General features: G+C 63.0%; 107 protein-coding genes, 1 other RNA gene and 1 pseudogene (1 of these 109 cut by a window edge). 66 read left to right on the top strand and 43 right to left on the bottom strand.

From position 1 onward, the window contains the following. Positions 1-1,018, bottom strand: the 5' portion of a protein-coding gene (locus NKL04_RS21830) for a cisplatin damage response ATP-dependent DNA ligase (RefSeq protein ID WP_023688777.1). The gene continues 581 nt to the left of window position 1, outside the view; only the first 1,018 of its 1,599 coding nucleotides appear in the window; the start codon lies at positions 1,016-1,018; its stop codon lies off the left edge, out of view. A 223-nt stretch (positions 1,019-1,241) separates the two neighbouring features. After that, positions 1,242-2,252 (bottom strand): ligase-associated DNA damage response exonuclease, encoded by a 1,011-nt coding sequence (locus NKL04_RS21825; protein ID WP_023688776.1) that lies wholly within the window; start codon positions 2,250-2,252, stop codon positions 1,242-1,244. A gap of 105 nt (positions 2,253-2,357) precedes the next feature. Here NKL04_RS21825 and NKL04_RS21820 point away from each other — a divergent pair, with 105 nt between their 5' ends. Continuing rightward, positions 2,358-3,290, top strand: coding sequence for a class I SAM-dependent DNA methyltransferase (locus NKL04_RS21820; protein WP_023699440.1), 933 nt, complete (start codon positions 2,358-2,360; stop codon positions 3,288-3,290). Between the two features lie 104 nt (positions 3,291-3,394). Next, the gene (locus tag NKL04_RS21815) at positions 3,395-3,751 is read left to right on the top strand and encodes a hypothetical protein (RefSeq protein WP_023692609.1); all 357 of its coding nucleotides are present in this window, start codon (positions 3,395-3,397) and stop codon (positions 3,749-3,751) included. 12 nt (positions 3,752-3,763) lie between these two features. Here NKL04_RS21815 and NKL04_RS21810 read toward each other — a convergent pair whose 3' ends face one another. From NKL04_RS21810 to NKL04_RS21780, 7 genes are all read right to left on the bottom strand, one after another. Beyond that, complete coding sequence (locus NKL04_RS21810; RefSeq protein ID WP_023682039.1) at positions 3,764-4,705, bottom strand: 2-hydroxyacid dehydrogenase; 942 nt, start codon at positions 4,703-4,705, stop codon at positions 3,764-3,766. Between the two features lie 19 nt (positions 4,706-4,724). After that, positions 4,725-6,353 carry an ABC transporter ATP-binding protein gene (locus tag NKL04_RS21805; protein WP_023699441.1) on the bottom strand — a complete coding sequence of 543 codons (1,629 nt, stop codon included), beginning with the start codon at positions 6,351-6,353 and terminating at the stop codon, positions 4,725-4,727. After that, positions 6,350-7,489: an ABC transporter permease gene (locus NKL04_RS21800; RefSeq protein ID WP_023682037.1), complete on the bottom strand. Its 1,140-nt coding sequence runs from the start codon at positions 7,487-7,489 to the stop codon at positions 6,350-6,352. Before NKL04_RS21800 ends, NKL04_RS21805 begins: the two co-directional genes overlap by 4 nt. Beyond that, positions 7,489-8,586 (bottom strand): microcin C ABC transporter permease YejB, encoded by a 1,098-nt coding sequence (locus tag NKL04_RS21795; RefSeq protein ID WP_023669509.1) that lies wholly within the window; start codon positions 8,584-8,586, stop codon positions 7,489-7,491. Before NKL04_RS21795 ends, NKL04_RS21800 begins: the two co-directional genes overlap by 1 nt. A gap of 174 nt (positions 8,587-8,760) precedes the next feature. Next, entirely contained in the window at positions 8,761-10,629 is a 1,869-nt protein-coding gene (locus NKL04_RS21790) for an extracellular solute-binding protein (RefSeq protein ID WP_023699442.1), read from the bottom strand. Continuing rightward, entirely contained in the window at positions 10,629-12,506 is a 1,878-nt protein-coding gene (locus NKL04_RS21785; protein ID WP_023682035.1) for an extracellular solute-binding protein, read from the bottom strand. Before NKL04_RS21785 ends, NKL04_RS21790 begins: the two co-directional genes overlap by 1 nt. A gap of 151 nt (positions 12,507-12,657) precedes the next feature. Next, positions 12,658-13,323, bottom strand: a complete 666-nt coding sequence (locus NKL04_RS21780) for a c-type cytochrome (RefSeq protein WP_023669512.1) — start codon at positions 13,321-13,323, stop codon at positions 12,658-12,660. Between the two features lie 193 nt (positions 13,324-13,516). Here NKL04_RS21780 and NKL04_RS21775 point away from each other — a divergent pair, with 193 nt between their 5' ends. Beyond that, positions 13,517-14,242: a 3-deoxy-manno-octulosonate cytidylyltransferase gene (locus tag NKL04_RS21775; RefSeq protein WP_023669513.1), complete on the top strand. Its 726-nt coding sequence runs from the start codon at positions 13,517-13,519 to the stop codon at positions 14,240-14,242. Positions 14,243-14,265: 23 nt separating this feature from the next. After that, entirely contained in the window at positions 14,266-15,129 is an 864-nt protein-coding gene (locus NKL04_RS21770) for a prephenate dehydratase (protein ID WP_023682034.1), read from the top strand. A gap of 6 nt (positions 15,130-15,135) precedes the next feature. On the opposite strand, the gene NKL04_RS21765 is transcribed toward NKL04_RS21770, so the two are convergent. From NKL04_RS21765 to NKL04_RS21755, 3 genes are all read right to left on the bottom strand, one after another. Next, positions 15,136-15,441: a Dabb family protein gene (locus NKL04_RS21765; RefSeq protein WP_023669515.1), complete on the bottom strand. Its 306-nt coding sequence runs from the start codon at positions 15,439-15,441 to the stop codon at positions 15,136-15,138. A gap of 75 nt (positions 15,442-15,516) precedes the next feature. After that, on the bottom strand, positions 15,517-16,458 hold the full coding sequence (gene nudC / locus NKL04_RS21760) for an NAD(+) diphosphatase (protein WP_023682033.1): 942 nt from the start codon (positions 16,456-16,458) through the stop codon (positions 15,517-15,519). Positions 16,459-16,493: 35 nt separating this feature from the next. After that, the gene (locus NKL04_RS21755) at positions 16,494-16,913 is read right to left on the bottom strand and encodes an HIT domain-containing protein (RefSeq protein WP_023682032.1); all 420 of its coding nucleotides are present in this window, start codon (positions 16,911-16,913) and stop codon (positions 16,494-16,496) included. A 157-nt stretch (positions 16,914-17,070) separates the two neighbouring features. On the opposite strand from NKL04_RS21755, the gene ffs reads away from it, so the two are divergent. The 12 genes from ffs (at position 17,071) to NKL04_RS21695 (ending at position 28,782) form a co-directional block, all read left to right on the top strand. Then, positions 17,071-17,167, top strand: an RNA gene (gene ffs / locus NKL04_RS21750) — signal recognition particle sRNA small type. Positions 17,168-17,371: 204 nt separating this feature from the next. Beyond that, entirely contained in the window at positions 17,372-19,183 is a 1,812-nt protein-coding gene (locus NKL04_RS21745) for a DNA polymerase III subunit gamma/tau (protein ID WP_023699443.1), read from the top strand. 31 nt (positions 19,184-19,214) lie between these two features. Beyond that, positions 19,215-19,538 carry a YbaB/EbfC family nucleoid-associated protein gene (locus tag NKL04_RS21740; protein ID WP_023669519.1) on the top strand — a complete coding sequence of 108 codons (324 nt, stop codon included), beginning with the start codon at positions 19,215-19,217 and terminating at the stop codon, positions 19,536-19,538. A gap of 218 nt (positions 19,539-19,756) precedes the next feature. Beyond that, on the top strand, positions 19,757-20,725 hold the full coding sequence (locus NKL04_RS21735) for a cell wall hydrolase (protein WP_023696746.1): 969 nt from the start codon (positions 19,757-19,759) through the stop codon (positions 20,723-20,725). A 97-nt stretch (positions 20,726-20,822) separates the two neighbouring features. Beyond that, a complete protein-coding gene (gene recR, locus NKL04_RS21730; protein WP_023696745.1) occupies positions 20,823-21,428 on the top strand; it encodes a recombination mediator RecR in 606 nt (201 codons plus the stop codon). 194 nt (positions 21,429-21,622) lie between these two features. After that, positions 21,623-22,900 (top strand): lytic murein transglycosylase, encoded by a 1,278-nt coding sequence (locus tag NKL04_RS21725; RefSeq protein WP_023696744.1) that lies wholly within the window; start codon positions 21,623-21,625, stop codon positions 22,898-22,900. A gap of 264 nt (positions 22,901-23,164) precedes the next feature. Continuing rightward, complete coding sequence (locus tag NKL04_RS21720; RefSeq protein WP_023699444.1) at positions 23,165-24,808, top strand: ABC transporter substrate-binding protein; 1,644 nt, start codon at positions 23,165-23,167, stop codon at positions 24,806-24,808. Positions 24,809-24,827: 19 nt separating this feature from the next. Next, the gene (locus NKL04_RS21715; RefSeq protein ID WP_023669524.1) at positions 24,828-25,895 is read left to right on the top strand and encodes an ABC transporter permease; all 1,068 of its coding nucleotides are present in this window, start codon (positions 24,828-24,830) and stop codon (positions 25,893-25,895) included. After that, entirely contained in the window at positions 25,892-26,812 is a 921-nt protein-coding gene (gene nikC / locus NKL04_RS21710) for a nickel transporter permease (RefSeq protein WP_023682024.1), read from the top strand. Before NKL04_RS21715 ends, nikC begins: the two co-directional genes overlap by 4 nt. A 10-nt stretch (positions 26,813-26,822) precedes the next feature. Beyond that, entirely contained in the window at positions 26,823-27,659 is an 837-nt protein-coding gene (locus NKL04_RS21705; RefSeq protein ID WP_023682023.1) for an ABC transporter ATP-binding protein, read from the top strand. Continuing rightward, the gene (locus NKL04_RS21700; RefSeq protein ID WP_023669527.1) at positions 27,656-28,405 is read left to right on the top strand and encodes an ABC transporter ATP-binding protein; all 750 of its coding nucleotides are present in this window, start codon (positions 27,656-27,658) and stop codon (positions 28,403-28,405) included. Before NKL04_RS21705 ends, NKL04_RS21700 begins: the two co-directional genes overlap by 4 nt. Before the next feature lie 38 nt (positions 28,406-28,443). Further along, positions 28,444-28,782: a DUF2185 domain-containing protein gene (locus NKL04_RS21695; protein WP_023696743.1), complete on the top strand. Its 339-nt coding sequence runs from the start codon at positions 28,444-28,446 to the stop codon at positions 28,780-28,782. A gap of 10 nt (positions 28,783-28,792) precedes the next feature. On the opposite strand, the pseudogene NKL04_RS21690 reads toward NKL04_RS21695, so the two are convergent. Continuing rightward, positions 28,793-29,575: pseudogene (locus NKL04_RS21690) on the bottom strand (efflux RND transporter permease subunit); the annotation flags it as partial. A 195-nt stretch (positions 29,576-29,770) separates the two neighbouring features. Between NKL04_RS21690 and NKL04_RS21685 the strand changes: the two are divergent. Continuing rightward, on the top strand, positions 29,771-31,048 hold the full coding sequence (locus NKL04_RS21685) for a 4-aminobutyrate--2-oxoglutarate transaminase (RefSeq protein WP_023699447.1): 1,278 nt from the start codon (positions 29,771-29,773) through the stop codon (positions 31,046-31,048). 129 nt (positions 31,049-31,177) lie between these two features. Here the strand turns inward: NKL04_RS21685 and NKL04_RS21680 are convergent, their stop codons facing one another. Then, the gene (locus tag NKL04_RS21680; RefSeq protein ID WP_023699448.1) at positions 31,178-32,431 is read right to left on the bottom strand and encodes an NAD(P)/FAD-dependent oxidoreductase; all 1,254 of its coding nucleotides are present in this window, start codon (positions 32,429-32,431) and stop codon (positions 31,178-31,180) included. Between the two features lie 490 nt (positions 32,432-32,921). On the opposite strand from NKL04_RS21680, the gene NKL04_RS21675 reads away from it, so the two are divergent. The 18 genes from NKL04_RS21675 to trmB all read left to right on the top strand — a co-directional run bounded on the left by NKL04_RS21675 (position 32,922) and on the right by trmB (position 50,201). Next, positions 32,922-34,214 carry an imelysin family protein gene (locus NKL04_RS21675; RefSeq protein ID WP_023699449.1) on the top strand — a complete coding sequence of 431 codons (1,293 nt, stop codon included), beginning with the start codon at positions 32,922-32,924 and terminating at the stop codon, positions 34,212-34,214. Positions 34,215-34,273: 59 nt separating this feature from the next. Beyond that, positions 34,274-34,585, top strand: a complete 312-nt coding sequence (locus NKL04_RS21670) for a (2Fe-2S)-binding protein (RefSeq protein WP_023669536.1) — start codon at positions 34,274-34,276, stop codon at positions 34,583-34,585. Then, complete coding sequence (gene bfr / locus NKL04_RS21665; RefSeq protein ID WP_023669537.1) at positions 34,551-35,036, top strand: bacterioferritin; 486 nt, start codon at positions 34,551-34,553, stop codon at positions 35,034-35,036. The genes NKL04_RS21670 and bfr overlap by 35 nt, the downstream gene beginning before the upstream one ends. 12 nt (positions 35,037-35,048) lie before the next feature. After that, complete coding sequence (locus tag NKL04_RS21660) at positions 35,049-36,638, top strand: di-heme oxidoreductase family protein (protein WP_023699450.1); 1,590 nt, start codon at positions 35,049-35,051, stop codon at positions 36,636-36,638. Next, on the top strand, positions 36,638-37,717 hold the full coding sequence (locus tag NKL04_RS21655) for an imelysin family protein (protein WP_023699451.1): 1,080 nt from the start codon (positions 36,638-36,640) through the stop codon (positions 37,715-37,717). Before NKL04_RS21660 ends, NKL04_RS21655 begins: the two co-directional genes overlap by 1 nt. 3 nt (positions 37,718-37,720) lie before the next feature. Beyond that, positions 37,721-38,836 (top strand): DUF1513 domain-containing protein, encoded by a 1,116-nt coding sequence (locus NKL04_RS21650; protein WP_023699452.1) that lies wholly within the window; start codon positions 37,721-37,723, stop codon positions 38,834-38,836. A gap of 107 nt (positions 38,837-38,943) precedes the next feature. Further along, positions 38,944-39,621, top strand: coding sequence for a tRNA (adenosine(37)-N6)-threonylcarbamoyltransferase complex dimerization subunit type 1 TsaB (gene tsaB, locus NKL04_RS21645; RefSeq protein ID WP_023669541.1), 678 nt, complete (start codon positions 38,944-38,946; stop codon positions 39,619-39,621). After that, the gene (locus tag NKL04_RS21640) at positions 39,621-40,115 is read left to right on the top strand and encodes a GNAT family N-acetyltransferase (protein ID WP_023699453.1); all 495 of its coding nucleotides are present in this window, start codon (positions 39,621-39,623) and stop codon (positions 40,113-40,115) included. Before tsaB ends, NKL04_RS21640 begins: the two co-directional genes overlap by 1 nt. A gap of 28 nt (positions 40,116-40,143) precedes the next feature. After that, the gene (gene olsA / locus NKL04_RS21635; protein WP_023699454.1) at positions 40,144-40,944 is read left to right on the top strand and encodes a lyso-ornithine lipid O-acyltransferase; all 801 of its coding nucleotides are present in this window, start codon (positions 40,144-40,146) and stop codon (positions 40,942-40,944) included. 76 nt (positions 40,945-41,020) lie between these two features. Further along, complete coding sequence (gene miaB, locus NKL04_RS21630) at positions 41,021-42,430, top strand: tRNA (N6-isopentenyl adenosine(37)-C2)-methylthiotransferase MiaB (RefSeq protein ID WP_023699455.1); 1,410 nt, start codon at positions 41,021-41,023, stop codon at positions 42,428-42,430. A gap of 83 nt (positions 42,431-42,513) precedes the next feature. Continuing rightward, positions 42,514-43,506, top strand: coding sequence for a PhoH family protein (locus tag NKL04_RS21625; protein ID WP_027049340.1), 993 nt, complete (start codon positions 42,514-42,516; stop codon positions 43,504-43,506). Positions 43,507-43,523: 17 nt separating this feature from the next. Next, a complete protein-coding gene (gene ybeY / locus NKL04_RS21620) occupies positions 43,524-44,030 on the top strand; it encodes an rRNA maturation RNase YbeY (protein ID WP_023692587.1) in 507 nt (168 codons plus the stop codon). Between the two features lie 28 nt (positions 44,031-44,058). Continuing rightward, entirely contained in the window at positions 44,059-45,153 is a 1,095-nt protein-coding gene (locus NKL04_RS21615) for a hemolysin family protein (protein WP_023699456.1), read from the top strand. A gap of 20 nt (positions 45,154-45,173) precedes the next feature. Then, on the top strand, positions 45,174-45,644 hold the full coding sequence (locus tag NKL04_RS21610; protein WP_023699457.1) for a VOC family protein: 471 nt from the start codon (positions 45,174-45,176) through the stop codon (positions 45,642-45,644). Between the two features lie 77 nt (positions 45,645-45,721). Next, a complete protein-coding gene (lnt, locus tag NKL04_RS21605; RefSeq protein WP_023699458.1) occupies positions 45,722-47,314 on the top strand; it encodes an apolipoprotein N-acyltransferase in 1,593 nt (530 codons plus the stop codon). 137 nt (positions 47,315-47,451) lie between these two features. Continuing rightward, on the top strand, positions 47,452-47,871 hold the full coding sequence (locus NKL04_RS21600; protein ID WP_023669550.1) for a helix-turn-helix domain-containing protein: 420 nt from the start codon (positions 47,452-47,454) through the stop codon (positions 47,869-47,871). Positions 47,872-48,093: 222 nt separating this feature from the next. Continuing rightward, on the top strand, positions 48,094-49,359 hold the full coding sequence (metK, locus tag NKL04_RS21595) for a methionine adenosyltransferase (RefSeq protein WP_023669551.1): 1,266 nt from the start codon (positions 48,094-48,096) through the stop codon (positions 49,357-49,359). 140 nt (positions 49,360-49,499) lie between these two features. Beyond that, positions 49,500-50,201 (top strand): tRNA (guanine(46)-N(7))-methyltransferase TrmB, encoded by a 702-nt coding sequence (gene trmB, locus NKL04_RS21590; protein WP_023699459.1) that lies wholly within the window; start codon positions 49,500-49,502, stop codon positions 50,199-50,201. Positions 50,202-50,243: 42 nt separating this feature from the next. On the opposite strand, the gene NKL04_RS21585 is transcribed toward trmB, so the two are convergent. Next, positions 50,244-50,408 (bottom strand): hypothetical protein, encoded by a 165-nt coding sequence (locus NKL04_RS21585; RefSeq protein ID WP_023669553.1) that lies wholly within the window; start codon positions 50,406-50,408, stop codon positions 50,244-50,246. Between the two features lie 335 nt (positions 50,409-50,743). Here NKL04_RS21585 and rimP point away from each other — a divergent pair, with 335 nt between their 5' ends. From rimP to NKL04_RS21535, 10 genes are all read left to right on the top strand, one after another. Next, positions 50,744-51,388 carry a ribosome maturation factor RimP gene (rimP, locus tag NKL04_RS21580; protein WP_023699460.1) on the top strand — a complete coding sequence of 215 codons (645 nt, stop codon included), beginning with the start codon at positions 50,744-50,746 and terminating at the stop codon, positions 51,386-51,388. 47 nt (positions 51,389-51,435) lie between these two features. Next, the gene (gene nusA / locus NKL04_RS21575) at positions 51,436-53,031 is read left to right on the top strand and encodes a transcription termination factor NusA (RefSeq protein WP_023699461.1); all 1,596 of its coding nucleotides are present in this window, start codon (positions 51,436-51,438) and stop codon (positions 53,029-53,031) included. Positions 53,032-53,069: 38 nt separating this feature from the next. Further along, positions 53,070-53,720: an RNA-binding protein gene (locus NKL04_RS21570; RefSeq protein ID WP_023669556.1), complete on the top strand. Its 651-nt coding sequence runs from the start codon at positions 53,070-53,072 to the stop codon at positions 53,718-53,720. Continuing rightward, the gene (gene infB / locus NKL04_RS21565; RefSeq protein ID WP_023699462.1) at positions 53,717-56,278 is read left to right on the top strand and encodes a translation initiation factor IF-2; all 2,562 of its coding nucleotides are present in this window, start codon (positions 53,717-53,719) and stop codon (positions 56,276-56,278) included. Before NKL04_RS21570 ends, infB begins: the two co-directional genes overlap by 4 nt. Positions 56,279-56,439: 161 nt before the next feature. After that, on the top strand, positions 56,440-56,859 hold the full coding sequence (rbfA, locus tag NKL04_RS21560) for a 30S ribosome-binding factor RbfA (RefSeq protein ID WP_023692585.1): 420 nt from the start codon (positions 56,440-56,442) through the stop codon (positions 56,857-56,859). Next, on the top strand, positions 56,859-57,830 hold the full coding sequence (gene truB / locus NKL04_RS21555; protein ID WP_023699463.1) for a tRNA pseudouridine(55) synthase TruB: 972 nt from the start codon (positions 56,859-56,861) through the stop codon (positions 57,828-57,830). The genes rbfA and truB overlap by 1 nt, the downstream gene beginning before the upstream one ends. A gap of 44 nt (positions 57,831-57,874) precedes the next feature. Continuing rightward, entirely contained in the window at positions 57,875-58,969 is a 1,095-nt protein-coding gene (gene corA, locus NKL04_RS21550; protein ID WP_352724361.1) for a magnesium/cobalt transporter CorA, read from the top strand. 94 nt (positions 58,970-59,063) lie between these two features. Then, complete coding sequence (gene rpsO, locus NKL04_RS21545; protein ID WP_280790898.1) at positions 59,064-59,438, top strand: 30S ribosomal protein S15; 375 nt, start codon at positions 59,064-59,066, stop codon at positions 59,436-59,438. Positions 59,439-59,716: 278 nt separating this feature from the next. Further along, positions 59,717-61,864: a polyribonucleotide nucleotidyltransferase gene (gene pnp / locus NKL04_RS21540; RefSeq protein WP_023682005.1), complete on the top strand. Its 2,148-nt coding sequence runs from the start codon at positions 59,717-59,719 to the stop codon at positions 61,862-61,864. Between the two features lie 85 nt (positions 61,865-61,949). Then, entirely contained in the window at positions 61,950-62,963 is a 1,014-nt protein-coding gene (locus tag NKL04_RS21535) for a class I SAM-dependent methyltransferase (protein WP_023688737.1), read from the top strand. 16 nt (positions 62,964-62,979) lie between these two features. Here the strand turns inward: NKL04_RS21535 and NKL04_RS21530 are convergent, their stop codons facing one another. From NKL04_RS21530 to fabA, 4 genes are all read right to left on the bottom strand, one after another. Next, positions 62,980-64,533 carry a putative bifunctional diguanylate cyclase/phosphodiesterase gene (locus NKL04_RS21530; RefSeq protein ID WP_023669563.1) on the bottom strand — a complete coding sequence of 518 codons (1,554 nt, stop codon included), beginning with the start codon at positions 64,531-64,533 and terminating at the stop codon, positions 62,980-62,982. Between the two features lie 184 nt (positions 64,534-64,717). After that, positions 64,718-65,530, bottom strand: coding sequence for an enoyl-ACP reductase FabI (gene fabI / locus NKL04_RS21525; RefSeq protein WP_023669564.1), 813 nt, complete (start codon positions 65,528-65,530; stop codon positions 64,718-64,720). Positions 65,531-65,564: 34 nt separating this feature from the next. Beyond that, on the bottom strand, positions 65,565-66,785 hold the full coding sequence (gene fabB / locus NKL04_RS21520) for a beta-ketoacyl-ACP synthase I (RefSeq protein ID WP_023699465.1): 1,221 nt from the start codon (positions 66,783-66,785) through the stop codon (positions 65,565-65,567). 122 nt (positions 66,786-66,907) lie between these two features. Next, positions 66,908-67,423 carry a 3-hydroxyacyl-[acyl-carrier-protein] dehydratase FabA gene (gene fabA, locus NKL04_RS21515; RefSeq protein ID WP_023669566.1) on the bottom strand — a complete coding sequence of 172 codons (516 nt, stop codon included), beginning with the start codon at positions 67,421-67,423 and terminating at the stop codon, positions 66,908-66,910. 344 nt (positions 67,424-67,767) lie between these two features. Between fabA and irrA the strand changes: the two genes are divergently transcribed. Together irrA and NKL04_RS21505 are read left to right on the top strand one after the other, a co-directional pair. Further along, a complete protein-coding gene (gene irrA, locus NKL04_RS21510; RefSeq protein WP_023699466.1) occupies positions 67,768-68,199 on the top strand; it encodes an iron response transcriptional regulator IrrA in 432 nt (143 codons plus the stop codon). Between the two features lie 10 nt (positions 68,200-68,209). Further along, a complete protein-coding gene (locus tag NKL04_RS21505) occupies positions 68,210-68,569 on the top strand; it encodes a DUF4260 domain-containing protein (RefSeq protein ID WP_023699467.1) in 360 nt (119 codons plus the stop codon). Positions 68,570-68,581: 12 nt separating this feature from the next. On the opposite strand, the gene NKL04_RS21500 is transcribed toward NKL04_RS21505, so the two are convergent. Continuing rightward, positions 68,582-69,139, bottom strand: a complete 558-nt coding sequence (locus tag NKL04_RS21500; RefSeq protein ID WP_023699468.1) for an SH3 domain-containing protein — start codon at positions 69,137-69,139, stop codon at positions 68,582-68,584. Positions 69,140-69,296: 157 nt separating this feature from the next. Here NKL04_RS21500 and NKL04_RS21495 point away from each other — a divergent pair, with 157 nt between their 5' ends. Next, positions 69,297-70,298, top strand: coding sequence for a 2-hydroxyacid dehydrogenase (locus tag NKL04_RS21495; protein ID WP_023699469.1), 1,002 nt, complete (start codon positions 69,297-69,299; stop codon positions 70,296-70,298). A gap of 12 nt (positions 70,299-70,310) precedes the next feature. Here the strand turns inward: NKL04_RS21495 and NKL04_RS21490 are convergent, their stop codons facing one another. From NKL04_RS21490 to dnaA, 7 genes are all read right to left on the bottom strand, one after another. Then, positions 70,311-70,724: an aconitase X swivel domain-containing protein gene (locus tag NKL04_RS21490; RefSeq protein WP_023699470.1), complete on the bottom strand. Its 414-nt coding sequence runs from the start codon at positions 70,722-70,724 to the stop codon at positions 70,311-70,313. Further along, positions 70,721-71,974, bottom strand: a complete 1,254-nt coding sequence (locus NKL04_RS21485; protein ID WP_023699471.1) for an aconitase X — start codon at positions 71,972-71,974, stop codon at positions 70,721-70,723. Before NKL04_RS21485 ends, NKL04_RS21490 begins: the two co-directional genes overlap by 4 nt. Beyond that, positions 71,971-72,459: a GNAT family N-acetyltransferase gene (locus tag NKL04_RS21480; RefSeq protein ID WP_023699472.1), complete on the bottom strand. Its 489-nt coding sequence runs from the start codon at positions 72,457-72,459 to the stop codon at positions 71,971-71,973. The genes NKL04_RS21485 and NKL04_RS21480 overlap by 4 nt, the downstream gene beginning before the upstream one ends. A gap of 4 nt (positions 72,460-72,463) precedes the next feature. Beyond that, positions 72,464-73,219: a molybdopterin-synthase adenylyltransferase MoeB gene (locus NKL04_RS21475; protein WP_352724356.1), complete on the bottom strand. Its 756-nt coding sequence runs from the start codon at positions 73,217-73,219 to the stop codon at positions 72,464-72,466. Between the two features lie 31 nt (positions 73,220-73,250). Then, the gene (recF, locus tag NKL04_RS21470) at positions 73,251-74,396 is read right to left on the bottom strand and encodes a DNA replication/repair protein RecF (protein ID WP_023699473.1); all 1,146 of its coding nucleotides are present in this window, start codon (positions 74,394-74,396) and stop codon (positions 73,251-73,253) included. Between the two features lie 58 nt (positions 74,397-74,454). Beyond that, positions 74,455-75,573, bottom strand: coding sequence for a DNA polymerase III subunit beta (dnaN, locus tag NKL04_RS21465; protein WP_352651297.1), 1,119 nt, complete (start codon positions 75,571-75,573; stop codon positions 74,455-74,457). Between the two features lie 299 nt (positions 75,574-75,872). Continuing rightward, a complete protein-coding gene (dnaA, locus tag NKL04_RS21460; protein ID WP_031195619.1) occupies positions 75,873-77,417 on the bottom strand; it encodes a chromosomal replication initiator protein DnaA in 1,545 nt (514 codons plus the stop codon). A gap of 605 nt (positions 77,418-78,022) precedes the next feature. On the opposite strand from dnaA, the gene NKL04_RS21455 reads away from it, so the two are divergent. Beyond that, a complete protein-coding gene (locus tag NKL04_RS21455; protein WP_156933890.1) occupies positions 78,023-78,238 on the top strand; it encodes a hypothetical protein in 216 nt (71 codons plus the stop codon). A 26-nt stretch (positions 78,239-78,264) separates the two neighbouring features. Here the strand turns inward: NKL04_RS21455 and rpsT are convergent, their stop codons facing one another. From rpsT to NKL04_RS21435, 4 genes are all read right to left on the bottom strand, one after another. Next, on the bottom strand, positions 78,265-78,531 hold the full coding sequence (gene rpsT, locus NKL04_RS21450) for a 30S ribosomal protein S20 (RefSeq protein ID WP_023681995.1): 267 nt from the start codon (positions 78,529-78,531) through the stop codon (positions 78,265-78,267). Positions 78,532-78,690: 159 nt separating this feature from the next. Beyond that, positions 78,691-79,464: an enoyl-CoA hydratase gene (locus tag NKL04_RS21445; protein ID WP_023681994.1), complete on the bottom strand. Its 774-nt coding sequence runs from the start codon at positions 79,462-79,464 to the stop codon at positions 78,691-78,693. Positions 79,465-79,504: 40 nt separating this feature from the next. After that, positions 79,505-80,395: a bifunctional DNA-formamidopyrimidine glycosylase/DNA-(apurinic or apyrimidinic site) lyase gene (gene mutM / locus NKL04_RS21440; RefSeq protein WP_023696719.1), complete on the bottom strand. Its 891-nt coding sequence runs from the start codon at positions 80,393-80,395 to the stop codon at positions 79,505-79,507. Continuing rightward, entirely contained in the window at positions 80,388-81,626 is a 1,239-nt protein-coding gene (locus tag NKL04_RS21435) for a phosphopentomutase (RefSeq protein ID WP_023699474.1), read from the bottom strand. Before NKL04_RS21435 ends, mutM begins: the two co-directional genes overlap by 8 nt. Before the next feature lie 175 nt (positions 81,627-81,801). On the opposite strand from NKL04_RS21435, the gene NKL04_RS21430 reads away from it, so the two are divergent. Beyond that, positions 81,802-82,755, top strand: a complete 954-nt coding sequence (locus tag NKL04_RS21430) for a PhnD/SsuA/transferrin family substrate-binding protein (RefSeq protein WP_023699475.1) — start codon at positions 81,802-81,804, stop codon at positions 82,753-82,755. Between the two features lie 26 nt (positions 82,756-82,781). Here NKL04_RS21430 and NKL04_RS21425 read toward each other — a convergent pair whose 3' ends face one another. The 3 genes from NKL04_RS21425 to NKL04_RS21415 form a co-directional block, all read right to left on the bottom strand. After that, a complete protein-coding gene (locus tag NKL04_RS21425) occupies positions 82,782-83,417 on the bottom strand; it encodes a TadE/TadG family type IV pilus assembly protein (protein WP_023699476.1) in 636 nt (211 codons plus the stop codon). A gap of 30 nt (positions 83,418-83,447) precedes the next feature. Next, on the bottom strand, positions 83,448-84,053 hold the full coding sequence (locus NKL04_RS21420) for a TadE/TadG family type IV pilus assembly protein (protein ID WP_023699477.1): 606 nt from the start codon (positions 84,051-84,053) through the stop codon (positions 83,448-83,450). A gap of 166 nt (positions 84,054-84,219) precedes the next feature. Continuing rightward, positions 84,220-84,642 (bottom strand): pilus assembly protein N-terminal domain-containing protein, encoded by a 423-nt coding sequence (locus tag NKL04_RS21415; RefSeq protein WP_023681988.1) that lies wholly within the window; start codon positions 84,640-84,642, stop codon positions 84,220-84,222. 346 nt (positions 84,643-84,988) lie between these two features. Here NKL04_RS21415 and NKL04_RS21410 point away from each other — a divergent pair, with 346 nt between their 5' ends. The 9 genes from NKL04_RS21410 to NKL04_RS21370 all read left to right on the top strand — a co-directional run bounded on the left by NKL04_RS21410 (position 84,989) and on the right by NKL04_RS21370 (position 94,342). Continuing rightward, positions 84,989-85,177 carry a Flp family type IVb pilin gene (locus NKL04_RS21410; protein ID WP_023699479.1) on the top strand — a complete coding sequence of 63 codons (189 nt, stop codon included), beginning with the start codon at positions 84,989-84,991 and terminating at the stop codon, positions 85,175-85,177. A 211-nt stretch (positions 85,178-85,388) separates the two neighbouring features. Further along, on the top strand, positions 85,389-85,907 hold the full coding sequence (locus tag NKL04_RS21405; RefSeq protein ID WP_023699481.1) for an A24 family peptidase: 519 nt from the start codon (positions 85,389-85,391) through the stop codon (positions 85,905-85,907). A gap of 203 nt (positions 85,908-86,110) precedes the next feature. Next, the gene (cpaB, locus tag NKL04_RS21400; RefSeq protein ID WP_023688721.1) at positions 86,111-86,923 is read left to right on the top strand and encodes a Flp pilus assembly protein CpaB; all 813 of its coding nucleotides are present in this window, start codon (positions 86,111-86,113) and stop codon (positions 86,921-86,923) included. After that, complete coding sequence (locus NKL04_RS21395) at positions 86,920-88,431, top strand: type II and III secretion system protein family protein (protein ID WP_023699482.1); 1,512 nt, start codon at positions 86,920-86,922, stop codon at positions 88,429-88,431. The genes cpaB and NKL04_RS21395 overlap by 4 nt, the downstream gene beginning before the upstream one ends. 13 nt (positions 88,432-88,444) lie before the next feature. Then, positions 88,445-89,182, top strand: a complete 738-nt coding sequence (locus NKL04_RS21390; protein ID WP_023699483.1) for a CpaD family pilus assembly protein — start codon at positions 88,445-88,447, stop codon at positions 89,180-89,182. Positions 89,183-89,237: 55 nt separating this feature from the next. Beyond that, positions 89,238-90,521: a CpaE/TadZ family protein gene (locus NKL04_RS21385; RefSeq protein WP_023699484.1), complete on the top strand. Its 1,284-nt coding sequence runs from the start codon at positions 89,238-89,240 to the stop codon at positions 90,519-90,521. A gap of 86 nt (positions 90,522-90,607) precedes the next feature. After that, entirely contained in the window at positions 90,608-92,116 is a 1,509-nt protein-coding gene (locus NKL04_RS21380; RefSeq protein WP_023688717.1) for a TadA family conjugal transfer-associated ATPase, read from the top strand. A gap of 155 nt (positions 92,117-92,271) precedes the next feature. After that, positions 92,272-93,285: a type II secretion system F family protein gene (locus tag NKL04_RS21375; protein ID WP_023669592.1), complete on the top strand. Its 1,014-nt coding sequence runs from the start codon at positions 92,272-92,274 to the stop codon at positions 93,283-93,285. A 40-nt stretch (positions 93,286-93,325) separates the two neighbouring features. After that, the gene (locus NKL04_RS21370; RefSeq protein WP_023696714.1) at positions 93,326-94,342 is read left to right on the top strand and encodes a type II secretion system F family protein; all 1,017 of its coding nucleotides are present in this window, start codon (positions 93,326-93,328) and stop codon (positions 94,340-94,342) included. 113 nt (positions 94,343-94,455) lie between these two features. Here the strand turns inward: NKL04_RS21370 and NKL04_RS21365 are convergent, their stop codons facing one another. Next, positions 94,456-95,277 carry a tetratricopeptide repeat protein gene (locus NKL04_RS21365; RefSeq protein WP_023669594.1) on the bottom strand — a complete coding sequence of 274 codons (822 nt, stop codon included), beginning with the start codon at positions 95,275-95,277 and terminating at the stop codon, positions 94,456-94,458. A gap of 237 nt (positions 95,278-95,514) precedes the next feature. Between NKL04_RS21365 and NKL04_RS21360 the strand changes: the two genes are divergently transcribed. The 3 genes from NKL04_RS21360 to NKL04_RS21350 all read left to right on the top strand — a co-directional run bounded on the left by NKL04_RS21360 (position 95,515) and on the right by NKL04_RS21350 (position 98,178). Continuing rightward, a complete protein-coding gene (locus tag NKL04_RS21360; RefSeq protein ID WP_023699485.1) occupies positions 95,515-96,876 on the top strand; it encodes a leucyl aminopeptidase family protein in 1,362 nt (453 codons plus the stop codon). A 62-nt stretch (positions 96,877-96,938) separates the two neighbouring features. Beyond that, a complete protein-coding gene (locus tag NKL04_RS21355) occupies positions 96,939-97,289 on the top strand; it encodes a MarR family winged helix-turn-helix transcriptional regulator (RefSeq protein ID WP_023699486.1) in 351 nt (116 codons plus the stop codon). Positions 97,290-97,317: 28 nt separating this feature from the next. Further along, positions 97,318-98,178, top strand: coding sequence for a C40 family peptidase (locus NKL04_RS21350; RefSeq protein ID WP_023699487.1), 861 nt, complete (start codon positions 97,318-97,320; stop codon positions 98,176-98,178). A 141-nt stretch (positions 98,179-98,319) separates the two neighbouring features. On the opposite strand, the gene NKL04_RS21345 is transcribed toward NKL04_RS21350, so the two are convergent. Further along, positions 98,320-98,514, bottom strand: a complete 195-nt coding sequence (locus tag NKL04_RS21345) for a hypothetical protein (RefSeq protein ID WP_245260071.1) — start codon at positions 98,512-98,514, stop codon at positions 98,320-98,322. On the opposite strand from NKL04_RS21345, the gene NKL04_RS21340 reads away from it, so the two are divergent. Further along, positions 98,422-100,926 (top strand): ligase-associated DNA damage response DEXH box helicase, encoded by a 2,505-nt coding sequence (locus NKL04_RS21340; RefSeq protein WP_245271328.1) that lies wholly within the window; start codon positions 98,422-98,424, stop codon positions 100,924-100,926. The genes NKL04_RS21345 and NKL04_RS21340 overlap by 93 nt on opposite strands. Beyond that, complete coding sequence (gene pdeM, locus NKL04_RS21335) at positions 100,923-101,639, top strand: ligase-associated DNA damage response endonuclease PdeM (protein WP_023699489.1); 717 nt, start codon at positions 100,923-100,925, stop codon at positions 101,637-101,639. Before NKL04_RS21340 ends, pdeM begins: the two co-directional genes overlap by 4 nt. Before the next feature lie 4 nt (positions 101,640-101,643). Here the strand turns inward: pdeM and NKL04_RS21330 are convergent, their stop codons facing one another. Further along, the gene (locus NKL04_RS21330; RefSeq protein ID WP_023699490.1) at positions 101,644-102,615 is read right to left on the bottom strand and encodes a quinone oxidoreductase family protein; all 972 of its coding nucleotides are present in this window, start codon (positions 102,613-102,615) and stop codon (positions 101,644-101,646) included. 94 nt (positions 102,616-102,709) lie between these two features. Here NKL04_RS21330 and NKL04_RS21325 point away from each other — a divergent pair, with 94 nt between their 5' ends. Beyond that, positions 102,710-103,588, top strand: coding sequence for a LysR substrate-binding domain-containing protein (locus tag NKL04_RS21325; RefSeq protein ID WP_023699491.1), 879 nt, complete (start codon positions 102,710-102,712; stop codon positions 103,586-103,588). A gap of 12 nt (positions 103,589-103,600) precedes the next feature. Here the strand turns inward: NKL04_RS21325 and NKL04_RS21320 are convergent, their stop codons facing one another. From NKL04_RS21320 to NKL04_RS21310, 3 genes are read right to left on the bottom strand one after another with little or no spacing between them, the layout of a single operon-like run. Beyond that, positions 103,601-104,539, bottom strand: a complete 939-nt coding sequence (locus NKL04_RS21320; RefSeq protein ID WP_023699492.1) for a dimethyl sulfoxide reductase anchor subunit family protein — start codon at positions 104,537-104,539, stop codon at positions 103,601-103,603. Positions 104,540-104,544: 5 nt separating this feature from the next. Beyond that, entirely contained in the window at positions 104,545-105,273 is a 729-nt protein-coding gene (locus NKL04_RS21315) for a 4Fe-4S dicluster domain-containing protein (protein WP_023699493.1), read from the bottom strand. After that, positions 105,270-108,200, bottom strand: coding sequence for a molybdopterin oxidoreductase family protein (locus NKL04_RS21310; protein ID WP_023699494.1), 2,931 nt, complete (start codon positions 108,198-108,200; stop codon positions 105,270-105,272). The genes NKL04_RS21315 and NKL04_RS21310 overlap by 4 nt, the downstream gene beginning before the upstream one ends. Before the next feature lie 278 nt (positions 108,201-108,478). On the opposite strand from NKL04_RS21310, the gene NKL04_RS21305 reads away from it, so the two are divergent. Beyond that, entirely contained in the window at positions 108,479-109,378 is a 900-nt protein-coding gene (locus NKL04_RS21305; protein ID WP_023699495.1) for a LysR substrate-binding domain-containing protein, read from the top strand. Between the two features lie 4 nt (positions 109,379-109,382). Here NKL04_RS21305 and NKL04_RS21300 read toward each other — a convergent pair whose 3' ends face one another. The 3 genes from NKL04_RS21300 to NKL04_RS21290 form a co-directional block, all read right to left on the bottom strand. Further along, a complete protein-coding gene (locus NKL04_RS21300) occupies positions 109,383-110,639 on the bottom strand; it encodes an Hsp70 family protein (RefSeq protein ID WP_023699496.1) in 1,257 nt (418 codons plus the stop codon). A 176-nt stretch (positions 110,640-110,815) separates the two neighbouring features. Then, positions 110,816-111,607, bottom strand: coding sequence for a TIGR02186 family protein (locus tag NKL04_RS21295; RefSeq protein WP_023699497.1), 792 nt, complete (start codon positions 111,605-111,607; stop codon positions 110,816-110,818). Then, the gene (locus tag NKL04_RS21290; RefSeq protein ID WP_023669608.1) at positions 111,607-112,530 is read right to left on the bottom strand and encodes a sulfite exporter TauE/SafE family protein; all 924 of its coding nucleotides are present in this window, start codon (positions 112,528-112,530) and stop codon (positions 111,607-111,609) included. The genes NKL04_RS21295 and NKL04_RS21290 overlap by 1 nt, the downstream gene beginning before the upstream one ends. Positions 112,531-112,668: the final 138 nt, after the last annotated feature.

Raw genomic sequence — 112,668 nt, 5'->3', positions numbered from 1 at the left:
TTGTGATGAAGGCCTCAAGACGGGCCCGCCGCTCGCGGAAAGGTAGCGCGCGCAAATCTTCGCCGTTGATCTGCAGCGCATCGTAGCAGCGCATGAACGCCGGGTATTGCTGCTGTATCTTCGGGGCCACGCTCTTGCGATTGAGCCGCTGTTGCAGGTCCGAAAAGGTGCCGGTCGCCACCGGCTCGCCGACCAGCAATTCACCATCGAGCGCGGCGGAAAAATCCATTGCCTGGGCGAGATCGGGAAATGCGCCGGACACATCGTCGCCGGTGCGCGAATAGAGCCGGCGCACGCCGCCCTCGCACACCGCCTGAACGCGGATGCCGTCCCATTTCCATTCCGCGGCATAGTCGGCCGGATCGAGCTTTTCGAGGTCGCCGTCGCCGACCGGGTTCGACAGCATCACCGGACTGAACAGGGCAAGTGCGGTCCGCTTCGGCTTCTCGGCCTTGCCTTCCAGCCACGCGAACAGCGAGATATAGGGCGGCGTCAGCCCGTGCCACAGCTCCTCGATCTCGGCGACATCGACCTTGCCGAAATCGGCCAGCGCCTGTTTGGCCAGCCGCGCCGAAACGCCGATGCGCAAGCCGCCGGTGACCAGCTTGATGATGGCAAAGCGCGCCGAAATGCCGGCGCTGTCGAGCAGCCCGGCCAGCACCTTGGGTCCGTCGGAGCGGCTCGCCGCCTGCAGCGTCGCCACGACGTCGCCAAGCGTCGGCTCCCGGTTGGGGATATGTCCCGGCGTTTGCGGCCAGACCAGCGACACGGTTTCAGCGAGGTCGCCGACATAGTCGTAGGAATAGCCGAACAGCACCGGATCCATGCGCTCGGTGACCAGCGTGCGCAGCATCGCCGGCTTGACCGCCGCAATGTTGAGGTCGCCGGTGATCGCCGCCAGCGCCAGCCCGCGGTCGGGGTCCTCGACGCTGCGGAAATAGTCGACGAGCAGCGTCAGCTTGCCATTGCGCGACGGCGTCAGCACCAAGCGGTCGAGGAGTTCGGCGAAACGGTTCATGCGTCGCCCCACGCCAATGGTGAAAACCGGCGCGAGGCACCCCCCTCTGGCCTGCCGGCCATCTCCCCCTCAAGGAGGAAGATCGGATGTCGCGCCGGCCTTGGCCAATCTCCGATATTGGCGGAGATGAGCCGGCATTGGAGCTGCCAATATGCCCCCTTGACGGGGAGATGTCCGGCAGGACAGAGGGGGGCGCAACGGGTCGCGGCGCTGGTGATCACCATCAATCGCCCTCGTCCTCATAGCCCACAAGGTGCAGTGGCCTGGCGGCGATGCCTTCCAGCTCGCACCAGCGCACCAGCGCTTCCTCGCGGCCATGCGTCACCCAGATTTCGCCGGCGCCCGTCTCCTTGACGGTAGCGGTCAGTTCGTCCCAGTCGGCATGGTCGGAAATGATCAGCGGCAGTTCGACGCCGCCTTGCTTGGCGCGCTGGCGGATGCGCATCCAGCCCGAGGCGAAGCATGAGATCGGGTCGGGAAAGCGCCGCGCCCAGCGGTCCGCGAAGGCCGATGGCGGGCCGACAACGATGGCCCCGGTGAAATCCTGCTTGCCGCCGCTGTCGACGGTTGCCGGCTCCAGCGTGCCGAGGTCGATGCCCTGGCTCTGGTAATATTCGCTGAGCTTGGCCAGCGCGCCGTGGATATAGATCGGCCTGTCATAACCGGCATCGCGCAGCAGCCGCATCACCCGCTGTGCCTTGCCCAGCGCATAGGCGCCGACCAGATGCGATCGCTCGGGAAACTGCGCCGCCGATTTGAGCAGCCGGGCGATCTCCTCCGTGTCGGGCGGATGGTGAAACACCGGCAGGCCGAAGGTCGCCTCGGTGATGAACACATCGCATTGGACCGGTTCGAACGGTGCGCAGGTCGCGTCCTTCTGGCGCTTGTAGTCGCCGGAGGCGACGATGCGCCTGCCCTTGTGCTCGACCGCGATCTGCGCCGAGCCCAGCACATGGCCGGCCGGATGGAAGGTGACGCTGACATCGCTCAGCGCCATCGCTTCGCCAAGCACGGCCGCTTGCGTTGTCCCGGCAAAATCCTCGCCATAACGCAACCCCATAATGTCGAGCGTCTGCTGCGTCGCCAGCACCGAACGATGGCCGGATCGGGCATGGTCGGAATGGCCATGCGTGATCAACGCCCGGTTGACTGGCCGCACCGGGTCGATGAAGAAATCGCCGCATGGGCAATAAAGGCCTTCAGGCCGGGGATGAAGCAGGTCGCTGGCGCGCATCCAGTCAAGATAGTGGCTAATTCCAGCGCGGGAAGCCTGTTGCAAGAGACTGCTGACTCGGCCTACAGCCAGCCACCGGCCGCATCAGCCGGCGGGGCCATCGCCATGCAACCGCTGAAAATCTCGTCCGGCGACCTGACCGCCGACCGTCGCGCCGACTATGCCGAGATGCTTTTCGGCTCGGGCGAGCACGCGGCAGCGGCGGAGCTGCTGCTCGGCGCGCTGGAACTGGCGCCGCAATGGGCGGCGGGCTGGTTCCGCCTGGGCGAGATGCAGGAGGCAACGGGGCTGCTCGACCTGGCGACGCAGGCCTGGGCGGCTGTGCTGAAACTGGACCCGGCGGATCGCCTGGGTGCTGCGCTGAAGCTGCAGCTGATCGGCAAGGCGCCGGCTGCCGCAGCGCCACCCAGCGCCTTCGTCGAGACGCTGTTCGACCACTATGCCGAGACTTTCGAGGACTCGCTGGTCGACAAGCTCGGCTACCGGCTGCCGGAGTTTCTCGATCGCGCCATTCGCGCGGCAAGACCGGGCCGCTTTTCGCTGGCGCTCGATCTCGGTTGCGGCACCGGTCTGATGGGCGAGAAACTGCGGCCGGTCGCCGAACGGCTGGAGGGCTACGATATCTCCGCCGCCATGCTGAAAAAGGCCCGCGCCAAGGGCGTCTACGACCTGCTCGCCAAGGCCGATCTGCAGCATTTTGCCTATGCCGGGCCGAAAGCCGATCTGGTGGCGGCGGCCGACGTGTTCATCTATGTCGGCGCGCTCGATCGCGTGGTGAAGACCGTCGCCGGCATTCTGGCCACCAATGGCCTGTTTGCCTTTTCCGTCGAAACGCCAGCCAAGGGCGGGGCGGGCGGCGACGCCGGTTTTGCGCTGCAGCCGTCTCGTCGCTACGCCCATTCTCAAGCCTATGTCGAGCGGGTGCTTGCGGCAAACGGCCTGTCGGTGCTGTCGATGCAGCCGACCGTCATCCGCTGGGATCGCCGCCAGCCGGTCGGCGGGCTTGCCGCGCTGGCGGTGCCCTCGTCCAAGGGTTGATGTCTCGTCTTGTTCGAAAACGTGAATAAGATTTTTGCGGCTGGCGCGGCATCAGGTAGGATACAAGCCGAGAAAAGCCCTCGGCAGGCATTGAGGAGGAACACATGCGCTGGAACATGATGGTCTTGGCGTCCTGCCTAGCGATGGCCGGCTGCAGCAGCTCGATGTCGGAGCGGCAGGACCAGGACGTACAATCGTCGCTGCAGTATGACAATGTGCCTTGCGACCAGTTGCTGGCGCAGCGCAACGAACTGGCGCAGCAATACCATCTGTCGACGGACGCCAAGCCGAGCTTCTCCAATCCGGCGATGGGCTTCGGCCCGTTCACGCCGGATATGCGCTCCAAAAGCAAGCGCGACACCGACCTGGCAAGCGGCCAGATCGATGCCATGAACCGCTCGATCGTCCGCCGCGACTGCGGCACGCCCAACAAACAGAAGAAGTTCAGTCTGCCGAGCTGAACCTGGACTTCCTCAGTACCCCGCCTTGCGGTCGACCACGTTATCAAGCTTTTCGCCGCGCTCGAAGGCATCCATCTGCCGCAACATGCTCGGCGCCAGGTGGACAGGGTCGGAGGTCGCCGCCGCGTGCGGCGTCACGAACACTTTCGGGTGACTCCATAGCGGACTGGTCTTCGGCAGCGGCTCGACCTCGAACACGTCGAGGCTCGCCTCCTTCAGCGTGCCGTCGCCCAGCGCGCGCAATATGTCGGCGTCCTTCTGCAGCCGGCCGCGCCCGGCATTGATCAGCACCGAGCCGCCGAGGCCGTTGCGCTTGCGCAATTCCTTCAGCACGCCGTAATTGATGATGCCGTGCGTATCCGGCGTCAGCGGCAGCAGCACCACCAGTATGTCGGTGGCGTTGAGGAAGGGGATCAGCCCGGCCTCTCCGGCATAGGTCGCAACGCCTTTCATGGCCTTGTCGCTCCGCGACCAGCCATTGACGGCAAAGCCGAGCGACAACAGCACCGATGCCGCCGCGCGGCCGAGATTGCCGAGCCCCATAATGCCGACCGAGATGTCACCGGCCGGCCGCTGCGGCGGTTCGTGCCAGGTCTTCTTCGGCTGCTGCGCACGATAGAGCATGCCCTGGCGGTGATGGTCGAGCACGCGCCAGACGACATATTCGGTCATGTACTGGGTGAGGTTGTCGGCTACCACTTTGACGATCGGCACATCGGGCAGGCCGGGATCGGCGAAGATATGGTCGACGCCGGCGCCGATCGAGAAGATTGCGCGTAGATTGGGCAGCGATTTCAAGAGGTTCGGCTTCTGCTTCCACACCACCGCATAGGTGATCGACGGATCCGAAGCGCCGTCCGGCTCCAGCACCACTTCGCGCTCGGCCGACAGCAGCTCGCGCCAGCGCTGCGGATGAAAGCCGGTGACGGCAAGCAGGATTTTGCCTTTTTCCATTTGCGGATTGTATTCCCTGTTATTCGCTGACGATACCGACCGGCGCCGTCTCGATCTTGAACGCGGCCGAGATCAGCGCCTTCGTATAGTCGGTCTGCGGCCGCTCGAAAATCTGTTCGGAAGGGCCGGCTTCGACGATCTTGCCATTGCGCATGACGATGACGTCATTGGCAAGGGCGCGAATGACTTTCAGATCGTGGCTGATGAACAGATAGGCAAGGTCGTGCCTGGCCTGCAGATTGCGCAAGAGGTCGACCACTTGCGCCTGCACGCTCATGTCGAGCGCCGAGGTCGGTTCGTCCAGCATGACGAAGCGTGGATTGAGCACCATGGCGCGCGCAATGGCGACGCGCTGGCGCTGGCCGCCGGAGAATTCATGCGGATAGCGGTTCCTGGTCGCCGGATCGAGCCCGACCTCCTTCAGCACGGCGACGACCTTGTCGTCGCGTTGATCGGGCGACAGCTTCGGCTCGTGGATCTTCAAGCCTTCCTCGATGATCTCCGAGACCGACATGCGCGGGCTGAGCGAGCCGAACGGGTCCTGGAAAACGATCTGCAACTCGCGGCGCAGCGGCCGCATGGCGTTGAAGGAAAGCTGGTTGATGTCGCTGCCATTGAACTGGATGGTGCCGGTCGATGAGATCATCCGCGCCAGCGCCAGCCCGAGCGTCGTCTTGCCGGAGCCGGATTCGCCGACGACGCCGAGGGTCTGGCCGGCGCGCACGGTGACGTCGATGCCGTCAACTGCCTTCACATTGTCGACGGTGGTGCGAAAGAAACCCTTCTTGATCGGGAACCAAACCTTGATGTTCTTGCCTGTCATCACCGGCTTGGCGGCATCGTTGGCGGCCGGCGGCTTGCCCTTCGGCTCGGCGGCCAGGAGGTGCTTGGTATAAGCGTGCTGCGGGTTGGCGAAGATGTCCCTGGTCGGCCCGGTCTCGACGATCTTGCCTTTGGTCATCACGCAGACGCGGTCGGCGATCTTTCTGACAATGCCGAGATCATGGGTGATGAACAGCATTGACATGCCCTTGCGGCTCTTCAGCCCCGCCAGCAATTCGAGGATCTGCGCCTGCACGGTGACGTCGAGCGCCGTCGTCGGCTCGTCGGCGATCAGCAGTTCAGGCTCGTTGGCCAGCGCCATGGCGATCATGACGCGCTGGCGTTGGCCGCCGGACAATTGGTGCGGATAGGCGTCGAGCCGCTTTTCCGGTTCGCGAATGCCGACCTCGTTGAGCAGCGCCAGCGTGCGCGCCTTGGCCTGGCGGTCGCCCATGCCCTGATGCAGCGCCAGGATCTCGACGATCTGCTGCTCGATCGTGTGCAGCGGATTGAGCGAGGTCATCGGCTCCTGGAAGATCATGGTGATCTTGTTGCCGCGCACGCTGCGCAACTGCTTTTCGTTCATCGCCAAAAGGTCGGCGCCCTGGAACAGGATCTTGCCCGAGGGATGGCTGGCCGTCGGGTAGGGCAGAAGCTTCAGCACCGACAGCGCCGAGACCGATTTGCCGGAACCGGATTCGCCCACAAGCGCCACCGTCTCGCCCTTGGCGAGATCGAAGGAGATGTGGTCGACGGCTATCGACTGGTTGCCGCCTTGCGTGAAGGCAACGCTGAGATCGCGGACCGAGAGCAGGGGCTCGCTCATCGGAACGCCTTGCGCGGATCGAACGCATCGCGCGTCGCCTCGCCGATGAACACCAGCAGCGACAGCATCAGCGAGATGACGATGAAGCCCGATATACCGAGCCAGGGGGCATTGAGGTTACTCTGCGCCTGTTTTAGCAGTTCACCGAGCGACGCGGTGCCGGGCGGCAGGCCGAAGCCGAGATAGTCGAGCGAGGTCAGTGTCGAGATCGAGGCGCTGACCAGGAAAGGCATGAAGGTCAGCGTCGCCACCATGGCATTGGGCAGAAGATGGCGCAGCATGATGGTGCGGTTGGACACACCAAGCGCGCGGGCCGCGTTGACATATTCGAAGTTGCGTGCGCGCAGGAATTCGGCGCGCACCACGCTGACAAGCGACGTCCAGGAGAAGAGCAGCATCAGCCCGAGCAGGATGAAGAAGCCCGGCGGCAGGATGGCGGCGACGATCAGCAGCAGATACAGCAGCGGTATCGCCGACCAGATTTCTATGAAGCGTTGAAAGAGAAGGTCGGTCCAGCCGCCGAAATACCCTTGCAGCGCGCCGGCGGCGACGCCGATAACCGACGAACCCGCAGTCAGGATCAACCCGAACAGCACGGAAATCCTAAACCCGTAGATGATGCGCGCCAGCACGTCGCGCGCCTGGTCATCGGTACCCAGCCAGTTCCAGTTGCCGACAATGCAGTCAGGATCGGCAGCGCCTTGCGGATATTGGCTGCATCGCCTCTGCGCGTCGTATTCCCATGACGGTTTTGCGGGAGCGGCGTCGGGGATCGCATTGTTGACGGTGCGGTAGGAATAGCGGATTGGCGGCCAGATCATCCAGCCATTGGCGTTGATCTCGTCGCGGATGACCGGGTCGCGATAGTCGGTGACGGCGTAGAAGCCGCCGAATTTTTCCTCGGGGTAGGCGACCGCCACCGGGAACAGGATCTCGCCTTTGTAGTAGGCGACGATCGGCCTGTCGTTGGCGATCAGTTCGGCAAACAGCGACAGCACGAACAGAGCGAGGAATATCCACAACGACCAGTAGCCGCGCCGGTTGGCCTTGAAGTTCTGCCAGCGCCGCTTGTTGAGCGGCGACAGCCAGGGGCGGGCGATCCTTGTCGGTGTGATCTCGGCTGCAGCCTGCGTCATCAGACGTCTCTCCGCTCGAAATCGATGCGCGGATCGACCCATGTGTAGATCAGGTCGGACAACAGCGTCACGAACAAACCAAGCAGCGAAAATATATAGAGGTTGGCGAACACGACCGGATAGTCGCGCGCCAACACGGACCTGAAACCGAGCAGCCCGAGACCGTCGAGGGAAAAGATGTTCTCGATCAAAAGCGAGCCGGTGAAGAAGGCCGAGATGAAGGCCGCTGGAAAGCCGGCAATGACGATCAGCATTGCGTTGCGGAACACATGTCCGTAAAGCACCCGCCGCTCCGACAGGCCCTTGGCACGGGCCGTCACCACATACTGTTTGCGTATCTCTTCCAGGAAGGAGTTCTTGGTCAGCAGCGTCGTCGTCGCGAAGGCCGACAGCACCAGCGCCGTCAGCGGCAAGGTCATGTGCCAGAAATAATCGACGATCTTGTCGGGCCACGACAATTGGTCCCAATTGTCGGAGACGATGCCGCGCAGTGGGAACCAGTCCCAGAAGGAGCCGCCCGCGAACAGCACCATCAGCAATATGCCGAACAGGAAGGCCGGTATGGCATAGCCGACGATGATCACGCCGCTGGTCCAGACGTCGAAGGCGGAGCCGTCCTTGACCGCTTTGCGGATGCCAAGGGGGATCGAGATCAGATAGGACAACAGCGTGATCCACAGCCCAAGCGAGATCGACACCGGCATCTTCTCCAGGATCAGGTCAAGAACCGAGATGTCACGGAAATAGCTGTCGCCGAAATCGAAGCGGGCATAGTTCCACAGCATCATGCCGAAGCGTTCGAGCGGTGGTTTGTCGAAGCCGAATTGCTTTTCCAGCTTCTTGATGAATTCCGGATCGAGCCCTTGCGCGCCGCGATACTTCGAGCCGACGTCACCGGCCACATCGAAATTGCCGCCGCCTCCTGCATCGCCGCCGCCGCTGCCGAGGCGGTCGCTGCCGCCCTGGTTGGTCAGGCTGGCGATGACCTGCTCGACCGGTCCACCCGGTGCGAATTGAGTGACGACGAAAGCAACCGCCATGATGCCGAACAGGGTCGGTATCATCAGCAGGATACGGCGCAGTATGTAGGCGCCCATCAGCTTTCACCCTCCCCCTTGTGGGGAGGGTCGATCCGCGAAGCGGAGCGGGGTGGGGGTAGTCTCGATCCGGCGTACGCCGTCACACCCCCACCCCGGTTCGCCATTCGCGCTGCGCACGAAGTGCTCACCGACCCTCCCCACGAGGGGGAGGGTAAAGTGCCGCGCAACAGCCTACCCTTTGCCAATTTTTGCCGCCTTGCCCTTGTCGACCCACCACAGCGCTTCGACCGGGAAGTCGAAATCGGGTTTCCGCTCGGGAAAACCGAACATGTCCCAATAGGCGCTTCGATGATTCGCCAGGAACCAACTTGGAATCCAATCCCTCCGTGCACGCAAGACCCGGTCGAGCGCGCGCATGGCAATTGTCAGGCTTTCGCGACCCTCGGCGGCACCTGCGGCGTCAACCAGGGCGTCGATGGCCGGGCTCGACGTTCCCGGCAGATTGCGAGAGCCCGATACGGTAGCTGCTCGCGAATGGAAAATGGTTTCGAGGTCGTCACGGGTTGGCGTCGCCGGAAACGAGGCCGCGACCGAGACGAGGTCGTAGTCGAACGAATTCTGCCGCAGCTGATATTGCGCGGCATCCACCAGCCGGATCGAGGCATCGATGCCGACCGCCTTCATGTTTTCGACCCAGGGCGAGTAGACCTGTTCGAAGACTTCGTCGTCGACAAGAAACTCTGCGGACAACCGACCACCCTTGTCGTTCACGACGAAATTGCCGGACCGTTTCCAGCCGGCCTCGGCCAGAAGCTTGGCCGCCTTGCCAAGCAACTGCCGGTCGCGGCCGGAGCCGTTCGACGCGTCCTGGATCACGGCTTCGCCAAAAGCCTCGGCGGGAATCTGCTCACGCAGCGGCTCAAGAAGAGCCAATTCTTGTGGCGACGGTCTGCCCTCGGCGCGAAATTCGGATTTCTCGAAGCAGGATTGCGAGCGCTCATAGGAACCGTAGAAGAAATTGCGCCGCGTCCATTCGAAGTCGAAGCAGAGCCCGATCGCCTGCCGCACGCGCGAGTCGCGAAACTGCTCGCGCCGCTGGTTGACGGCGGTGCCCTGCATCGAAGGCACCGTTTCGGCCGGGAATTCGTGCTTCACCACCTTGCCGGCAGTGAACGCTGGGAAGTCGTAGCCGGTCGCCCAGACGCGCGAGGTGAATTCCTCCCTGTAGAGGATTTCTCCCTTCTTGAACGCTTCGAAGGCAACGCTACGGTCCTGATAGAACTCAACGCGGATCCGCTGAAAATTGTTCTGGCCGCGATTGACCGGCAGGTCGTTGCCCCAATAATCAGCCACACGCTCATATTCGATCCAGGCCCCTGCCGACCAGCGACCGACCTTGTAGGCGGCTGACCCCAACGGCGGGTTCATCTGCGAGGAATCGAACGGGTTGGCCGTGTAGAACGCCTTCGACAGGACCGGGAACTCGACGACGTTGAGGATGGTGCGGCTTGTCTGCTTGCCGGAAAACCTAAGCTGCAGCGTGTGGGCATCCACGGCAATCGCGTCATCCAGATGCGTTAGCGGCAGGGAATAGTACGGGTGCCCCTTGTCCTTGAGCAGCTTGAAGGTGAAGGCGGCATCCTCTGCCGTCAATGGCGTGCTGTCATGGAAGCGGGCCTGCGGGCGCAGCGAGAAGGTGAAGTCGTTGCGGTCGTCGGAAATCGTCACGCCGTCAGCGATCAGCCCGTAAACGGCGTCAGGTTCGTCGTACGCTCTCACCATCAGTGAATCGAAGCACATCTCCGTGCGCTGGGGCGAATCGCCTTTGGGAACGAACGAATTCAGCGTGTTGAAGGTCAGCGGCGTCTGGTTGGCAAGCCAGTTGCGCGGCAGGAAGTTGAAGACGCCACCTTGCGGCGCATCGACATTGACATAGTCGAAATGAGTGAAGTCCGGCTTGTATTTGAGGTCGCCGAAAGCCGACAGTCCATGCAGTTTCACGCCGGTTGGGCTGGCGGCGAAAGCCTTGCCCGGCAGCAGCGCAGCAACGGCCGCGGCGCCACTGAGGGCCAGGAAATCGCGGCGAGGGAGCCCCGCCATCAATTGCTGCCCTTGTACTTGGCGGCCAGGGCCTTTTCCTTGTCCGCATCGATCCACCAGGAATCGATATCGGCGCCACGGTAGCCGGGCTGCTTTTCCGGGATGCCGAACTTGTTCCAGTAAGCCAGCCACACAACGGCGCGATAGTATTGCGGCACCACATAGTAATTCCACAGCAGCACGCGATCGAGCGCATGGGTGGTGGCGACGAGGTCATCGCGATCCGTGGCAAAAATGATGCGGTCGACAAGGGCGTCAACGACCGGGTTCTTGATGCCGGAATAATTGCGCGATGCCGGTGTGTCGGCGGCCTTGGAGCTCCAGAAATCGCGCTGCTCGTTGCCGGGCGATTCCGACTGTTGGAGCTGTCCTGTGATGACGTCGTAATCGAAGTTTCTGACGCGGTTGGTGTACTGGCTCGGGTCGACGATGCGCAGTGTTGCATCGACGCCGATCTTGCGCAGATTGGCGATCCAGGGGCTGGAAATGACCTGGTCGGTTTCATTCGAGCCTAGGATTTCAAACTTGAATGGCTCGCCGGTCTTGGCGTTGACCATCTTGCCGCCCTTGATCACCCAGCCGGCCTGGGCGAACAGGTCGACCGCCTGCTTCAGATATTTGCGCTCCGCCTGCGGCGAATCGTAGACCGGCAACTTGAATTCCTGGGTGAATACTTCCGGCGGCAGCTTGTCGCGGTACTTCTCCAGGATCTCCAATTCCTTGCCTTGCGGCAAGCCGCTGGAGGCTAGGTCCGTGCCCTGGAAATAGCTGTGGGTGCGAGTGTTGAAACCGAAGAACAGCGTGCGGTTCATCGATTCGAAATCGAACGGGTAGGTGAGCGCGGCCCTGACCAGACGATCGGCAAACAACCTATGTCTCTGGTTGAGCATGAAAGCCTGCATCGGCTCGGGCGAGGTGGTCTTGAACTCCTGCTTGATCACATCGCCGGCCTTGATCGCCGCGAAATCATAAAATGTCGCCCAGCGCTTCGAGCTGTTTTCCGGCTTGATATCGTCGAGGCCACCTTTCTTGAACGCCTCCCAGGAGGCGTTGTCGTCAAGAATGTAGGTGAAGTGCTGCGTGTCGAAATTCTCCCGGCCGATCTTCACAGCCAGCTTGGCGCCCCAATAGTCGGGGACGCGCTGCCAGACGATTTCCGACCCCGCCTTGAAGCTGGCGATCTTGTATGCAGCCGAGCCCAGCGGCGGCTCCAGCGTCCCCTTGGTGATGTCGCGCTTCTTGCCATTGTCGTCGGTGCCTTCCCACCAATGCTTGGGCAGCACGACAAGGTCGCCGAGGATCTTGGGCAGTTCGCGATTGCCCTTCTGGTCGAAGTGGAACTCGACCTCACGGTCCGAGACAGCGACGGCGTCGGTGACGTTTTCGAAATAGCGGCTGTACATCGGGCTGTTGGCCTTCAGCACCTGGAACGACCAGATCACGTCGTCAGTGGTGATCGGCTGTCCGTCATGCCATTTCGCCCGTGGGTCGAGCCGGTAGGTGGCCGAGGAATAGTCGGTAGGGTACTTGTAGGCATCGGCGATGAGCGGGTGGCTGACGCTGCCTTCGTCAGTCGCTTGATCCATGAGCGTGTCGTAGAGCAGGCCGCCGCCAAATGGCTGCAGGCCGGCCGCCGGCGAGCCCTGCACGACGTAGGGATTGAAGCTGTCGAACGTGCCGGAAACGACCGAATTGTAGGTACCGCCCTTCGGTGCATCCGGATTCACATAATCGTAGCGCTGGAAGTTCTCGCCATATTTGGAGGGGCCGATCAGCGAAGAGGTGGTGTGCCATTCCTGGGGGAAGGATGCCTGCAGGCCGCCTGCGAGGGCGCCCACAACCAGAAAGGACCTCAGAAGCGTTCGGCCAACCGTCATGCGTTCTCCTCGTCGCGATGCCCGGCAATCCTAAATGATTTGACGCCGGTGAAAACCGCCATGCGGCGGCTTTGTCGCCGCATATGCGATTTTCCTAACAAAAAGCCGGGCTGAACCCGGCTTTTTTGAGGTCATGGAGATGACAATTCGGTTATTTGGCGGGCGCCGGTGCCGGCGTCGCAGGGGCTGGAGCTGCACCTTCAGCCGGCTTGGCCGGAGCGGCACCCTCGGCCGGCTTGGCCGGCGCCGTTGCATCGGCGGCGGCACCTGGCGTCGGCAGCGGCTTCGGGCTATCCGACAGCGTGCGCAGATAGGCAATGACGTTGGCGCGGTCCTCGTCCTTCGGCAGGCCGGCAAAGCCCATCGCCGTGCCCTTCACGAATTTCTTCGGCGAGGTGATGAAGTGGTTGAGATTGTCATAGGTCCACTTCTCGGCGCCGCCCTTGGAAAACTCCTTCATGCCGGCCGAATAGGCAAAGCCCTCATGCTCGGCGACGGGGCGGTCGACGATGTCCCAGAGATCCGGGCCGACCTTGTTGGGGCCGCCTTTTTCGCCGGAATGGCAGGCCTGGCATTTCTTAAAGACGGCCGCACCTTGCTCGACATTGGCGGTGGCCAAAAGGTCGGCGATCGGCTTCGCCTCTGCTGCGGGTCCGGCGGCGCCGCCTTCGGCAGGCTCCGTCGCCTCGATGGCAAAGCCGGGTTTTTCCGGCGCCGGCGAGGCAAACAGGGCGTCGGACACCAAACCGACCGAGAAGACGACGAAACAGGTTCCAAGCAACCCGGCGAGCAGTTTGTTGACTTCGTTGGAATCCATACGCCCCAGGGCTCCCTTTTCCGGCGGACCTCTCCGTCCACTCCGTCCGTCGGTATCGTGACCCACCCCGTCGAGCCGGTCAAATCGGGCGGAAACTAGGTCTTTTGCTTGGGCGTTGCAACACCTATAAGGGCGCTTCCAGTGAGACCTTTTGCCACTTTCCCCATCCTCTTTCGAACGCCTTGCAACCTCGATGTCCACGCTCATCCTGATCCCGGCCCGCATGGCCTCGACGCGCCTGCCGGGCAAGCCGCTGGCCGACATAGCCGGCGCGCCGATGATCGTCCATGTCGCCCGCCGCGCCGCTGAGGCTGGGCTTGGCCGGGTAGTGGTGGCAACCGACACGCGCAACGTGGCCGAAGCGGTGCGCGCGCACGGTTTCGAGGCGGTGATGACGCGCACCGACCACGAATCCGGTTCCGACCGTATCTTCGAGGCGCTGACCGCCCTCGACCCCGATCGCAAGGTCGAAACCATCGTCAATGTGCAGGGCGACCTGCCGACCATCGATCCCAAGATCATCGGTGCGGCGCTGAAACCGTTCGAGGACGCTGCGGTCGACATCGCCACGCTCGGCGTCGAGATCGTCCGCGACGAGGAAAAGGCCAACCCCAACGTCGTCAAGATCGTCGGTTCGCCGTTGTCGGCGACGCGGCTGAAGGCGCTCTATTTCACCCGCGCCACCGCGCCCTGGGGCGAGGGGCCGCTCTATCACCATGTCGGCCTCTACGCCTATCGGCGCTCAGCCCTCGAACGCTTCGTCGCGCTAAAACCTTCGCCGCTCGAACGGCGCGAGCGGCTGGAGCAGTTGCGGGCGGTGGAGGCCGGTATGCGCATCGATGCCGAGATCGTGCAATCGCTGCCGCTGGGCGTCGACACGCCGGAAGACCTCGAACGCGCCCGACAAATTCTTTCCTGAGACCTTCAACCTGAGATATCGGCATGCCTGACAAGACCAACAGAATAGCCTTCCAAGGCGAACCGGGCGCCAATTCCGACACCGCCAGCCGCAACATGTTCCCTTCGATGGAGCCGTTGCCGTGCCCCACCTTCGAGGATGCCTTCAACGCGGTCGAGACCAACAAGGCCGACCTCGCCATGATCCCGATCGAAAACACCATCGCCGGCCGCGTCGCCGACATTCATCATCTCTTGCCGGAATCGAAACTCCACATCGTCGGCGAGTATTTTCTGCCGATCCACTTCCAGCTGATGGTGCTGCCAGGCGTCAAACGCGAAGAGATCAAGACCGTGCACAGCCATATCCATGCGCTGGGACAGTGCCGCAAATACATCCGCAAGAACGGTTGGAAGCCGGTGATCGCCGGCGACACGGCGGGCTCTGCGAAGCTGGTCTCGGAGCTCAAGGACCGCACCATGGCCTCGCTCGCCCCGGCGCTAGCCGCAGAACTCTACGGCCTCGACATCATCGAGAAGAACGTCGAGGACACGGATTCGAATGTCACCCGCTTTGTCGTGCTGACCAAGGACAAGCGATTGGCCGAACGGCCCTCGGCCGACACCAAGATGATGACGACCTTCATGTTCCGTGTCCGCAACGTGCCGGCTGCGCTCTACAAGGCAATGGGCGGTTTCGCCACCAACGGCGTCAACATGACGAAGCTGGAGAGCTATCAGTTGGGCGCCTTCACCGCGACGCTGTTCTACGCCGATATCGAGGGCCATCCCGACGATCCACTGGTCAAGCTGGCGCTGGACGAACTGCGCTTCTTCTCGCGCGAAGTGCGCATTTTGGGTGTCTATCCCGCCAGCGAGTCGCGCGAGCAGTGGAAGGTCGCGGACTAAGGTTCCCTAAACCAGCAGGGTCAGCGGCACATAGTCGATTTCCATGAAGGTTTCGACTTCCGGGATCCAGCGGTCGCGCACGAAGGCAACGTGGTCGGGATGCTCGTTATATCTGGTGTAGGCGGCCTGATCGACGAACTCCATCGAGAAGCCGAAGTGATAGTCGTTTTTCGGGCTGACTTGCCGCAGCGGCTCGAAATGGGTGACGCCCTTGATTGCGCTGAGAATGCGCTTGGCATCGGAGAGGAACCGCTTTTCCTCCAGCGAGTACTGCGGGTGCTTCAGGGTGAAAACCACGGTGTGACGGATCATTTTTTGCTCCCGTTAAGCAATTCCAGGAAAAGTGTGAAGCGGTTTTCCGTCCGGAATTGCGTAAAATAACAAGTCTTATTCGCTGTCGACCCAGGCGCGGATCAGATGATGCGCGATCGCGCCTTTCGGCGGCGTGACCAGATTGTCCTTGTGCGTCCTCTCCAGCATGGAACGCACCTCGTCGCGAAAAAACCAGCGGCAATCTTCCAACTCGTTGAGATCGGCCTGGATGTCGTCATTGAGCGGTTCGCCGAAACAGCCGATCATCAGCGAATAGGGGAACGGCCAGGGTTGGCTGGCATGGTAGACGACGCGGCCGAGCCGGATGCCGGCTTCCTCCAGCGTTTCGCGGCGCACCGCCGCCTCGATCGTCTCGCCCGGCTCGATGAAGCCGGCAAGCGCCGAGTACATGCCGGGCCCGAAATGCCGGCCGCGGCCGAGCAGGCATTTTTCCCGCGTCGCCGTCAGCATAATCGCCACCGGATCGGTGCGTGGAAAGTGCTCGGTGCCGCAATTTGGGCAATGGCGCTTGTAGCCGCCGGCCCGCATATGCGATTCATGGCCGCATTTGCTGCAGAAGCGATGGGTGGCATGCCAGGCAAGCAGGGCGGCGCCTTGCGCCAGCGCGCCCGCTGCCGCCTCGTCGATCAGCCCCTGCATATAGACCGAGCGATAATCGATCGCCTTCATGGTCTCCGGTAGCTGTTCGGGATCGAGGCCGACCGGCACGGCAAGGACCGGGCCGCTCTCGGCAAAGCCAAGCAGCACGCCTTGTGCGAGTGATGGCTGCAGCTTCTGGCTCTCAGCCAGATCGAACCAAGGGTCGAAGCTGCCATCGTGCAATTTCAGATACAGCCGTCCGCCATGCATCGGCAGAAGACGTGCCGAGGGATCGGCCAACGCCCTTTCGACGGAATCGTCGGCGCGGTTCTCGGATTGCCGATCAATCGTGTTTCCGGCGAAGCCGACGAACTGGCTCGGTTCGCGCAAGGGCGCGTCAAAAAGGCGAAAGGTCATGGAAGCTCGAACGTCTAGGGATGGACACAGGCGGCTTATAGCGCCGCCTTGATCTGTTGCGCAAATTGGCGGATGCCTGAACGCTCATAGGGCTCGCGCATGCCGTGCCCCCACACCGGCCCCGGCCAGCCCGGATCGCCTTCCGAGCGGGCGATGACGTGGACATGCAATTGCCGAACGATGTTGCCGAGCGCGCCGGTGTTGATCTTGGTGCAGCCCGTGGTTCTTTTCAGCGCCTGCGCCACCATGTTGGTTTCGAAGGTCAACATCGCCTGGTCGAGCGGCGTCATGTCGTGGATTTCTTCGGCCCCCGGCCGCTGCGGCACCAGGACCAGCCATGGCCAGCGGCTATCGTTCATCACCCTGAGCTCGCACAGGCCGAGCCACATCAGCTGCTCGCTATCCGCCTCCAGCCTGGAGTCGAGCGTGAATCCGGCCTTGAGGCCCGGTAGCATTGGCGTTTCCCTTGCGCTTCTCGCATTATTCCCAAACTCATGACGCTAGAGCGGCTGCACGGGGGCTGCAAGCGATTCATTGAGCGGCGGAGTTCAAGGGCATCCGATTCTCATTGCACCCTTGCATTTGATCGCTGAATTGCCGATATGGAACGCGGGAGGTTGGTGGTGGACGATCCACTCGCCAACCGGGTCAGGTCCGGAAGGAAGCAGCCCTAACGAGCCCGGAACGGGTCATTGTTCCAGCCTCCCACCTCATCGGCCCCTCTCGCGACATTGACGACGCATTGCAGCGCGGGCGAGACTATTGGAGCAATTCCAGGGAAAGTGTGAGCGGTTTCCCGTCCGGAATTGCGTTAAAGCAAAGGGTAGAGCGGTTTGCCGTTTCAGAAAACGGTGAAACGATCTAGCAGGAATCGGCTACGCTGAGACGCGGCCTTTTGGAGCTTTACGGGCGAATGAGCGAAGCCGGAAATTCGGACCCCGAAAACCTGGAGAAGCAAAAGGCCGTCGCCTATCGCGTGCTGGCGCGCAAATATCGTCCGTCGAATTTCTCGGAACTGATCGGCCAGGAGCCGATGGTCCGCACTTTGACCAACGCTTTCTCCACAGGCCGCATCGCCCAGGCCTGGATGCTGACCGGCGTGCGCGGCGTCGGTAAGACCACGACGGCGCGCATCCTGGCGCGGGCGCTCAACTACAAGACGCCGACGGTCGACCATCCCTCGGTCGACCTCGCCCTCCTGGGCGAGCACTGCCAGGCGATCATGGAAGGCCGCCATGTCGACGTCATCGAGATGGACGCCGCGTCGCATACCGGCATCGACGACATCAGGGACATTATCGAGCGCGTGCGCTATGCCCCGGTGTCGGCGCGCTACAAAGTCTACATCATCGACGAAGTGCACATGCTCTCCACCCAGGCCTTCAACGGCCTGTTGAAGACGCTGGAAGAGCCGCCGCCGCACGTCAAATTCATCTTTGCCACCACCGAAATCCGCAAAGTGCCGATCACCGTGCTGTCGCGCTGCCAGCGTTTCGACCTGAGACGCATCGATGCCGGCGCGCTGGTCGCGCATCTCGCCTCCATTGCCGGCAAGGAAGGCATTTCGGTAGACGACGACGCGCTGGCGATGATCGCGCGCGCCGCCGAAGGCTCGGCCCGCGATTCGCTCTCCATCCTCGACCAGGCAATCGCCCATGGCGGCGGCGCCGTCAGCGCCGAAGCGGTGCGCGCCATGCTGGGTCTCGCCGACCGCGCCCGCATCGTCGACCTGTTCGAACATGTCATGAAAGGCGATGTGGCGGCCGCCCTTGCCGAATTCCGCAACCAGTACGACACCGGCGCCGATCCGGTTGCCGTGCTGACCGATCTGGCCGAATTCAACCACCTCGTCACCCGGCTGCGCTTCGTGCCGACGGCTGCCGACGACGCTTCCCTGTCCGAGGATGAGCGCCGCCGCGGCGCCGACTTCGCCAGCACGCTGTCGGTCAAGGTTCTGTCGCGAACCTGGCAGATGCTCTTGAAAGGCATTCCCGAGGTGCAGTCGTCCAACCGACCGGTCAGCGCCGGCGAGATGGTGCTGATCCGGCTGGCGCATGCCGCCGACCTGCCGACGCTGGACGAGGCGCTGAAATCTCTAGAGAGCGGCGCTCCGGCGTCCGGTGGTGCGTCACGCCCGAATGGTGCGCCGGTAAATGCCGGCAATGGCGGCGGCGCCAGCGCGGTAGCGCAGACCCGGATGCCGTCCGGGCCAGCCGGTGCGCAAACCATGCGATTGGTCGACGCGCCCCCGGTCGCCTTTGTCGCGCCTCCGCAGCCGGTCGTCGAGCCGCAATCGCCGCCGCTGAAATCGCTGGCCGATATTGTCGCTCTTGCCGACGCGCAGCGTGACATCGCCTTTAAGGTGCTGGTCAAGAGCTGTATTCGCCTGGTGCGCATCGAGCCCGGCCGTATCGACGTCGGCCTGACCGCCGATGCGCCCAAGATGCTGCTCAACGACTTGACGACGAAGCTGCGCGCCTGGACCGGCCGCAACTGGCTGGTGTCATTGTCGAAGGAAGAGGGCGGCCAAACGCTGGCCGAGATGGAATCGACCAGGCGCGAGACTGCTTTCTCCGACGCGAAAAGCGATCCGGCTGTGGCCGCCATCCTGGCGCGCTTTCCCGGCGCCAAGATCATCGACGTGCGCATTCCCGACGCGCCGGAAGTCGACACCGACAAGGCCGAAGCGCCGGTCGAGCCGCCGTCCGACGACGACGAAACCTGACCATAGCCACGAATCCGCAAAGGACCCGACCATGAAAGATCTTCTCGGCCTGATGGGCAAGGCGAAGGAAATGCAGGCCAAGTTCCAGGCCATGCAGGACGAGATCGCGACGATTGAAGCAAGCGGGCAGGCGGGCGGCGGGCTGGTCAATGTCACGCTGACCGGCAAGTTCGAAATGAAGTCGCTGAAGATCGATCCGTCGCTGTTCAAGGAGGACGAGGTCGAGATTCTCGAAGACCTGCTGCTGGCCGCTCACAATGACGCCAAAAATAAGGTCGAGCAGATTATGCAGGAGAAGACCAAGGCGCTGACGGCAGGCTTGCCGATCCCGCCCGGAATGAAATTGCCGTTCTGAGCCGGCTCCAACCAGTTAATTGATTATGAAGGGAAATCGGCTGCGGAGGCTGTTGTTAAGACTTTCTCCGGCTTTGCTCACGCGGACATATCCGGGCATTTATAAAGTTTTACCTATGCTGCACGAAAGCTAATCCTTTAGCCATCTTTTTGCCTTTAAGAGTCTCATTCTTGCCACATCTCGGGGCGGGCTGGCATCTGGACAATGAGGCATTTTTGTTGATCGCGACGCGATGGAAGACGCCGCTTCTGCTCGGCATCATCTTCTCCCCTATGTTCCTGGCCGGTTGCAGCCAGACCACGTCTTCGCACGGCCTGTCGGTCGCCAGTCTGACCGACGCCATCACGCCCAGCTTCCTTTCGACGCGCGCCTACCGCAACACGCCGAAGGAGAAGGAATGTCTGGAGCGGGCGATGTTCTTCGAGTCCAACCGCTCGAGCCGTGACGGCATGATCGCCGTCGGCACGGTGGTGATGAACCGGCTGCGCTCCGGCAATCATGGCAGCACCATTTGCCAAGTGGTTGGCGAACCGGGCCAGTTCGCGCCCGGCGTGATGACGCGGGCGATGAATTCGAAAGCGATGCCCGATGTCGAGGAGGCCGCCGATGCGGTGCTCAAGGGCGAGCGCAAGGCCAAGCTGAAAAACACGATGTACTTCCACACCGCCGGCCTGAGGTTCCCCTACAAGAACATGCATTACACCATGGTTGCCGGCGGCAACGCCTTCTACGAGAAGCGCGGTCGCAACTGGCAGCCGCTGCCGGATGAATCCACGACCATGGTTGCCTCGGCGCAGCCGCGCGCGCCTGTGCCTGAAGCGCCGGTGCAGGTTGCCTACGCCGAGCCGGTGGTGAAGACCATTGTCCGTCCAGATCCTGCCAAGCAGGCCGCGGCGGTTCGCGCAGCCAAGGCGACACGTGCCCCGGCCGAGCAGACCTATGTGACGGCTTCCGCGGCGCCCGCCAAGAGCGCCCGCGTCGCCGCCAAGCAGACGGAGGTGGCGATGCAGGAGCCGATGGCCGAGCCCGATGCCTCGCGTTTCGGCGGCACGCTGAACGCCCGCCACATCACCTCGGTTCCATCGGCAACGCAGGAAGCGTCGATGGGCTTCCAGTCGACGCCTGAGAATACCGACGCTATCGGCGCGATGATTATCGACCAGACCCGGCCAGCGTCAGCTTACTGACGCCAAAAACAGTTTCCAAGCCCGCCATGGCAGCATGGCGGGCTCGGTGCGTATGCGGCATGTTTCAAAGCGCGCGGAAAAATCCTAGATCAGTGCGATGTCGAAGCGAATCGCCGGTCCCGAGATCGAACGCCTGATCCAGCTCCTGGCCAAGGTGCCGGGGCTAGGGCCGCGTTCGGCCAGGCGTGCGGCACTGCACCTCATCAAGAAGAAGGAGCAGCTTTTGTCGCCGCTCGCCGCCGCCATGGCTGAAGCCGCCGACAAGGTGCGCATCTGCACGACCTGCGGCAACGTCGATACCTCCGACCCTTGCATGATCTGCACCGATCCGCGCCGCGATGCCTCGACGCTGATCGTCGTCGAGGATGTCTCCGACCTCTGGGCGCTGGAGCGGGCGGCGGCCATGAATGTGCGCTACCACGTGCTCGGCGGCACGCTATCGCCGCTCGACGGCATCGGCCCCGACCAGCTCAATGTCCGCTCGCTGGTCGACCGCGTCGCCGGCGGCGAGGTGAAGGAGGTGATCCTCGCCGTCAACGCCACGGTCGAGGGCCAGACGACGGCGCATTATCTCACCGACCAGCTCTCGGGTTTCGAGATCAAGGTCACCAGACTTGCGCATGGCGTGCCGGTCGGCGGCGAACTCGACTATCTGGATGAGGGGACGCTGGCGGCGGCCTTGCGCTCGCGGACGGCGTTTTGACGCAATTGGCGGGCAGGATGTGCGACATGAAAGCTTCGCATTCTTCGAGGTTTGCGCCAAACACCCCCCTCTGTCCTGCCGGACATCTCCCCCTCAAGGGGGGAGATCAGCAGCTTCTCGGGCGGCATTCTTCTTTCAACGCTGGTGGTTGGCGAAAACCGAAGCGACAGCCAATCTCCCCCCTTGAGGGGGAGATGTCCGGCAGGACAGAGGGGGGCGCGACAGAACGCGGATCTTTCGGATTGGCGCTCGTTGCGCTTCTCGCATCCCTCGTTGCCCTGCTTTTTGTAGCCCCCGCCTCCGCCGCCAAAATCGACGACCAGTTCCGCGCCTGGCTGAAAACCGATCTCTGGCCGGAAGCCCAGACCAAAGGCATCTCCAAATCCACCTTCGACGCCGCTTTCGACGGCGTGAAGCCGAACCTCAAATTGCCCGACCTCGTCCTGCCCGGCGAGAAACCCAAAACTCCGCAAAAACAGCATCAGGCCGAGTTCGGTTCGCCCGGCGCCTATTTCGCCGAAAAGACGGTGCGCGCCGTCACGTCAGGTGGGCGCACGCGCGAGGCGGCCAACGCCAAGACGCTGGCTGCGATCGAAAAGCGCTACGGTGTCCCGGGCGAGATACTGTTGGCGATCTGGGGCCGCGAGACCGGCTTCGGCGCGGCGAAAATGCCCTACGACGCCTTCGAGGTTCTCGGCACCAAGGCGTTCATGTCGACCAAGAAGGACTTCTTCCGCACCGAGGTACTGGCGGCGCTCGAGATCGTCGAGCATGGGTTGGCGCCGGTCGGCGCCATGAAATCGTCCTGGGCCGGCGCGCTCGGCCAGCCGCAATTCATGCCGACCTCGTTCCTGAAGCACGCCGTCGACTACGACGGTGATGGGCACCCGGACATCTGGAATTCGACGCCGGACGTGCTGGCCTCGATCGCCAACTATCTCGTCCACTATGGCTGGGTGAAGGGGCGTGGCTGGGGTTTCGAGGTGACGGTTCCGGAAAGCGTTTCCTGCTCGCTCGAAGGTCCCGACCAGGGCAAGAAGATCTCAGCCTGGGCGGCGATGGGAATCAGCCGCGTCGGCGGCAAAGCCTTTCCGGCCAACGAACCGAAGGCGGAAGGGTTCCTTTTGATGCCGGCCGGACGCAGCGGTCCGGCCTTCATCGCCACGACAAATTTCTACGTGCTGAAGCAATACAACACCAGCGACCTCTACGCCCTGTTCATCGGCCATGGCGCTGACCGCATCGCCCATGGCGATGCTGATTTCGTCGGCAGCTGGGGTGCGGTCGGCGGCCTGCATCGTTCCGACATCGCCGCGCTGCAACGGGCGCTGGAGGCCAAGGGCTACGATGTCGGCAGCGCCGACGGCCTGCCCGGCTTCAAGACCCGCCGCTCGATCGGCAGCTGGCAGGAAAAGAACGGCCGCCCCGCCACCTGCTTCCCCGACGCCGATCTGGTTGCTGCCATCAAGTAACACCGAAAAGAGCAGATTTTTCCCCATCGGCGGCTGCAATTGGCTCGCCCATGCTTCGACGCGCACAGCATATTCCGGTCCAGTATGCCGGCTCGCAAAAATGCCCGTTGCCGGTTGGAGGGCTGCCGGATAGGGTGTTGACCAACTGGAAAAAAATCAACACGGTATGGGGTCTAACGGTCGTCCTCCGGCCGCGAAAAAGATTACTGCAGCCCTGAGCCGGGAACTCGGGGTCAACAATCAACAAAACAGGGAACAATCATCATGATGATGGAAAAGTTTGCTCTACGTTCGCGCGTCTGGCTCGCAGGTGCTGCCATGTCCGCTCTGCTCATTGGCGTCGCGCCGGCCTTTGCCGTGACCCCCGCCGACACGCTGGTCGAAGGTTTTGCCATCGACGACATCATCTCCATGGATCCGGGCGAGGCGTTCGAACTGTCGACCGCCGAAGTCACCGGCAACACCTATGATCTGCTGGTCCGCCTCGACCTCAGCGACACCTCCAAGGTCAAGGGCGACCTTGCCGAGAGCTGGACCGTCTCCGACGACGGCCTGGTCTATACGTTCAAGCTCAAGCCCGGCCTAAAGTTCGCTTCGGGCAATCCACTGACGGCCGCCGATGTCGCCTATTCCTTCGAGCGCGCCATCAAGCTGGATAAGCCGCCGGCATTCATCATCAACCAGTTCGGCATCAGCGGCGACAATGTTGCCGACAAGGCCAAGGCCGTCGACGATACCACCTTCCAGTTCACCGTCGACAAGGCCTATGCGCCGAGCTTCGTGTTAAACTGCCTGTCGGCAACGGTCGCTTCGGTCGTCGACGCAAAGCTGGTCAAGGAACATGTCGCCGCGGTGACGCCGAGTGCCGACTACAAATGGGACAACGATTTCGGCAACGCCTTCCTGAAGACCGGTTATGCCGGCTCCGGCGCCTACAAGCTGCGCGAATGGCGGGCCAATGAGGTCGTCGTGCTGGAGCGCAACGACAATTACAATGGCGAGAAGGCCAAGCTCGCCCGCGTCATCTACCGCAACATGAAGGAAAGCTCGGCACAGCGCCTGGCGCTCGAAGCAGGCGACATCGACGTTGCCCGCAACCTCGAGCCGAACGATCTCGACGCCATCGCCAAGAATGCCGATCTCACCACGACCAGCGCGCCGAAGGGCACGGTCTTTTACATCAGTCTCAACCAGAAGAATCCGAACCTCGCCAAGCCCGAGGTTCGCCAGGCGTTCAAATATCTGGTCGACTACGATGCGCTGAGCACGACCATCCTCAAGGGCATTGGCGAGATTCACCAGACCTTCCTGCCCAAGGGCGTGCTGGGCGAACTGGACGAAAATCCGTTCAAGTTCGACGTCGCCAAAGCCAAGGAACTGCTGACCAAGGCCGGCCTGGCCGACGGCTTCAGCGTAACCATGGACGTACGCACGGGACAGCCGACAACGGGCATGGCGGAATCGATCCAGCAGACGCTTGGCCAAGCCGGCATCAAGCTGGAAATTATCCCGGGCGACGGCAAGCAGACGCTGACCAAATACCGCGCCCGCAATCATGACATCTATATCGGCCAGTGGGGCCAGGACTATTTCGATCCGAACTCCAACGCCCAGACCTTTGCCTCAAACCCGGACAATTCGGATGAAGGCAAGACCAAGACGCTGGCCTGGCGCAATGCCTGGGAGATCCCGGACCTGACAAAGCAGACCGAAGCAGCCTTGCTGGAGAAGGATGCCGGCAAGCGCGCCGATATGTACAAGAGTCTTGAAAAGACGATCCTCGACACCAGCCCCTTCGTCATCATCCACCAGCAATTGGAAGTGGCAGGCCTGCGCAAAAACCTGAAAGGCTTTGCGCTCGGTCCGAGCTTCGACACCAACTTCGTCGGCCCGGTCTCCAAGGAATAGCGCCGGCGGACGCGCCCTGATGAGCGCGATTGAAAACCAGGCGACGGCGGGGCAGGGAAGCGCCCGCGCCGTCGCTATCTTGTTGGCGATCGGCCGCTTCCTGGTCATCGCCGTCACCACCTATCTCGGCCTGCTCGCGGTGACCTTTTTCATCGGCCGCGTCATCCCGATCGATCCGGTGCTGGCGGTGCTCGGCGACCGCGCACCGGCCAATGTCGTCGAGCGCACCCGCCGCGAGATGGGGCTCGATCTTCCGTTGATCGAGCAATTCTATATCTATCTCAAGCATGCGCTGAACGGTGATTTCGGCACCTCTGTGCTGACCACCAATCCTGTGATGACCGACATCCGCCGTGCCTTTCCGGCAACGATCGAACTGGCGACTTTGGGCACTCTGATAGGCTCGTTGATCGGCGTGCCGCTCGGCGTGCTGGCAGCGGTAAAACGCGGCAGTCTCATCGACCAGATCGTTCGCATTGTCGGCCTGATCGGCTATTCCGTGCCTATCTTCTGGATCGGGCTTTTGGGGCTTGTCCTGTTCTACGCCAAGCTCCAATGGGTGGCTTTTCCTGGCCGCCTCGACATCGTCTACGAGTACACATTCACACCGATCACCGGCTTCTACCTGCTCGACGCCGCGCTGCAGGGCCAGTGGGATGTCTTCTACGACGCTTACCGCCACATCATCCTGCCGGCAGGGCTGCTGGGCTATTTCTCGCTCGCCTATATCAGCCGAATGACGCGCTCCTTCATGCTGAACGAGCTGTCGCAGGAATACATCGTCGCCGCGCGCGCCAAGGGCCTGTCTGAAACGCGAATCATCTGGGGCCATGCGCTGCGCAACGCCGCGGTGCCGATGGTCACGGTGATCGCGCTGTCCTATGCCGGGCTGCTCGAAGGTTCGGTGCTGACCGAGACGGTGTTCTCCTGGCCCGGCATCGGCCTCTACATCACCAATTCGCTGCAGAACGCCGACATGAACGCCGTGCTCGGCGGCACCATCGTCATCGGTTCGGTGTTCATCGGCATCAATCTCCTGTCCGACGTTCTCTACAAGGTGCTCGATCCGAGGACGAAGACAGGATGAGCGCCGAAGCAATCCAAACGCGCCGCGATTGGCTGCTCAGCGATCGGCCGGCCTCGCGCATGCAGGCACGGCTCGGCCGCGCCTACGTCGCTTGGCGGCGCTTTTCCGCCAACCGGCTGGCGTTTCTCGGCCTGCTCATCATCATCGCGCTGCTGCTGGTCGCCGCCTTTGCCGATGTGCTGGCGCCCTATTCGCCGACCATCGGCGATCTCAAGAACGCGCGGCTTTTGGCGCCGAGTGCGGCGCATTGGTTCGGCACCGACGATCTCGGCCGCGATATCTATTCGCGCATTCTTTTCGGCTCACGCTGGACCCTCTATGTCGTCATTCTTGTCGCCGTCATCGCAGCCCCCATCGGCCTTTTGGTAGGCACCGTCGCCGGCTATGCCGGCGGCTGGACCGATGCCATTCTGATGCGCATTACCGACATCTTCCTCGCCTTTCCCAAGCTGATCCTGGCACTGGCCTTTGTCGCCGCCCTTGGTCCCGGGATCGAAAACGCGGTGCTGGCCATCGCCATCACCTCGTGGCCGCCTTACGCGCGAATTGCGCGGGCCGAGACGATGACCGTGCGCAATTCGGATTACATCAAGGCGGTGCAATTGATGGGCGCCTCTCCGTTCCGCATCGTGCTGCGCCACATCATGCCGCTCTGCATCTCTTCGCTCATCATCCGGGTGACGCTCGATATGGCCGGCATCATCCTCACCGCCGCCGGCCTCGGCTTCCTCGGCCTGGGCGCCCAGCCGCCGCTGCCGGAATGGGGCACCATGATCGCGTCCGGCCGTCGCTTCGTGCTCGACCAATGGTGGGTGGCCGGCGCGCCCGGCTTCGCCATCCTGATCGTCAGTCTCGGCTTCAACCTGCTGGGCGACGGCCTGCGCGATGCGCTCGATCCCCGGAGTGGCGACCAATGAGTGGTGACCAATGAGCGGTGCACTTCTCGATGTCGACGACCTGCGCGTCACCTTCCCGACTCGGACCGGCCTCATCCAGGCGGTGCGCGGCGTCACTTTTTCGCTTGGCCGAGAGCGGCTGGGCATTGTCGGCGAAAGCGGCTCCGGCAAGTCGCAGACCGGCCGCGCCATCATGGGGCTGACGCCGCCGCAGGCCCTTGTGTCGGCCAAGAAGCTCGCCCTCGACGGCATCGACCTTCTGGCCATACCGGCCCGTCAGCGCCGGGCGCTGCGCGGCAAACGCATCGCCATGATCCTGCAGGATCCGAAATATTCGCTCGACCCCGTGATGAGCATCGGCCGCCAGATCGTCGAGACGCTGCGCACGCATGAAAAGGTCTCCAAGGCCGAAGCGCGCGAGCGGGCGCTGGCCATGCTGGAAGCTGTGCAGATCCGCGATCCCTCGCGTGTCTTCGACCTGCATCCGCACGAGGTGTCCGGCGGGATGGGCCAGCGCGCCATGATCGCAATGATGCTGATCGCCGGACCGGAACTGATGATCGCCGACGAGCCGACCTCGGCGCTCGACGTCACCGTGCAGCTCGATGTGCTCGGCATCCTCGACCGCTTGGTCAGTGAGCGCGGCATGGGCCTGATCTTCATCTCGCACGATCTGCGGCTGGTCGCCTCCTTCTGCGACCGCGTCATCGTCATGTATGCCGGCAAGGTGGTCGAGCAGCTCAAGGCGTCGGAGCTGCGCGACGCCCAGCATCCCTACACGCGCGGCCTGCTCAACTGCATGCCCAGGATCGGCTACGAACGCCACCCGCTGCCGGTGCTCGACCGCAAGCCGGAGTGGGCGGCATGACGCCAGCCATTTCGATTGAAGGGCTGGAGGTGGTGTTCGACCGTTTTCGCGCGCTGAAAGGGGCGAACCTCGAGGTGAAGTCCGGCGAATCCTTCGGCCTGGTCGGCGAGAGCGGTTCCGGCAAGTCGACGCTGCTCAAAGCCATTGCCGGCCTGGTGCCTGTCGCATCCGGTACTATCACGGTCAATGGCAAGACGCTGGGAGCGCGCCGCGACAAGGCTTTTTATCGCGAAGTGCAGATGGTCTTCCAGGACCCCTATGGTTCGCTGCACCCGCGTCAGACCGTCGACCGCCTGCTACAGGAACCGCTCGCCATTCACGGCTTTGCCGATGGCGAGCAACGCATCCAGCGCGCCCTCGACGAGGTCGGATTAGGCAACGGTTTCCGTTTCCGCTACGCGCACCAGCTCTCCGGCGGTCAGCGTCAGCGCGTGGCGATCGCGCGGGCGCTCATCCTCGAACCGTCGATCCTGCTGCTCGACGAACCAACCTCGGCGCTCGACGCTTCGGTGCAGGCCGAAGTGCTCAACCTGCTGGAAGAGGTTCGCCGTCGGCGCAAGCTGACCTTCCTGATGGTCAGCCACGACCTCGCCATCATCACCCATATGTGCGAGCGCCTGATGGTGATGCAGAATGGCGAAGCGGTGGAGAACCTGACGGCGGGCCAGCTGATCGGGCACCGCGTGGAGAAGGATTACACACGCAATTTGCTTAGGGCGAGCGAGGGGTTTGTTCGGACGGCGTGAACTAGTTTCTTCCGCAGAATAATCGCTTGGGGAATTCCATGGAAGAATGGAAGTTTGCAGATCCGCCCAATGTCGCGGTGCTATCGGACAAGAGCATATTCAAACGGGGCGACTGGATCGCATACGTTGTGCATGAAGCTGACGATGACGAGAACTACAACGATGAAGGGGGCAGTTGGCAATTCTATAGCAGCGACTCTCGAGATTGGGATGAACGCGAGATAATGCTCGTTGGCCTGCAAGAGGTGGTGCAGCAGGATGAAAGCATCCTGGCATTGGCCGACTTGCCAAAAGGCTGGCATGCTTGGCGGACGTCAAAATCATCGCCATGGCAGCGAGCGAAATCGCGCCCCGAACCCTCCAACGACAACGAGTGATGCAGCAGGGCTAAGTCGAGCTTTGCGCCAGTTCGCCGTTCTCCGGAACAGATGGTTCGTCCCCCTGCTTAGGCTCTTGATCCTGAACCACGTCACTTAAAGCGCCGGCAGGAACAGCAGCGTGATCGCCGTGCCGGCTATGATGCCGCCCATCATGGCGTAGGCCATCGGGCCCCAGAACACTTCGCGCGCGATCGGGATCAGCGCTAGGCTGGCGGCCGCGGCCGTCAGCGCGATCGGCCGCATGCGGTGCTTGGTCGCTTCGATCACGGCTTCCCAGCGGTCTTGGCCCTCGGCCACCAGATCCTCGATCTGCACGATCAGGATCACCTGAGTTGCGGATCAGGATGCCGATCAGCGCCAGGACGCCCAGAATGGCGACGAAGCCGAGCGGTGCGCCGCTCGGCACCAGGGCCGCGACCACGCCGATCAGGCCGAGCGGCGCCACCGCCACGACCAGGAACAGGCGCTGAAAACTTTGCAACTGGATCATCAGGATGGTCGCCATCACGAACAGCATCAGCGGCACCACCGCTGCGATCGGTCCCTGGCTTTTGGCGCTTTCCTCGACCGAGCCGGCGGTTGCAACGGAATAGCCGGGCGGCAGTTTGGCGATGAAGGCGTCGACCGACGGCTTCAATTCGTTGACGACGGTGGCCGGCAGCACGTCGCCAACGAGGCCTGCGCGAACGGTGATCGTCGGGATGCGGTTGCGCCGCCACACCGTCGGCTGTTCGAGGTCGTAGCGGAAGTTCGCCACCGCGGCGAGCGGGATCGCTTCGCCGTTCCCGGTGACGGGTGAGCTGTCACGGACTGCCCCGTACGTGTATCGGTCGGCTGGTTAAGACCGGTCTGTCGAAGTGGCCCGCATCGACGACAGGCCCAATCGCCCGGCGGCGGTGCCAACTTGAGGAAAATGTGAAATAAGGTCAGAAGAGGCCTTGGCATTCATCTAACGAGAACGGGCGTCGGCCCGATGAGGGACGAAATGAAGAACGCAGCCATTTCCGAGCGCAAGAACCAGTCGATCTCGCGCGGCGTCGGCATGACGACGCAGATCTATGCCGACCGCGCCGAGAATTCGGAGATCTGGGATGTAGAAGGCCGCCGATACATCGATTTCTCCTCCGGCATCGCCGTCGTCAACACCGGCCACCGCCATCCCAGGGTGATCGAGGCGGTCAAGGCACAGCTCGACCGCTTCACCCATACCTGCCACCAGGTCGTGCCCTATGAGAGCTATGTCAGGCTGGCCGAACGGCTGAACGGCATGCTGCCCGGCAAGTTCGAGAAGAAGACCATCTTCGTCACTACGGGTGCTGAAGCGGTCGAGAACGCCATCAAGATCGCCCGCAACGCCACTGGCCGCCAAGCCGTCATCGCCTTTGCCGGCGGCTTCCACGGCCGCACCTTCATGGGCATGGCGCTGACCGGCAAGGTCGTGCCCTACAAGGTCGGCTTCGGCGCCATGCCGGGCGACGTCTACCACGCGCCGTTTCCGGTGCCGCTGCACGGCGTGTCTACAGCCGATTCGCTGGTCGCACTCGACAAACTGTTCAAGGCCGATGTCGATCCGGCTCGCGTTGCCGCCATCATCATCGAGCCGGTCCAGGGCGAGGGCGGCTTCTACGACGCGCCGCGCGAATTCCTGACGGCGCTGCGCAAGCTCTGCGACCAGCACGGCATGCTGCTGATCGCCGATGAGGTGCAGACCGGCTTTGCCCGCACCGGCAAGATGTTCGCCATGGATCATCATGAGGTCGCGGCCGACATTACCACCATGGCGAAAAGCCTGGCCGGCGGCTTCCCGCTGGCGGCGGTCACCGGCCGCGCCGAGATCATGGATGCGCCCGGTCCTGGCGGGCTCGGCGGCACCTATGGCGGCAGCCCGATCGGTGTCGCCGCAGCACACGCCGTGCTCGACGTCATCGAGGACGAAAAGCTGTGCGACCGCGCCAATACGCTGGGCGCCCGGCTGAAACAGCGGCTGCAGTCGATCCGCGACGACGTGCCCGAGATTGTCGACATCAGGGGTCTCGGCTTCATGAACGCGGTCGAATTCAACGACGTCAAGAAGGGCCTGCCGTCGGCCGAGATCGCCAATGCGATCCGGCTGAAGGCGCTCGACAAGGGGCTGATCCTGCTGACCTGCGGCGTCTACGGCAACGTCATCCGTTTCCTGGCTCCGATCACCATCCAGGACAATGTCATGAACGAGGCGCTCGACATTCTGGAAAGCTCGATCCGCGAAGTCTGCGCTGCCTAGCGCAAACCCCTACCTCCCCCTTGGGCCCTTGTGGGGAGGTCGGACCGCAGGTCCGGGTGGGGGCCTCGCGCCGACCCCAACCCCGCTGCTTCGCAGCGACCCTCCCCACAAGGGGGAGGGTAAGTGCGTCTAGCCCGCAGCCCGTGCCGGCTCATCCTGCTGGAACGCTGCCAGTGCAGCCTTCAGCCCGTCAGGTCCCTCAGCAATCGTCTGCGCCATCGGCGAAAACCCGGCCCCGAGCATCTTGCGGCCCAGCATATGGTCGCCCGGCCTGTTGACGGATTCGATGCCGAGCAGCCGGCTTCCAGCATAGTGGTAGATCGAGAACTTGTTCTCAGCGAGGTCGCCCAGCACGACATGGCTGTCGCCGCCCGAGGTCAGCCCGACCATCTGCAGTTTCATGTCGCCGATGTCAGACCAGAACCACGGCACCGCCGCATAGGCGTCCGTATGGCCGGTGATCGTGCGTGCGGCAAGCCGCGCCTGGTCGGTGGCGTTCTGCACCGATTCCAGCCGCACGTCGCCGCCGGTCGACCAGTGGCGGTAGGAAGCGGCGTCGCCGATGGCCAGAATATCAGGCACTGAGGTGCGCATCTGTTGGTCGACGCGGATGCCATTGGCGACAGTCAGTCCGGCAGCCTGCGCAAGTTCGACATTCGGCACGGCGCCGATGCCGACGATGACCATGCGCGCGGGCAGCCTTTCGCCGGTGGAGGTGATGGCGGCGCAGACATGGCGGTTTTCCCCTTCCAGCCTGGCAATGGTGGTGCCGGTGAGGATACGCACGCCGATCGCCTCCAGCCGTTGGCGGACATGGCTCGCCACCACCGGCGCCACGGCGCGGCCAAGCAGCCGGTCGACAGCCTCGACCAGGGTGACGTTGCGGCCGGCGGCCCTCAGCGTTGCCGCGATCTCCAGCCCGATGAAGCCGCCGCCGAGGATGACCACGTCTTCGCTTTGGGCGCTGAGCGCGCGGATCAGCCGCGCATCGGCGATCGAGCGCAGCGACAGCACGCCCGAGAGGTCGGCGCCCGGCAGCGGCAGAAGCCGCGGCCGCGAACCGGTGGCCAGGATGAGCCGGTCGAACGGCAGCACGCCGCCGCCCGCTATGTCCAGCTTGCGGCCTGCCGTATCGATGCTGTCGATTCGGACGCCCGGCCTGAAGTCGATGGCGCTGCCGGTGTAAAAGGCCTCGCCGCGCAAGGGTTGCGGCTTGGCATCGGCGTCCTTGATGAAGGTCTTCGACAGCGGCGGCTTGTGATAGGGCAGATCGGTTTCGTCGCCGATCAGTATGACAGGCCCGGCATAGCCTTCCTCGCGCAGGCTGGCGGCCGCTTGCACGCCCGCATGACCCGCACCGACAATGACGACCCCGTTCTTCATCGCAACCCGAATTCCTGTTTCAAATCTGGAGCATGATGCCGAAAAGTGTGAAGCGGTTTTCGGACGACATCATGCTTTGATTGTGAGCCGTTCCGCCAGATGGCGATTGTCTGCCGCCGTCGCAAGAGCCCCGGTCCGGGTCGCACCCGGAACGGTCGCTTGTCAATCGCGGCGTCTCTCACCTTGGCTGCTGGCTACGATTTAAAGTTGATAGTGCTAGTTTAGAATAATTCTAAACTGTTGTTTCAATTGAATTTTCTAGGGTTCACCAGTTGACTTCCGGCCTCGCCATCGTTTTATGGAGGCTCGCGCGTCAGCGCATCCCTTTGATGTTTGGGCCTTGAACCCGTTCGATTGGAGGCATTTGGTGTCTTTCTCCCGTGAGCCGCAGAGCGGCGCGGCATCTGTGGTGTCCTACGGCATGCCTATGTCCCGGCACCGTTTGGCACGCGCGCCTTTTACCGAATCCCCTTTGAACTGGAGACTGATGATGACAGCGCGATATGGCGGCAGACTGGCTGCGATCGGTGCCACGGCTATGTTGACGGCGGCGGTTTTCATCCTGCCGGCCAAGGCGGCGGAGATCGATGCCAAGGCGGTCATCAAGACCTATTCCGACATCGCGCTGGCCAAGTACGAGGATTCGCTGACCACGGCGCAGGCGCTCGACAAGGCTGTCGACGCGCTGCTTGCCAACCCGTCGGCGGACACGCTGAATGCCGCCCGCGATGCCTGGAAGGCGTCGCGCGTGCCCTACCAGCAGACCGAGGTCTACCGCTTCGGCAACAAGATCGTCGACGACTGGGAAGGCAAGGTGAACTCCTGGCCGCTCGACGAAGGCCTGATCGACTACGTCGCCAAGAGCTACGGCACCGAGTCCGACGCCAACGCGCTCTACACCGCCAATGTCATCGCCAACAAGGACATCGAGATCGACGGCAAGAAGGTCGACGCCTCGAAGCTTTCGCCGGAGTTCCTCGCCGGCACGCTGCAGGAGGCCGGCGGCATCGAGGCCAATGTCGCCACCGGTTATCACGCCATCGAATTCCTGCTCTGGGGCCAGGATTTGCACGGCACCGGCCCGGGCGCCGGCGAGCGTCCGTACACCGACTACGACCTCAAGAACTGCACCGGCGGCAATTGCGATCGCCGGGCCGAGTATCTGAAGTCGGCCAGCGATCTTCTGGTCTCCGACCTGCAGGAGATGGTCGGCAACTGGAAGGAAGACGGCGCCGCCCGCAAGAACCTCGTCGATGGCCAGCCGAACACCGCTATCTCGGTGATCTTCACCGGCATGGGCTCGCTGTCCTACGGCGAACTGGCCGGGGAGCGCATGAAACTCGGCCTGCTGCTGCACGATCCCGAAGAGGAGCACGACTGCTTCTCGGATAATACCTACAACTCGCATCTCTATGACGCCATCGGCATCCGCGCCGCCTATCTCGCCAGCTACACGCGCATCGACGGCACCGTCGTTTCAGGCCCGTCGGTGCACGATATGGTCAAGGCGGCCGATCCGGCGATCGACAAGGAACTGTCCGACAAGCTCGATGTCTCGGTCGCCAAGATGGAGGCGATCAAGGCGCGGGAAGTGGCCGGCGAGGCCTACGACCAGCAGATCGCCGAGGGCCACACCGAAGGCAATGCTACCGTGCAGGCGGCAATCGACGCGCTGGTCGACCAGACCAAGTCGATCGAACGCGCCGTCGGCGCGCTGAAGCTGAACAACATAGCCTTCGAGGGGTCCGACAGCCTCGACGCACCGGACAAGGTGTTCAAGTAGCACCCCAACCAACCACCAGCCAAACGGCGCGGAGGGGCGCCGTCAGCCAGAGCCAATCCATGCTGATCTGCCATTGCAACATCATCACCGAAAAGGAGATTGAGCAGACGATCGTCGATCTGCTCGATCAGGACCCCTGGCAACTGATCGTGCCGGCGAAGGTCTATCACACGATGCAAAAGCGCGGTCGCTGTTGCGGCTGCTTCCCAAATGTGGTCGAAACGATCATTCGGGTCACCGAAAATTACCACACCCGTTCGGAGGCGAGCGGCGTGGACATCGTTTCACACCTGGATCGCGTCAGAGGCCTGCGCGTCCAATATGGGAGCAGAATCCATGAAAGGCGAACCGCAGATCATCGAGCGGCTTAACGAGGCTCTGTTCCTGGAGCTTGGCGCCGTCAATCAATACTGGGTGCATTTCCGCCTGCTCGAAGATTGGGGATATGCCAAGCTGGCAAAGAAGGAACGCGCCGAATCGATCGAGGAGATGCACCATGCCGACCGGCTGGTGGCCCGTATCATCTTCCTCGAAGGGCATCCCAATTTGCAGTCCGTGGCGCCGTTGCGCATCGGCCAGAACGTCAAGGAAGTGCTCGAATCCGATCTCGCCGGCGAATATGACGCACGCACCGCCTACAAGCGTTCACGCGAGATCTGCAACGAAGCCGGCGACTACGTGACGATGAAGCTGTTCGAGGAATTGCTGGCGGATGAGGAAGGTCACATCGACTTCCTCGAGACGCAGCTCGACCTCCTTGCCTCGATCGGCGAGGAAAAATACGGCCAGCTCAACGCCGCATCGGCGGACGAGGCGGAATAGGACCATGCAGGAATGCGGCGCCCCATAGATATTCTGCGCCGCTTGCGGCGGGCCGCCGGCCCGCTGCTCCTCAAAAACCCGCGATATCAAGCCTTTCGCGGGCTTTCGGTTGTAACCCTGGCGGCAATTTTGGCCCCGGCCCTGGCCGGATCGTCGGAACCGGTCGGCCTCGCCACGAGCCGCACCGACCTGACGCCGAAGGACCAGGCCCGCGTCCTTGCCGTTACCAGGCCAACCCAGGATTTCTCCAAGCCCGAATCCTTCGAAACGATGCAAGGCGGCGCCGGCACGTCGCGCAAGCAGGTCGACCGCGACGCCTTCTCGCAACCCTCTGAAAACATTACCTTCGAGGAACAGGGCAATTTCAAGCTCGGCAATGCGCTTTTCCGCAAGAACTGGGTGTCGTCGCCATCCTCGACCCAGGCCTCGGACGGTCTCGGACCCCTGTTCAACGAGCGCGCCTGCCAGAATTGCCATTTGAAGGATGGCCGCGGCCGCCCGCCGGCCGCCGACAGCCGCACCACGTCGATGTTCCTGCGGCTAGCGCGCGATGCGAGCACGGCCGAGGAAAAGACCGAGATCGCCGCGCACAAGGTGCTGAACTTCCCCGATCCGGTCTACGGCGCGCAGTTGCAGGAACTGGCGGTGCCCGGCCTCAAGGGCGAAGGCCGCATGTATGTCGATTATCGCGAGGAAAAGGTCACGCTCGGCGACGGTAGCATCGTTTCGCTGCGCAAGCCGAGCTATTCGGTCGACGGGCTTGGCTACGGCCCGCTTGACCCGCGCACCACGCTGTCGCCGCGCCTGACGCCGCCAATGATCGGCCTTGGCCTGATCGAGCAGATCGCGCCGGCCGACCTCCTTGCCCATGCCGATCCCGGCGACCGCGACGGCATTTCCGGCAAGCCCAACATGGTGCGTGACCTCAGCAGTGGGCAACTGACGCTTGGCCGCTTCGGTTGGAAGGCCCAGACCGCGTCGATCCGCCAGCAGGCGGCGGACGCCTTTGCCGGCGACATCGGCATTTCGACGCCGGAAGAGCCCAGTCACTGGGGCGATTGCACCGCAGCCGAAGAGGCCTGTTTGGCCATGCCCAATGGCGTGCAGAAGCGGCTCGGCCCGGTCGAGGCGCCACCACCGGTGATGGACCTCGTCACCTTCTATTCGCAGAACCTTGCGGTGCCGGCGCGGCGCGATGTCGGCGCACCCGCCGTGCTCGCCGGCAAGAAGCTGTTCTACGAGATGGGCTGCATTGCCTGTCATACGCCGAAATTCGTCACCATGCGCGGGAACAAGGCGCAGGCGTTCCAACTGATCTGGCCCTATTCCGACTTTCTGCTGCACGACATGGGGCCTGGCCTTGCCGACGGCCAGGCGGTGGGCGATGCCACGGGCAGTGAATGGCGCACCCCGCCGCTATGGGGCATCGGCCTGACAAAGACCGTCAACGGCAACGCTTTCTTCCTGCATGACGGGCGTGCGCGCACGCTTACCGAAGCGATCCTGTGGCATGGCGGCGAGGGGCAGAAGGCGCGCGATCGCTTTGCCGCCGCCAATACGGCCGACCGCGATGCTCTCATCAAATTCCTGGAGTCATTCTGATGCTCAAGCGGGTTTTGCCTGTTCTACTCCTCCCATTGGCTCTGTTCGGTGCGTCCCCGGCATCGGCCTCGGTGAAAGCCTCCGATGTCATTCAAAGAGCGATCGACGGATTTGTCCGCCCCGCCTATGCCAGCCTGCATGGCCATGCCGGCACCTTGGCGAAGGCCATGGACGCGCTCTGCCAGGCGCCGTCGCAGGGCAACCTCGATGCCGCGCATGCCGGATTCTCGGCCACGGTCGCAGCCTGGTCGTCGGCTGAAATCATCGGCTTCGGGCCAATCAAGGAGAACAACCGGCTGGAGCGCATGCTCTACTGGCCGGACCGAAAGAGCATCGGCCTGAAGCAGGTGCAGGCGGCGCTGGCCGGCAAGGATCCGACCGCCACCGATCCGGCGCAGCTGGCGGGCAAGAGTGTCGCGATGCAGGGATTAGGGGCGCTTGAGTTCGTGCTTTACGGCGACGGCGCCGAGACGCTCGTCGGCAAGGACGAGCCCTATCGCTGCGCCTATGGCGCGGCAGTCGCCAAGAACATCGAGACCACGGCGGCCGATGTCGACGCGGCCTGGAAAAAACCGGACGGTTTTGCAGCCTTGTGGGCTAATCCTGGACCCGACAATGCGCTTTACCGCGACGGCACCGAAGCGGTGACCGAACTGGTCGGCGTCTTCATCAACGAGCTGGAAATGGTCCGCGACGTGCGCCTCAAAGGTTTTCTCGGCGCCAAACCGCAGGGTGACAAGCCGAGGCAAGCGATCTACTGGCGCTCGCAAAACACCGGCCTTTCATTAGCCGGCAACCTCTCCGGCATTGATGCGCTGTTCCAGGCCTCGAAGCTCGGCGACGCGCTGCCCGAGGATAGCAGATGGATGGCGGAATCCATCCATATCCAGCTCATCAATGGCGTTGCCACTGCCAAATCCATCCAGGGTCGGATCGACAAGACGCTCGCCGATCCCGCTGAGCGCGGAAAACTCGAACATTTCGCGCTGATCACCTCCAGCCTGTCGGGCTTGATCGGCACCCGGCTAACCGCCGAGTTCGGCCTGACCGCCGGCTTTTCGTCACTGGACGGGGACTGACCAATGGTTGCGACACGCACGCCGCTGATGGACCGCCGCGATTTTCTCAGAGCTGCCGGCGCCGGCTTCGTCGCGTCAATGGCGCCGCGGGCCTGGGCGGACACGCTTGCCGCCGATGCCGTCTTTGCCACCGCCTTCGTCAAGCGCGACGGCAGCTTTGGCGCCGCTGTGTTGTCGGAAGCCGGAAAAGTATTGCATGCGATCGACCTGCCCGACCGTGGCCACGACGTCACCTTCGATCCGGTCTCGAAGCGCTCCGTGGTCTTCGCCCGGCAACCCGGCACCTTCGCCGTGGTCTTCGACCATGCCGGCCGCGAGCCGCCGCTGACCATCGCCAGCATCACCGGTCGGCATTTCTTCGGCCACGGTGTGTTTTCCACCGACGGCGCGCTGCTTTACGCCACCGAAAACAATTTCGACAATGCCGCCGGCGTCGTCGGGATCTACGACGCACGGGCCAAGTTCAGCCGCATCGGCGAGTTTCCGACCTATGGCATGGGGCCGCATGAGCTCTTGCTGCTCGGAGACGGCCGGACGATCGCCATCGCCAATGGCGGCATCGAGACCCATCCCGACTATGGCCGCGCCGAGCTCAACATCGCCACCATGAAGCCGTCCTATGTGCTGGTCGATCGCACAACCGGCGATCTCATCGAAAAGCACGAACTGCCGCCGGCTCTGCACCAGCTGTCGATTCGCCACATGGATGCCGACCCCACAGGCACCATCTGGTTCGGCTGCCAGTACCGCGGGCCGGGCACCGAGCGGCCACCGCTGGTCGGCCGCGCCACGCGCGGCAAGGGGCTGCAGCTGCTCGACATGCCGCAGGACGTGCTATCCGGCTTCCGGAATTACATCGGCTCGGTCGCCGCCAACCCGATTGCCGGCACGGTCGCGGTGTCTTCGCCGGAAGGCAATTCGCTGGCCGTCATCGACGCCGCCAGCGGCAAGATCGTCGCCACCAAGGCGCTGGTCGAGGTCTGCGGCCTGGCGCCCGACGGCCCGGGCTTCATGGCAACCACGGGTGCCGGCGAAATCATCGAAGGCAGCGGCGCGACGCGCTCCGAGCCCGACTATGTCTGGGACAACCACATGCTGCGCATCGCGCCGGCGGCGTAAGCCGTCCGGCCTGCACCGAAGCGAAGCCACTTAACAATTTACGCGCTGGCTCTTGCGGCGGCGCGCCGTGGCGGGCAGAGGGAGACTGTTTTTCGAACCGGTCGCCCATGAAACTGCTCGCCATCGACTGTGCCGCCAATCTCTGCGCCGCTTGCGTCTATGACGCATCGGGCGGCAGAGAACTTGGCCGCTCGGTACTCGATCTCGGCAAAGGCCATGCCGAACACCTGATGGCTGTCATTGACGAAGCGCTGAAAGCGGACGGCACCGATTATGCCGGCCTTGGCGCCGTTGCGGTTTCCATCGGTCCGGGTTCCTTCACCGGCCTGCGGGTGGGCGTCTCGGCGGCGCGCGGCCTGGCGCTGGCGCTGAAGATCCCGGCGATCGGGGTAACGACACTGGAGGCGCTGGCGGCCGAGGCGAGGGCGGCATTTCCCGGCCGCCCGGTCCTGGCCGCTCTCGATGCCGGCCGCGAGGAAATCCATGCCGCGCTTTACGATGCGGAAGCGATTTTGCGCTATGGTCCGGCGGTGACCACACTTGCGCAAGCCGCGGGAATGGCGGCGGACAATCGTCCGGTGCTTGCCGGCACAGCCGCCGTGCAGATCGCAGCCGCGGCCGGTCGCGATTTCGATATCGGCCCGACGGCTGCCACCGCCGACATTGCCGTCTACGCCCGGCTCGCCGCTGCAAAAGGCGAGGGCGACAAGCCGAAGCCACTCTATCTGCGCGGCGCCGATGCCAAGGCGCAGGCCGGGTTCATCCTGTTGAGGCAGGAAAAGTGATGCGCATCCCTTTCCTCCAGCCGCGCCGCAGGGACTATGCGCTCGAGCCGCTGACCATCGCCGACAGCCCGGCAGCGTCGGTGCTGCATCGCGAGGATTTCGTCCGGTCCTGGACCGATGGCGAGTTCGCCGCGTTGCTCGAACAGGAAACCGTGTTCGGCTATGCCGCGCGCGAAATCGGCCAGGGCGCCAAGCCGCCGGTCGGCTTCGTGCTGGCCAGGCTTGCAGCCGGCGAGGGCGAAATTCTGACCGTGGCGGTGGCGCGCTCGCATCGCCGCCAGGGGCTCGGCTGGCAATTGATGGACGCCGTGCTGCGCGAACTGCATGCGCAGCGCGCCGAGGCGCTGTTCCTTGAGGTCGACGAGACCAATGTCGCCGCGATCGCCCTCTACCGGCGGCTGGGCTTCCGCCAGGTCGGCCACCGCGCCAATTATTACCGCTCGACCGAACATGGTCCTACCGGCGCGCTTGTCATGCGCCGCGATCTTAGCTAGCCAAAGTTTTGGGGCAGGGCCAAGCTGCATGATCGGAAAAATCAGGATTTTCCTGGCGCTGAGCCTCGTTGTCGTCGGTTCGCTGGTCCTTGTGCCTTTGCAGCTGCTGTCGATGAAGACCGGAATCTGGCGCGAGACGGTCATTCTGAAGGTCTGGCACAGCCTCATCGTCCGGACGCTCGGCCTGCGCATCCATGTCAAAGGCGCACTGTCCAGCCAGCGCCCGCTGCTGGTCGCCTCGAACCATATCTCCTGGACCGACATCATGGTGCTGGGCTCCTTTGCCGATGTGACATTCATCGCCCGGGCGGACATGGAGGGATGGCCGCTGATCGGCTGGCTGTCGAAACTGCAGCGTACGGTCTTCATCGAACGCGAGCGCAAGCGGACAGCTGGCGACCAGGCCAGCGAGATCGCCAGCCGCATGGCCAAGGGCGACGCCATGGTGCTGTTTGCCGAGGGCTCTACCGGCGACGGCAACACCATCCTGCCGTTCAAGAGCACCTTGTTCGGCGCCGCCTCGATGGCGATTTCGGAAGGCGCGGCCGAGCAGGTCTTCATCCAGCCGCTGGCGATTGCCTACACGCGGGTGCACGGCGTGCCTCTCGGCCGTCGCCACCGGCCGCTCGCTGCCTGGATCGGCGATCAGGACCTGATGCCGCATCTGAAGGTGCTGATGGCCGAAGGCGCCATTGACGTCGAGGTGCATTTCGGCGAGCCCATCGCCTTTTCCAAGGGCTCGAACCGCAAGGAAACGTCGAGGATGATGGAAAGCAAGGTGCGCGCCATGATGCAGGCCGCGCTCGCCGATCCCCGACCGAGCCGCTAGCGCAGGCCGAGCGCCTACAGGCCGATGCCCGAGAATCGTCTGTTTTTTGTCACGGAAAGGCGTTAGAAGCCGCCGGATGGATTTGAACACGATAGAGCGGAACGAAACCGACAGCGCCTCGCAAAGCGCTGCTGCGGCGTCCGCCCCGGCCAAAAAGGTCTTCGTCAAGACCTATGGCTGCCAGATGAATGTCTATGACTCACAGCGCATGACCGATACGCTGGCCGCCGACGGCTACACCGCGACCGATGTCATCGCCGACGCCGACCTGGTGCTGCTCAACACCTGCCATATCAGGGAGAAGGCGGCGGAAAAGGTCTATTCTGAGCTCGGCCGCATCCGCGACATGAAGGCTGAACGCGCAGCAGTTGGGCGCGAAATGCTGATCGGCGTCGCCGGTTGCGTCGCGCAGGCCGAAGGCGCGGAAATCATCCGCCGTTCGCCTGCTGTCGATCTGGTCATCGGCCCGCAGACCTATCACCGGCTGCCCGATGTGCTGGCCCGGGTGCGTGGCGGCGAGAAGATCGTCGAGACCGAATACGCCATCGAGGACAAGTTCGAGCATCTGCCGAAGCCGAAGCGTGCCGAAATGATCAAGCGCGGCGTCACCGCCTTCCTCACGGTACAGGAAGGCTGCGACAAATTCTGCACCTTCTGCGTCGTGCCCTATACCAGGGGCTCGGAAGTGTCGCGGCCGGTGGCGCAGATCGTCGCCGAAGCCGAGCGGCTGGCCGATGCCGGTGTGCGCGAGGTGACGCTGCTGGGGCAGAACGTCAATGCATGGCACGGCAAGGGTGAGGATGGCATGGAATGGGGGCTTGGTCGCCTGCTGTTCCGGCTGGCCGAAATTCCTGGCCTGGCGCGGCTGCGCTACACCACCAGCCATCCGCGCGACATGGACGACGAATTGATCGCTGCCCATCGCGATCTCCCGGCTTTGATGCCTTATCTGCACCTGCCGGTGCAATCCGGGTCAGACCGCATCCTCAAGGCGATGAACCGCAGGCACACGGCCAAGGACTATCTGGCGCTGCTCGAGCGCATCCGCGCTGCACGCGGCGACATCGCGCTGTCCGGTGACTTCATCGTCGGCTTCCCCGGTGAAACCGAGGCGGATTTCGAGGCCACGATGGGTCTGGTGCGCCAGGTGAACTACGCCTCGGCCTTCTCGTTCAAATATTCGCCGCGTCCCGGCACGCCGGGCGCCGATATGCCCGATCACGTGCCGGAAGCGGTCAAGGATGAACGTTTGCAACAGCTGCAGGCATTGTTGCTCAAGCAGCAGCAGGATTTCGGCCTGGGCCTGGTCGGCAGCACCATCGACACGCTGATCGAGAAGCCCGGCCGTCAGGCCGGCCAGAAGGTCGGCCGCTCGCCCTGGCTGCAGCCGGTTATTGTTGATGAAAAGGCCGGCGAAATCGGTGACATTATCCGGGTGCGAATCACGAAGACGGGCTACAATAGCCTGTTCGCCGAGTTGGCTTGATGGCCTCGGCAGATGAGGAGAGACGGTTGAGCGCTGCTGAAGTGAAGACTCTGCCCCAGAACCAGACATCCGGGGCCTCTGACATGGCGCACATCGTTCTGACTTTCGACAACAACAAGCTTGCCAGCGCCCTGTACGGTCAGTTCGACGAGAATTTGGCCCGGCTTGAGCAGAAGCTCGGCGTCGACATCCGCTCGCGCGGCAACCAGTTGACCATCAAGGGCTCGGCCTCGGCGGCCGAACAGGCGCGCCGCGCACTCGACAATCTCTACGGCATTCTCCAGAAGGGCACCGACATTGGCCAGTCCGACGTCGATGGCGCCGTGCGCATGGCGATTGCCGCCGACGACCAGCTGACGCTGCCGACGCTTGAACGCAAGGGCAAGGTTTCGGCCGCCCAGATCTCCACCCGCAAGAAGACGATCTATGCCCGTTCGCTCAACCAGGACGCCTATATGCGGGCACTGGAGCGTTCGGAACTTGTCTTCGGCATTGGCCCGGCCGGCACCGGCAAGACCTATCTGGCGGTGGCGCATGCGGCGATGCTGCTCGAACGCGGCATGGTCGAGCGCATCATCCTGTCACGGCCGGCGGTCGAGGCCGGCGAGCGGCTGGGTTTTCTGCCCGGCGATATGAAGGAAAAGGTCGATCCGTACCTGCGGCCCCTCTATGACGCGCTCTACGACATGATGCCGGCCGACAAGGTCGAACGTGCTATCGCTGCCGAGGTCATCGAAATCGCGCCGCTGGCCTTCATGCGCGGCCGCACGCTGGCGCATGCCGCCGTCATCCTCGACGAGGCGCAGAACACCACGCCGATGCAGATGAAGATGTTTTTGACCCGCCTCGGCGAGAATTCGCGCATGATCGTCACCGGCGATCCGACGCAGATCGATCTGCCTCCAAGCACCAAGTCGGGCCTCGTCGAAGCCTTGCGTGTCCTTGACGGCGTGGCCGGCGCGGTAACCGTGCGCTTCAACGATGTCGACGTTGTGCGCCACCCGCTGGTGGCCGAAATCGTCAGGGCCTATGACCGCGACGCCAAGCTGGCGCGGGGCCTCGGCGCCGAGAGCTGATGTGACGATGCGGGCTCATGCCTGAAGACATAAGACCTGGCGGCGGGGATAGTTCGGTTCCCGTCGAGATCGATATGTCGGTCGGGGCCGGCGACTGGCCCGATGAGGCGGCGCTGACGCGTCTGGTCAATCGCGCCGTGTCGGCTGCCTTTGCCGAAACCGCTGCTGCCGGTCCTTCCGAACTCAGCATCGTCTTTTCCGACGATGCCCATATCCGTACCCTCAATGCCGGCTGGCGCGGCAAGGACAAGGCGACCAACGTCTTGTCTTTCCCTGCTTTTCCGTTCCCCAGGGGTGGCAAGCTGCCGCCCATGCTGGGTGACATCGTGCTGGCCGCCGAGACGGTGGCGCGCGAAGCAGCCCTGGAAGACAAGCCCTTCGAGAACCATATCACCCATCTCGTCATCCACGGCCTGCTGCATTTGCTGGGCTACGATCACGAGACCGATGCAGAGGCCGAGGAGATGGAAGCCATCGAGCGCTCAGCGCTCGCAAGGCTTGCCATTCCCGATCCCTACACGTAATGACAAAAGACCAATTGACCGGACGACGATGAACGACAAACCAGAAACTGCCGCCCGCCCCGAGGCTGGCAGTGCGACAAAGCCTTCCGATACGACGGAAGAGGGATCGAGTCCGAGTCCCAGTTCCGGCAGCCCCGCTTCTGGTAGTATTGCCAGCGAGCCATCGCCTGCTGGTCCGTCCCTGTTCGACCGCGTCTTGGGCCTTTTCAGGCAGCGGAACGGCACCAGCCTGCGCGAGGAAATCGCCGGCGCGCTTGCCGAAACGACCAGCGATGCCGGGTCTTTCTCGCCCGGCGAACGCGCCATGCTCAACAACATATTGCGCCTGCGCGAGGTACGCGTCGAGGACGTCATGGTGCCGCGCGCCGATATTGAGGCCGTCGAGATCACCACGACGTTGGGCGATCTGCTCGGTCTGTTCGAGCAGTCCGGCCATTCCCGCATGCCGGTCTATTCCGAGACGCTCGACGATCCGCGCGGCATGGTTCACATCCGCGACGTGCTAGCCCACATCACCAAGGTTGCCCGCGTCAAGAAGGGCAGAACATCCAGGAAGACGCCGGCAACGACGCTTCTCAACCTCGCCCAGGTCGATCTCGGCCGCACCATCGGCGACCTCAATCTGATCCGCCCGGTGCTTTTCGTGCCGCCATCGATGCTTGCCTCCGACCTGATGGGCCATATGCAGACGACGCGAACCCAGATGGCGCTGGTCATCGACGAATATGGCGGCACCGATGGTCTCGCCTCGCTGGAAGACATCGTCGAGATGGTCGTCGGCGATATCGAGGACGAGCATGACGAGGACGAGCCGCTGATCACCCAGACCGGCGAGGGCGTATTCGTCGTCGACGGCAAGGCCGAGATCGACGAGGTCGCCAAGATGATCGGCGAGGACTTTACCGCCGGCGAGCATGGCGAGTATGTCGACACGATCGGCGGCATGATCTTCAACACGCTGGGCCGCGTGCCCGCGCGTGGTGAGGTTGTGCAAGCCATCCCCGGCTTCGAATTCCACGTGCTCGACGCCGATCCGCGCCGCGTCAAGCGGGTGCGCATCGTCCAGAACCAGAAGGGCGAGCGTCGCCGCCGCGTGACCGCCCCCCGCACCGAGCAGGCCTAGGACAGAACGTTGCCCGGCCGATGACGATCGACGATCCCTTCAAGCACTCAACCTTTGGCTCGGGTGTCTTCTACAAGGACCCGCGAGCCGCATTGAAATGGCTCGAAACGGCCTTCGGCTTCGAGCCGAGCATGGTGGTCAGCGACGCCGACGGACGGCTGGTCCATGCCGAAATGCGCTTTGGCGACGGCTACATCATCGTCGATTCCGAATGGGCCGATCATATTGCCAGTCCGGTAAGCGTCGGCGGCAAGAACACTCAGTCGGTCTGTGTGCGTCTGAAAGACGGCCTGGACGTGCATTGTGAGCGGGCAATGGCGGCTGGAGCCCAAATCGTCGAGGAGCCTGCCGACCATTTCTACGGCGAACGGCAGTATCGGGCGCGCGACCCCGAAGGCCATGTCTGGACCTTCACCCAGACCTTGCGCACCGTGCCGCGCGAGGAGGCCGAGCACCTGAGCGGGCTCACCATCGAGGGATGGCACCGATAGCCCAGCGATCGGCCGGTTCGCGTTTCAATAAATCTGATAAATCTTGGCTCCTGATTCGCGCGACCTGGGAAGTCTGTATGGAGCGCCTTGCCGGCCGGATAATTCTGCTTTGGGGCTGGCGGCGCGCGCTGGTGGCGTTTCTTGCCGGGGCGCTGGCGGTGCTCGCCCAGGCGCCTTACGATTTCTTCGCCGTCTGTTTCGTCTCGTTTCCACTGCTGGTCTGGCTGCTCGACGGCGCCACCGGCGAGGCTTCCGACGGCTGGCTCAGGCGCCTGCGGCCGACTTTTGCCATCGGCTGGTGGTTCGGTTTCGGCTATTTCCTCGCCGGCCTGTGGTGGATCGGCGAGGCGCTTCTGGTCGAGGCCGACAGTTTCGCCTGGGCCTTACCCTTCGCTGTCGTCGGCATTCCTTTGGCGCTGGCATTTTTCTACGGCTTCGCCACCGTCGTCGCGCGGCTGTTATGGACCAACGATATTGGCCGCGTTGCCGCCCTTGCCTTTGCTTTTGGCCTGACGGAATGGCTGCGCGGCTTCCTGTTCACCGGCTTTCCCTGGAATGCCGTCGGGTATGCGGCGATGCCCGTGCCGCTGTTGATGCAAAGCGTGTCGGTGACCGGCATGGTCGGCATGAACGCGCTGGCGGTCTTTGTCTTCGCCATGCCGGCCTTGCTTGCAGCACGCCGGCATGTCCGTCTCGGTGTGGTCCTGCTTGCCATTCTCGTCGCCGCCCATGCCGGCTTCGGCTATGTCAGGCTCGCGACCCCCGACAAGCCGGCAACCCGCACTCTCGATGTCCGTATCGTGCAACCGGATGTCGACCTCAGCGAAAAATGGGACACTTCGGTGCGCGACCGCATCTTCGCCACGATGATGGGCCTGTCGGCCGCAGCGCCCGATCCCGGCCATAACAAACCGCAGTTGATCCTGTGGCCGGAGACCTCGGTACCGTTCCTGTTCACCGAGCGTCCGGACGCGCTGACCGCGCTCGGCGACATGCTGCAGCCTGGTCAGATGCTGATTGCCGGCGTCGTGCGCGAGGAGCGCGGATCCGGGGCGGATGCCGACAGCCGCTACTACAATTCGGTGGTGGCGATCGATGACAAGGGCGAAATCGCTGATGCCGTCGACAAGGTCCATCTGGTGCCGTTCGGCGAGTATCTGCCGTTTTCCGGTCTGCTCAGCCGCTTCGGCATCGGACAGCTCGTCGCCGGGCCGATGAACTTCGCCGCCGGCAACGAGCGCCATCCGATCGCTTTGCCCGGCGGCATCAGCGCCTTGCCGTTTATTTGCTACGAGGTGATCTTTCCTGATCTTGTGGCTGTTGACGCAACGTCATCCCAGCTTATTGTGAACGTCACCAACGACGCATGGTTCGGCGACACGCCCGGGCCGTACCAGCATTTCAGGCAGGCTCAGATTCGCGCGGTGGAAAACGGATTGCCGCTGTTGCGCGCCGCCAACAACGGCATTTCCGCCGTTGTCGATACGCGGGGACGCATCGTCGACGCATTGGCGGTCGATGCACGTGGCGCCATCGACGTGCGGGTGCCGATCTCCGGCCAAGCCTTCATTTCCGCCGCGGGGCGGCGCATTAACGGAATGCTGATCATGTTGGTGTTTGCCGCAATCGCCCTCAGCTTGAACGTAAGGCAACGGCTACGGGTGAATTGACAGTCGACACATTAGAAACTCATACTGTTACCGCCTAATTTTCTCGAAGTCGGTTGGTGTTTCTGTTGGGGCAGTTGGCTCCGGCTTCGTTTGGGCGAGAAAAATAGAAAAGGCCGGAAAAATTCGGCGAGGAAAAAATGACAGAAGAAAACAAGAAGAAACCGAATCCGATCGACATCCATGTCGGAAGTCGCGTCCGCCTTCGGCGCAATATGCTTGGAATGAGCCAGGAAAAGCTTGGTGAAAATCTCGGTATTACGTTTCAGCAGATCCAAAAATATGAAAAAGGAACGAATCGCGTCGGCGCCAGCCGTCTGCAGGCAATAGCCTCGATACTCAGCGTGCCTGTCGCCTTCTTTTTCGAGGATGCGCCAGGGCAGGAGCCGGTGGGTAATAGAGGATTTGCCGAGGACACTTCGATGGCTTTCGCCGTCGAATTCTGCGGCAGTCCGGAAGGGCTTCAGCTCAACCGCGCGTTCGTCAAGATCGCGGATGTGAAGGTGCGCCGCCGGATTATCGACCTTGTGAAGTCCCTTTCTGCCGAAGATGCCGAGTGATTCGGTGGGTCAATTGACCCATTGGCCCCAGTAATCCCCTGGGCCCGAGTAGCCCAGAGGCTCGACTGCCGGCGTTGCCAAGCCGCCGGTGGTACAAGATATATTGCTGCGACACTCATGCCAGAACCGCGGCACCGCTTGACGAGCGGCGCCCGGCACCGTTAACACGTGGCGCGCCAAAATCGGCAGCCCTGCCGATCGTTTTTTCAAGAGGGGACACCCGTGACGCGGCAGAACTACTTCTTCACCTCGGAATCCGTGGCCGAGGGTCATCCCGATAAAGTATGTGACCGCATCTCGGACGAGATCGTCGATCTGGTCTATCGCGAGGCCAAGAAGACCGGCATGGACCCATGGAAAGTCCGCGTCGCCTGCGAGACGCTCGCAACCACCAACCGCGTCGTCATCGCCGGCGAAGTAAGGGTTCCCGATACTCTGCTGAAGCGGGACAAAGCCGGCAACATCCTCAAGGACGCCGCCGGGCATTCGGTCGTCAACCCGGCCAAGTTCAAGTCGGTCGCCCGCAAGGCGATCCGCGAAATCGGCTACGAGCAGGCCGGCTTCCACTGGAAGACGGCAAAGATCGAGGTTCTGCTGCACGGCCAGTCGCCCGACATCGGCCAGGGAGTCGACAACGCCGCCGACCGCCAGGGCGAAGAGGGTGCCGGCGACCAGGGCATCATGTTCGGCTATGCCTGCCGCGAGACCCCGGACCTGATGCCGGCGCCGATCTATTACAGCCACAAGATTCTCGAACTGCTCGCCGCTGCCCGTCACGAAAACAACGGCGAAGCCGGCAAGCTCGGACCCGACGCCAAGAGCCAGGTCACCGTTCGCTATGTCGATGGCAAAGCCGCCGAAGCGACGCAGATCGTGCTGTCGACGCAGCATCTCGACGCGACCTGGGATTCCAAGAAGGTCCGCAAGGTCGTTGAGCCTTACATCCGTGAGGCGCTCGGCGACCTCAAGATCGCCGACGATTGCATGTGGTACATCAACCCGACCGGCAAGTTCGTCATCGGTGGGCCGGATGGCGACGCCGGCCTGACCGGCCGCAAGATCATCGTCGACACCTACGGTGGTGCTGCCCCGCACGGCGGCGGCGCCTTCTCCGGCAAGGACACCACCAAGGTCGACCGCTCTGCCGCCTATGCGGCGCGCTATCTCGCCAAAAATGTAGTGGCGGCCAAGCTCGCCGACCGCTGCACCATCCAGCTGTCCTACGCCATCGGCGTTGCCCAGCCGCTGTCGGTCTATGTCGACCTGCACGGCACCGGCAAGGTCGACGAGGCCAAGCTCGAGGAAGCGCTGCGCACGGTGATGGATTTGTCGCCATCCGGCATCCGCAGGCATCTCGACCTCAACAAGCCGATCTACGCAAAGACCTCGTCCTACGGCCATTTCGGCCGCAAGGCCGGCCGAGACGGGTCCTTCTCCTGGGAAAAGACCGATCTGGCCAAGGCGCTCAAGGACGCGATCGCTGCTTAGGCATGATTCCAAAAAGTGGGTACCGGTTTTTTGGAAAAGATCATGCTCCAACAAAGGATTAGATTGAGATGAGATTTCAGCCAAATCTCATCTCAATCCCAAATCTCATCTCAATCTAAGCGCGGCGCGCGAACCAAGCCATGGATCCACAGGACAGGCGGAGCCGGGCGACCGAAGGGTTCTTCGGCCGCCGGCACGGCAAGACCATTCGCCCGCAGCAGGCGGCGGCGCTGGAAAGCGGTCTTGGGGCCTATGGCCTCGACCTCTCCGTCCAGGCACCGGCAGAATTGCGCGCGCTATTCTCAGCGGATGTTTCAACGGTTCGGCTGGAAATCGGCTTCGGCGGCGGTGAGCATCTGCTGCACCGTGCCACGGAGGCACCGGCGACCGGCTTCATCGGTGTCGAGCCGTTCGTCAACGGCATGGCCAAGCTGATGATGGCGGTGCGGGAAAAGCCGCTTGCCAATCTTCGCGTTTATGACGACGACGCCACGCGCCTGCTCGATTGGTTGCCGCAGGCGTCGCTCGACGGCATCGATCTGCTCTACCCCGATCCCTGGCCGAAGAAAAAGCACTGGAAGCGGCGTTTTGTCAGCCCGCTCAACCTCGATCGGTTCGCGCGCGTGCTGAAGCCGGGCGGAAAATTCCGCTTCGCATCCGACATCGACACCTATGTGAACTGGACCTTGTTGCACTGTCGGGCGCATGGCGGGCTCCTCTGGCAGGTGCAAGATGGGGCCGACTGGCATCGGCCCTATGAAGGCTGGCCGGGCACACGCTACGAGGCAAAAGCCATTCGCGAGGGCCGACGGCCGGCCTATCTCACCTTCATCAGAAAATAGTTCGATGCGGGAAAGTGTCCCGCATCGACAGCCGGTCTGGCTTCAGAAACGGCCGATCTTGCCGAAAGCGGTCGGGTCCATGCCGAGCCGGCGCAGATCGTTGGCGCGCGGCTTGCGGCCGGCTTCGACGGCCCGCGAGGCGGCAACGGCGCTGCCGAACAGGGCAAAGGCGTCGCCTATGGCGGAAAACACGGTACGGTTGCTCATTGTCTTGACCTTTCGCGCGCCACCGCGCGCTCATCTTTGATTTGTGCAGTGCAACATAGATAGGGATGTGAAATCCGGGATCACAGGGCCGTTACCGCATAGCCGGCATGCGCCGCGCGCAATCCTGCCAGCCGTCCCCGGCTGCACTCTGCCCGGCCCGTCAACAGACTTGAAACACCGGCCGGGATCGTCTATATCAGCCTCAAATTCTTGGTCGGTATGACGAAGAGTGGGTCCACCCGGTCCCGCTCTTTTTTATTACCTGCCGGTCAGCCATCAGCAAAGAGATGGTTCGGGACGACGATCATCCTGATCCAGAGAACGACAGGAACCGCATGACTGCAACGGCAAGCGAAGCCGACGACCGCATCATCCGCGAAAGCGGTATCGATGCGCGCATCGCGCTGATCGTTCAGCCGGTGTTGCGAGGCATTGGCTTCCGCCTCGTGCGGGTGCATCTGTCGGGCCAGAACGGCCTGACGCTGCAGATCATGGCCGAACGCGAGGACGGCACCATGACCGTCGAGGATTGCGAAGAGGTCAGCCGCGCTGTGTCGCCGGCGCTCGACGTCGATGACCCGATCGAGAAGGCCTATCATCTCGAAGTGTCGTCGCCGGGCATCGACCGGCCGCTGGTACGCAAGTCGGATTTCGTCACCTGGACCGGCCATCTTGTGAAGATGGAAACCTCGGTGCCGGTCGCCGACCGCAAGCGCTTCAAGGGCAAGATCGCCGAAGCCGGCGAAGACGACATGCTGCTCGAGCGCGACAAGGCCGCCTACGGCGAAGAGCCGACGGTTCGCATTCCTTATGACGCGATCGCCGATGTGCGGCTGATCCTCACCGACGACCTTATTCGCGATGCCCTTTCGAAGGACAACCGGGAACGCAAGGAAGCCAAGAAACGCCGCGGCGAACCTGATGACGCACCCGAAGGTGCTGAAGGCGGCGCGGAAGACGAAATCGAACAGGAACTATGATGAGCGGCCGGGCCTAAAAGCTCGGCAACAAGCTCGGGAGAAATAAGATGGTTGTAAGCGCCAACAGACTTGAACTGCTGCAGATCGCCGACGCGGTGGCGCGTGAAAAGTCGATCGACAAGTCGATCGTCATTGCCGCCATGGCTGATGCGATCCAGAAGGCCGCGCGCTCGCGCTACGGCCAGGAAACCAACATCCGCGCCGACATCAACGCCAACACCGGCGAGATGAAGCTGCAGCGGCTGATGGAAGTGGTCGAGAAGGTCGACGACTACGCCACCCAGATCGCCATTTCCTCGGCCCGCGAGCGCAATCCGGACGCCCAGCTTGGCGACTTCATCGCCGAACAGCTACCGCCAGTGGATTTCGGCCGCATCGCCGCCCAGTCAGCCAAGCAGGTCATCGTGCAGAAAGTGCGCGAGGCCGAGCGCGACCGCCAGTATGACGAATACAAGGACCGCATCGGCGAGATCGTCAACGGCACCGTCAAGCGCGTCGAATATGGCAACGTCATCGTCGATCTCGGCCGTGGCGAGGCGATTATCCGCCGCGACGAGCTGATCCCGCGTGAAAACTACAAGTACGGCGACCGCGTCCGCGCCTATGTCTACGACGTGCGCCGCGAACAGCGCGGCCCGCAGATATTCCTGTCGCGCACCCATCCGCAGTTCATGGCCAAGCTCTTCACCATGGAAGTGCCGGAAATCTATGACGGCATCATCGAGATCAAGTCGGTCGCCCGCGACCCAGGCTCGCGCGCTAAGATCGCCGTCATTTCGCGTGACTCGTCGATCGATCCGGTCGGCGCCTGCGTCGGTATGCGCGGCAGCCGCGTCCAGGCCGTGGTCGGCGAATTGCAGGGCGAAAAGATCGACATCATTCCGTGGTCGCCTTCGGCCGCCTCCTTCATCGTCAACGCGCTGCAGCCGGCGGAAGTCGCCAAGGTCGTGCTCGACGAGGATGCCGAGCGCATTGAAGTGGTGGTTCCCGACGACCAGCTGTCGCTGGCCATCGGCCGTCGCGGCCAGAACGTGCGTCTTGCCTCGCAGCTCACCGGCTGGGACATCGACATTCTGACCGAGGCCGAGGAGTCTGAGCGCCGCCAGAAGGAATTCGTCGAACGCTCGTCGCTGTTCATGGAAGCCCTTGATGTCGACGAGATGGTCGGCCAGGTGTTGGCCTCCGAAGGCTTCACCAGCGTCGAGGAAGTTGCCTACGTCGATTCGGGCGAGATCGCCTCGATCGACGGTTTCGACGAAGACACCGCTTCGGAGATCCAGACCCGCGCCCGCGAATATCTGGAGAAGATCGAAGCCGAGCATGACGACAAGCGCAAGGCGCTGGGCGTCACCGACGAACTGCGCGAGATCCCTGGCGTCACCACCGCCATGATGGTGACGCTCGGCGAGGATGGCGTGAAGACGATCGAGGATTTCGCCGGCTATGCCGCCGACGACCTGACCGGCTGGAAGGAACGCAAGGACGGCGAGACCAAGGTATTCCCGGGTGTGCTCGCCAATCACGGCGTGTCGCGCGCCGACGCCGAGCAGATGGTTCTGGCAGCCCGCCTCAAGGCCGGCTGGATCACAGAAGACGAGCTTGCAGCCGAACAGGTCCCGGCTGACGAAGCCGTTGGTGCGTGAGGTGAAACCGCATCGCACACAACCCGCCCCAGGACGAGATGAACGATCGCACCTGCATCGTCACGCGCAAGCAAGCCGAGCCGGATGAGCTGATCCGTTTCGTCGTCGGCCCGGATTCGGCCGTCGTTCCTGACCTGAAGAGAAATCTGCCCGGCCGTGGTTGTTGGGTGAGCGCCGACCGCCTACATATCGACAAGGCGGCGGCGAAGAACCTGTTTGCCCGCGCCTTCAAGGCGCAGGTCGTCGTGCCGCCCGATCTCGGCGGCATGGTCGACGGACTGCTTGCACGATCCGCTTTGGGTATGCTTGGCCTTGCCCGCAAGGCTGGCTCGATCGCACTCGGCGCAACCAAGGTCGAGAGCGCGGTGCGCTCGGGGTTGGCGCTTTTCGTGCTCCACGCGACCGAGGCATCCGACGATGGCGTGCGCAAGATCAGTCAGGCGCGGCGGGCAACTGTCCACCTCGGCGGGCCTGCAGTCCTTGCCTACAAACTTTTCTCCGAGGCCGAGTTGAGCTTGGCATTGGGGGGTACAAATGTGATACATGCTGCCGTTCTCGCGGGAGACGCGGGCAAGGCGGTTGAGAGGCGCATGGTTGCGCTCGACCGATATCGGGGCGGAACCCCCGACGATCTGGCAATGCTTGCGGCCGTTGCTGACGAAGATGATGCTGCAGAGGATATGGAATGAGCGATACGAAATCGGGCGACGACAAGACGTTGAGTGTTACACCGAAGAAGACCTTGACGCTGAAGCGCCCCGGTACCGAGCAGAGCGTCGTGCGACAGAATTTCTCGCATGGCCGCACCAAGCAGGTCCAGGTCGAGATCAAGAAGCGCAAATTCTCCATGCCCGGCGACAAGCCGGAGCCGGTGGCTGCACCCGTATTTACGCCCAAGCCCGCGGTAGTGGCAGCCCCCGTCGTGCAGGAAGCGCCCAAGGCGCCTCCGCCGCCCCCGGCCGAACGCGGCGGCATGGTGCTGAACGAACTGTCGCGCAATGAAATGGAAGCGCGCCGCAGGGCGCTCGAAGGCTCCAAGGTTCGCGACGTCGAGGACCGCCAACGCGCCATCGAAGAGGCCAAGCGCCGCAACGAGGATGAGGAACGCCGCAAGCGCGAGCGCGAGGAATCCGCGCGCCGTCAGGCCGAGGAAGAAGCCCGCCTGCAGACCGAGGCCGAGTCCCGCCGCCGCGCCGAGGAAGAAGCGCGCCGCCGCGCGCCGCAGGCTGCCGAGCTTGTGGCATCGGACGACGAGGAAGAGGTCAAGCCGAAGCGCACCGCCGCCGGCGCCCCGGTACGCCGTCCGGTTACGCCCGAAGTGGCGCGCCCGGCCAAGCCGACCAAGGCCGAGGAAGACCGTCGTCGCGGCAAGCTGACCCTCAACACGGCTCTTTCCGACGAGGACGCGCGCGCCCGCTCGCTGTCGTCGATGCGTCGCCGCCAGGAAAAATTCAAGCGCGCGATGCACAATGAGCCGCGCGAGAAGGTTATGCGCGAAGTGATCCTGCCTGAAACCATCACCATCCAGGAACTGGCGCAGCGCATGTCCGAGCGCGCTGTCGATGTGGTCAAGTACTTCATGAAGCAGGGCCAGATCCTGAAGCCGGGCGACATCATCGACGCCGACACGGCCGAGCTGGTCGCCACCGAATTCGGCCACACGGTCCGCCGCGTCGCCGAGTCCGACATCGAGGAAGGCCTGTTCAACATTGCCGACAATGCCGAGGACCTGGTGTCGCGGCCGCCTGTCGTGACCATCATGGGCCATGTCGACCACGGCAAGACCTCGCTGCTCGACGCCATCCGCAATGCCAATGTCGTCTCCGGCGAAGCCGGCGGCATCACCCAGCATATCGGCGCCTACCAGGTCGAGAAGAACGGTCAGAAGATCACCTTCATCGACACGCCCGGTCACGCCGCCTTCACGGCGATGCGCGCCCGCGGCGCTCAGGCGACCGACATCGCCATCCTGGTGGTGGCGGCCGACGACAGCGTCATGCCGCAGACCATCGAATCGATCAGCCATGCCAAGGCGGCCGGCGTTCCGATCATCGTGGCGATCAACAAGATAGACAAGCATGATGCCGATCCGCAGAAGGTGCGGTCGGAACTGCTGCGCCATGAGGTGTTCGTCGAATCGATGGGCGGTGAAGTGCTGGACGTCGAAGTGTCGGCGACCAAGGGCACCAACCTCGACAAGCTGTTGGAAGCGATCCTGCTGCAGGCCGAAATCCTCGACCTCAAGGCCAATCCGGACCGTACCGCCGAGGGCGTGGTCATCGAAGCCCAGCTCGACAAGGGCCGTGGCCCCGTCGCCACCGTACTGGTGCAGACCGGCACTTTGATGCCGGGCGACATCCTCGTCGCCGGCAATGAGTGGGGCCGGGTGCGCGCTCTGGTCAACGACCGTGGCGAGCAGATCAAGGAGGCGCCGCCGGCTATGCCGGTCGAGGTGCTCGGCCTGCAGGGCACGCCGCAAGCCGGCGACCGCTTCGCTGTCGTCAACAACGAGGCCCGCGCCCGCGAGATCACCGAATATCGCCAGCGTCTGGCGCGCGAGAAGGCAGTGGCTCGCCATGCCGGCCAGCGCGGCTCGCTCGAACAGATGATGTCGCAGCTGCAGACGAGCGGGTTGAAGGAATTCCCGCTGGTCATCAAGGGCGACGTGCAGGGTTCGATCGAGGCGATCAACGCCGCTCTCGACAAGCTTGGCACCGACGAGGTGCGTGCGCGCATCGTTCATGCCGGCGCCGGCGCCATCACCGAAAGCGACGTGTCGCTGGCGGAGACCTCGGGGGCCGCGATCATCGGCTTCAACGTCCGTGCCAACGTGCAGGCACGTGCGGCCGCGGCGGCCGCGGGCATCGAAATCCGCTACTACTCGATCATCTACAACCTCGTCGATGATGTGAAGGCAGCACTTTCCGGCCTGCTGTCGCCGGAACGCCGAGAGACCTTCATTGGCAATGCCGAGATCCTCGAGATCTTCGACATCACCAAGGTCGGCAAGATCGCCGGCTGCCGTGTCACCGAAGGCAAGGTCGAGCGTGGAGCGGGCGTGCGCCTGATCCGCGACAACGTCGTCATCCATGAAGGTACGCTGAAGACCCTCAAGCGCTTCAAGGATGAAGTCGCGGAAGTTCCGGGCGGCCAGGAGTGCGGCATGGCCTTCCAGAACTACGAGGACATGCGCGTCGGCGACATCATCGAGTGCTTCCGCGTCGAGATGGTGACCCGGACGCTCTGAGTTCGCATACTGTCGATACGACCGGGCGGTGGTCGAAAGACCGCCGCCCTAACATTAATGCCTGTCGCCCAAAAGTGCGGGATAAACGACATGCATAGAACAAATATGAGACATGGCGGCACGGTCCCATCCCGCGCCTCACGCTTTCCGGATTGAGAAAAATGCCCCGTCCAACCGCCTCCAGCCCATCCCAGCGCATGCTTCGCGTCGCCGAACAGGTGCGCCATGCGCTGTCGGAAACCTTGCAGCGCGGCGAGATTATCGACCCGCTGATCGAGAACACCGTGGTTTCGGTCTCGGAAGTGCGTATGTCCACTGATCTGAGGGTCGCAACGGCCTTCGTTTCGCCGCTCGGCGCCAAGGACACGGGTGCGGTCATCGACGCGCTCAACAAGCACGCGAAGTTCGTCCGTGGCCGCGTCTCCGGCGCGCTCCGCCAGATGAAGTTCATGCCGGAGTTCCGCTTCAAGCTCGATACGTCCTTCGACAATTTCGCCAGGATCAACGATTTGCTGAAATCGCCGGAAGTCGCGCGAGACTTGGGTACCGATGGCGAAGACAACGACAAGGACGAGAAATAGTGGGGCGCCGCGGCAAGAAGAAGGGCCGGCCGATCTCCGGCTGGGTGGTGCTGGACAAGCCGGTTGGCATGGGTTCGACCGAAGCCGTCTCCAAGATCAAATGGCTTTTCCAGGCCGAAAAGGCCGGCCATGCCGGCACGCTCGACCCGCTGGCCTCTGGCATGCTGCCGATCGCGCTGGGCGAGGCAACCAAGACCGTGCCTTATGTGCAGGACGGCGCCAAAATCTACCGGTTCACCGTCGCTTGGGGCGAGGAGCGTTCGACCGACGATCTCGAAGGCCTGGTGACGCAAAGTTCCGACCGCCGTCCGGCGGAAGAAGATGTCAGGGCGCTGCTGCCGAACTACACCGGCGTCATCATGCAGACACCGCCGCAATTCTCGGCCATCAAGATATCAGGCGAACGCGCCTACGATCTCGCCCGTGGGGGCGAGACAGTCGACATCCCCGCGCGCGAGATCGAGATCGGCCGTCTGGACATCGTCGAGCACGCTGCCGACCACACTTTGTTCGAGGTCGAATGCGGCAAAGGCACCTATGTGCGCTCGCTGGCCCGCGACATGGGCCGCGACCTCGGCTGCTTCGGCCACATCGCCGAATTGCGCAGGGTCGAGGTCGAGCCGTTCACCCAGGAGGATTTCGTCACCGTCGCCGAACTGGAAGCCGCCCGTTTCGGCGAACAGCGCGAAGCTGACAAAGAGGGCGACGCCGATGTTGCCGACGCGCCGATCGACTTTGGCGCCATCGATGCGCTGCTTGTCGACACGGCCGCCGCGCTCGACTGCCTGCCCCAGATCGCCATCAGCGACGAAGCGGCGACCAAGATCCGCCTTGGCAATCCCGTCATCATCCGCGGCCGCGACGCGCCCGTGGAAGCCGAGGAAGCCTGCGCCACCGCGCGCGGCAAGCTTGTCGCCATCGGCGCCATCGAGCAAGGCATGTTCAAGCCGAAGCGGGTCTTTGTCGGCTGACCACTCTCGTCTAGTCTTACGTCGACGTCACATCCGAGGGGCACATGGCAAAGGCTGAGGCGGTGAAGAAGCGGGCGCCGGTGACAACGCGCCGGCCGCCGGTTGGCGCCTCGCCCGGCACGCTGATCGCCGATCCGGCGGCGCGACGGTCCGAGCTGCGGCTGACGCTGATTTCGCCTGAAAAATTCAAGACCATCAACGATGCCAGCATCGACGATCTCAACAACCATTGCGACAACTGGCCGGTTGTCTGGCTGGACTGCACCGGTCTCGCCAACATCCAGCTGATCGAGGAGATCGGCCGGATATTCAACCTGCATCCGCTGGCTCTGGAGGATGTCGTCAACACCGGCCAGCGGCCGAAGGTCGACTTCTTCGAGGACCACGCCTTCGTCGTCATGCGCATGATCGACGACGTCAAGGTGCATCGCTATGAGCAGATCGCGGTGTTCTTCGGCAAGAAATTCGTCGTCACCTTCCAGGAGCGCGAAGGCGATCCGTTCGACCCCGTGCGCAAGCGCATCGCCGCAGCGTTGCCCAACCGCTTGCGGATCCGCGGCGCCGACTATCTGGCCTATGCGCTCATCGATTCCATCGTCGACAGCTATTTCCCGCCGATTGAGGCCGCTAGCGAGGAGGTCGATGGCATCGAGGACGAGATGCTCAACACGCCTCACAAGCATCAGATGCGCCAGCTACACGAATTGCGGCGCGACGCCAATGTGCTCAAGGGCGTGCTGTGGCCGATGCGCGACGCGCTGGCGACGCTGATCCGCAACGACGTGCCCTATGTGAAGCCGGAGACGAAAATCTTCTTCAACGACACGCTCGACCACGCATTGCGGCTGATCGAGCTGGTCGAGAACCAGCGTGATATGCTGACCGGCTTGATCGAAATGCATTTGTCGCTGAGCCAGGCGCGCACCAACGACGTCATCTCTTATCTCACCATCGTCTCGGTGATCTTCATGCCGCTAACCTTCCTGGTCGGTATCTGGGGGATGAATTTCGATCCCGAGATCTCGCCGTGGAACATGCCGGAACTGAAAGCCTACTATGGCTACCCGGCTTCGCTGCTGTTCATGCTGGCCGTTGCTGTCGGGCTGATCGTCTTCTTCAAAAGCAAGAAGTGGCTGTAAGGTTTCGGTGTCAGGGAATCCTGGATACCCGAGCAAAGGGCTGCGACAAGCCGGCTTTATGAATGGGCTGGTGTTTTCCGGGGAATTGCCCTATATGCGCCGCAGCATCGCGCCATGTCGCTTTGCTTGCACCGGCCCCTGCTGGACGACATCCCGGCTGAGGGCGACCCGTTTCCTCAAACAGATAAGGAAAAACACGATGTCGATTACTGCCGAGCGCAAACAGGAATTGATGGGTGAATTCGCAACCGCGAAGGGCGATACCGGGTCTCCGGAAGTCCAGGTGGCCATCCTTTCCGAGCGCATCAAGAACCTGACCGACCACTTCAAGGACCACAAGAAGGATAACCATTCCCGCCGTGGTCTGCTCGCTCTCGTCTCCCAGCGCCGCAGCCTGCTTGATTATCTCAAGCGCAAGGATGACGCGCGCTATCAGACGTTGATCGAGAAGCTCGGTCTGCGCCGTTGACGAATTGACCGGCGGGCTTTCGAAGGAGAGCCCGCCGGTCGCGCATTCTGCCAGTCGCACCGATTGGCCAGACCCGGTTTCGAGCGTGCAGAGGCCACTCGAAACCGCCCATGGACGGTCATGGGGCAGGATTGCAGGACGCTCGTGCGCTAACCAGCGCCGAAATCTACCCGAGCTTCCCGTTGTCTTGCCCGTGGCTGCCCGAGAAAGGAAGCCAGGGAAAGGGCATCCGCGCACCGTGAAACGGCGCGGCCCTTTCCGCTTATTAAGGACAAGATATGTTCAACTACCACAAAGTGGAAATCGAATGGGGCGGCCGTCCGCTCATCCTGGAAACCGGCAAGATCGCACGTCAGGCTGACGGCGCGGTGCTTGCGACCTACGGCGAAACCAAGGTTCTCGCCACCGTCGTTTCGATGAAGGAGCCGAAGCCAGGCCTCGATTTCTTCCCGCTGACCGTCAACTACCAGGAAAAGACCTACGCCGCCGGCAAGATCCCGGGCGGCTACTTCAAGCGCGAGGGACGTCCGAGCGAAAAGGAAACGCTGGTTTCCCGCCTGATCGACCGCCCGATCCGCCCGCTCTTCGCCGACGGCTACAAGAACGACACCCAGATCGTCGTCACCGTCGTCCAGCATGACCTCGAGAACGATCCCGATATCCTGTCGATCGTCGCCACCTCGGCCGCTTTGACGCTGTCGGGCGTTCCCTTCATGGGCCCGATCGGCGGCGCCCGAGTCGGCTACATCAACGGCGAATACGTGCTCAACCCGCATGTCGATGAGATGCAGGAATCCAGGCTCGACCTCATTGTCGCCGGCACCGCCGACGCCGTGCTGATGGTCGAGTCCGAAGCCAAGGAACTCGGCGAAGAGCTGATGCTCGGCGCCGTCATGTTCGGCCACAGGGGCTTCCAGCCGGTGATCGACGCCATTATCAAGCTGGCCGAAGTTGCGGCCAAGGAGCCGCGCGATTTCACGGCGCCGGACTACTCCGCGCTCGAAGCCGAAATGCTGAAGATCGTCGGCGACGAGCTCAGCAATGCCTACAAGAACGTCGACAAGCAGAAGCGCTACGCTGCCGTCGACGCCGTCAAGGCGAAGGTCAAGGCTGCGTTTGCCCCGGCTGAAGGCGAAGACGCCAAGTACACCTCCGAGCAGATCGGTTCGGTGTTCAAGGAACTCCAGGCCAAGGTCGTGCGCTGGAACATCCTCGACACCGGTTCGCGCATCGATGGCCGTGACCTCAAGACTGTCCGCAAGATCGTCTCGGAAGTCGGCGTCCTGCCGCGCACGCACGGTTCGGCGCTGTTCACCCGCGGCGAGACCCAGGCGCTGGTCGTTGCCACGCTGGGCACCGGCGAGGACGAGCAGTATGTCGATTCGCTGACCGGTATGTACAAGGAGAAGTTCCTCCTTCACTACAACTTCCCTCCCTACTCCGTCGGCGAGACCGGCCGCATGGGTTCGCCGGGCCGCCGCGAAATCGGCCACGGCAAGCTCGCCTGGCGCGCCATCCGTCCGATGCTGCCGAGCGCGGACCAGTTCCCCTACACGCTGCGCGTCGTCTCGGAGATCACCGAGTCCAACGGTTCGTCGTCGATGGCCACCGTCTGCGGCACATCGCTGGCGCTGATGGATGCCGGCGTTCCGCTGGCCAAGCCGGTTGCTGGTATCGCGATGGGCCTGATCAAGGAAGGCGAGCGCTTCGCGGTTCTGTCCGACATCCTGGGTGACGAAGATCACCTCGGCGACATGGACTTCAAGGTTGCCGGTACCGAAGGCGGCATCACCTCGCTGCAGATGGACATCAAGATCGAGGGCATCACCGAGGAGATCATGAAGATTGCGCTGGACCAGGCCAAGGACGGCCGCCAGCATATCCTCAGCGAGATGGCGCATGCTCTGACCGGCGCCCGCCCCGAACTCGGTGAGTTCGCACCGCGCATCGAGGTTATGCACATCCCGACCGACAAGATCCGCGACGTGATCGGCTCCGGCGGCAAGGTTATCCGCGAGATCGTCGAGAAGACCGGCGCCAAGATCAACATCGAGGACGACGGCACGGTCAAGATCGCTTCGTCGAACGCCAAGGAGATCGAGGCGGCCAAGAAGTGGATCCATACCATCGTCGCCGAGCCGGAAGTCGGCGAGATCTACGAAGGCACGGTCGTCAAGACCGCCGACTTCGGCGCTTTCGTCAACTTCTTCGGTCCGCGTGACGGCCTCGTCCACATCTCGCAGCTTGCCAACGACCGGGTCGCCAAGACCTCGGACGTCGTCAAGGAAGGCGACAAGGTCTGGGTCAAGCTGATGGGCTTCGACGAGCGCGGCAAGGTCCGCCTGTCGATGAAGGTCGTCGACCAGGCCACCGGCAAGGAAATCGCCCGCGACAAGAAGGCCGAAGGCGAAGAAAACGCCGCCTGAGTGGTCTGACAATAGAGTTGAACGGGCGCGGCTTATGTCGCGCCCGTTTTCGTTTAATACCCGTCTACGACATGAGAATCGAAGAATGGCCGCTGAGCCGCTGAAGACACTGTTCCATCCCTTCGAGGCCGAGGGGCTCCCTCTGCCGCAAAAAGGCGAGCGTGTGGTGTTCCTGGGTGCGGAGCCCGGCTTCCGCTTGCCGGAAGGCTTCGAGGCAGAGCTCCATCTTGCACAGGGTTTCCGGCCGCATCTCCGAGCGCTGGAGCGTGCCGGTCACAAGGTAACGCCCCGCGCGGAAGGCGATGCATTCGATGCAGCGCTCGTGCTTGCCGGCCGCCATCGTGGGCTAAACGAGATGCGTATTGCCGAGGCGATCGAACGCGTCACGCCGGGCGGTCTGATCATTGTCGCCGGCGGTAAGGACGAAGGCATCGCCAGCCTGCGCAAGCGCATCGACGAGCTTGTCCCCATCGAAGGGCATCTGCCGAAATATCACGGCATCGCCTTCTGGCTTCGCCGTCCGGTCGATCTGGCGCCTGCGGAAAAACTGCGCGTCGCCAATCCTGCCTTGGTCGTAGAGGACCGCTTCCGCACCGCGCCGGGCATGTTCTCCTTCGACCGCATCGACGCCGGCTCGAAACTTCTGGTCGACAACCTGCCCAAAGACCTGCGCGGCAACATTGCTGATTTCTGCGCCGGCTGGGGCTATGTCGCCGCCGAGGTCGCGGCACGTTCATCCGGCATAACGGGGCTCGACCTTTACGAAGCGGATTTCGACGCGCTTGAGGCGGCCAAGGGCAATATCGGCCAGACAGGCTTCGAGCCCGGCTTCTTCTGGACCGATCTGCTGAGCGAGCCGGTCGAGCGGCGCTATGATGCCATCGTCATGAACCCGCCCTTCCATCGCAGCCGGGCGGCCGAGCCGGAAATCGGCGCCGGCATGATCCAGGCGGCGGGCAAGGCGCTGAAACCGGGCGGGCGGCTGTTCATGGTGGCGAACCGTCAGCTGCCTTACGAACCGGTTCTGAAGGCTGTCTTCTCCAGCCATGCCGAACTCGCCCGCGACGGCATGTTCAAGGTTTTCTCCGCGCGCCGATAGGACGGTGCCGGTCGCCTCAATGCATGCTGACGATGCGCGCCGGCTCGTGGACGGGAATGGTCGGTCTGATATCGCCAGGCTTGATCTTGAGCGGCGCCGGCCTGCCGAACAGATAGCCCTGCACCATCTCGCAACCAGCTGCTCGCAAAAGCGTCGCCTGGTTCTCGGTCTCGACGCCTTCGGCGATGATGCCGACGCCGAGCGCCCGCGACAGGCCGACGATGGTAGAGACGACGGCGCCCGAATTCGAATCGGTGTCGATGCGGCTGACGAAGGAGCGGTCGATCTTCAGCTTGCCGAAGGCGAAGTCGATCAGGTAGCTGAGATTGGAATAGCCGGTGCCGAAATCGTCGACGGCCACCGAAATGCCCATGTCGGCAAGCTGCTGCAGGATGGTGGCGGCGCGGTCGCGGTCCTGCATCATCGCCGTCTCGGTCACTTCGAGCTCCAGCCGCGACGGCTTGATGCCGGTGCTGGCCATCGTATCGCGCACGATGCCGACGAAATCCTTGGTCATGAACTGGACCGGCGAGATGTTGACGGCAACGAAGCAGTCCTCGGGCAAATGACGGGCATCGCTGCAGGCCTTGTTCAGCACCCAATTGCCGATCGGGTGGATCATGCCGGTCTCTTCGGCGATCGGAATGAATTCCATCGGCGGGATCATGCCGCGTTCCGGGTGCTTCCAGCGGATCAGCGCCTCGTAGCCGACGATACGGCCGGTCGGCAGGTCGAGCTGCGGCTGGTAGTGAAGGTCGAAATCGCCACGGACGAAGGCGATGTGCAGTTCGGATTCGATCCAGTGGCGGTAGTCGGCGACCTGGCCCATGTCGGAATGGAAGACCGACCAGTTGCCCACGCCGCCGGCGCGGGCATTCTGCAGCGCCAGGTTGGAGCGGCGCAGGATGAGGACCGGATCGACGCCATCCTTTGGCATCGCCACGATGCCGACCGACAGGCCGACCGACTGCAGGTGAGAATCGAGCTGGTACGGCTTCAGCATCTCCTCGATCATGGTTTCGACGGTGCTTTCCATGGACCTTTGGAGTTGGTGTTCCCAGACAAGGATAGCGAACTCGCCGGCGCCGATGCGCCCCATCACCGCGCCTTCGGGCATGCAGGCCTTCAACCGCTTGGTGAAGCCGCGGATCAGTTCGTCGCCATGGCTGTAGCCGATGGCGTCGTTGATCTGCTTGAAGCGGTCGATGTCGATGTCGATGAGGAACACCGGCTCACCGGTCCTGATCGTCGCGGACGCCGCGTCGGCAATCCTGCCGACCATCGCCGGCCGCGCAAAAAGCCCGGTCAGCTTGTCAAAATGGGTTTCGTTGAAAACGTAGTCCACCGATTCATCGACGCCGGCGAAGAAGGACAAGGCAGCACCGGCGGCGGCCAGCGCGCATAGCGCCGACGCGATGCCGATCATGGTTTCCGCCTGCATGCCGGCAAAGCCGTCCCCGAAACCATGCCGGAGGCCCCAAAGCCCAAGGATGAAACTGCCAAGGCCCGAACTGGCGACGGTGAGCAGCCGGAACACAGGTGTTCGCTTCGGGTTGCTGACAGCAGGCATTGCTCAGTCCCTGTCGCATGATCCCGAAATCAACTCGACTTTCGGGAAATATCAAGCGCAAATTCATAAAGGCTAAAGCATCCTTTGCGCCCAGCAAGAACGCGCAGAGCCCAAGCCCATAAGACTTCTAGCGGATATCTCCTTAAAATGAGTTTCCGCCGATGCATCTAATTTTACTGGTGAGTTAATCGCGTACGCTGTCGGTCTGCTTCAACTCATCCAGGGTTGGCATCGACACGATGTGATAGCCGGAATCCACATAATGGATTTCGCCGGTGACGCCTGACGAGAGGTCGGACAAAAGATAGAGCGCCGAGCCGCCGACCTCGTCGATGGTCACCGTGCGGCGCAGCGGCGAGTTGCGCTGCTGGTAGGAGTACATGTGGCGGGCGTCCGAGATTCCGGCGCCGGCCAAAGTACGCACCGGTCCCGCCGATATGCCGTTCACCCGGATGCCGCGCGGGCCATAATCGTTGGCGAGATAGCGCACGCTGGCTTCCAGCCCGGCCTTGGCGACGCCCATGACGTTGTAGTTCGGCATGACGCGGACAGAGCCGGCATAGGTCAGCGTGATCATCGCGCCGCCTTCGCTCATCAGCGGGGCGGCATGGCGGGCGACCTCGGTGAAGGAGTAGCAGGAGATGACCATGGTGCGGACGAAATTGTCGCGGCTGGTGTCGGCGTAGAGCCCTTTGAGCTCGTTCTTGTCGGAAAAGCCGATGGCGTGGACGACGAAGTCGAGCCCGCCCCATTCCTTGCCGAGCGTCTCGAAGGTGGCGGCGACCGATGCGCTGTCCTCGACGTCACAGGGCACCACCAGAGACGCGCCAAGCTTCTCGGCAAGCGGCTTGACGCGGCGCCCGAAGGCGTCGCCCTGATAGGTGAAGGCAAGCTCCGCCCCGTGTTCGGACAATTTCCTGGCGATGCCCCAGGCGATCGAATGATCGTTGGCGACGCCCATGACAAGCCCGCGCTTGCCCTTCATCAGTCCGTCCATGGCCGGCAATCCCCCTACAAAAAAAACGCTGGCCTTATGCGGAATAGCGCTGGAAAATCAGCGTTGCGTTGGTGCCACCGAAGCCGAACGAGTTGGACAAAACCGTGTCGATCCTGGCGTCGTCGATGCGCTTGCGCACGATCGGCATGCCCTCGAATTCGGGATCGAGGTTTTCGATATGGGCGCTCTCGCCGATGAAGCCGCCTTGCATCATCAGGATCGAGTAGATCGATTCCTGTACGCCGGCGGCACCCAGCGAATGGCCGGTCAGCGACTTGGTCGAGGTGATGAACGGCATCTTCTCGCCGAACACCTCTCGGATGGCGCCCATTTCCCGGGAATCGCCGACCGGCGTCGAGGTGCCGTGGGTGTTGATGTAGTCGACCGGCGTGGACACCGTCGCCAGAGCCTGGCGCATGCAGCGCACCGCGCCTTCGCCCGACGGCGCCACCATGTCGTAACCGTCCGACGTCGCGCCATAGCCGACGATCTCAGCGTAGATCTTGGCGCCGCGCGCCTTGGCGTGTTCGAGCTCCTCCAGGATGAGGACGCCCGCGCCGCCCGCGATGACGAAGCCATCGCGATTGGCGTCATACGCGCGGGAAGCTGTCGGCGCACGATCGTTATACTTCGACGACATCGCGCCCATGGCATCGAACAGGTCCGACATCGTCCAGTCGAGGTCTTCATGGCCGCCGGCAAACATCACATCCTGCTTGCCCCACTGGATCAGTTCGTAGGCGTTGCCGATGCAATGCGCCGAGGTCGAGCAGGCCGATGAGATCGAATAGTTGACGCCGTGGATCTTGAACCAGGTGGCGAGCGTCGCCGACGCGGTCGACGACATCGCCTTCGGCACCGCGAACGGACCGATGCGCTTGGGGCTGTTGTTCTTGAGCGTGGTCTCGGCCGCCTCGACGATGGTGCGGGTCGAGGGGCCGCCCGAGCCCATGACGATGCCGGTGCGCTCATTGGTGATGTCGCTTTCGCCAAGCCCGGCGTCGGCGATCGCCTGATCCATCGCGACATGGTTCCAGGCCGCGCCCTGGCTCAGGAAGCGCATGGCACGCCGGTCGATCATAGGGGTCGGGTCGAGCGTCGGCGCGCCCCAGACCTGGCAGCGGAAGCCGTGTTCGGCGAAGGAATCGGAGAAGCTGATGCCTGATTTGGCATCGTGGAGCGAGGATTGCACCTCGTTGGCGTTGTTGCCGATCGACGATACGATGCCGAGGCCTGTGACGACGACCCTTCTCATTCGCAACTCCTTCCAGCGGATGATCCCGAAACCCTAGTAGGTTTTCGCCGGCGATCATACGCAAAATCAAAATGCCGCAGCGTCGTTGCGCGTCCGGGAACGCCCTGCTGCAGTGGCGCCGGTCAGGCGGCCGATTGCTTGGACAGCCCCACCTTGAGGTCTGTCGCAGCGTATATGGGTTCGCCGTCGGCCTTAAGCCAGCCATCGGCGATACCGAGCACCAGGCGTCCACGCATGACGCGCTTGAAATCGATGCCGTATTCCACCTTCTTGACCGAAGGCGTCACCATGCCCTTGAACTTGACCTCGCCGGTCGACAGCGCCATGCCCTTGCCCGGCTCGCCGAGCCAGCCGAGGTAGAACCCCGTCAATTGCCACATGGCATCGAGGCCCAGGCACCCAGGCATGATCGGATTGCCGATGAAATGGCAGGCGAAGAACCACAGGTCCGGCTTGATGTCGAATTCGGCGCGGATGAAGCCCTTGTCGTGGGCGCCGCCGGTCTCGCTGATCTCGGTGATGCGGTCGAACATCAGCATGGGCGGGTAGGGTAGCTGGGCGTTGCCGGGCCCGAACAGCTCGCCGCGGGCGCAGGCAAGCAATTCCTCATAACCGTAGCTGGATTTCGAACCCGCCATATGTCTCGTCCCCATAATGTCCCGGGCGGTGGGGCGCCCTTGTCGTTGGTTTCCTAACACAATCCCTTTCGGGCCGGAAACCGGCGTTTGCGCTTAACCCGCCCGTCTGCCCGGGTCAATGCGCGCTCTCGCATCGGCCCGAAATCGATTTCGATTCCGGAAAGCACGATGCGACGCCAAAAAAGCGATAGAGCGCACTTAGTGCGTCCAACTGGACGCACGTCGCTCTATTGATCGTATTCCGCCAACAGAATATATGTCGGGAGGTATCCAGTTTCGGTTGATGACGTTTTTTCGCCACTCTGGGCGTGTCTTGAGGCAGAACTGTGGGCTTGGACGGATAGATGGATCTGGGCTGCCGGAAGGAAAATGTCGCTGTGGACAAGCGGGTTCGCGAAGCCGGCCTCAGGCCGACACGCCAACGCATTGCGCTGGCCGATCTGCTGTTTGCCAAGGGCGACCGCCACCTTTCGGCCGAGGAACTGCATGAAGAGGCGGTCGCCGCCGGCGTGCCGGTCTCGCTCGCCACCGTCTACAACGCGCTTCACCAGTTCACCCAGGCCGGCCTGCTGCGCATCCTGGCGGTCGAGGGGTCCAAGACCTATTTCGACACCAACACCTCCGATCACCATCATTTTTACATCGAAGGCGAAAACAGGATCTTCGATATAGAAAGCGGTCCGGTGACCGTCTCCAACCTGCCGGAGCCACCCGCAGGCATGGAGATCGCCAATGTCGACATCGTGGTGAGGCTGCGCCCGAAGCGCAACGTTTAAGCCCCACCCCATGAAGCCTGTCGATTTTGCAATCCGGCTCGAATGGGTTGCGGTCGCGCTCGTGGCTATAGTCGCCTATGCCGCGTCAGGCGTTTCCTGGTGGCTGTTCGCCCTGCTTATTCTGGCGCCCGACCTGTCGATGCTGGGCTATCTCGCCGGGGCACGGATCGGCGCTGTCGCTTACAACGCGTTGCACATCCTGTTCGTCCCGCTGTTGCTGGCCCTCACCGGATATGTTCTGGCCAATTCGACGGCGACCGCGATTGGTCTGATCTGGATCATCCACATCGCCGTCGACCGCGCGCTCGGCTACGGTCTCAAACTGTCGACCGGTTTTCAGGACACCCATCTCGGCCGTATCGGCCGTTAGGCCTCCAGAATCTCAATTCTTGACGTGCTCGCCGGGATAGGCGCCCCACACCTGCGACTGGGCGATCCAGCCGGTGTGGCCGTCGAAGGTCATTTCGCACCACTGGCCATCGCAGGTTTTGATCGTGCCCGTAACGCCCGGCTCGATGATGGCGATGACGCTGGCGTCCTTATCGGCATGGTCGAGCAGATTGATTCGGCCACCTTTGGTGCGTTGCCAAGGGGCGACGATCGCGGTCCGGCGGCCCGACAGCAGCGACTGGTTGATCCAACCCTCCGAGCCATCGGCATCGCGCACCCGCCGCCAGGTATCGAATTCCTGGATGATTTCCATCGGCAGGCCGGCCTTTGTGTACATCCAGTCGACGGAATAGTTGGCGCCGGGGCCAACGCGCGAGTTGACGCGAGCCGATTTCAGGCTGACGAAACGCGGCAGCGGCAGGCCGCTCGGCCCGAGCGTGACCGTCTGCACAGGTGCGGCGGCACCTTGCGCCGCCGCTTGCGGGGAATGCAGGAGAGCGCCGAGAAGCGCTGCGCTGAGGATCAGGCGAAGCGACGCGAAACCAGACACTTTCATTCCTTTCGGCGCGTGCCCTTTGGCCCGGGCGCCCCTTTTTCTTTGTCTTCGGCGGCACCGCTTGTTACAGGAGTGGCAGGCACCGCGACCGGTATTCAGTTTCGCCTGTCTTGGTTAAAGAGGTCTCAACGAGATCGGGTTCGAGGAAACAATGGCAGGCAAAAAACGGCCTCTCGTCGTCATCACGCGCAAGCTGCCCGATCCGGTCGAGACCCGCATGCGCGAACTCTTCGACGCCAGGCTGAATGTCGAGGACCGCCCGATGACGCAGCCGGAGCTGGTCGCGGCGATCAAGGAAGCCGATGTGCTGGTGCCGACCATCACCGACCAGATCGATGCGGCGCTGATTGCCCAGGCCGGCGACAATCTCAAGCTGATCGCCAATTTCGGCAATGGCGTCGACAAGATCGACGTGGCGGCGGCGGCCAGGACAGGCATCACCGTCACCAACACGCCGAACGTGCTGACCGAAGATACGGCCGACATGACCATGGCGCTGATGCTGGCCGGCCCGCGGCGGCTGGTCGAAGGCGCCAATGTGCTGACCAGCGACAAGAAATGGGCCGGTTGGTCGCCGACCTGGATGCTCGGCCGGCGCATCTGGGGCAAGCGCCTCGGTATCGTCGGCATGGGCCGCATCGGCACTGCGGTTGCGAGGCGCGCAAAGGCTTTCGGCCTGTCGATCCACTACCATAACCGCCATCGCGTGCTGCCGGCGGTCGAGGAAGGGCTGGAGGCGACCTATTGGGAAAGCCTCGACCAGATGCTTGCCCGCATGGACATCATCTCGGTCAATTGCCCGTCGACGCCGGCGACCTTTCATCTGCTTTCGGCGCGGCGCCTGGCTCTGCTTCAGCCCACCGCCTATGTGGTCAACACCGCGCGCGGCGACATTATCGACGAGGAAGCGCTGGTCAAGCTTATCCAGGACGGCAAGATCGCCGGGGCCGGGCTCGACGTCTACGAGCACGAACCGGCGCTGAACTCGAAACTGCTGAAGCTTGCCGCCAAGAACAAGGTCGTGCTTTTGCCGCATATGGGCTCGGCGACGATCGAGGGCCGCATCGACATGGGCGAGAAGGTGATCATCAACATCCGCGCCTTCTTCGACGGCCACCGGCCGCCGGACCGCGTGCTGCCGCTACGGACTTGAAGCGGGCCGCGTTCAGGATGCGGTTGTGAGGGCGCCATCCGCCGCGACACTCACACGCTTGCCGCAATAGGCCTCAAAAGCGTCGCGCCTGAGCCTGAGCGCTACCGGCGTCGGCCAGCCCATTTCCTTGGCCACAATCAAGCCAAGCAGCAGGATCGCGTCCGGCTCGTGCAGCACGAGTGCCGTCGGCGCATGGCCATTGTGGACGAGTTCCATCAGCACGGCTGACGCTGAGGACGAGCCGATCGTGCCGGGCAGGAACAGCACACGCCCGGAAATGGTCTCGCCATGCTGCGGGTGACGGACATCGGCGATGCGGCCGCTCTTCGGATCGACGCCGCCCCAGAAGCTGATCGGCGCCGTCAGCACCAAGGCCAGCCCTTCGCCTCCGCTGCCCGGCACCAGGATTTCAGCGACGGCGCTCATGCGGCGATATCCGTAAACCTCGGCTTACCCAGGACGGCGCTTTCGACGCAGTCGGCAAGCGAGCCGTAAAGCACGGCGTAGCCGGTATTGCCCGGCGCGTATTGCGCGAACTTTCCCGAATTGGTCATCAGCACGCCGCCGGCCAGATCCGGCAGGATCGGCGTCACCACCACGCAGGTGTCGGCGACGATGATGACGCCGCTGGCTTCGAGCATCTTGCGCTTGCCGTTCTGCCCCAGCCTGGTGAGCACGTGGCGGCCGGTGCAGGCGTAAATCGGCACGCTGAGCCGCCGCCTGCCAATCAGCCGCTCAAGTGCATCGAATTCGGCCAAGGACAGGTGCGGACTGCCGATCGCCACGGCATCGATGGCGGTCTGCGTGGCTGCGGTGGACAGGCCGGCGCGGGCCTTCATGGCCATCTCCGGCGTTACGCGGGTCATCGTTTCCGGCCTGCCGCCCACCAGGATGGTCTCGGCGTCGGGCGCCTCGGGCGTGACGCCGGCAATGTGGAACAGGCCGACGGCGCCCGACGATGCCGCCGCCGCGCCGAAGGCCTTCAGCGCATCCTCGCCGGGATGGCTGGATATGCCGGTGACGACGCCGACCGCATTGCCGACCTCACGGCCGTAGAGGTTGCCCAGCACCGGCCAGGCGATCTCGGATCCAAGGAACGAGGCGGAGAGGCCGGACACATCGAACACCAGCCGTGCCTGCCGGTTCTCGGGGCGATGCAGGCCGTAATCCGGCGCGCGGCCCGATATGGCGCAGGCGATGTCGAGGAAGTCGCCATAGCGGTTGGTGCGTGCCCCCAGAACCGAATTGCAGAACACCACCGCGTTGGATTCACCCCAGGCGACATCGCTGCCAAGCGCCGGCCTGTGGCCGGCCTGATAGGGCGCGCAGGTCCAGCTCTGCTCGCAGCCCAGTTTGCGGTAGGCCTCCATCATTCGTCGCGCCATGCCGCGCGCCGGCTCTTCGAGGCGCACGCGCGAGCAGCCCATCAGGTCGAGCGCGCCGACATTGAGCGTCGAGCGCACCGCGACCCTGGCGCCGCTATCGACCAGCCTTTCGGCAAACAGTGTGCCGGAATCGCCGTGATAGAGCGCGCCGTCTATATGCGTCGAGGCGATCGGGATCAGTCGCGGCGCGCCGAGCAGCGCAGCGCTTTCGGCAACGATGCGCATCGCCATCGCCGCCCCGTCATGGCCGGAGGCGACTGTCTGCTCCTGTGAGCTGAGTGCAAGGCTCACGCCAACTCCTTGCGCAAGGTGATCGAGGTCGGCCGGTCATAGCCGTCATGCGCGGTGCGTTCAGTCTCGCGAAAGCCGAGACCGGCAAAGGTTGCATGATTTACGGTCAGTTCGATTCGCGTCTGCAGTTCGATGGCCGGTTTGTTCCGGCTGCGGGCGAGAAATTCGACAGCCTGCATCAGCCGCCTGCCGATGCCTTGCCCTTGAAGCTCAGGTTCGACGGCGAGCTTGCCGATGTAGAAATCATCGGCTCTCTCCAGCGCGAAAACGCAGCCGGCGATCCTGTCATCCTGCAGGGCCAGCAACACGGTCTCGCGACCAGCCTTGTCCCTGAGGTTTCCGGCGTTCAGCAGATGTGCCGAGGAGGGCGGGTCGATGACGCCGTCCATCGGTGCAAAGGCGCGCATGATCAGGCTGAGCAGTTCGTCCCAGCGCTCGAAATCGGAGGCGAGCTGCGTAACAAGAACGCTGGTGGACTGATCCATAAGCTCAGTTTCTCTTGTAGCGGATCGTGTCGAAGCGCGCCGACAGCGCATCGTAGAGCAGCAGCCGGCCGACCAGTGGTTCGCCGATGCCGGTGATCAGCTTGATGGCTTCCACTGCCTGCAAGGTGCCGACGACGCCGGTCAGCGCACCGACGACCCCGGCCACGGCGCAGGACGGCACCAGCCCCTCTGGCGGCGCTTCGGGAAAGAGGTCGCGATATCCAGGGTTCGGCTTGCCGTCGGCGCCGGTGCCGAACGGCATCAACACCGTCACCGAGCCGTCGAAGCGGCCGACGGCGGCATGCACGAGCGGCCGCTTTTCCGCCGCGCAGGCATCAGCCACCACATAGCGCGTCTCGAAATTGTCGGAGCCGTCGACGACCACGTCGTAGCGCGTGACGAGGACGGCAGCATTGTCGGCCGTCAGCCTGAAATCGTGCAATTCCACCGCGACATGGGGATTGATCCGGGCGATCGCTGCTTTGGCGCTCTCGGTCTTCGCCGTGCCGACCGTATCGGTGGCGTGGATCACTTGCCGCTGCAGATTGGACAGCGAGACAATGTCGTCATCAACGATGCCAAGCGTGCCGACGCCCGCGGCAGCGAGATATTCCAGCACCGGCGCGCCGAGCCCGCCGGCGCCGATCACCAGTACCCGGGCCCGCTTCAGCCTCTGCTGGCCGGCGCCGCCGATCTCGGGCAGCACGATGTGGCGGGCATAGCGTTCGAGTTCTTCGTCGGTGAGGGCGGCAGGGGTCATTGCCCGACCATATAGCGGAGCAAAAACCTTGTCAGGTCTCTTCGGTTGGCCCAACCGTGCCGTGGTCGACGGTGAGGAACTGCGCGCGTCCCCTCAGGCTGGAAAACAGCGCGGCGTCGGTTCCGGTCATGAAGGCCTGGCAGTTCAGCTCCTCCAGGATCGAGAACAGCGCGGCGCGCCGGCCGGCATCGAGATGCGCGGCAATCTCGTCGAGCAACAGGATCGGCGTCATCGCCGACATCTCGCCGGTCAGCCTTGCGTGCGACAACACGATGCCGACCAGCAGCGCCTTCTGCTCTCCGGTCGAGCAGAGTTCGGCCGGCATCGCCTTGGGGCGGTGGCGCACCAGTAGATCCGAACGGTGCGGGCCGTCGAGCGTGCGTCCGGCGGCGCGGTCGCGCTCGCGGCCGTCGGCAAGGGCGTCGCGATAGCGTTGCTCGACATCCACAGCGGGTGCTGAGGCGACATGGCTTTCAAGGTCGCCGAAGAGGCTGATGTCGGCTTGCGGAAACGGCCCGCTGGACGGCAACCTGTCGATCATGGCGGCCAGCAGGCGCACCAGCTCGGCGCGCGCCGCGGCAATCGCCACGCCGGTTTCGACCATTTGCATCTCGATGGCGTCGAACCATGCGCCGTCTCGCGAACCTTCCGTAAGCAATCGGTTACGTCCGCGCATCGCCTTCTCATAGTCGAGCGCGCGCTGGCCGTGGCCGGGATCGATCGCAAGCACCAGCCTGTCGAGAAAGCGCCGCCGGTCCGCGGCAGGCCCCGGGAACAGGCCGTCCATGGCCGGCGTCAGCCAGACCACGCGCAGCCATTCCAGCATGGCGTCGGCCGACCGTGCCGGCGCGCCATTGATGCGCACCTTGCGACCGCCCTCGCCGGCCGCTTCACCCCCGGTGATGCCGGTGCCGATCTCGACCTGCCCCTCCGGCCCGTCGAGCCTTGCGTGGAGCGCAAAGCCGCCATCGCCGCCTTCGCGGGCCACGTTGACATAGGGCGCCCGGCGCAGGCCGCGGCCAGGCGTCAGCAGCGAGATGGCTTCCAGGAGATTGGTCTTGCCGGCGCCATTGTCGCCGGAAAACACCACCGCGCCGGGTGAAAAGCCGATCGACAACGCCGCATAATTGCGGAAATTCGTAAGTGTGAGCTTACTTATGTGATTTTGTTCCGGCAACCGCTATCCGCCTGTAGAAGTCGCCGCAATCACTATGCTGCAGTGTGCCGCAGTGCGGCTACACCCGCATCGGCATCAGCACATAGAGCGCGGTCTCATCGGCCATGTCGTGGATCAGCGTCGGCGAGCCGGCATCGGCCAGCATGAACTTGGCTTCCGTGCCGGTGAGTTGAGCAGCGACGTCGAGCAGATATTTGGCGTTGAAGCCAATCTCGATCGGGTCGGACGAATAGTCGGCCGCCAGCTCCTCGGTGGCGCTGCCCGAATCCGGATTGTTGACGGCAAGCGTCACCTGGCCTTCGGTGATCGAAAGCTTCACCGCGCGGCCGCGTTCGGAGGAGATGGTCGAGACGCGATCGACGGCGGCGGCGAAGCTCTGGCGGTCGATGATCAGCTTCTTGTCGTTGCCGGTCGGAATGACGCGCTGGTAGTCCGGGAAAGTGCCGTCGATCAGCTTCGAGGTCAGAATCACGCTGCCGATGGTGAAGCGGATCTTGGTGTCGGACAATTCGGTGGTCACCGCGACATCGGGATCGTCGACCAGCTTCTGCAACTCGCTGACCGTCTTGCGCGGAATGATGATGCCCGGCATGCCTTCGGACCCGGCCGGAGCGTCGATCTCGGCGCGCGCCAGGCGGTGGCCGTCGGTCGCCACCGAACGCAGCTTCAGCTTGCCGCCGGTTTCATGCGTGTGCAGGTAGATGCCGTTGAGATAGTAGCGCGTCTCTTCGGTGGAGATGGCGAACTGGGTCTTTTCGATAAGGCCTCTCAGGGCGACGGAATCGAGCCGGAAGATGTGTGAGAAGGATCCCGCCGAAAGCTCAGGGAAATCGGACTGCGGCAGGCATTGCAGGCGAAAGCTCGAGCGGCCCGACGTCACCGTCATGGCGTTGCCGTCCTCGTCGGTCTTCAGCATCACTTCGGCGCCGTCGGCCAGCTTGCGCACGATGTCGTAGAGCAGGTGCGCCGGAACCGTCGTCGCCCCGCCGCGCTCGACCTTTGCCGGCGTCGCTTCGGTCACTTCGAGGTCGAGGTCGGTGGCTTTCATTTCAAGGCTGGCGCCCTCGGCGCTGAGCAGCACGTTCGACAGGATCGGTATGGTATTGCGCCGCTCGACCACGCGATGAACGTGGTTGAGCGACTTCAGGAGATTGGACCGTTCCAGGATAACACGCATGACGAAACAGGCTCGCTTGAATGAATGGACGGGTCACCAGTGGGCGGCGCCCCGCGAAAGGTCTGAACAGGCTCAGAATCTATGCAAACTGACAGGAAAAAGCCAGCAAACGCAAGTCCGGGCCACCGGTTCGCGCCGGTTAAGCGGGCTTTCTGGGGATAAAGCAGACGTTGGCCGGCAACCGGTGCATGTCGCCCAAAACTGCGCAGCGGTTTTGGGACAACGACATGCATCAAAACAAGAGAATTTAAAGCGCGACGACCGAATACTCTAACCCGGCGCTCCGTTTGCCGCGTCTATCAGGCTTGGTCGTTGATCAGCCTGCGCAACAGTTCCAGTTCTTGCGCCAGCGTGTTGTCGACGCCGGAAAGGTCCTCGATCTTGCGCACCGCATGCAGCACCGTGGTATGGTCGCGGCCGCCGAAACGCCGGCCGATCTCCGGCAGCGAGCGCGGCGTCAATACCTTCGACAGGTACATGGCGACCTGCCTGGGCTTGACGATGGTGCGCGTGCGCCGGTTGGACAGCAACTCGGTCTTCGACACATTGTAGTGGCGCGCCACGATGCGCTGGATGTCCTCGATGCGCACCCGCTTCGGCTCGCCAGAGCGATAGATGTGGCCGAGGATCTCGTCGATGCGGTCGATGGTGATCGCCGGCTCGAACGACTGACGAAACAGCAGCTGGTTGAACGCGCCCTCCAGCTCACGACCGCTGCCGGTCACCGTGCGGGCGACATGGTTGAGGATCTCCTCCGAAATATTGAGCGATGCATCGTCAACCTTGGCGGTGGCAAGCCGAAGTTTGAGCATGCCGATGCGCATGGCGAAGTCTGGCGCCGACATTTCCAGCGCGACACCGCCATTGAGGCGCGAGCGCACCCGCGGTTCCAGCGATTCCAGTTCCGACGGCGGCCTGTCGGCGGCAACCACCACTTGCTTGGCGCTGTCGAGCAGCATGTTGATGAGATGGCAGAATTCGTGCTGGATCGACTTGCCCTGCAGGAACTGCATGTCGTCGATGATCAAGAGGTCGATGTCGCGCAGCTGTTCCTTCAGCGTCAGCGCATTGTTGTCGCGGATCGCGGTGGCGAAGCGCCACATGAAATATTCGGCCGTCAGGTAGACGACGCGCGATTTCGGGTTCTGCTTCAGGGACTCGGCCGCGATCGCCTGCAGAAGGTGCGTCTTGCCGAGCCCGACGGTCGCATGAAGGAACAGCGGGTTGAAGCGCACCGCGCTCGACTGCGATTCCGCCACGGCTTTGGCTGCGGCGAAAGCCACCCGGTTCGACGGGCCTTCGATGAAGGAGCCGAACGTGTAGCGCGGGTCGAGCGGCGACCCCAGCACATTGTGCCGGAATTCGCTCTCGATCGGCGTGCCGGGACGAGGGGCGGGCGCCCGCTCCACCCTGCCGGGGCCGACCGTGCCGGCCGCCAATGCGGTCTGCGTATGCTTGGTCATCTTGCGCGCCGGCACGGCCTCGGGTTCGACGCCATTGCGGGCAGGACGGGTCGCGGTGCGCACGACCATCTCGATCTTGAGGATTTCGGGATCCTCGTGCTTCCACAGATCGGCGATGAGATCGAGATAATGGCCATTGATCCACGAGCGCAGGAAGGCCGTGGGCACCGAGATGCGTACAATGCCCCGGGAAGCCTCAGCCACCTTCATGCGGCCGAACCAGCTCGAATAGACCTCGGTTCCCAGGCGCGCCTTCAACTGGGCCTTGACCCGGTCGAACTTCTGTTCCGCGTCGCTGGAAGCCGCCATATCGTGCGCTCCGACCAATGTTCCGGGAAATGGCAGGTCGCCCGTAAGCTCCCGCTCGATGCCGCTCTGCATGATTGTGCGTCCCTTTTCCTTTGTACCTTTTTTCCGCCGGGAGTGCGCCTCCTGCACCCATGTTTCCGGCGACCGTATCTTCGCTACAACACCACCGCCGCCGCCGGCGGATGACGTTGCCTCGTCAAAAAGGGATCGGTCCCGGCTGCTTAAAGCCAGTCCGTCTGACATGTTCGGGCAAAGCGGTGCTGCCCGGCGAAAACGCCGGTGCGCCATCAAGCTGCCATGTACAATTACGCCAGTCCCCTATCGTATCGAAAAGGCAAGCCATACCCGTTCGCGGAATTGATCCACGTCATGAATTCTGCCACTGTTAGCTGGCCGATTCAGGCTGGGTTAAGGGCTAATGGCCCGTCCCTTTCGATAGATCGACATTACCGAAATCGCTGTGGATAGGGCAAGGCCACCTCTAACGGATTTTTAAGGAATCTGGTTAGTGAACAACGGTTCGGGCTCCGTGCTGGAAGCGCATATTTTGACAAAGCCATTGGGATTCAAACCCTTTTGCCGCGAATATGAAAATGGCTGTGCGGTTTGAAATTTTCTGAAATAATTCGCTTGACACCAACTTGCTGCCTGTCGCCCACAGGCGATGTGAACAAGCTGTGGATCACTTCCAGCAAGCCACTGAAAAATATCAGCAATTTGTGACAGCCAAATTTATTGGCGTGGGCCGTTTCGGCGGATTGGAATATCAGTGGGAGTGTATGTGCCGGCAAAGCATTCCGGACTCTGGAATGCGGCTCGGGCATGCTTTGCGGCCGTTCTTTTTAAGTGCTTGCCGGCAAACGAAAAAACCCGGCGCGATTGGCCGGGTTTGAAAGAACGACAGTTCAGGAACGGTCAATCAGGCCGACAGCACCTTGAGGCGGTGAGCCAGACGCGACACCTTGCGCGATGCCGTATTCTTATGGATCACGCCCTTGGTCGCGGCGCGCATCAATTCCGGCTCTGCGGTCTTGAAGGCTTCCAGCGCGGCTGCCTTGTCGCCGGCAGCCAGTGCCTCTTCGACCTGGCGGACATATGTACGCACGCGCGAGCGGCGGTTCTTGTTGATCGCTGCGCGGCGGGCGATCTTGCGCGTTGCCTTTTTGGCCGAGGAGGTATTGGCCATGATGCCTCTCTTCTGATCTGGTGGGCGCATGCGGGATGCCGCAGGGCGCAAAAAACAAACGGGCAGCCAACGGCCGCCTCGGTTGGAGCGGCTTATAGTTCAGCTTTTCCGGCGCGTCAACGCCGCTTTGGCTTCTTTTTGGTCCTCGCCGCCGCCACTCTAGCGATTGGTGAAATTCGGCTTCCGCTTCTCGGCAAAGGCGGCCATCCCTTCCTTCTGGTCGTCGAGCGCAAACAGCGAGTGGAACAGCCGGCGTTCGAAGCGCAGTCCCTCCGCCAGCGTCGTCTCGTAGGCGCGGTTGACTGCCTCCTTGGCCATCATCACCGATGGCAGTGAAAACTCTGATATCCTGGCCGCGGCCTTCATCGCCTCCTCGATCAACTCGCCGGCCGGCACGACGCGCGAGGCCAGGCCGCTGCGCTCGGCTTCGGCGGCATCCATCATCCGACCGGTCAGGCACATGTCCATGGCCTTCGACTTGCCGACAAAGCGGGTCAGCCGTTGCGACCCGCCCATGCCGGGAATGACGCCGAGCGTGATTTCGGGCTGGCCGAATTTCGCCGTGTCGGCGGCAATGATGAAATCGCACATCATCGCCAGTTCGCAGCCGCCGCCCAGTGCATAGCCGGCGACCGCCGCGATCATCGGCTTGCGCGCACGGGTAAACTCTTCCCAGCCGACGAAGAAATCCTGCACATAGGCCTCCGCGTAGGTGACGGCCTGCATTTCCTTGATGTCGGCGCCCGCCGCAAAAGCCTTCTCGGAACCGGTGATGACCATGGCGCCGATGCCGGGATCGGCGTCGAACCCCTTTGCCGCCGTCAGCAAATCCGCCAGCACCTGCGCGTTCAGCGCGTTGAGCGCCTTGGGCCGGTTCAACGTGATCAGGCCGACCTTGCCGCGCGTCTCGACGATGATGGTTTCATAGCTCATGGGCTGGCCTCCTGGTTGCGGCACTGAAGGACCGTCTAGCTTACCGCTGGCAGGTCCGGCAATAAAAGGTCGAGCGGCCGCTTTGCACGATGCGCTCGATGTGGCCGCGACAGCCGGGCGTCGGACAGGGCTCGCCTTCGCGATCGTAGACCGCGAAGGAATGCTGGAAATAGCCCAGCGACCCGTCTGTGTGCACATAGTCGCGCAGCGAAGACCCGCCGGCGGCGATCGCATCGGCGATCACCGAACGGATTGCCTCGGCCAGTCGTTCGCTCTGTTCCTTGGCCTTCTTGCTGGTCCCGGCGATGGTGCCTGCCTCGCGCAATGGCGAAAGGCCGGCGCGCCACAGCGCTTCCGACACATAGATATTGCCGAGCCCGGCAATCAGCTTCTGGTCGAGCAGCGCCGCCTTCAACGGCGATCTGCGGCCCTTCAGCAGAGAGGCGAGCAGGGCGCCTTCCAGCGCATTGCCGGTCGGCTCGACGCCCAGTCCCGCCAGCATCGGATGCGCGTCGGCCAGGCCTTCCGCAAACAGCATGAAGCCGAAGCGACGCGGGTCGTTGAAGACCACGCGAGACTGGACGCCGACAGGCGACACGACATGGAACACCACATGGTCGTGCTTGGCATCCTTCGAGCGCTCTTGATGGAACGTGCCGGGCGTCTCTTTCTCATCGGCGGTCTCGATGCGGAACGAGCCCGACATGCCGAGATGGCAGATCAGCACCGGGCCATCGTCCAGGTGTATGGTGAGATATTTGGCGCGGCGGCCAAGCGCGATGACCGTCTTGCCGGTCAGCCGCTGCGCAAATTTCGCCGGAAACGGAAATCTGAGATCGGGCCGGCGCGCCTCGACGCGTACGATCCGCGCGCTTTCCAGAACCGGCTGCAGGCCGCGCCGGACGGTTTCGACCTCGGGCAGTTCAGGCATGGCCGCCTATCGCCGCATGGAAGGAAGCGCCGTGGCGGCCGCGCGCCAGCTTGAGGTGTTCGGCGACCGTCTCACCGATATCGGCGAAGGTGGTCCTGAGCCCGATGTCGCCGCCCGTGAGACCTGGTGCGGTGCCGATGACCGGGACGCGTTCGCGCGTGTGGTCGGTGCCACGCCATGTCGGATCGTTGCCATGGTCGGCGGTGAGGATAAGCAGATCGCCCGGCTTCAGCTTTGCCAGTGCCTCGGGCAGCCGGCGGTCGAAGGCTTCGAGCGCCGCAGCATAGCCGGCGACGTCGCGGCGATGGCCGAACTCGGTGTCGAAGTCGACGAAATTGGCGAACACCAGGTCGCCGTCGCCGGCATCGTCCATCGCGCCCAGCGCCTTGTCGAACATTGCCATGTTGCCGGGCGCCTTGCGTACTTCCGAGATACCGCGGTGGGCGAAGATGTCGCCGATCTTGCCGACCGCGATCACCCGGCTGCCGCGCCCGGTCAAGCGGTCGAGCAGCGTCGGCTCAGGCGGCGGCACGGCGTAGTCATGGCGGTTGTAGGTGCGCTCGAAGGTGGCTGATGTTTCGCCCAGGAAAGGCCGTGCGATCACCCGTCCGATTTTCAGCGGATCGACCAGCCGGCGTACCGTCTTGCAGAACTCGTAGAGCCGCTCCAGGCCGAAATGAACTTCGTGCGCTGCTATCTGCAGGACGGAATCGACCGAGGTGTAGCAGATCGGCTGGCCGGTGCGGATATGCTCCTCGCCAAAGCGCTCGATGATCTCGGTGCCGGGTGCATGGCAGTTGCCGAGAATGCCCGGCACCTTGCCCTCGCGGATCATCGCTTCGGTCAGTTCGGCAGGGAAGGCGGGCACCTTATCGGGGAAATAGCCCCAGTCGAACCGCACGGGCAGACCTGCGATTTCCCAGTGACCCGACGGCGTATCCTTGCCGCTCGAAATCTCCTGCGCGGCGCCGTGGAAAGCGGAGGCTGAAACAGCGGCTTTGCTGTCGAAGTGGAAGCCGGTTGCGGTTTCTGCTGCGCGGCCGAGACCGAGCGAAACCATGGTGGGCACCTTCAGCGGTCCCTCGCGCAGGCCCTCGCGATCGGCGCGGGCTTCCGCGCAGGCCAGCGCGATATGTCCGAATGTGTTCGAGCCGGCGTCGCCATAGCGTTCGGCATCGGCGGCGCCGCCAATGCCGAAAGAATCGAGAACGAAGAGGAAAGCGCGTGCCATCGGTGCCGTCATTGCCAGTCTGGTTGACCAGACATAAGGTCCCGTCGCGGCATTGGCAAATCGTAAACCAGGCGGCAACGGCCTGGCGCGATAGTCGCGAAGTCGGGCAGGCGTGGTGTACGCATCCTTGAGACATGCGATGCGCTTCAAGGAACGGCGTGCGGGGCATGGATCGATGAGACGGGCTGACCTCGGTTGGAGTGCACTGGCGACCACTGTAGCGCTGCTGGCCTCGCAGCTCGCGGCGCACGCCGACTGGCGCGACGAGATCGGCACGTTTCGGATCGGCATCGTTGCCGAGCCGGGCGCCGGCAACACGGTTCCGGGTCTGGCCTTGCTGACAGACGCCTACGGCAAGGCGCTCGGCATGAAGGTGGAATTCGTCGTCGCGCATAACTATGCGGCGCTGATCGAGGCACAGGCCAATGGCCGGATTCAGTACGCGGTCTATTCGGCGACCGCCTACGCCACCGCCTCGGAGCGCTGCGGCTGCGTCGAACCTCTTGTGGCGCCGGTCGATGCCGACGGTGCCACGGGCATCCGCTCCGTGCTTTTGACGCGCGACGGCAGGCTTTCCGATCTCGCGGCCCTGGAAACGCACCGCATTGCCATGGCGCCTTCCGACAATGTCGGCGGTTCGCTTCTACCGCTCGCCGGGCTGGCAGCCGACGGCATCAAGATCAGCCAGGATGCGCCATTCCTCGCTCATGCCGGCTCGGCTGCCGCCGCAGAAGCGATGCTGGCCGATGGCCAGGCCGATGCCGTGTTCGGCTGGGAGCGGGCCACGGCGGAAAACCGGACGGCGATTGCTGGCGATCAGCCGGCTGATCCGGACGGCACGGCGGCGCGACTGGAGGCGGCGGGCATTCCAGAAGCCGCGCTCCAGATCATCTGGACCTCCGGCGTGCTCAGATACGGCCCTCACGCCGTCCGCAGCGATCTCGACCCCGAAGCCAAACGCCGACTGACCGTCTTCCTCACCAATCTCAGATCGCAGTCGCCGGAAGTCTACGATTTCGTGGAATCGAAACATTCGGGAGGGTTCACGCTCGCCGCTGCGAGTGACTATGCGATGGCCGCTTCCATCGTGCGCCTGGTGTCGGGCAGCACCGACAGCGGCGCGCAATGAACCCGGGTTGAATGGGTAGAACTGCTTCAGCAATCGCTGCAGGGGATCGACGTGGCCCGGCGCGGCCTGAGATAGTAGGTTTCGCTCATCGTTATCTTGCCTTTGTTGAAGGCCGAGATAAATCCGAGCGGCTTTTCGGAGCCTTCCGACCAGGAGATGATCGGTTGGTATGCTAGAGTGGTTTTGACACGAATGAGGAAAGTCCCCGCAACATTGAGCGTCGCCGGAACGGTGGTGGAAGTTGTCGGGTTGGAGTCGCGGCCAGTCTTCCCATCCAGCACGCTCCAGGACCACGCCACCTTTGCTTGCGGTATCGGATTGTTCGGGTCGGTTCTGATGTCGATTGCCGTAATGGAGATATTGGCGACCGAGCGGTTGTAAGGCTGAAGGCTGGAGTTGCCGATCTTCATGATGTCGGTGAGATCTGCGTTGACCACCGACGTTTGCTGCGTGACGAGGTCGGCAACCATGGAGCTGATGCGGCTGACCTTCTTGCTGGCCTCGATGGCTTGCGAGGCCTCCATGGTAATGAAATACATGATCAGCAAGACAGGCACGATGAGGGCAAACTCGACGGCCGCTATGCCGCGCCGATCGGAAAAAAACCGCGCCGCTCTCTTCCAGACAACCGACATCCCCGGATGTGCCCCCGCACGAAACATGCACTTTTCCTTTTGCTTACACGTGCAAACTCAGTTGTCGAATGGCTCGTTTTGCCACGTTGTCGTCGCGTAATGCAGAGTCTTGCCGCCATCCATATTCGACATGTATTGAGCCATGAAATCGGTCATGACCGGCCAAGGGTAAAAGACCCGCAGCATGTTCTTTGATTCTGCCGGACCTATTGTAGGGGTCCCGAAAGCCGGGTCCTTGCCTGTATCCGGATCCTTGCCCGTCAGCGTGATGGTCGAGCCGGAAATCGTGAAACCCGCACTGGCTGCCCCGGCAAAGGTCTTGAACGGGCGCAGATCCACCAGCAAACCGGGGCAACCCTTCGCGACAATGATCTCGAGTCTGGCGCAGACCAAGCCCTTCAGCTTCTCTTCCGTCACATCGGCTTGCCTCAACTGGCCAGTACGCAACTGACGGGCGATATCATCGGTGATGTTGGCCATCACCTCCTGTCCGGCAAATGAAACGCAGCTCTCGAGGATGGCGAAGACGAGAGCCGCAAACGGTAACGCAAGCATCGCGAATTCTATCGCCGTGCTGCCGCGCCGATCACCAAGGAAAAGACGGGCAAACGTCACGCGCCCTGCCTTGACCTTGCAGATCTCGCGTTCTGAATCCTCGTCCAAAACGTCGCCCCTATCCCGTTTCTACCGATCCTGATGCGGTACCGTCAGCACCACTATCAAGAACCCATTTAGCTCCGGTTTGAATGACCGTTAAATTCGACCAGGCGACATTAACCGGCCGCTAACCGACGCGGCTTTCCCGAGACAATCAAGCCAACTGAGGCGCTTACTGCCCAGCGCTCATCTCGGCTTCGGACGACTTTTCCGAGTCGCTCTTGTACGAGCTTTCGCAATAGGGCGTGCAGGACATGGTCTGTACCGAGGCGCGCCTGTAGATACGCACGGACGACGCGTCCTGGCGCACCACGGTCACCTGCTCGTCGACGATCGGGCTGCCATCGTGGTCGAGGACAACCAGATTGGTGACGCCGAACCCCTTGCCGGTCAGCACGATCGTCGATGCATCCTGGACGGAGGCGTCGGCAATCGCCGGATTGCCGACGACGATGGTGTCGGCGGGGCGTGTCAGTTTGACGATCTTGGCCTGATTCATCGTCACTTCGATGCCGGCTCCGGCCTTGGCCGGCAGCACAAAAGCCGGGACGGCGAGAAGCGCGACAAGCAGGAATGACGATTTCATGGCAGTCATCAAGGCGCTCCACAGCGGCAAAACTTGTTCAAAGAAACATGAAGGAGATTGGTGAACCAACGGTTAAACCTTGACCGTCGCCGGGGTATTCGCACCAATCTTGCTGCCAGCTAATATAACAATGCATCCTGCCGATAGCCGTGAGATTACAGCTTTTCACGGGCAGGCGAGCTACTTTCCAGCGTTTAGTTTACGGTTAACCACGCAAGCTGTTCGAAGCGGGAAAGGAATCGGTAAGGCTGTTTATTAAGCCGATTGAAAGAGCTTCTCCGTAGATTGGCAGCATCCGATCAACCACCACAGAAGTTGACGGAAGTGCTGTAACACGTGGAGTAGGAGCTCTCGAATGTCTAATCTCATCGCACGTTTCGCGAAGGACGAATCCGGCGCGACCGCTATCGAATACGGTCTGATCGCAGCTCTCATCGCGCTTGCCATCATGGTTGGCGCTGGTCAGCTCGGCAATGCCCTGAACAACAAGTTCAAGGACATCGCGGATTGCGTGAAGGATCCGACGAACGCTGCTTGTAAGTAATAGTCTAGCATCCTGTTTCGACGGGTAGACTGGAAGGGCCGCCTCGCTGGCGGCCCTTTTGTCTTTGAAGATCGTTTGGCTTTGGTCTTTGCTGCGCCGCTTGGCGCCCTGACATTTCCCGGGATTTGCCCCGCATCAGCAGAACTCACCAATCCTTAACCCAAGCCGCCTAACCTGCAGCCATCGTTGCCTTTCCAACCATGAGAGACCGATGCTCAACGCGCTGATCTTCGTTGTCTTTCCGTTTTGCATGCTTTTTGCGGCGATCTCCGACGCGCTGTCGATGACAATCTCCAATCGGGTGCCGGCGCTGCTTGTGGCCGTCTTTGCCGTGGTTGCGCCACTGACGGGTATGGACTGGGCAACTTACGGCTGGCATTTCGCCGCCGGCGGCCTGGTGCTGGCCGTGACTTTCGGTCTGTTTGCGCTCGGCGGCATGGGCGGAGGCGATGCCAAGCTTTTGGCAGCCACGTCCATCTGGATGGGGCTCAACATTCACCTTGTCAATTACCTCGTCGCTTCGACGTTCATCGGTGGCATGCTGACGCTCGCCATTCTCTTCTATCGGAAATCGCCGCTGGCGACCTACACCAGTCACAATCCGGTCCTGCGCCATTTCGCCGACGAGATGAATGGCGTTCCCTATGGCATCGCACTCGGCATTGGCGGGCTGCTGACCTATCCCGATTCGCCCTTGATGGAATGGGCATTGGCAAGGTTGGCGACCTGATGTAGCGAACCTCCTCTGCCCTTTCGGCATCGATCCTGAAGAGGCGGCTTAGCCGCCTTTTTCATTTGTTGGAGCATGGTCGTGTAATTATGTAAACCTTGAATTAATCACGATCGTAAGCATTGTATTAACCTTGTTTTGACGATTGCCGCTGCAAAGTCCGGCCTGGCTAGGTGGTTGCCTAAAGGCGAGGGTTCGGACAGATGCCAGCATCCCGACTGATCATTCTGGGCGTGGCGGTGGCCGCGGCGGGTGGTGCAGGTTATGTTGCCAAGAATATGGTGGCGGTCCCGCCCCAGCAGGTCGTCGTCGATGCCCCGCAGGCGCCGGCCATCGCCTTGCAGGATGTGCTCGTGCTTTCCGGCGACGTGCCTATGGGAAGCCCGCTTGAAAACAATCTCAGCTGGGAGTCCTGGCCGTCCGATGGCATCAATGCGAATTTCATCACCCGTGCCGCCGAACCCGAAGCGCGGGAGAAGCTGAAGGGCTCCGTCGCCCGCATGGCGATGTACACCGGTGAGCCGCTGCGGCGCTCCAAGCTGATCGGCGAGGGGCAGAGCTTCATGTCTTCGATCCTGCCCACCGGCATGCGTGCCGTCGCCACCGCGATCTCGGCCGACACGTCGGCAGGCGGCTTTATCCTGCCTAACGATTTTGTCGACGTCATCATGACCCGCAGATCCGACACCGGCAACGCCGGTAGCGGATTCACCACCGAGACCATCCTCAAGAACATCCGCGTCCTGGCGATCGATCAGACCATCCAGGAGGACGAGGAAGGCAAGAAGACCAGGGTCGGACAGACGGCGACGCTGGAGCTGACGCCGCAGCAGGCCGAGATCATCACCGTCGCCCAGCAGATGGCCGATCGCCTGACGCTGGCGCTGCGCTCGATCACCGACAACAAGGAAAAGGGTACCGATGAAGCCGACTACCTCGTTTCCGGCAATGGGCGACGCGGAACGGTGCGGTTGATCAAATCGGGCGAAGTTTCCGAAGTAGGGGCAAGGAAATGAGGTTAGTCGCTAGACTGCCGGTCACCACGGCTGCGGCCATCGGCCTGCTTTTTCTCGGAGCCCATGCAAGTGGCCTTGTCTACGCCAAGGCCGCCGGAAAGAGCGTCGGGGTCACGGCCTCGTCGGCCACGCAACGTGTCAAGCTTGGCCTCAACAAATCGGTGGTCATCGATCTGCCGAGCGACGCCTACGACATCCTGGTCGCCAACCCCGCGGTCGCCGATGCGGTGACCCGCACCGCAAGGCGGATCTATCTGTTCGGCAAGTCGGTGGGCGAAACCAACATCTTCGTCTTCGGTCCCAATGGCGAGCAGATCGCCAGCCTGGATCTGGCCGTCGAACGCGACGTCGCCGGATTGGAAGATTATCTCAAGCGCTTCCTTCCGAATGCCGAGATCAAGGTCGAGTTGCTGAACGACAACGTCGTCCTGACCGGGACGGTGGACACGCCGCTCGATGCCAAGCGCGCCGTCGATCTGGCAACCATCTTCGTGTCCGGCGGTGAAGCGACGACCGGTCAGTATTCGCAGACCGCGGCGGGCGGCAATGCCAATGGCGGCGTCGACATCAACAATCCGGATGCCGAACGCCGGGTCTCGAAGATCGTCAACCTGCTGCAGATCATCGGCGACGACCAGGTGACGCTGAAGGTGACCGTGGCCGAAGTCAGCCGCTCGGTGATGAAGCAGCTCGGCGTCAACATGGTTGGCAAAGGCAGCTCCAACGGCATCAGCTTCAATGCGACCAGTGACACCTTCCCCGGCCTAGGCAAGCCGTTGTCGAGTTCGGGGGTCAATTTCGCCACCTCGGCTCTGCAGGGCTACATCACTGCGATGGAGCAGTCCGGCGTCATGAAAACGCTGGCCGAGCCTACTTTGACGGCCGTCTCCGGCGAGAAGGCGACCTTCAGGGTCGGCGGCGAGTACAATATGGTCAGCGCCGTTACAAACGCCAAGTCGGACGCCAATCAGAATGCCGACAGGGTTTGGACGGCTCAGAAAATCGAATACGGCATCGGCCTGGAATTTCAGCCTGTGGTGCTGTCGCCCGGTCGCATCAGCCTGAAGGTCAGGACGTCGGTTTCTGAACCGACCACCGAAGGCGCGGTCTCTTTCGGAGACACCAACGTCATATCGCTGCGCAAACGTTTGGCCGACACGACCGTGGAACTGCCTTCGGGTGGATCGATGATGATAGCCGGCCTCGTCCGCGACGACGTCAGGCAGGCGGTTAACGGCTTGCCCGGACTGACCAAGATCCCGGTGCTCGGCACGCTGTTCCGCAGCCGCGATTTCGTCCGCAACGAAAGCGAGTTGGTCATCATCATCACGCCTTATCTGGTGCGGCCGGTGGCGCGCAACGACCTGGCCAAGCCGGATGACAATTTCAACGCCGCTGGCGATGGCCCGGCCATGTTCCTTGGCCGCGTCAACCGCGTCTACGGCACCATGCAGACAGACAAGCCCAACGGCCGCTACCACGGCGTTGTCGGCTTCATCTACAAGTAAGCGGGGAGCGGACATGTCTCAGTCAGCATCGAAGGCAATGGCGGTCGCCGCGACAGTGCGGTCCGGCCGTGCCCGGATCAGCCGATCGGCAATGCCGATCCTGGCGATCGCGATCGCCGCCTCGCTCGCCGGTTGCGCCAAGCGCGACAGCATCACGGTTGGGGCGATTCCCGATGATTATCGCACCACGCATCCGATCGTGATTGCCGAGAAGAACCAGAAGCTGGACCTCCCGGTCGGCGCCGGCGATCGCGGCATGACCGGCTCGCAGCGCGACACGCTTCTGGGCTTCCTTGACGGCTACGACAGGAGCGCTGCCCCGGCGCTGACGATCGCAATCCCGATCGGCTCGGCCAATGAGGTGGCGGCGACTGCCGCGGCGCGCGATTTCGCCAGGCTGGCGGTTGCCGGCGGCATCAAGCGAAACCGGATCGTGGTGACCTCCTACCAGTCGGTTTCCCCAGAAGCCTCGGCGCCTATCCGCGTTTCCTATATTTCGGTGAGAGCCCAGACCGACAAATGCGGGCGCTGGCCCGAAGACATCCTCGCAACCTCCGAAAACAAGCACTACGCCGATTACGGCTGCTCGTCTCAGAACAACCTCGCCGCCCAGCTTGCCAATCCGGCCGATCTGCTCGGGCCGAGAAAGTCGTCCGATATCGACGCCGAGAACCGCGGCGCGGTGATCGACGTCTATCGCGGCAGACGTATTTCGGACGAGTTCCTCGGCAATTCGGAAGTGACGTACTAGGAGCGCCAGTCCCGCGTAGAGACTGGAAAGAGAAGTCACGGAAAAGAGCATGACGATGAGCAATCTTGCCTACGACACGCCCAGAGACGGCGGCGACAGCTCGCAATCGGATATTGCCGCGATGCAGGCGCTGCGGCCGGTGCCACGTATTTCGATCCAGGCATTTTGCGAGACGGAAGGTGTCGCGCATCCGGTGGAGCGGGCCGGCGAGGATCGCCGCATGGCCAAGGCGCATCTGAAAGTGCATATGGGCGGCATCGCCACGGCGATCGAATTCTACCAGTCGGCGCCGACGCCGAACCTGATCCTGCTGGAATCGCGCAGCGAACCGAAGCAGTTGCTGGAGCAGCTTGCCCATCTTTCCGAATATTGCGATCCCTCCTCGAAAGTCGTGGTGATCGGCCACTACAACGATGTCGGTCTTTACCGCGAACTCATCCGCTTCGGTATTTCCGAATACGTCATCGCGCCGGTGTCGATGGCCGATATCGTCTCCGTGGTGTCGTCGATCTTCGTCGATCCGGAAGCCGAGCCGATCGGCCGCTCGATCGCCTTCATCGGCGCCAAGGGTGGCGTCGGCTCCTCGACCATCGCCCACAATGTGGCGTGGGCGATGTCATCGCTGTTCAAGTCGGAAGTGGTCGTCGCCGATCTCGACCTGGCTTTCGGGACGGCCAACATAAATTTCGACCAGGACCCTGCGCAAGGCATCGCCGAAGCCGTATTTTCGCCCGAACGAGTTGACGAGGTCTATCTCGACCGGCTGCTTGCCCAGTGCGCCGAACATCTGTCGCTGCTCGCCGCGCCCTCCACCCTCGAACGTGTCTATGATTTCGATCCCGATGCCTTCACGCAACTCATCGACACCGCGCAGCGCAGTGTGCCGCTGCTGGTGCTCGACGTTCCTCATGTCTGGACCGGCTGGACCAAGAACACACTGATCAAGGCTGACGAGATCGTCATCACGGCGACGCCGGAACTGGCCAATCTGCGCAACACCAAGAATCTGGTCGATATGCTGACGCGGCTTCGCCCGAACGATCCGCCGCCGAAACTGATCATCAACCAGGCCGGCGTACCGAAGCGACCCGAGATATCCGCTTCCGACTTCGCCGAACCGCTCAGCCTCACGCCGATGTCGGTCATCGCCTTCGACCCGTTGTTGTTTGGAAATGCCGCCAACAACGGCCGCATGCTGGGCGAGATGGATGCCAGGAGCCCGGTCGTCGGCATGATCAACGAAATCGCGCATGTCCTGACCGGTCGCAGCGAAATCAAGGCCAGGAAGAAGGCAGGCCTTGGCGGCCTGCTCGGCAAGCTCTCGCGTAACAAGAAATGACGCTCCCCTCCAAATCAAGAAGTAGAGCATGATGTCGTCCGAAAACCGCTTCGGCGTCATGTTCTGGACGGAATTGGTAGTCGATCATGTTTGGTAAAAGAGGCTCCGACGACGGCGGCCGGTTCACCCCGGAGTTCCGTCAGCCAGCACCGGCGCCAGCGGCGCCGGCCACTGCAACGCCTGCGGACATGGCGGTACTTGCCCGGCCCGCGGCAGCGCCGCCTGGAGCGCCGGGAACCCCGCCAACTCGCCGTGCCGTTGAGGCGCCATCGATGGCGCCGGAGCCGCCAAAAAAGATCCAGCGCGAAAAAAGTGAAACCTACTACGACACCAAGAGCCAGGTCTTCTCCGCGCTCATCGACACCATTGACCTGTCGCAACTCGCCAAGCTCGATCCCGAGAGCGCGCGCGAGGAAATCCGCGACATCGTCAACGACATCATCGCCATCAAAAATTTCGCAATGTCGATCGCCGAGCAGGAAGAGTTGCTCGAGGACATCTGCAACGATGTGCTGGGCTACGGCCCGCTGGAGCCGCTGCTCGCCCGCGACGATATCGCCGACATCATGGTCAACGGCTCCAAGAACGTCTACATCGAAGTCAATGGCAAGGTCGAACAGACCGGCATCCGCTTCCGCGACAATCAGCAGCTGCTCAACATCTGCCAGCGCATCGTCAGCCAGGTTGGCCGCCGCGTCGACGAATCGAGTCCGATCTGCGACGCCCGCCTACCCGACGGCTCCCGCGTCAACGTCATCGCCCCGCCGCTCTCCATCGACGGCACCGCGCTCACCATCCGCAAGTTCAAGAAGGACAAGCTGACGCTCGATCAGCTGGTCAAGTTCGGCGCCATCTCGCCGCAGGGCGCCGAGATCCTCAAGATCATCGGCCGCGTCCGCTGCAACATCGTCATCTCCGGCGGTACCGGCTCTGGCAAGACGACGCTGCTCAACTGCCTGACCAACTATATCGACCGCGAGGAACGCGTCATCACCTGCGAGGACTCGGCCGAACTGCAACTGCAGCAGCCGCACGTGGTGCGTCTCGAAACCCGCCCGCCCAATCTCGAGGGCGAAGGCGAGGTGACCATGCGCGACCTGGTCAAGAACTGCCTGCGCATGCGGCCCGAACGCATCATCGTCGGCGAAGTGCGCGGACCGGAGGTTTTCGACCTGCTGCAGGCGATGAACACCGGCCATGACGGGTCGATGGGAACGATCCACTCCAACAGCCCGCGCGAATGCCTGAACCGTATCGAATCGATGATCGCCATGGGCGGCTATTCGCTGCCGCAGAAGACCGTGCGTGAAATCGTCGTCGGCTCCATCGATGTCATCATCCAGGCAGCACGCCTTCGCGACGGCTCGCGCCGCATCACCCACATCACCGAGGTGATCGGCATGGAAGGCGACGTCATCATCACGCAGGATATCGTGCTCTACAACATCAAGGGCGAGGACTCGAATGGAAGGCTGCTTGGCGAGCACGTGTCGACCGGCATCGGCCGTCCGCACTTCTGGGATCGCGCCCGCTACTATGGCGAGGAACAGCGCCTCGCCAATGCGCTGGAATCGATGGAGAAACGCGCTGACTGACGCGTATCGAGGTTGGAAGCAATTCCAGGAAAAGTGTGAAGCGGTTTTCCCGGGAAAAGCGCGTAGCGCTTTCCCTTGGGAATTGCGTCAAAACAAAGCGATAGCGCATATCGCCGTTTCCTTGAAACGGCGATATGCGCTGGGGACCGAGGTCGATGTTCGGAATTGACACCACCGTACTGGCGTTCATCGTGCTCGCCGGCTTCAGCGCCGGTGCGGTCGCCTATGCCTTCCTGTTCACGAAGATGAGCAACGAGAAGCAGGCCGGCAAGCGGCTCGAGACGATCAAGGCGGCCGAGACCGATCGTTCGGTCGTCAAGGCTTCGCGCGACCGTGTCGCGGAGGCGGTCAAGCGGCGTAAATCTGTCCAGGATACGCTGAAACAGCTCGACGAAAAGCAGAAAACCAACGAACTCGCCGTCAAGAAGCCGCCGTTGAAGGCCCAGATTCGTCAGGCCGGCATGCAGGTCTCGATCGAGCGTTTCTATATCTACTCCGTCATTTGCGGGATCGCGCTGACGGTGCTTGCCTATCTCGCCGGCGCGCCGCTTCTGGTCCTGCCGGGCGCGCTGCTGGCGGGGGCGCTCGGCCTGCCGCGCTGGTTCGTCTCGTTTCGCCGCGCGCGCCGGGTCAAGGCGTTCCTCAACGAATTTCCCAACGCCCTCGACATCATCGTGCGCGCCGTCAAATCCGGCCTGCCGCTCAACGACGCCATTCGCCTGATCGCCAGTGAATCGCCGGAGCCGGTCAAGACCGAGTTCCGCCGGATTGTCGATTCACAGCAGATTGGCATGTCCATCCCCGATGCCACCTTGCGCATGGCTGAAACCATGCCGTGCAGCGAGGCAAGCTTCTTCGGCATCGTTATCCAGATCCAGTCACAGGCCGGCGGTAATCTCTCCGAGGCGCTTGGCAACCTGTCGCGCGTGCTTCGCGATCGCAAGAAGATGAAGGCCAAGGTCCAGGCGCTTTCCATGGAAGCCAAGGCGTCGGCCGTCATCATCGGCGCGCTGCCTTTTGTCGTCGCCCTTCTCGTCTATCTGTCGAGCCCGAACTACATCATGCCGCTGTTCACCACCAGCACCGGCAATCTGATCCTCGGCTGTTCCGGCGTCTGGATGTCGATCGGCATTCTGGTGATGCGCAAGATGATGAACTTTGAAGTTTAGGCCGACCTTGGAAAGCTCGAAACGAAAAGACTGAAAACGAATGACCGACCAAGTCGTAAAATCGCTGACCGATCCTGCCTTCCTGATAGCGTTGCTGGTTGGCATTGCGGTGTTCGCGACCGTCTTCACGGTGCTGCCGGCCCTTGGTGGCAATCAGCTCAAGACTCGCATGAGATCGGTGGCGCTGGAGCGTGACGAATTGCGCGCCAAGCAGCGCGCGCGGCTTGCCAATGAAGCCGATCGTCGCCGCAAGGGGCTGCGCGAAGAGCAGTCGATCGGCATGCGCAACATCGTCGACAGGCTGGACCTGCGGCGTGCGTTGGCCGATGAAGGCACGTTGCAGAAGCTCAAGGTGGCGGGCTTTCGTGGCCAGAACCCGCTGACCCGCTTCCTGTTCTTCCGCCTGATCCTGCCTTTTGTCGGTTTCGCGCTGGCAGCGATCTATCTGTTCGTGCTCGGCGGACTGCCTGACCGGCCGGCCTTCGTGAAACTGTTCGTCTGCATCCTTGTCGCCTACGCCGGTTTCTACGCGCCGATCCTTTACGTCAACAATCGTGCCGCCAAGCGCAAGCAGTCGATCCAGGCGGCGTGGCCGGATGCGCTCGACCTGATGCTGATCTGCGTCGAATCGGGCATGTCGGTCGAGGCTGCCTTGCGCAAGGTCTCCGAGGAGATCGGTTCGCAGTCGGTGGCGCTGGCGGAGGAATTCGTGCTGACCAACGCCGAACTCTCTTATCTGCAGGAGCGCAAGCAGGCTTATGAAAACCTCTCGGCTCGTACCGGCCTGGAGTCGGTGAAGTCAGTGTCCCAGGCGCTGGTCCAGGCCGAACGCTACGGCACACCCGTGGCGCACGCATTGCGCGTGCTGGCCTCGGAAAGCCGTGACATGCGCATGAATGCCGCCGAGAAGAAGGCCGCCGCCCTGCCGCCGAAGCTTACCGTGCCGATGATCCTGTTCTTCCTGCCGGTTTTGTTCGCTATCATTCTGGGCCCAGCCGGCATTCAGGTCAGTCAGCGCGGCATCTTCGGCGACCAGCACAATTCCTCAAGCCAGTAGGCCTCGTTGCAGCCATACAAAAGAGCCGCACTGCCAATGCAGTGCGGCTCTTGTTTTCAGCTTTGAGATGTGGACGGATTTTGCGCTGTGCGGAGCCGGCGCCCATGCGGCGCTCAGTTGGTCGCCGGCTTTGCCTTGTCCTGATCCTTGAGCTGACTCCAGGCGTTCTGCTGGGCAAGCATCTGGCGAAGATAGGCTACATTGGCTTGCGCCTGTTCGGGTGAAAGCTCCTGCGAGGCGATCTTCTCGGCCTCGTCGAAGCGGCCCTGCAGTCCCACGACCAGCGCAAGGTTCTGGCGCACCCGGCTGTCGGCATTCGGTTGCTGGGCTGCCGAGCGCATATAGGTCTCGGCGGTGCGCAGATCGCCTTCCAGCACATAGGACATACCGAGATTGGAAAGGATCGAGGGTTCGTTCGGCTTTAGGTCCAGCGCCTTGCGGTAGTTCTGGCGCGCTTCATCCTTCTGGCCAAGCTGGTCGAGAATGGCGGCCTCGGCCGACATCAGCCGCCAGTCCGGATATTCCGGCGTCTGCGCCCGGCGCACGGCGTCGAGCGCCGGCTCGAACTGGCCGTTGGCGGCCAGCGCCTTGCCGTAGGCGGCAAGCACGTCGCGATCCTTGGGGTAGGCGATCGCCAGCTTGCGCATCACGGCAAGCGACTGGTCGGCATCGCCGTCCATCTGGAGCGCCGCCGCAAAATTTGTCGCCAGCCGCTTGTCGTTGGGGTTCTTTGCGTAGGATTCGCCCAGCCGCCCGGTCGCCCCGTGCAACTCGCTGGCCGACATGGTTTCCAGCGGTTTGCCGCTGGTGCGCCCGATCGAGCCGGTCGTGAGCTTGCTGGTTCCGCACCCGGCAACACCGGCCGCCAGCGCCATCAGCAGTGCCGTGGTGACCAACCGTTTGCCCGTGACGTTCATCCTGCGGTTGGTGGGCATCGGCACGGGGCTCTCCATTCCTGCGCGTGGCCATTCACGTGGCCATCTTCATCCCCGCAGAAATATTCTGTTAACCCTAACGGACAGTTAAAAAGTGAGCCGTCGGATCGGTGAACGGCCCGCCGGAAGCCTTTGGCCTGGCAGTCCCATGCCGGCCCCTGTGCATAGATGTTGAAATCATCCGACGTCCCTGTCACTTGACTGAGGACGACCTGCAAGCCTCCCGGAGACCATCGAATGCCCGTCGAACTCATCGAGACACTAAACACTGCCCTGCCGGTCCATCTGGTCGCGAGCGATGGACTGGAGGCCTTGGGGCTTTCGCCTTCCATGACCGCATGGGCGGCCGCCAACGGCTTTTCCGGCGAAGCCGGTAGGACGCTCGCCGTCCCCGGCGACAACGGTTCCCTTGCCGGCGCCTTGTTCGGCGTCGGTGATGGCGAGGGCGCGCTGGCGGTCGGCATGCTGGCGAGAGCCTTGCCGGAAGGCGACTGGCATTTTGCCGCCGCTCCAGCCGAGCCGGAACTCGCGGCCATAGCCTTGGTGCTCGGCGGTTACGTCTTCACTCGCTACGGAAAGAAATCAGGCAAGACGCTGCGTTTTGCGCTGCCGCTCGGCGTAGATGCAGGACGCGTCCGGCGCATCGCCGACGGCGTCTTCCTGGCGCGCGACCTCGTCAACACGCCGACCAGCGACATGGGACCGGACGAGTTGGAGAAGGCCGTGCGGACCCTGGCGGCCACTCACGAGGCCGAGGTATCGGTGATCAAGGGCGATGATCTCCTGAAGCAGAATTTCCCGATGATCCATGCGGTCGGCCGGGCCTCGGTCGGAGCGCCGCGCCTGATCGACATGGTTTGGGGACCGGAAGGCGCGCCGAAGGTGACGCTGGTCGGCAAGGGTGTCTGTTTCGACACTGGCGGCCTCGACATCAAGCCGTCCTCGGGCATGCTCTTGATGAAGAAGGATATGGGCGGCGCCGCCAATGTGCTGGGCCTGGCCTCGATGATCATGGCTGCCGGGCTGAAGGTGCGGCTGCGCGTCCTGATCCCGGCGGTCGAGAATTCGATTGCCGGCAACGCTTTCCGGCCTGGAGATGTACTGACCAGCCGCAAGGGCATTACCGTCGAGATCGGCAACACCGACGCCGAAGGGCGGTTGGTGCTGGCCGACGCGCTGGCGCTGGCCGATGACGAGGAGCCGGAACTGCTGATCGACATGGCGACGCTGACCGGGGCAGCGCGTGTCGCGCTCGGGCCCGATCTGCCGCCTTTCTACACTGGCGACGAAGCGCTGGCGTCCGAACTGGCTGCGGCCTCCATGGCCGTCGAGGATCCGTTGTGGCGCATGCCGTTGTGGCGACCCTATGAAGGCAGGCTGGCGTCGAAGATCGCCGACATCAACAACGTCACCACCGACGGCTTCGCCGGTTCGGTCACCGCGGCGCTGTTCCTCAAGCGCTTTGTCGAACGGACAACGGGCTGGGCGCACTTCGACATCTTCGCCTGGAACCCGTCCGATCGCCCCTACGGACCCGCCGGCGGAGAGGCGCAAGGCATCCGTGCACTGGAGCGGGTCATTTCGAGGCGCTATGCCTGACGCCCTGAGACGGCCACCAAAACTGAAACGGAACCGAAACAATTTGCCGTCATGCTCGGGCGATGTCGATTTCGATGCGTCCGAGCCAGGCGATGCGGCTGTGGCAGCAGGTGATGCTGTCGCAGGTGCGCGCCGGCGCGCCAGATCTCACCATGCGCCAGACGGCGATCCTGTTCACCATCTATCTCGACCCGCCGCCGCACACGGTGCGCGGCCTGGCAGCCCGCCTCAATGTCACCAAGCCGGTTATCACCCGCGCGCTCGACACTATGGGTGCGCTGAAACTGGTGTCGCGCCATCGCGACGAGCTCGACAAGCGCAATGTGCTGATCCGGCGCACGGTCGAAGGCGCGCTCTTTGTCGAGCGCTTCGGGGATGGTATCGTTGCCAAGGCTCATGAACTGCCCATCTGATCAATCCATGAACTAGACGAGTACCGATTTGACTGCCAGGGACGCCCGCCTCCACGCCTTCCGTTCCGACCTCGCCGATGCCAGGCTGAAAGGGGAGGTGTCGGCCGATCGCTTCGTCACCGGCCGTCCGGCCCGGATCACAGCCTCCGTGGCTGACGTGCGCAAGGCACCGCGCCCGGATGCCGGCGTCAACACGCAAATTCTGTTCGGCGACGATGTGCTTGTCTTCGAGGAAGCCGAGGGATGGGCCTGGGTCCAGGCCGAACGTGACGGCTATGTCGGCTATGTCGGCGCCACCATGCTGGGCGCACCCGAGCATGCGCCAACCCACATCGTCACGGCGCCGCGCACCTTCCTCTATCCTGGCCCGGATCTGCGCTTCCCGATCAGCGGCCAATTGTCAATGGGCTCGACGGTGACGGTAACCGGTGCCGCCGAAACGCGCGGCACGCACTATGCGCTGTTGCCCTCCGGCGAGGCGCTGAGCGCCGGCCATATTTGCCCGGTCAGTGACATCGCCGCCGACTATGTCTCGGTCGCCGAGATGTTTATCGGCACGCCCTATCTCTGGGGCGGCACCTCCGGCTTCGGCATCGACTGTTCTGGCCTCGTGCAACTGGCCATGCGCATGGCCGGCCGCAATGTGCTTCGAGATTCCGACATGCAGGCGGCAGGCCTGGGCGAGCCGCTCGATCCGGGATCCGATTATGCCGGGCTAAAACGCGGTGACCTCGTGTTCTGGAAGGGGCATGTCGCCGTTATGACCGACGCCGAGACCATGATCCACGCCAACGGCCACACCATGCTGGTCTCGCGCGAAGGGCTGAAGGATGCGGTTGATCGGATTGGGTATCTCTATGGCGGGCCGACTGGGTTTCGGCGGCCTTAGCGCCTCTTCCTTCGCCCCGTTCACGGGGAGAAGGTGCCCGAAGGGCGGATGAGGGGCGGCGCCAGCGATTGAAAGCTCGCGCTGTCCCTCACGTGCCTGCCGGCATCCTCTCCCCGTACGGGGTGAGGGCAACTCACCCGATCACCTTTTGTTCCGATTTTCCTTGGCGATCGCGCGCCGTCGCGCTACCTCTTTCGCGTGACCGAGCAGCCGCGCCTTGCCAAACAAAATGCCGCCGTCCTTCTGCCCGAGCCATTCATCAGATGGTTTGGCGAAAAAGGCTGGTCGCCGCGCGCTCACCAGATCGAGCTGCTGGCGAAGGCTCAAGCCGGGCAATCGGTGCTCTTGATCGCACCGACCGGCGCCGGCAAGACACTGGCCGGCTTCTTGCCATCGTTGACCGAACTGGCCAACCGCCCCAGACGCAAAGCCGGTATGGCACGGCGCGGCATCCATACGCTCTACATCTCGCCGCTGAAGGCGCTGGCCGTCGACATCGAGCGCAACCTCGGCAAGCCGGTGGAGGAGATCGGCCTGCCCGTCACCATCGAGACGCGCACCGGCGACACGCCTTCCCACAAGCGGCAGCGCCAGAAGCTGGCGCCGCCCGATATCCTGCTCACCACGCCCGAGCAATTGGCGCTGCTGATTGCGGCCGGCGATGCCGGGCGCTTCTTCGAGGATCTGCGCTATGTCGTGCTCGACGAGTTGCATTCGCTGGTGACATCGAAACGCGGCCATCTGCTGGCGCTCGGGCTGGCGCGGCTGCGCAGCATCGTGCCCGGCCTGCAGACGATCGGTCTGTCGGCAACGGTGGCCGAGCCCGACGAGTTGCGGCGCTGGCTGGTGAGCCAGAATCCGCCCAAAGGCCTGGCAAGTCCCGATATGTCTGAGCTCATCGTCGTAACCGGCGGCGCGAAGCCCGAAATCTCGATCCTCGATTCGGAAGAGCGCGTGCCATGGGCCGGCCATTCGGCGCGCTATGCGACGCCGGAAATCTACCGCGAGATCAAGCGCCACAAGACCACCCTGCTGTTCGTCAACACCCGCAGCCAGGCCGAGCTGCTGTTTCAGGAATTGTGGCGGGTCAACGAGGATACCTTGCCGATCGCGCTGCATCACGGCTCGCTCGATGTCGCCCAGCGCCGACGCGTCGAGAAGGCGATGGGGGAAAACGCGCTCCGTGCCATCGTCGCCACCTCGACGCTCGACCTTGGCATCGATTGGGGCGATGTCGATCTGGTCGTCCATGTCGGCGCGCCCAAGGGCGCCAGCCGGCTGGCGCAGCGCATCGGCCGCGCCAATCACCGCATGGACGAGCCGTCGAAGGCGATCCTGATCCCGGCCAATCGTTTCGAGGTGCTGGAGTGCCGGGCAGCGCTGGACGCCAACTATCTGGGCGCCCAGGATACGCCGCCGCTGGTCAATGGCGGGCTCGATGTGCTGGCCCAGCATGTGCTGGGCTGCGCCTGCGGAGCGCCGTTTCGCGCCGACGATCTCTACGAGGAAGTGCTGACAGCAGCGCCCTATGCCAGCCTCGACCGGCCGACATTCGACCGCGTCATTGATTTCGTCGCCACCGGCGGCTACGCACTGAAGAACTACGAGCGCTACGCCCGCATCCGCCTCAACAAGGACGGCATGTGGCGGGTCTCCAATCCCCGCGTCGCGCAGCAATATCGGCTGAACGTCGGCACCATCATCGAGGTGCCGGCGCTCAATGTGCGTTACGTCAAGGCCGGCAGCAAAGGCTCGGCTTCGCACGGCGGCCGAGCTCTGGGCAAGATCGAGGAGGCCTTCCTCGAAACGCTGACGCATGGCGACACCTTCATGTTTGCCGGCAAAGTGCTGCGCTTCGAAGGCATCCGCGAGAACGAATGCTTCGTCTCGAATGCGCCGGGAAGCGACGCCAAGGTTCCTTATTATGGCGGCGGCAAATTTCCGCTTTCGACTTACCTCGCCGAGCAGGTGCGCGCCATGCTGGACGACCCGCAGCGCTGGAAGAAGCTGCCCGAGCAGGTATCGGACTGGCTGCGGTTCCAGGCCAACAAATCGGTATTGCCCAAACGCGACGACCTCTTGATCGAGACCTTTCCGCGCGGCAACCGTCACTATCTCGTCGCTTATCCTTTCGAGGGCAGGCTGGCGCACCAGACGCTAGGCATGCTGCTCACCCGCCGCCTGGACAGGGCCGGCGCCAGGCCGCTTGGCTTCGTCGCCACCGACTACGCATTGGCCATCTGGTCGCTGGGCGATATGGGCGCGATGTTCAAATCGCGGAAACCTTCGCTTGGCGCTCTGTTCGACCAGGACATGCTGGGCGACGACCTCGAGGCTTGGCTGGCCGACAGCTGGCTGCTCAAGCGCACCTTCCGCAACTGCGCGCTGATTTCAGGCCTGATCGAGAAGCGTCACCCCGGCCAGGAGAAAAGCGGCCGCCAGGTCACCGTCTCGACCGATCTGATCTATGACGTGCTGCGCAGCCATGAACCCGACCACATCCTGCTGCAGGCGACGCGCGCCGACGCGGCGACCGGTCTGCTCGATGTCAGCAGACTTGCCGACATGCTCTCGCGTATCCAGGGTCGAATCGTGCATAAGGCACTCGAACAGATATCGCCGCTGGCCGTGCCGATCATGCTCGAAATCGGCAAGATGCCGGTGAACGGCGAGGCCGACGAAACGCTGCTGATGGATGCCGCGACTTTGGTCGAGGAAGCCATGGGTCCTGGGATGGTTGAGGAATGAATTTTTCGCTGGCGCGGGCATCGCTGATCGCCGAGGCCGACTTTGTCGGCATCGCGGGCGAGCGCGCGGTCTGTGATTCGCGCGGCGTGCTCTATTTCCCCGATCTGAGGCTGCTCGCGGTCTCCGACCTGCATCTGGAAAAGGGCTCGTCCTTCGCCAGGCGCGGCGCACTGATCCCGCCCTACGATACCGACGCCACTCTGCTCCGGCTGCAGGCGGTAATCGCGGACTACCAGCCGGCCATCGTCATCAGCCTGGGCGACTCCTTCCACGACGGCGGCGGCGCCGAGCGCATGCATCAAACCTTCCGCGATCGGCTGGAAGCATTGATGGCCGGCCGCGACTGGTTCTGGGTCGCCGGCAACCATGACCCGGAAGCGCCGGCGGATTTGCCCGGCGAGACGGTGCGCGAACTCGCCATCGGCTCGCTGCTGTTCCGCCACGAGCCGTCGAAGATAAGAACCGAGGGCGAAGTCGCCGGCCATCTTCACCCTTGCGCCCGCATCGTCCAGCAGGGCCGCTCGGTGCGGCGGCGCTGCTTTGCCGGCGATGGCGGCCGCATGATCATGCCGGCCTTCGGCGCTTATACCGGCTCGCTCAACGTGCTCGACCGCGCCTATGCCGGCCTGTTCCGCCGCGAGACGTTGATAGCCTATATGATGGGCGCCGCGCGCATCTTCGCCATTTCCGGTTCGATGCTGCGGCCGGGCTGAGTTTCTACGGTATAAGCACGGTTGCGCCTGTCGTCTGCCGTGCTTCGAGCCGGCGATGCGCCTCCGCCACTTCGGCAAGCGGCATGCTTGTGTGCACCGGGATTTTCACTGCGCCGCTGAGCACGACGCTGAACAGCTCCCCGCTCATGGCGACGACGTCCTCACGTCTGGCGAGATGATGGAACAGCAACTGCCAGGTGGCGAAGAGCGAACCCTTCTGCATCAAAAGCATGATGTCGAAGGGCGGGATCGATCCCGACGCTGTGCCGAAGCTGACGAAGGTGCCGAACGGCCGCAGGCAGTCGAGCGAGGCCGGGAAGGTCGCGTTGCCGACGCCGTCATAGACGGCGTGGCAGCCCTCGCCGTTGGTGACCTCTTTCACCCGTGCGGCGAAATTCTCTTTGCTGTAGTCGATGACATGGTCGCAGCCATTGGCGCGCGCAAGTTCGGCCTTTTCGGGTGAACCGACCGTGCCGATGACGATGGCGCCGAGATGCTTTGCCCATTGCGTCAGGATGAGGCCAACGCCGCCCGCTGCGGCATGCACCAGAATTGTATGGCCCGCCTCGACGCGAAACGTGCGACGCAGCAGATATTGCGCCGTCAGCCCCTTCAGCATCATGGCCGCGCCCGTCTCGAAATCGATGGCGTCGGGCAGATGCACGACGAAATGCGCCGGCACGATGCGTTCTTCGGCATAGGCGCCGAGGGTCTCGACATAGGCGACTCGGTCGCCAGGCGCGAAGCCGCTGACGCCTTCACCGACGGCGACGATTTCGCCTGCGCCTTCATTGCCGGGAATGAATGGCAGAGCGGGCGGCGCGTATTCGCCGGTGCGAAAATAGATGTCGACGAAGTTGAGACCGACCGCCCGGTTGCGCACGCGCACCTCGCCCGGTCCGGGCTGGCCGATGTCGACATCTTCGTAGGCGAGCACATCTGGCCCGCCATGGCGGTGAACACGGATCGCTTTCATGGTTTTCTCTCCTGCGCTGTTCTCTTGAGTGTGAGATAGCGCGTGGCGAGATATCATTGTAGACTGATACCTATGACATCAGAGTTCAAACAAAATGATATCTGAACAGATCGGCCTCGACCTTCTCCGCACCTATGTCGCGGTCTGCCGGCAAGGTAGCCTGAGCAGGGTCGCCGCGCAGACCGGCAAGACCCAATCGGCGATGAGCATGCAGATGCGTCGGCTCGAGGGCCTGCTCCAGCGGCATCTGTTCCAGCGCACCGGCCGCGGCGTTGTGCCGACTGCGGAAGGCGAGCTCTTTCTGGGATACGCGACCCGCATCCTCGCTCTCGGCGATGAAGCGGTGGCGCGTCTGCAGCAGGCTAGCATTGGCGGCGGCGTGCGTATTGGTCTTGCCGAAGAGGTCACCACGGCCGCGCTTTCGGCCGCGCTTGGGCGGCTGCATCGCACCTATCCCGACATCAGCCTCGACGCGATGGTCGAGCACAGCGTCGCGCTGGGACGGCTGTGGAGCGAGGATGCGCTGGATGTCATGATTGCCCCGACATCCGTCGTCGCGGCCGATGCCGTGACGACATGGAACGTCGAACTGCAGTGGGTCTGCGCCCAGGACTATGTGCTGGACCATGACCGGCCACTCGATCTCGCCGCCTTCGGCGCAACCTGCCCTTGGCGCAGGCGGATGATCGAGGCGCTGGTCGCCGCCGGTCGGGAGCACCGGATCGTCCTGTCGTGCCAGAGCGTCACCGGCCTTCAGGCCGTGATCGAGAACGGACTGGGCGTTGGACTGCTTCCGCCCGAATCCGTGCGTACCGCTTCGATGCGGGTGCTGAAGACGTCAGCCGGCCTGCCCGAGCCGCTCACGGTCCAATACGGCCTTTACGCGCACGACCGCAGGACAGCTGTAATCGATGCCGCGATCGAAATCCTGCTTAAGGATTTGCCGGCGGCGCCACGAGCACGGGCCGCCTGACGGCGGGACGCTCTACCGGCCGTAATAGAGGGTGACGGTGTGCTTGGCCTCGGCGAAGAACAGCCAGCGCTCGACCAGCATGCCGGCGAACTGGACGATTGCCGCAAGCACCGACAGCACCGCTGCGAATGGCCAGGGCAAAGCGAATAAGACAGAAAGCAGCAGCAGGGCAGGCAAGGCGAAAGCCAGCAACTGCGTGATCAGCCGCAGCTTTGCGCCATGTTTGCGCGCGATCCGAAAACCCATTTCCTTGAGCAGGTAGTTCTCCTCGGTGTGCGGCCATTCCAGCGAGCGCACTGTGCCGCCAGTGAGCCCTGTCGCCGCGTTGGCGGTGGTCGCGATCTCCAGCGCGTCATTGTATCGCCACGTCGCCTGCTTCCAGCCCCAGCCGAGCAAGGTCAGCAGCAGGGCGGCTACCGCAACGGCGGTCGGGCTGATGGCGAAAGCCTGCAGCAGCGCGTTCAACAGCACGCTGCCGGTCATCGCCGAAAAGATGAGATAGCCCGGCAGCGTATACGGGCTATGCCACTGCGCGATCGGCTTCAGCGAGGCATAGATCATGCCGGTGGTGCAGACGGTGACGATTGCGCCGATAGTTGCGAGAAACCCGGCGATGGCCATCCAGCCTCCGGTGTGGCCGAAGAACACCCAGCCGATGCCGAACAATCCGGCCGGAATGAAGGTTGCCACCGAAGCCACGCCTTCGCGCGACAGCCACGAACTGCGCCATTGCGAGAAGGCGCGCCATGCGCGTTCGGGGCGGCCGAGATGGACGGTCGAAGACAAAAGGCCGGCAGCAATCAGCCCAAGCGCCAGCCCCATTCCGATAATGCCAAGCCAGAAATCGGCCGGGATGAAGCCCAGCCCGCCCAGCACGCCAAGCAGCGCCAGCAGTCCGTAGCCCGCTCCTGTAGCAGTGGTGAAGAAAACGACCGAGGCGGCAGGATGCATGGATATCAGTTCGAAAGCATGCGGTCGACCCAGCCGAGGAAACCGCCTTCGGCCCTGACCGGGTCGAGCCTTGCCGCCGGCACCGATGCGGCACGCCGGGCGCGCGGCGGCAGGTACTTGTTGGTCGGCTTGTAGCCCATCTCCGGCATCAGGTCGACGCCGCCACGCTCCGCCACCAATTGCGAGACAGCCGAGGTGGGATCGCCGAGATCGCCGAAATGCCGGGCGCTGGTCGGGCAGGCGGCTACGCAGGCCGGCACGCGGTCTTCCTCGGCCAGATTGTCATTGTAGATGCGGTCGACGCACAGCGTGCATTTCTTCATCACGCCAACATCGGGGTCGAATTCGCGCGCGCCATAGGGACAGGCCCAGCTGCACAGTTTGCAGCCGATGCATTTGCTTTCGTCGATCAGCACGATGCCGTCCGACGCCCGCTTGTAGGAGGCGCCGGTGGGGCAGACGGTGACGCAGGCAGGCGTTTCACAGTGCAGGCAGGAGCGGGGGAAGTTGACCGTGCGACCGCCCGCTTCGGTCGTGTGCTCGTAGCTGTGCACGCGGTTGAACCAGACGCCGTCGACATCGCCGCCATAGGGGTTGATGTCGGTCAGCGGCGCCATGTGGCCGCCGGTGTTCCACTCCTTGCAGGCGGTGACGCAGGCCTGGCAGCCGACGCAGGTGTCGAGGTCGATGACTAGGCCAAGCTTCTTGTCTGTATGGGCGGGAAGGCAGGTCATTCCACGGCTTCCCTATGGACGCGGAACTCGGCGCCGAAGCGAAGGATGTCGGGCGAAGGCTCGACATTTGGCGGCTGGCTGAAACGCTCGAATTGCGGTTCGGTGAAGCCGGCTTCCTCATCAGAGCATTTGACAACGCGTACCCTGAGGTCGAACCACGCCGCCTGGCCGGTCACCGGATCGGAATTCGAATAGCGTTTGCCTTTCGCGTCAGCCGATGTCTGGTCGCCGACAATGTGGTTGAGCAGGAAACCGCGATTGCTCTCGGCAGCGTTGTCCTTCAGACCCCAGGCGCCGCGCCTTTTGCCGATGGCGTTCCAGGTCCAGACCGTATCCGCATTGACGCCGTCGACCAGCTTGATCTGCCCCTTAACCCGACCGTTGATGCTTTCGATCCACACCCAGTCGTCGTCGACGAGACTGAGATCTGCCGCGGTCTGGTGGTGCACAAACAGGCGGTTCTGACTGGTGATTTGCCGCAGCCACGCATTCTGCGAGCCCCAGGAATGATACATGTGCATCGGCCGCTGCGTCAGCGCATGCAGCGGATATTTCTGCGGATCGACCGCGGCCTCTTCGAACGGCGTAAACCAGAACGGCAGCGGATCCATATAGGTCTCGATGCGCTGGCGTTCGCTCTCGGGCGGCTGGACGCGACCATGACCGCGCGCGGCGAGGCGAAAGCGCTGCATCGGTTCGCAATAGAGCTGGAACACGATCGGCTCGGCCTTGGGGATGAACCCCATCTGCTCTGCGAAGTCGAGATAGGGGCGGTTGGCCATCTTGTAATAGCGCTGGTCCTCAGCAAAATCCTGGTGCCAGAAGCCGCCATTGTCGATGTAGCGCTGCAGCTGGTCGGGATTGACTTCGCCCTTGCCGACAGACGTGCCGTCCTTGCCGCGCCAGCCGGCGAGCGGGCCAATGCCGGGCGTGCGCTCGTGATTGACGATGTAGTCGGCATAGTCGCGATATTTCGCGGATCCGTCATCGTTGATGAAGCAGGGCAGGTCCAGCCGCGCCCCGAGTTCGATCAGCACCGATTGGAACGGCCTGACATCTCGGTCGGGTTCGACCACCGGATGGCGGATCGCGTCGCCCGGCCCGTCGGCATGGCTGATCGGCCGGTCGAGCAGGCTGATGCAGTCGTGACGTTCGAGATAGGTGGTGTCGGGCAGCACCAGATCGGCGAACGGCACCGTCTCGGAATAATAGGCGTCGGAATAGATGATGAAGGGGATCTTGTAGTTACCCGCTTCGTCATGGTCGGTGAGCATGGCAATGGTCTCGACGGTGTTCATCGAGGAATTCCAAGCCATGTTCGACATGTACATCATCAGCGTGTCGATCGGGTACGGGTCGCCGGCCCACGCATTTCGGATGACCGTATGCATCAGCCCATGCGCGGCGAGCGGCGCATCCCAGGAATAAGCCTTGTCGATGCGCAAAGGCGTGCCGGCCTCGTCGACCAGGAGATCGTCCGGCCCGCAGACGAAGCCGAGCGGCATGCCGTCGAGCGGCGTCATCGGCCTGACCACCTTGCCGGCCGGCTTCGGTCCCGGCGGCGCCGAGCGCGGGTAGGGGGGCTTGAAACGGAAGCCACCGGGCACGTCCACCGTGCCGAGCAGCACCTGCAGCAGGTGGATGGCACGGCAGGAGTGAAAGCCGTTGGAGTGGGCCGAGATGCCGCGCATGGCATGCATCGACACCGGCCGTCCCTTGATCGTCTCGTGCCGCCGTCCGGCCCAGTCGGTCCACGCAACCGGCAGTTCGATCGTCTGTTCGAAGGCGACGTGGGCGAGTTCGGCAGCGATCCGGCGGATGGTGTCGGCCGGAATGCCGCATCGTGCCGCGACCGCATCGGGTGCGTAGCTGTCGTCCATGTAGCGGTCGGCGATAAGCCGGAACACCGGCACGCAACGGCGGCCGGCGAACGTGAAGCTGCCGGTCAGCGCCGGTTTCGCATCCGCATCGGCTGCGTTGACGGTTGTCTTCGCCACTCTGTCCCAGGCGAGAAGATTGTTGTCGCTGTCGCGCAGGAACAGCCCGTCGTCCGCCGCACCCGGCTCCTGGATGACCAGCACATGGGCGTTGGTGTAGCGCAGCAAATAATCGAGATCGACGCGGCCTGCCTTCAGCAGTTCATGGATTAGGGCGAAGACGAAGAGGCCGTCGGTGCCGGGCCGGATCCCGATCCAGTCGTCGGCAATGGCGTTGTAGCCGGTGCGACAGGGGTTGATCGACACCACCTTGGCGCCGCGCGCCTTGAGTTTACCCAAGCCGATCTTGATCGGGTTGGAATCATGGTCCTCGGCGACGCCGAACAGCATGAAGTATTTCGTATTGTCCCAGTCCGGCTCGCCGAACTCCCAGAACGAGCCGCCGATCGTGTAGAGCCCGCCGGCCGCCATGTTGACCGAGCAGAAGCCGCCATGGGCGGCGAAGTTCGGCGTGCCGAACTGGCTCGCCCACCAGCCGGTCAGCGACTGCGACTGGTCGCGCCCGGTGAAGAAGGCGAGCTTTTTCGGATCGGTCCGGCGGATATGCGATAGCCGCCCGGTCGCAATCGAAAACGCTTCCTCCCACTCGATCTCGCGGAATTCGCCCGAGCCGCGCAGGCCGCTGCGCAACAGCGGCTTCTTCAGCCGCGCCGGGCTGTAGTGCTGCATGATGCCGGAGCTGCCCTTGCCGCAGATTACGCCGCGGTTAACCGGATGGGCCTTGTTGCCGTTGATGTAGCGCACCTTGCCGTCCTTGATGTGGACGTCGATGCCGCACCGGCAGGCGCACATATAACAGGTGGTCTTGGCGATGCTGTCGGAGATAGCGGGCGAGGTGTCGACGCCGTCGCCTTCATCAGGCGCGCGTGTATCGCCAAGCGGCCGTTGCGACGGTGCGGAATTGGCTCCGCGCGGCGCAGCTGGGTTCATGATGCCGGCGTGCTTTTGCTACCTGCGAATTTGGCCCGCGTCTTCGGTCCGGGGCCACGCATATAGTGTTCTTCAGGATGATATCGATCGCCGGCCAGCCGCCGCCTGAGGCCACGGGTCCAATGCGCAAACAGGGATCTGAACCGCCCGATCATTTTGTTGGCCGCGATTTGTTGGCGAATTCTTTCTAACTTCGACTGAAAAAGTAGAATAAAGCTATCGATCCGTCTAATCAGTTGTTCTTGTAAATTCGATCGGAATTGGTTCTTAATGCACACATGACGCTGGACCAGTTGCGCATTTTCGTTGCCGTTGCCGAACGCGGCCATATGACCAAGGCGGCGGAGCTTTTGGGCATCTCCCAGTCGGCGGCGTCGGCGGCTATCCGCGCTTTGGAAGAGCAGCATGGCGTTCATCTGTTCAACCGTGTCGGCCGCAACATCGAGCTGGCTCAGACCGGCCACCGTTTCCTGCCCGAGGCCAAGGCGGTGCTGGAACGCGCCGCCGCCGCCCGAAATGTGCTGGAGCATGTCTCGCAGACGGTCGCCGGCAGCCTGTCGATCGCCGCCAGCCTGACCATCGCCAGCTACTGGCTGCCGCGCAGGCTGGCCTCTTTCCATGAAGCCTACCCGGCGGTGCGCTTAAGCGTCAGCATCGGCAACACCAGGCAGGTCGAGGCCAATGTGCTCGACGGCACCGCCGATCTCGGTCTGGTCGAGGGGCGCACCGAGTCAGACATCCTCCGCCGCACCAAGGTCGACGTCGACAGGTTGATGCTGGTCGTCGCCGCCTCGCATCCCGAAATCGCCGAGATCGCGCCGGGCCGCCCGGATATCAGAGGGCTGCGCTGGATCATCCGTGAGGGTGGTTCGGGCACGCGCGAGGTGCTGGAGGACCTGGCCCGCCGCGAGGGGATATCGCTTGGCGACCTGCAGATATTTCTGGTGCTGCCGAGCAACGAGGCGGTTCGCCAGGCGGTCGAGGCCGGCGCCGGCGCCACCATCATCTCGGACCTCGTCGTCGGACGCGCCGTCGCCGAGGGCAGTCTCCGGTCGGTGCCGCTCGAACTGCCGAAGCGCGACTTCGCCATGATCACCCATCGCGACCGCCAGGCAAGCCTCGCCCAGATGGCGCTCAAGGCGCATCTCGGCGCTGAGGCCGTCAGCAATCCGGCGTAAGCGATCAGGCGAACTTCCGCTGTGCATCCAGCGCCAGGCCAAGGCCGACCGAACCGAACATGTCGCCCTCGATAACGGCGGCTTGCGGCACCAGCGACAGGATTTCGCGCCGTGCCAGCGGGATGGCGGTCGAGCCGCCGGTGAGGAACACGGCGGTGATGTCGGACGCTTTCACGCCAGCATCGGCAATCGTCTGCCGCACCGTAGCGGACACCCGCTCGATGTCGGCGGCGATGGTCTCTTCCAGGCCGGTCCGCGAGATCTCGGCGGCGAAATGCGCGCCAGGCAGCGCCACCGTTACATCGGCCGAAGCCTGATCCGTCAGCGCGATCTTGGCTCGTTCGACGAGGCCGGCCAGCGCATGGCCGTAACGGTGCTCGACAATATGGATGAAGCGGTCGACAAGGTCGGCGCGGACGGCCTCGAAGCGGATTTGCCTCAGATGCGTCATCGCCTTGGCAGTATAGACGAGGTTGATGCGCTGCCACGTCGCGAGATCAATGAAATAGCTCGCCGGCAGGTTGCGCTTGCCGTCTTTTGTGGGCGAGAGATAGCCGAGCTTGGGCATGACATGGGCGATGCTGAGCAGCCGGTCGAAATCGGTGCCGCCAATATGAATGCCTCGGTTGGCGAGGATGTCGTCCTTGCGGTCGCGTGAGCGGGCGCGTTGCGGCGAAACGCGCACGATCGAGAAGTCGGACGTGCCGCCGCCCATGTCGACGATCAACGCCAGTTCCTCGCGCTTCACGTCCTGCTCATAGTCGAGTGCAGCCGCAATCGGTTCGAACTGGAAGGCGATGTGCTTGAAGCCTTGCGCGCGCGCCGCTTTTTCAAGCTCGCTTTGCGCCTTGGCATCGGCTTCCACATCGTCGTCGACAAATTGCACCGGCCGGCCGAGCACAACGTTCTCCACCGGAGCGCCGGCATCTTCCTCAAGCCGCTTCTTCAAATGGCCGACGAACATGCCGACAATGTCGATGAAACCGATCTGCCGGGCCTTGATCCGCGTCTTCTCATGCGCCAGCGAACTGCCGAGCACGCTCTTCAGCGACCGCATCAGCCGGCCTTCGATGGCATCGGTGTAGTCGGCAATGGCGCGGCGGCCGAAATAGGTGTGACCGTCCTCGAAGTTGAAGAAAACCGCGCTTGGCAATGTCGGCTGTCCGCCTTCCAGCGCCACCAGCCGTGCCTGGCCGTTGCGGATCACGCCCACCGTAGAATTGGACGTGCCGAAATCGATGCCGCCAAATGCCTGGTGCATTGCAGCCTCCTGTCATTGGGTCGTCGCTGTGGCAGGCGTCCGCAAGGCGCGCGCCGTCCAGAGGCCTGACCGTTCTGCCGAATGATTGTGCGTGTTACCCGAGGGTTGGGAGGCGGCGGTCTATCGCAAGACTGAGAAAAGGGGAACCCCTTTTCCCCGGAAATGGGTCCTGCGCGTCAATCCCTGCGGAAAATCAGCCTGCCCAGCCAGCCGGTGATCATGGCCAGCGACACGGAGAAGACGCCGTAGAGAAACGAGTAATCATGCGCGACGCGGAAGATCGACTGTTCGAAGCCCGATTTGCGGATTTCGAGCTGGGCCGAGCTTTCCTTGAGGAACAGACCGCTCTTGAACAGGAACGCGCGGGCTTTATGGGTTCCAACCGGGACGTTGGGCGCCAGCCGCACCGTGGCGCGAAACAGGTTCTGCGACAAGAACTGCACGCCGCCGACATTCTCGCTATAGAGGCCGGTCGCCGCCTTGCGCTCGCGCAGCGCCACGGTGAATTCCTCGATCGTCGCCGGACTGTCGGTTACGTCGGCCGGCTGCATGTAAAGGTTGGAGGCGCCGAGCGACAGCTGCTTGTAGCTGTTGGGTTCGGTGATGTCCTGCAGCGGCCGCGTCGTGGCGACGGAGTAGGAGACCGGCACGTTCTCGAAGGTCTCGGATTCCAGATTGACCCAGACGCCGAGCACGCGGTCCTTGCGGCGCACCACCACCGGCCGCGGCGGGCCTTCGAGCACGACGATGACGTCGTAGCGCCCCTGTCGCGCGACCAGCGGGTCGGGATTTTCCAGCGAACCGAAAATGGTCAGGTCGGCGCCGGAAAAACCGGCGGTGATCGACACGGCGTCGGTGGAGAGACCGATCTGGATGCCTTCCGGCAAGGGGTTCGGCGATTGCGCTGCGGCCGGCAGAGCGACGGCGATAAGCAAAGCGGCGGCCGAAAAAATCCCCCACCGCAGCATCAGTTCAGGCCCGCGGCGGTCAGCGAATAGAGGTTTGGCGGCGTGACGAAGAGATCGATGGCAAGCCGGATCGCGACCGCCAGCACCAGCAGCGCCAGCAGTGCCCTGAGCTGTTCGCCGCGCAGCTTCTGGCCTGCCTTGGCGCCATATTGCGCGCCGGCGACGCCGCCCGCCATCAGCAGGAAGGCAAGCATGACGTCGACCGTCTGGTTGGTGGTGGCGTGGACAAGCGTGGTGTAGGCCGAGGTGAAAATGATCTGGAACAGCGAGGTGCCGATGACGACGTTGGTCGGCACTTTCAAGAGATAGATCAGCGCCGGCACCATGATGAAGCCGCCGCCGACACCCATGATCGACGACAGGAAGCCGATGCCGGCGCCGAGCCCCAGCACCGGAATGACGCTGACGAACAGCTTCGAGGCCCTGAAGCGCATCTTCAGCGGCAGCCGGTGGATCCAGTTGTGCTGGCCGGATTTCTTCAAGACCGGCGCCGCACCGCTGCGCGTGGCGCGCAGCGCATTGACGCTCTCGACCAGCATCAGCCCGCCGACGGTGCCAAGCAGCACGACGTAGAGCAGCGAAATGAACAAATCGAGCTGGCCGAGCCGACGCAGGAAGGCAAAGACAAAGATACCGCCGGTTGAGCCGACGATGCCGCCGGCCAGCAGCACCCCGCCGAGCTTGAAGTCGAGCGTGCCGCGCTTCATGTGCGACAGCGCGCCGGAGAAGGAGGAGGCGATAACCTGGTTGGCGCCGGTAGCAACGGCGATTGCCGGCGGGATGTTGTAGAAGATCAAGAGCGGCGTGATCAGAAAGCCGCCACCGACCCCGAACATGCCCGACAGGAAACCCACCGCCGCGCCCATTGCCAGCAGCACGAAGACGTTGACGGAAATTTCCGCGATCGGGAGATAGATGCCCACCCGTCAGTCTCGATCAGTTTGCCTGTCGGCGATTGCAGCCATTCCAGGGCATTGTCGCACCGAAAAGCCAATTCTTTCTTGCACCGCCGGGGCAGTGGGATCAAACCCCGCCGCCCTACCGAAACAAAAAACATCTCA

Origin of the sequence: Mesorhizobium sp. C264A, assembly GCF_040324515.1 — a bacterium.
Classification (GTDB): Bacteria; Pseudomonadota; Alphaproteobacteria; order Rhizobiales; family Rhizobiaceae; genus Mesorhizobium.
This window is presented reverse-complemented; position numbering and strand designations above follow the sequence as displayed.

Excerpts from the sequence above, each read along its gene's own strand:
- NKL04_RS21300 (WP_023699496.1), bottom strand. The coding sequence starts at position 110,639 with ATGCACCAGGCATTTGGCGGCATCGATTTCGGCACGTCCAATTCTACG.
- NKL04_RS21570 (WP_023669556.1), top strand. The coding sequence starts at position 53,070 with ATGAACGATCGCACCTGCATCGTCACGCGCAAGCAAGCCGAGCCGGAT.
- NKL04_RS21600 (WP_023669550.1), top strand. The coding sequence starts at position 47,452 with ATGACAGAAGAAAACAAGAAGAAACCGAATCCGATCGACATCCATGTC.
- NKL04_RS21770 (WP_023682034.1), top strand. The coding sequence starts at position 14,266 with ATGCCTGACAAGACCAACAGAATAGCCTTCCAAGGCGAACCGGGCGCC.
- NKL04_RS21680 (WP_023699448.1), bottom strand. The coding sequence starts at position 32,431 with ATGAAGAACGGGGTCGTCATTGTCGGTGCGGGTCATGCGGGCGTGCAA.
- NKL04_RS21705 (WP_023682023.1), top strand. The coding sequence starts at position 26,823 with ATGAGCGGTGCACTTCTCGATGTCGACGACCTGCGCGTCACCTTCCCG.
- NKL04_RS21650 (WP_023699452.1), top strand. The coding sequence starts at position 37,721 with ATGGTTGCGACACGCACGCCGCTGATGGACCGCCGCGATTTTCTCAGA.
- fabI (WP_023669564.1), bottom strand. The coding sequence starts at position 65,530 with ATGGACGGACTGATGAAGGGCAAGCGCGGGCTTGTCATGGGCGTCGCC.
- NKL04_RS21745 (WP_023699443.1), top strand. The coding sequence starts at position 17,372 with ATGAGCGAAGCCGGAAATTCGGACCCCGAAAACCTGGAGAAGCAAAAG.
- olsA (WP_023699454.1), top strand. The coding sequence starts at position 40,144 with ATGATCGGAAAAATCAGGATTTTCCTGGCGCTGAGCCTCGTTGTCGTC.
- NKL04_RS21615 (WP_023699456.1), top strand. The coding sequence starts at position 44,059 with ATGAACGACAAACCAGAAACTGCCGCCCGCCCCGAGGCTGGCAGTGCG.
- NKL04_RS21375 (WP_023669592.1), top strand. The coding sequence starts at position 92,272 with ATGTTCGGAATTGACACCACCGTACTGGCGTTCATCGTGCTCGCCGGC.
- NKL04_RS21785 (WP_023682035.1), bottom strand. The coding sequence starts at position 12,506 with ATGACGGTTGGCCGAACGCTTCTGAGGTCCTTTCTGGTTGTGGGCGCC.
- NKL04_RS21395 (WP_023699482.1), top strand. The coding sequence starts at position 86,920 with ATGAGGTTAGTCGCTAGACTGCCGGTCACCACGGCTGCGGCCATCGGC.
- NKL04_RS21800 (WP_023682037.1), bottom strand. The coding sequence starts at position 7,489 with ATGACGCAGGCTGCAGCCGAGATCACACCGACAAGGATCGCCCGCCCC.
- NKL04_RS21410 (WP_023699479.1), top strand. The coding sequence starts at position 84,989 with ATGTCTAATCTCATCGCACGTTTCGCGAAGGACGAATCCGGCGCGACC.
- NKL04_RS21740 (WP_023669519.1), top strand. The coding sequence starts at position 19,215 with ATGAAAGATCTTCTCGGCCTGATGGGCAAGGCGAAGGAAATGCAGGCC.
- NKL04_RS21815 (WP_023692609.1), top strand. The coding sequence starts at position 3,395 with ATGCGCTGGAACATGATGGTCTTGGCGTCCTGCCTAGCGATGGCCGGC.
- NKL04_RS21585 (WP_023669553.1), bottom strand. The coding sequence starts at position 50,408 with ATGAGCAACCGTACCGTGTTTTCCGCCATAGGCGACGCCTTTGCCCTG.
- NKL04_RS21625 (WP_027049340.1), top strand. The coding sequence starts at position 42,514 with ATGGCGCACATCGTTCTGACTTTCGACAACAACAAGCTTGCCAGCGCC.
- NKL04_RS21320 (WP_023699492.1), bottom strand. The coding sequence starts at position 104,539 with ATGCATCCTGCCGCCTCGGTCGTTTTCTTCACCACTGCTACAGGAGCG.
- NKL04_RS21670 (WP_023669536.1), top strand. The coding sequence starts at position 34,274 with ATGCTGATCTGCCATTGCAACATCATCACCGAAAAGGAGATTGAGCAG.
- NKL04_RS21315 (WP_023699493.1), bottom strand. The coding sequence starts at position 105,273 with ATGACCTGCCTTCCCGCCCATACAGACAAGAAGCTTGGCCTAGTCATC.
- pnp (WP_023682005.1), top strand. The coding sequence starts at position 59,717 with ATGTTCAACTACCACAAAGTGGAAATCGAATGGGGCGGCCGTCCGCTC.
- NKL04_RS21535 (WP_023688737.1), top strand. The coding sequence starts at position 61,950 with ATGGCCGCTGAGCCGCTGAAGACACTGTTCCATCCCTTCGAGGCCGAG.
- tsaB (WP_023669541.1), top strand. The coding sequence starts at position 38,944 with ATGAAACTGCTCGCCATCGACTGTGCCGCCAATCTCTGCGCCGCTTGC.
- dnaN (WP_352651297.1), bottom strand. The coding sequence starts at position 75,573 with ATGCGTGTTATCCTGGAACGGTCCAATCTCCTGAAGTCGCTCAACCAC.
- NKL04_RS21675 (WP_023699449.1), top strand. The coding sequence starts at position 32,922 with ATGACAGCGCGATATGGCGGCAGACTGGCTGCGATCGGTGCCACGGCT.
- NKL04_RS21360 (WP_023699485.1), top strand. The coding sequence starts at position 95,515 with ATGCCCGTCGAACTCATCGAGACACTAAACACTGCCCTGCCGGTCCAT.
- NKL04_RS21405 (WP_023699481.1), top strand. The coding sequence starts at position 85,389 with ATGCTCAACGCGCTGATCTTCGTTGTCTTTCCGTTTTGCATGCTTTTT.
- NKL04_RS21765 (WP_023669515.1), bottom strand. The coding sequence starts at position 15,441 with ATGATCCGTCACACCGTGGTTTTCACCCTGAAGCACCCGCAGTACTCG.
- NKL04_RS21825 (WP_023688776.1), bottom strand. The coding sequence starts at position 2,252 with ATGCGCGCCAGCGACCTGCTTCATCCCCGGCCTGAAGGCCTTTATTGC.
- NKL04_RS21495 (WP_023699469.1), top strand. The coding sequence starts at position 69,297 with ATGGCAGGCAAAAAACGGCCTCTCGTCGTCATCACGCGCAAGCTGCCC.
- NKL04_RS21305 (WP_023699495.1), top strand. The coding sequence starts at position 108,479 with ATGACGCTGGACCAGTTGCGCATTTTCGTTGCCGTTGCCGAACGCGGC.
- rpsT (WP_023681995.1), bottom strand. The coding sequence starts at position 78,531 with ATGGCCAATACCTCCTCGGCCAAAAAGGCAACGCGCAAGATCGCCCGC.
- NKL04_RS21310 (WP_023699494.1), bottom strand. The coding sequence starts at position 108,200 with ATGAACCCAGCTGCGCCGCGCGGAGCCAATTCCGCACCGTCGCAACGG.
- NKL04_RS21775 (WP_023669513.1), top strand. The coding sequence starts at position 13,517 with ATGTCCACGCTCATCCTGATCCCGGCCCGCATGGCCTCGACGCGCCTG.
- trmB (WP_023699459.1), top strand. The coding sequence starts at position 49,500 with ATGGATCCACAGGACAGGCGGAGCCGGGCGACCGAAGGGTTCTTCGGC.
- NKL04_RS21295 (WP_023699497.1), bottom strand. The coding sequence starts at position 111,607 with ATGCTGCGGTGGGGGATTTTTTCGGCCGCCGCTTTGCTTATCGCCGTC.
- rbfA (WP_023692585.1), top strand. The coding sequence starts at position 56,440 with ATGCCCCGTCCAACCGCCTCCAGCCCATCCCAGCGCATGCTTCGCGTC.
- NKL04_RS21355 (WP_023699486.1), top strand. The coding sequence starts at position 96,939 with ATGTCGATTTCGATGCGTCCGAGCCAGGCGATGCGGCTGTGGCAGCAG.
- NKL04_RS21530 (WP_023669563.1), bottom strand. The coding sequence starts at position 64,533 with ATGCCTGCTGTCAGCAACCCGAAGCGAACACCTGTGTTCCGGCTGCTC.
- NKL04_RS21795 (WP_023669509.1), bottom strand. The coding sequence starts at position 8,586 with ATGGGCGCCTACATACTGCGCCGTATCCTGCTGATGATACCGACCCTG.
- nusA (WP_023699461.1), top strand. The coding sequence starts at position 51,436 with ATGGTTGTAAGCGCCAACAGACTTGAACTGCTGCAGATCGCCGACGCG.
- NKL04_RS21430 (WP_023699475.1), top strand. The coding sequence starts at position 81,802 with ATGAGACGGGCTGACCTCGGTTGGAGTGCACTGGCGACCACTGTAGCG.
- NKL04_RS21715 (WP_023669524.1), top strand. The coding sequence starts at position 24,828 with ATGAGCGCGATTGAAAACCAGGCGACGGCGGGGCAGGGAAGCGCCCGC.
- NKL04_RS21480 (WP_023699472.1), bottom strand. The coding sequence starts at position 72,459 with ATGGATCAGTCCACCAGCGTTCTTGTTACGCAGCTCGCCTCCGATTTC.
- rpsO (WP_280790898.1), top strand. The coding sequence starts at position 59,064 with ATGCGCCGCAGCATCGCGCCATGTCGCTTTGCTTGCACCGGCCCCTGC.
- NKL04_RS21700 (WP_023669527.1), top strand. The coding sequence starts at position 27,656 with ATGACGCCAGCCATTTCGATTGAAGGGCTGGAGGTGGTGTTCGACCGT.
- NKL04_RS21780 (WP_023669512.1), bottom strand. The coding sequence starts at position 13,323 with ATGGATTCCAACGAAGTCAACAAACTGCTCGCCGGGTTGCTTGGAACC.
- fabA (WP_023669566.1), bottom strand. The coding sequence starts at position 67,423 with ATGGCGGGTTCGAAATCCAGCTACGGTTATGAGGAATTGCTTGCCTGC.
- NKL04_RS21820 (WP_023699440.1), top strand. The coding sequence starts at position 2,358 with ATGCAACCGCTGAAAATCTCGTCCGGCGACCTGACCGCCGACCGTCGC.
- recR (WP_023696745.1), top strand. The coding sequence starts at position 20,823 with ATGTCGAAGCGAATCGCCGGTCCCGAGATCGAACGCCTGATCCAGCTC.
- NKL04_RS21325 (WP_023699491.1), top strand. The coding sequence starts at position 102,710 with ATGATATCTGAACAGATCGGCCTCGACCTTCTCCGCACCTATGTCGCG.
- miaB (WP_023699455.1), top strand. The coding sequence starts at position 41,021 with ATGGATTTGAACACGATAGAGCGGAACGAAACCGACAGCGCCTCGCAA.
- corA (WP_352724361.1), top strand. The coding sequence starts at position 57,875 with ATGGCAAAGGCTGAGGCGGTGAAGAAGCGGGCGCCGGTGACAACGCGC.
- NKL04_RS21640 (WP_023699453.1), top strand. The coding sequence starts at position 39,621 with ATGCGCATCCCTTTCCTCCAGCCGCGCCGCAGGGACTATGCGCTCGAG.
- NKL04_RS21330 (WP_023699490.1), bottom strand. The coding sequence starts at position 102,615 with ATGAAAGCGATCCGTGTTCACCGCCATGGCGGGCCAGATGTGCTCGCC.
- NKL04_RS21425 (WP_023699476.1), bottom strand. The coding sequence starts at position 83,417 with ATGTTTCGTGCGGGGGCACATCCGGGGATGTCGGTTGTCTGGAAGAGA.
- ybeY (WP_023692587.1), top strand. The coding sequence starts at position 43,524 with ATGCCTGAAGACATAAGACCTGGCGGCGGGGATAGTTCGGTTCCCGTC.
- NKL04_RS21370 (WP_023696714.1), top strand. The coding sequence starts at position 93,326 with ATGACCGACCAAGTCGTAAAATCGCTGACCGATCCTGCCTTCCTGATA.
- lnt (WP_023699458.1), top strand. The coding sequence starts at position 45,722 with ATGGAGCGCCTTGCCGGCCGGATAATTCTGCTTTGGGGCTGGCGGCGC.
- infB (WP_023699462.1), top strand. The coding sequence starts at position 53,717 with ATGAGCGATACGAAATCGGGCGACGACAAGACGTTGAGTGTTACACCG.
- rimP (WP_023699460.1), top strand. The coding sequence starts at position 50,744 with ATGACTGCAACGGCAAGCGAAGCCGACGACCGCATCATCCGCGAAAGC.
- NKL04_RS21435 (WP_023699474.1), bottom strand. The coding sequence starts at position 81,626 with ATGGCACGCGCTTTCCTCTTCGTTCTCGATTCTTTCGGCATTGGCGGC.
- NKL04_RS21660 (WP_023699450.1), top strand. The coding sequence starts at position 35,049 with ATGCGGCGCCCCATAGATATTCTGCGCCGCTTGCGGCGGGCCGCCGGC.
- nikC (WP_023682024.1), top strand. The coding sequence starts at position 25,892 with ATGAGCGCCGAAGCAATCCAAACGCGCCGCGATTGGCTGCTCAGCGAT.
- NKL04_RS21695 (WP_023696743.1), top strand. The coding sequence starts at position 28,444 with ATGGAAGAATGGAAGTTTGCAGATCCGCCCAATGTCGCGGTGCTATCG.
- NKL04_RS21390 (WP_023699483.1), top strand. The coding sequence starts at position 88,445 with ATGTCTCAGTCAGCATCGAAGGCAATGGCGGTCGCCGCGACAGTGCGG.
- dnaA (WP_031195619.1), bottom strand. The coding sequence starts at position 77,417 with ATGCAGAGCGGCATCGAGCGGGAGCTTACGGGCGACCTGCCATTTCCC.
- NKL04_RS21445 (WP_023681994.1), bottom strand. The coding sequence starts at position 79,464 with ATGAGCTATGAAACCATCATCGTCGAGACGCGCGGCAAGGTCGGCCTG.
- NKL04_RS21380 (WP_023688717.1), top strand. The coding sequence starts at position 90,608 with ATGTTTGGTAAAAGAGGCTCCGACGACGGCGGCCGGTTCACCCCGGAG.
- NKL04_RS21475 (WP_352724356.1), bottom strand. The coding sequence starts at position 73,219 with ATGACCCCTGCCGCCCTCACCGACGAAGAACTCGAACGCTATGCCCGC.
- NKL04_RS21790 (WP_023699442.1), bottom strand. The coding sequence starts at position 10,629 with ATGGCGGGGCTCCCTCGCCGCGATTTCCTGGCCCTCAGTGGCGCCGCG.
- bfr (WP_023669537.1), top strand. The coding sequence starts at position 34,551 with ATGAAAGGCGAACCGCAGATCATCGAGCGGCTTAACGAGGCTCTGTTC.
- irrA (WP_023699466.1), top strand. The coding sequence starts at position 67,768 with ATGGATCTGGGCTGCCGGAAGGAAAATGTCGCTGTGGACAAGCGGGTT.
- NKL04_RS21810 (WP_023682039.1), bottom strand. The coding sequence starts at position 4,705 with ATGGAAAAAGGCAAAATCCTGCTTGCCGTCACCGGCTTTCATCCGCAG.
- cpaB (WP_023688721.1), top strand. The coding sequence starts at position 86,111 with ATGCCAGCATCCCGACTGATCATTCTGGGCGTGGCGGTGGCCGCGGCG.
- NKL04_RS21725 (WP_023696744.1), top strand. The coding sequence starts at position 21,623 with ATGTCCGGCAGGACAGAGGGGGGCGCGACAGAACGCGGATCTTTCGGA.
- NKL04_RS21685 (WP_023699447.1), top strand. The coding sequence starts at position 29,771 with ATGAAGAACGCAGCCATTTCCGAGCGCAAGAACCAGTCGATCTCGCGC.
- NKL04_RS21610 (WP_023699457.1), top strand. The coding sequence starts at position 45,174 with ATGACGATCGACGATCCCTTCAAGCACTCAACCTTTGGCTCGGGTGTC.
- pdeM (WP_023699489.1), top strand. The coding sequence starts at position 100,923 with ATGAATTTTTCGCTGGCGCGGGCATCGCTGATCGCCGAGGCCGACTTT.
- NKL04_RS21415 (WP_023681988.1), bottom strand. The coding sequence starts at position 84,642 with ATGACTGCCATGAAATCGTCATTCCTGCTTGTCGCGCTTCTCGCCGTC.
- NKL04_RS21505 (WP_023699467.1), top strand. The coding sequence starts at position 68,210 with ATGAAGCCTGTCGATTTTGCAATCCGGCTCGAATGGGTTGCGGTCGCG.
- nudC (WP_023682033.1), bottom strand. The coding sequence starts at position 16,458 with ATGACCTTTCGCCTTTTTGACGCGCCCTTGCGCGAACCGAGCCAGTTC.
- mutM (WP_023696719.1), bottom strand. The coding sequence starts at position 80,395 with ATGCCTGAACTGCCCGAGGTCGAAACCGTCCGGCGCGGCCTGCAGCCG.
- NKL04_RS21805 (WP_023699441.1), bottom strand. The coding sequence starts at position 6,353 with ATGAGCGAGCCCCTGCTCTCGGTCCGCGATCTCAGCGTTGCCTTCACG.
- NKL04_RS21720 (WP_023699444.1), top strand. The coding sequence starts at position 23,165 with ATGATGATGGAAAAGTTTGCTCTACGTTCGCGCGTCTGGCTCGCAGGT.
- NKL04_RS21755 (WP_023682032.1), bottom strand. The coding sequence starts at position 16,913 with ATGCTACCGGGCCTCAAGGCCGGATTCACGCTCGACTCCAGGCTGGAG.
- NKL04_RS21490 (WP_023699470.1), bottom strand. The coding sequence starts at position 70,724 with ATGAGCGCCGTCGCTGAAATCCTGGTGCCGGGCAGCGGAGGCGAAGGG.
- NKL04_RS21365 (WP_023669594.1), bottom strand. The coding sequence starts at position 95,277 with ATGCCCACCAACCGCAGGATGAACGTCACGGGCAAACGGTTGGTCACC.
- NKL04_RS21655 (WP_023699451.1), top strand. The coding sequence starts at position 36,638 with ATGCTCAAGCGGGTTTTGCCTGTTCTACTCCTCCCATTGGCTCTGTTC.
- NKL04_RS21385 (WP_023699484.1), top strand. The coding sequence starts at position 89,238 with ATGAGCAATCTTGCCTACGACACGCCCAGAGACGGCGGCGACAGCTCG.
- fabB (WP_023699465.1), bottom strand. The coding sequence starts at position 66,785 with ATGAGAAGGGTCGTCGTCACAGGCCTCGGCATCGTATCGTCGATCGGC.